Raw genomic sequence first — 115,343 nt, 5'->3', positions numbered from 1 at the left:
CGCTCGCCGGGGCGTGCAGCCAGAGATCCAGCATCATCAGCACCCACACCATGTCGCCGTAGTAGGCCGCATGTCCGTCGCGGTGCAGCGCTATCAGTTCGTCGATGAACTGCGGCCGCAAAAAGCCCTGCCCTTTGAGGCGCAGCAGGCTGTCATAGGCCAGTTCGCGTAGCGGCGCGTGGTCGTGCATCCACACCCCGAAGGGCAGACCAAAGCCATGCTTCTTCTTGTCGATGATGGCGTCGGGCAGGAAGCCCTGCATCGCCTCCTTGTAGAAGTGGCGCAGCCGCTGCCCGCGCAGTTTCTGGTCGGACGGGATGCCCAGGGAGAACTCCACCACGTCGTCATCCAGCATCGGAAAGACGACATCCACGCCGGCCAGCTCGCACATCCGGGTGACCTTGCGCAGGTCGTTGTCGGCCAGGGTCTGCTGCCAGTCCAGGTACATCATGCGGTTCAGAGACGAGGCGTGTGCCGGCTGGTCGTGGATCTCGCGCATCAAATCCCACGGGGCCTGGGTATCCACCGCCGCGAGAAAGTCCGGCTCGAACATCGCCGTGGGCGAGAGGTGGTACAGGTAGTTGTAGGTCTGCAGCCGATCGGGCAGCGGGATGCGCGCCTGCTCCACGTAGCGGCGCGCCTTGCTCAGCCAGCCGGCCCCCTGGGGAATGCGGGTCGCCAGGGGTTCCAGCATGCCCTGGCGCAAGGGGCGCGGCAGGCGCTGCCAGTGCTCGAACAGGCCCTGCTTGGCATAGCGTGCGTTGCCGGCAAACAGTTCGTCGCCACCATCACCGGCCAGCAGCCGGGTCACGCCCGCCTGTGCTGCCATGCGTGCACAGAAATAGGCAGGCAGCGCCGAGGAGTTGCCAAAGGGCTCGTCGTAACTGCCGGCAATCAGGGGCACGGCGGCGACGACATCGTCCGGCGTCACGTAGTACTCGTTCGCCTGGGTCGCAAAGTGCCGGGCCGCGATGCGGGCGTACTCCATCTCGTCGTAACCAGGGGCATCGAAACCGATGCTGAATGTCGGCGGCGGCTCGGGGGTGGTCTCGGCCAGGAGCCCGGCCACGGTCGAACTGTCCAGACCTCCGCTGAGAAAGGCCCCCGGCTTTGGCGTCTCCTGCTGCTGCTTGACGGCATTGCGCAGCTGATCCCGCAGGGCCGTCCCCATTTCGGCGGCATCGCCCATGCGCGCCTCGCGGAAATGCGGGAGCCAGTACGGCCTCACGCGGATTGTGTCCGCCTGACGGTCCAGGTAGTGCGCGGCGCGCAGCTTCTCGACGCCCGCAAATACACTGACCGGTGCGGGCAACATGTGGAAGAAGAGGTAGTGATAAAGCCCCGAGGGGGTCGGTTCGCGGCTCAGACCGGGATAGCGAACCACACTGCCCGCAGTGGTCCCGAAGACTACCCCGCCCGGCACCGCCGCCCAGTGCAGCGAGGCCTGTCCCATACGGTCCACGCCCGCGAGCAGGCGCGGCCGCTGCGGGTCCAGGATCGCCACCACGAAATCCCCCGCCAGCTGGCTGAACAGGGCATCGCCGAAACGCCGGTAGGCGTCCAGCAAGGCATGTGCGGGCGACTGCTCCAGCGCCAGACGCTGCAGGCCGCGCTCCCGCCACCGGGGGTGGCCGGTGATGCCCGCGATCAGCCCATCCGGGGCCTGGACCACCCAGCCGCCCTGGACCAGACACCCGCCCCGGGGGCCATCGCAGCGCGCGCTGGACTCACCCGGGACCGAAGGGAGCCCCGCCTCCTGCAGGCCGAGAATATCGCCCGCCGCCTCCCTGGGCGCTCCAAACCATCCACATAGTCCCGCCATTGGCCTTCCTGTCGCCTGAAGTGGCGTTCAAGGAAACAGCAGCAAATACCCGCCTGTGATGGCGTCCGTGGGCATGCCGATATACAAGTTTCCGCGTTTACCTTCCAGCAAACAAAAAATGCCGGCAAAAGGTAAAACTCAATGATGGAGGGACTGCCGACCACTTTAAAGTATTGATTATTTGGTACCCGCAAGGTCTCCAGTTGTCGGCCACAAACTTTCACAATAGGGCTTCTGGAAGTATGCGGAATGCGCCACCAGGGAACAGGAGATCAGCATTATGTCGACGCTCGAGCACATCAAGGCCTTGCTTGACAGCGCCCTCGGCCTGAACGGCCGCGCCCAGCACTTTGACCGCTCCACCCCCCTGCTGGGCGGGGTCCCCGAACTGGATTCCATGGCGGTGGTTTCCTTGATCAACGAGATGGAAGAACAGTTCGACATCGTCATTGATGACGATGACGTCAGTGCGGAGACGTTCGAGACCGTCGGCGCCCTGGTCGATTTCGTTGAACACAAGAATGGTGCCTAGATGGAGGCCGGTTTCCTGCCGGGCTGCGCCGGACCGGTCTTTTATGTCCTGCACCCGGCCGCCCGGACCCCTGCCCGCGGGCGGGTCCTGTTCGTACCCCCGTTTGCCGAGGAGCTGAACAAGGCCCGGCGCATGGTGGCGCTGCAGGCCCGGCGCATGGCCCGCGAGGGGTACACCGTCCTGCTGCCGGACCTGTACGGCTGCGGCGACAGCGGAGGCGATTTTGGCGATGCGCGCTGGGAGAACTGGCTCGACGACCTCGCGCGCTGCCTGGATCACCTGGAGGCGAAATCCGACGACCAAGGCCCCCTGATCCTCTGGGGACTGCGCGCGGGCGCCCTGCTGATCAGCGACCTTCTGGCCACCCGCGCCCCGTCGGTGGCGGCGACCGTGCTGTGGCAACCGGTCACCAACGGCGAACAGCACCTGACACAATTCCTCCGCCTGCGCATGGCCGCCGCCATGATGGGCGGGGAGAAGGAAAGCACGGGGCAGTTGCGCGGCCGACTGGAGGCGGGAGAAGCCATCGAGGTCGCGGGCTATACCCTGGCGCCAGCACTGGCAGAGGCACTGGCAAAGGCCCGCCTGGCACCACCGCCACACGGGCCGGTGTACTGGTTCGAGGTCAGCGACAGCGAGGGCGCTGCTCTGTCCCCGGGGAGCACCCGGACGCTGGACACGTGGCACGAGCAGGGGGTGGAAGCACACGCCTTCGTTGTCCTCGGCGAACCCTTCTGGAATGCGCCGGACATCCTCGAGGTCCCGGCCCTGCTGGAACACACCATGGATTGCCTGGGACACACCGTATCCCTGGGGCAGGCGGCATGAACGAGCGGGCGGTCGTCTTCCGGCTGGGCGGGGATGAGCTGCTCGGCATCCTTCACCCCGGCGCCGCCGGGGCCGCACGGGGCGTCCTGATCGCCGTGGGCGGCCCGCAGTATCGCGTCGGCAGTCATCGCCAGTTTCTGCTCCTGGCGCGCGACCTGGCGGCCCAGGGGATCCCGGTGTTCCGCTTCGATTTTCGCGGCATGGGCGACGCGTCCGGCGCCCAGCGCGATTACGAAGAGGTGCACGATGACCTGCGCGCGGCGATGGATACCTTCTCGGCCGAGGTACCGGGAATGCGCGAGGTCGTGATCTGGGGGCTGTGCGGTGCGGCCTCCGCCGCCTTGTTCTATGCCTGGCGGGACCCCCGGGTGGCGGGCCTGGTGCTGGCCAACCCGTGGGTCCGCACCGACGAGGGCCTGGCCCGCGCCTACCTGAAGACCTACTACCTCCAGCGGCTTGTTTCGCGCAACTTCTGGTCAGGCGCCCTAAAGGGGCGCTTCAACCCCTGGGTCTCCCTGCGCTCCCTGGGACGAATGGTCGGCACGGTAGTGGGCCGTCGTGCCGGGGCTTCCCCGGCTGCGACCGACGAGGGCCGTGCCGATGCTTCATCTGCCCCCTTGCCGGACCGGATGGCCGAGGGCTGGCGCCGCTTTCGGGGGCCGATCCTGCTGGTCCTGAGCGGAGAGGACCTGACGGCCGCCGAGTTTCGGGATGTGGCCAGCCATGCACCGGCCTGGGACGGCTTGCTGCAACAGCCACGCGTGACCCTGCGCGAACTGCCGGACGCCAACCACACCTTTTCCCACCGCGAATGGCGCGACCAGGTTGCGACATGGACACATGACTGGCTGCGCCAGGCACCAGGACACAGCCCGGGATGATGCCACCCATGGAAGCCTCCCTGGCGCACAACGCACCCCCGGCCGAGCCGGAAGGGCTCCCCCGCAAGCCTCTGGTGTCGGTGGTCATGCCGGCCTTCAACACGGCGGCCTACATTGCCGAATCCGTCGACAGCGTCCTGGATCAGGACTACCCCAGCATCGAACTCATCGTGGTGGACGACGGCTCGACCGACGGGACGGTCGAGATCCTGCGCGGGTATGGCAACCGTCTGACGCTGCTGACCCAGCAGAACCAGGGGGCGGCCGTGGCCCGCAATACCGGCATTGCGGCTGCCCAGGGCGACTTCATCGCCTTCATCGATTCCGACGATGTCTGGCTGCCCGGCAAGCTGACCGCCCAGGTGCTGTATATGCAGCAGTACCCGGAGATCGGCCTGGTGCACACGGATTTTCTGGCGTGGAAGCCCGATGCCAGCGGACAGTTCGCCCCGCCCCATACCCTGGCCGACCCCCCGGTCCCGGTGACCGAGGTGCCGGGGATTGTCCCGGAGGGTTCGGGCTGGGTGTACAACCAGCTGCTGATGGAATCCCTGCCGCATACGATCACGGTGATGATGCGGCGCGAGCTGGTGGAACAGGTCGGCCCGTTCGACCCGCAGCTCAAGCGCGGCCAGGACTATGACTACTGGATTCGAGCCTCGCGCCTGACCGAGTACCGCCAGCTGGACCGGGTCACCGCCCTTTATCGCCTGCACGGGCGTGGCTGCATGACCAAGTACCCGGATGTGAACTACGAGGTCGAAGTGGTCCAGCGGGCGCTGGGCCGCTGGGGTCTGGTGGGACCCAATGGCGAAACGACCCCCTGGCCCCGGGTTCGCGAGCGCCTGGGTGATGCCTGTTTCACCTTCGGCTACCACCATTACTGGGAGGGAGACCCACGGATCGCCCGGCGCGCGTTCTTTCAGGCCCTGGTCCGCCGACCGGGACGCATGAAGACCTGGGGGTATCTGGGGGCCAGTACGGTGAAGGCCCTGCTCGCACGGAGCTAGGCGCGCGCAGGGCCTCGGCGATTTCGGTACACCGCGACACGACCGATCGGCATTTTTTGGAGCCGCCTGGTGCGGTACTCCCGGTAGGCCACCCGCTCCAGAAACGGGGCCTCGTCCAGCAGCCTTCGCTGGGTCGGGTTCTGGTACACGACCAGCACGTCCCGCTCTCCGTCGGCCTGCAGGGCGCTCTCGAGGTTCGCGAGCACGCGCTCCATGATCGCGGCCTTGAAGGGGTTGAACAGGTAGATCAACAGGTCGCCCGGCGGCAACTCGAACGCACCGGCGTCGCCACAGACGGTTTCGATTCGGTGCATACAGCGCTCGGGGTGCCGGTAGATCCGCGCATTCGCGGCGGCGATCGCATCCAGACGCGCGTTGTACTCGACCCCGATGATCCGCCGAAACGGGTGATGCGACGCGAGCAGCAGCGCCTTGCCCTTGCCCGATCCCAGATCAATGAACGCATAGCGCACGGGGGCGATGTCCAGGGAGCGGATGATCCTGTGGAACAGGCGCGGGGGGGCCCCCTCGTATCCCTCGTGCTCCTGCGGCAGACCCGCATCGTCTTCGGCCTGCATGCCGGTATTGGTGCCATGCTTGCGGTCGAAGTCCGTCAGCCGGAACAGGATGTTCCGCGGGATGAGGGCCAGGGTGCGCCACCAGCCATGTCGGTGCAGGGAGGAGCGCAACTGAACCAGCGCATCCATCATCTCGCCGCTCTCGCAGTGGCAGGGCCTGAAAGCACTGGGCTATTCACGCTTCGGCCGCCTGCAGCGTCTCGACGAGCATCTTGCGATCGACCTTGCCATTCGCGTTCAGCGGCAGTTCGTCCAGAAGATGGATTTCCCGGGGCACCATCACGGTGGGGAGCCGCTTCCGCAGTTGTTCTCGAATCCCCTCCACGTCCGCGTGCTCGGCGACCACAAAGGCGATGATGCCGGAAGCCCCGCTCGCGGTGCGCGGCCAGCCGACCGCAACGGCCTGGCCGGTCGCCGCGGCCTCGCGCAGGGCCTGTTCGATCTCGCCCAGTTCGATGCGAACGCCACCAATCTTGATCTGGTGATCGAAGCGTCCGAGAAACTGCAGGGGCTCTTCGGGATACGGGCGCCGCACGAGATCGCCCGTACGGTAATGAAGGGTGTCGTCTTCCCCGAGCCGGATGAACGCGGCCGCGGTGCGCTCGGGATCCTTCCAGTACCCGGCGCTTACCTGTGGCCCGCTGATCAGCAGTTCGCCCTCTCCTCCTTCTGGCACTTCCCGAAAGGCCTCGTCGACCACAAGAACCCCAACCTGGTTGCCCGGATAGCCGATGGGCGCCATCCCGTGTATGCACTCCGCCGGCGACCGCTCGGGATCCCAGCGGTAAAAGCAGGCATCGACGGTGCACTCGGTGGGTCCGTAGGCATTGTCGATCGTGGCGTTGGGGGCGGCGGCCGCCATAATCCTGGCCAGTTCCGCCGACAGGGCCTCGCCGCCAAAGCGGCACAGCCGCAGCTGGGGGAAACGGCCGGGGGCCCAGCCGTTGCGGCGACTCATGCCATGGCCGGCCGACGGCGTGATGTCGATGACGCTCAGGGCCTTGTCGGCGATGTAGCGGTTGGGGTTGAACCACTCCCGGGCGGAGGGGCAACAAAGACACGCCCCGTAGGCCCAGCCCACGTACAGGTCGAACATCGAGGAGTCGAAGGTAATGTCGTAGAACTGCGAGAACCGATCATTCTCGCTCAGCCCCAGAGGGTCATAGCGCTCCCGCGACATGGCGACGAACCGGACCGCATTGCGATGACGCACGGCCACGCCCTTGGGTACGCCGGTACTGCCCGAGGTGAAGAACAGACAGGCGAGATCGTCAGGATTGACCCGGGCCGGCGACCATCCGTCGGGGGTCGAGGCCGCGTCCAGGGCATGAAAGGCATGTCCGGGCCAGCGGGACCGAAAGGCATCGCAGTCCTCCCGGGTCGGCAGCCAGATCGCGCAATCGGAATGTTCCGGCCCCAGCCAGCCATCCAGCGACTGCATCCCGGTGGCATCCACGACCAGGGCCCCCAGACCGGCCAGATCGACCATCCGCCGTGTTCGCTCGGGGGGGAAGGACGGATTCAGGGGTACCAGCGTGTGCCCGGCCATCAGCACCCCCAGAAGGCCCTGATACAGTATGCGCGAGCGCTGGGCCAGAACGCCGATCGTGCGCGGCCCGTCGGCGGGCAGGACGGCCTGAAGGTCCGAAGCCAGGCTGGCGCTGGCGGCGTAGAGATCCCGATAACGGATCTCGCCCCCCTCCACATCCAGCGCCGGGCGATCCGCGAACTGCCTTGCCGCATGCAGGAAACCGGCGTGCAAACCGTACTCGTCCATGGCCATCCGACCACTCCTTGAAGTCACAAATGTACGGGATGGAGGCCGCTCCTGCTGGCGGCGGTTTTTACTTGAATACTCGCCGGAAGCTGGCTTCCCACCCTCTTCTGGGAGAATCCGGAAACCTGTTAAATCACGCAATCCCGACCGCGGGGGATTTACCTGATGTTTCGGATTGGACGGCCGCATGAGTTTTGTAATTAACGCGCCATTCCTCCCCGTCAGGACTCACTTTCCCGTTTCCTCGAGGGTAAAAAAACGCTATACGTCATAGGGATCTCGATGCTGAAAACCGGTTGATTACATGTTCGGAACCTTGCGCAAGTTGAACGCCCTTTTGCACCCCCGCGACCGGCGCAAGGTAGGGCTGCTGGTGATCCTGATGATCATCACGGCGTTCATGCAGACCGTGGGGGTCGCTTCGGTGATGCCGTTTCTCGCGGTGCTGTCCGACCCGGACATGGTTCACGGCCACGCGCTGTTGAGCGAGGCGTACAACACCCTCGGTTTCGAGTCGACCGGAGAGTTTCTCTACTTTCTGGGGATGGCCGCGTTTGTGATGTTCATGCTCGGGACGCTCTTGCAGGCGCTGACGCAGTGGTCGATCACCCGCTTCTCCCACATGCAGCAATACGAACTGTCGCGCCGTCTGATGGCCGACTATCTGCGACGGCCCTATACCTTTTTCCTGCACCGCAATTCCGGCGATCTGGCCAAGACAATCCTGCAGGAGACCACGCACGCGATCAGTGGCGCTCTGATGCCGGCCATGCGCCTGGTCAGCCAGGGTCTGCTGGCCATCTCGCTCATCGTCCTGCTCATCCTGGTCGAGCCGTGGCTCGCGCTCACCGTGGCCCTGGGCCTGGGCAGCGTCTATGCGGCCATCTATGTCGTGGCCCGTATCTGGCTGAACCGGATCGGACAGGACCGGGTGGAGGCCAACCGCGAGCGTTTCACCGCGGCGGCCGAGGCCTTCGCGGGCGCCAAGGAGATCCGCCTGCTGGGGCGCGAACGCGACTACCTGGAGCGCTACCGCCACCCGTCCAGGCGCTATGCCCGGCACCAGGCGAATGCGGTACTCCTGCAGGACACCCCGCAATACGCGATCGAGGCGATCGCCTTTGGTGGCGTACTGCTGCTCGTGCTGTATCTGATGGCCGGCGACGGGGGACTGGCGCAGGCCCTTCCCCTGCTCGGCCTGTATGCGCTGGCGGGCAAGCAACTGATTCCCGCCTTCCAGAAGATCTTCCAGAACGTGGCGGCACTTCGCTTCAATTTTGCGGCGGTCGACAACATCTTGAAGGATCTGGGTGATCGGGGCGGCGACATCCTGCCCCCGCGCGGCGAGGCCTCGGCTGCCCTGTCACCACAGCAGGCCATTCGGGTCGAGGGCGTGACCTATCGCTACCCCCAGCATGACCGCGTTGCACTGGACCACCTCTCGCTGGAGATCCCGGCCCGCACGACCATCGGGCTGGTGGGTTCGTCCGGGGCCGGCAAGAGCACGCTGGTGGATGTCCTGCTCGGGCTGCTGGAACCCGACGAGGGGGCGATTGTCGTCGACGGGCAGCCACTCACGGCGGCGAACGTGCGGCAATGGCAGGCGGCACTCGGGTATGTCCCGCAGCACATCTTCCTGGCCGACCAAAGTGTCGCCGCCAATATCGCCCTGGGCGTACCGGAGGCCGAGGTCGACCATGCCGCGGTGGAACGGGCCGCGCGCCTGGCCAACCTGCACGACTTCGTGATGAACGACCTCCCGCACGGCTACGACACCCTGATCGGGGAACGCGGGACCCGCCTGTCCGGCGGACAGCGTCAACGCATCGGCATTGCCCGGGCCCTCTACCGCGACCCGGCGGTGCTCTTCTTCGACGAGGCCACCAGCGCCCTGGACAACGCCACCGAACGCGCCGTGATGGACGCCATTCACAACCTGAGCGGCGACAAGACGATCATCCTGGTCGCGCACCGGCTGAGCACTGTCAAACCCTGCGATCAGATCTACGTGCTCGATGGCGGGCGTCTGGTCGACCAGGGCCGCTGGGAGATGCTGGTTGACGGCAGCACGCACTTCCAGCAGCTGGCCGCCGGCCACGCCTGACACCGGACTCCTCGCGTCAGACGAGGATCTCCGCCGGCTCCGGGTGGCTGAGGAACCCCCTGGGGCTGGCCGTGTAGCCATAGGCCCCGGACTGGAAGACCACCACCAGATCGCCAATCTCCGCGCGAGGCAGTTCCATCTGCTGACCCAGGACGTCCAGTGGGGTGCACAGCGGCCCGACAACGTCCACGACTTCGGTTTCCGTTTTCCCCATGCGGTTGCCGATGGCGACCGGGTAGTTCTTGCGGATCACCTGGCCAAAGTTGCCCGAGGCCGCCAGGTGGTGATGGAGCCCCCCATTGGTGACGAGGAATACCCGGCCGCGCGAGACCTTGCGGTCCAGCACCTCGGCGACGTACACGCCCGCCTCCCCCACCAGGTAACGGCCCAGCTCGAGGATGATCTCGGCCCGCGGCATCCGCGCGCGCACCTCCGGCAGGCGTTGCTCGAGCTGCTCGGCGATGGGGCCCAGGGTCAGCGGTTGATCGCCCGGGAAATAGGGGATGCCGAAACCGCCCCCGATGTTCAGTGTCTCCACCGGCCCCGGGGCATGGTCGGCGAGGCGCAATGCCAGGTCGAGGGTCAGGCCCTGGGCCTCCACCAGCGACTCGGCGCGCAGGTTCTGCGAACCGGAAAAGATGTGAAAACCGCGAAAGTGCAGCCCCAGCTCGCCAATGCGCCCCAGCATCGCGGGCACGCACTCGGCATCCACGCCGAATACCTTGGGCCCGCCACTCATCTTCATGCCCGAGGTCTTCAGCTCGAAGTCGGGGTTCACGCGCACCGCGACGCAGGGCGTCCTGCCGGTACGTTCGGCGATCGCCGCGACCCGCGTCAGTTCGGTATCGGACTCGAGGTGGATCGTGATCCCCGCGGCCACCGCCATCTCCAGCTCGGCCGGGGACTTGCCCGGCCCGGCGAAGCTGATATCGGCCGCGGACACCCCGGCGTCCAGGGCAATCTGCAGTTCGCGCCCGGAGGCGACATCCAGGCCATCGACCAGCGAGGCCATATGACCCACGACCGCCGGCATCGGGTTCGCCTTGATCGCGTAGTGGATCGACAGGTCCCGGGGCAAGGCCTGGCGCAGGGCCTGGACGCGGCGCGTCATGACCTGTCGATCATAGGCATAGAACGGGGTCCGGCCCGCACGGCGGGCGATCTCGGCCAGGGGGATACCGCCGATCAGCAGCGAGTGGTCGCGCACCTCGAAGGCCGCCATCGCCGCATGCCGGGGAGCGGAGGTCATGGATACCGCCCGGTTCATGACAGGGCGACCTCCTGGAACAGGCCCTCGAACTCGGCCGCCAGCGCCTTGCGGTCAATCTTGCCATTGCCATTGCGAGGCAGGGATTGCGACCGCAGCTCCAGGTGGCTGGGCACCATGAAGGCCGGCAAGCGTTCGCGCAGCAGTGCCATCAACTGGTCATGGGTCACCGAGGGTTCGGCGGGCAGCGCGACCAGGACGACGGCCTGACCCAGCTGCGGATGCGCGATACCCAGCGCCGCCCCTTCGGTCACCAGCCCCGTTGCATAGGCAACCTCCTCGATCTCCACCGGGCTCACCCGATACCCCGAGGTCTTGATCATCTCGTCGCGCCGGCCGACGAAGTACAGATATCCGTCCTCGTCCATCCGCACCGTGTCCCCGGACCACACGGCCATCTCCTGGCCTGGAAGGCCTTCGGGTTGCCCCGGCGCGGGGCGAAAGCGCTGGGCCGTACGCGCGGCATCGTTCCAGTAGCCCATCGCGACCAGGGCCCCGCGATGGACCAGCTCGCCGGGCTCTCCGGGCGCGCAACGGCTGCCGTCCTCGCGCACGACCATGACCTCGGCATTGGGTATCGCCCGCCCCATGGAGTCGGGTCGACGATCGACCTCCTCGGGCGGCAGATAGGTCGAACGGAAGGCCTCCGTGAGGCCGTACATCAGATAGACCTGAGTGCGCGGCAGATGCGCCCGCAGACGCTTCAGGGTCTTCAGGGGCATCGCGCCGCCCGAGTTCGTGATGTAGCGCAGGGATCGCCGCGCGGCCTCCGGCCATTCCATCTCGGCCAGCTGGATCCACAGCGGTGGCACTGCCGCCAGCCCGGTGATCCCGCCCTGACTCACCGCCTTCAGCACGTCGCGGGGCAGGAGGTAGTTAAGCAGGGTGGCATGGGCGCCGGTCAGGAACGCGGTGGTCAACTGACTGAAGCCGTAATCGAAGCTGAACGGCAGCACGCAGAGGATGCGGTCCTCCGCGCGATTGTGCAGATAGTGCGCGACGCTTTGCGCACCGGCCACCAGGTTGCGGTGCGACAGCACCACGCCCTTGGGCCGTCCAGTGCTGCCGGAGGTATAAAGGATCGCCGCCATGTCCGTGTCGATGACCCGATGGGCCGTCCGGCCCAGCCCGAAATCCGCCGCCGATTGCCAGGCCTCGAGCCGCGGCCCGCTCGATGTGTCGGCGTCGGGCGGTGTGTCCACGAACAGGATGGTGTCCAGCTCCGGACATTGCGCCAGGACATCGCGCAGCGCGGCATGGCGCACGGCGGACGTGACCAGGACACGCACCCCGCAGTCCCGAAGGATGTGCGCGACCTGCGAGGCCTTCAGCAGCGGGTTGACGGGGACCATCACCCCTCCCGCCCGCGAGGCCCCGAACATCGCATGGACCGCCTTCGGACATTTGTCCAGATACACCGCAACCCGGTCCTGTCGCTGGAGCCCGGTGGCGAGTAGCCGTCGCGCCGCGTTCTCGATGTCGCTGGCGGCCGCCTCGTATGACTGCGTGACCCCCCGATGGGTGATGGCCGAGGCCATTGGGTTTCGCTCGGCGCTGTGCAGAACGCCTTCGTGCAGCAGGGTGGTGTGACGCATGATCAGAATGGACTCCGTCAATGTGGATTCGGCACGCAGCCGAGTACGAATCTTTTACAACCCCATACCCACTCGTTCGGTAAATAGGCTACTCTTCGAATGGGCTGAATACTATCGCCGTTTTCATGTGTCGATATGCTAATCGACACACACGTACTGCTGTATAGCGGAACTCTCTGCGATGCGCGACTACCTGCTTTTTTTTATAATCATGGTGTTGATCCCGGTGATCCTGGCAAGGCCCTGGGTCGGCATCCCGGCCTGGTTCTGGGTCGGCCTGATGGCCCCGCACGGCCTCACCTGGTCTTTCATGCGCACCTTCCCCGTGGCCGCCGTCATCGGCATGACGACGCTGGCCGCGCTGTTTCTGGCCAAGGATCGCCGGCCAATGCCAATGACGCGCGAGATGGTGATGTTATGGGTCTTTCTCGGCTACATCACCATGACTTCGTATTTTGCGGTAAATTCCAGCGGCGCATGGGACTTCTGGCAGCACGTTTTTAAGATCCTGCTGATTACATTTATCACACCCATGCTGATATTCGGTCAGCTTCGTATCGTCTGGCTGTTATTAGTTATTACATTCTCCATCGCCTTTTACGGGTTCAAGGGCGGCCTGTTCACACTGTCCACGGGCGGGCAGTACATGGTGCTGGGCCCGCCGGGCTCCTATCTGGCCGGGAACACGTACATCGGACTGGCAATGGTGATGGTGCTGCCGCTGATCCTGGTCAGCGCGCGGCTGTTCCGCGAGCGCTGGGTGGATCTCGAGATCCCGGGCCTGGAGCGCTTCTACCGGCCGATCAGCTGGGCCGTCTACGGCGTGTTCTGGCTGACCGCCATCGCGATCCTCGCGACCTATTCCCGGGGAGCCCTGCTGGGATTCCTGGTGGTGGCGCCGTTCCTCTTCTGGCACATGCGCCACAAGCTGGCGATGGTGATGGTTGGCGTGCTGGCCTTCGGGGTCATCGGGGTTACCGCGCCGGATCGCCTGCTGGACCGCTGGAGCACGATCGAGACCTACGAGGAAGACCGTTCCGCCATGCAGCGCATCCAGGCGTGGGGCGTGAACTGGAACATGGCCACCGAGCGGCCGCTGACCGGGATGGGCTTTCGCAACCACCACCTCGGCTATGACTGGTGGGTCGGCTATGCGAATTTCGAAGGGGACTGGCGCCACGTGCTGTCGCCGCACAGCATCTATTTCGGCCTGATGGGCGAGCATGGCTTTGGCGGGCTCGCCACGTTCCTGCTGCTGGTCGGCTTCACGTTTTTTTCGCTGAACCGGATCCGCAAGCGAGCCCGACTCGAGACGGGGCAGATCTGGCTAGCGGAATACGCCTGGGCCATCCAGGTGGGGTTGCTCGGCTACCTGGCCGCCGGGGCATTCCTCGACGTGATCTACTTCAACCTGCTGTTCGCGTTCATCGCCCTGGCCGTCATCATGCGCCGCGAACTGGAAGAAGCACCCCGCGCGGCCGAGGCACCCGTGCCCGCACCGGTCCAGGCAAATGCGTTCCCGACGCGCGCCGAGCCCGACAGCGCCACCGGGGCGCCCGGCGTCTCGCGCTAGGCAGCGCTGGTCAATGCGCGCGCATGCTCATGGGTAAGGTCGTCACCTTGGGCGCCTCCACGCTCCAGCCGTGGGCCGAGCGTCTTGCACAGGCGGTCGCAGCCCATGTGCGACCGGACACCGGACTCTGGGACCCCATCGAGCAGGCGCCGAGCCCCGCCGACCATTACGGCCAGACCAGCGCGACGCTGGCGCTGTACCTGCAGGGTGGCCCCGAGGTGGAACAGTGGGGCTGGCCGTTGCGGGCCTGGCTCGCGCGCTGTGGCAGCCGTGCCGGGCACGCACCGTTCAACCGCCTGTTGCTGCTGTTGTTGCGGGAACGGGTGATCGCGGGGGTACAACCTGTCACGCCCGCACTGGAAACGATGCTCGACGAGGCGCTGCAACGGTGCCATCCGAGTCGACGCTATCCGTCGAACAACTGGACCCTGCTGGCCCAGCTCTGCCGTCTGATCGAGGCCCGGCCCGGCCGCCCACGCGACCATGCGGCGGCCCGGCTGGCCGCATTGCTGGAGCGCTGGACGACCGCCAGCGGCGGTTTTATCGACTATCCGGCTCGCCCGGGACCACGCGGTGTGGCCACCCCGATGGCGTACCACCACAAGGCCTTGCTGATCGCCTCGATCGCGCTGTGTTACTCGCCGACACCCGCGCTGGCAACGCTCACGCAGCGCCTCTACGGCTGGGTCGCGCTCACCTGGGACGGCGGGGAGTACGCGGGGGGGCTTGGCCGCAGCACCCACTCCCTGTTCGGCGACGCCTGCCTGGTGGGCAGCCTGGATCTGCTCGGGCTGGCCGGGGCGCAGCAGACGCACGCCCCGGCCGGGCAGATGCTGCGTGGCGTGCTGGCGCGATGGGAGCGGCAACGCAGGGGCGACGGTTTACTGGGTCTGACGCCCGCGGATCGTGTGTCGAAGCCGGCCCCCGGGGCCCGCCCCGCAGGGTGGGACGACTACATGCACCTGTCGGTCTACAACGCCTGGGCCGCCGCGATCCTGGCATGGGCCAGCGACCGACGGCGCCGCGAGGGCACGCCGGAGATCGTCGAGGATCTTCAGTGGGCGGGGGGGCGGACCGAGGCCTGCCAGCAGGACCTCCAGGCGGGCGTGCTGTGCGCCCGGGCCGGACCGGACCTGTGTGCCCTGATCAGCACCCGCGGGCAAGCGCCACAGGCGTTCAGCCGCGACGCGGCCGAGCTGCGCTATGCCGGTGGCCAGCCCTTTCACATTCGCCACCGCGACCGGGTCCTGTGCCCGCCGGCGGTACGGGTCGAGGCCGAAGCGCTACTGCGCCACCCGGCCCTGGCCGGCTGGATACCTTTGTTTCGGATCGGCGACCAGCTCTGGACCCTGGGCGATTTTCGCTCGGTGACAATGGATACGCCGGGGGCCGCCGTACGGGTACGCCTGGAAGATGGCCACGCGGTTCCCGTGCTGCGGGCAGCGGCCCGCACCCTCTGGAGGCGCGGCCTGGCCGCACTGGACTGGCGCTGGTTCGGCGGGGCGATCGGGCGCGGGGAGGCCTTGCGGCGCCCGCGCTCGTCCGCCCTGTTCGGCAACATCACGTTCTGGCTGGACCCTGCCGGACCCACACTGCGCCAGGAGGTCGCGCTGGAATGCCGAGGCGAGGTCCCGGTCCACTACCTGAATCCGGGAGGCCATGCACTGGTGGTCGACAACGGCCCGGCTGTGCGGCGGTTTCAGCAGCAGGATCCGGTGACCGGTCAGTGGACCGAAGTGCTCTTTCCGGCCTCCGGACGCTCGATCGTCCAGGTCCCCCTGCCCTCGACCATCCCGGGCCTGGGCTGCGCACTGCCGCCAAAGCCCCTGCCCCCGGGCCCCTATGCCCACCGACTGACGCTTGCCTGGGACGACTGAATACCCGCCCCCGGAACGCGTTAGGGAGACGCGAGATTCAATTCGCGTCTCCTAGCCGCCCTCGGGCAGGCGCTGCAGGATGATCCCGCGGCGCAGGTCGGACCAGATCAGCACATCCGTCCCGGGCAGCGGGGTGACGCGATGCCAGTTCTCGTAGCGGTCAAACGGGCGGTCGGCATACGGAACGTGCTCCCAGTTGTGCATCAGCCGCCAGGGCTTCCCGCGCGGCGGGTCGCCGATGAACATCTGACGGGCGTTGTTCTGGAGCAGGATGTAGTCGCCAGTCCCGGGGTGATACGTGAGTCGGCTGCCGCCAGCAACGTAACGCTGCCCGGAAGGCCCGTGTCGCTGGAACCGGCCCTCGCGATCGATGGTGGCCGTGGCCTCGGCGCCGCGGCGGTGGTTGCCGCCGTACTGGGTCATGCCCCCGTAGATCAGCACCTCGCGGCGGACCGGGTTATAGAGCGTGGTCCCGCCATACCCGGAGGACTGGGTACGGCCCTCGGGGCCCCGGTAATCCGGGTGATTCCGGGGATAGGTCCACGCCCGATCGCCATGCCCCCAGACGCGGACCTGCCCCATGGTGTGGGCCTCGATGCCGTCGCCCGGCAGGTGGTCGTAACTCGCGGGGCCCAGGGTGTAGAGGACGAATTTCTCGATGTCGGGATGCCACACGGTGGAGTGGTCACCCACGATGTGGGCATTGCTCTGGCCGGCGCCCAGGCCGATCTCTTCCCAGGCGGTGGGGTCGGTGTACGGGGCGCGCACCAGGCGGCCGATATCGGAACGCCGCGGCTCGCTCGGCGAGAAGTACAGGTAGCCATCACCGCCATCCATCAGGCGGTTGTACGGGCGCCGTTCGCCCCCGTCATAGTCGAGCCCCGGCGGGGCCACGACGCCGGCCCAGGTCAGATCCGGCTCCAGCCAGGTTACCGAGCGAACGGAACTGTCCCGCATCAGGATATTGAACAGCCGCCCGGTCTCCGGATCGAAGATATGACGGTCCGTCCACCCCACCCCGAACGTGCCCCGCTTGTCCGGGTCGTGCCACTGGGTGTTGTTCATGCGCGCCATGTCCGGCACGCCCTCCGGCAGCCGGGTCTCCACGCGGCGGAACTCGCCCGGCTCCAGGGTCTCGGCGATGTCGTAAAGCTGTGAGCGCCGTTCCGGAGCGGGTTCGGGTTCGCTCGCCGAGATCCAGAGGAACTCCGCTCGCCCATCGGCCGGTGGTGGCAACGTGACCCCCGTGCGCTCCTGCCCGAACGCGGACTGATGGCGGTGCAGCAGCGGGCCGGCCTGGTTGAGCCAGAGGATCACCCCGAAGTCGTCGATCGGCACCGGCACGATCCCGCCATAACGATCAAAGGGCCAGCGCTGCCCCCCCCAGTCGGCGGCCTTGCGCCATTCGTCCTTGTCCGGGTCGAGCTCCCACAACTCCCGCGTCCGCCCGGCCCGCAGCACCAGGTAGTTCCCCGTTTGCGGGTCGTAGGTCAGGCTTCCGTTCATGATGCCGAACACGAACGGCGCATCGCCAAGATCGCGCACTGCGCCATTCGCATCGAGCAGGGAGACCTTGTTGCGCGACTTGTTGCCGCCGATGAACAGCATCTCGTCGCGCACGCGGTTGTACTGGGCCGAAGAGTGATAGCCATCGACCGCGACCTTGCCGTGTTCAGTCCAGCGACCATCGCGGAGGCCGTAAACCTGGTTCTCGCGGATGTAGATCAGCTGGTCCAGTGCGTCGTGCCACTCGATCGGATCGGTGTGCTCCCACCCCCCGCCGGGCCCGGGCAGACTGCGCGTCGCGAGTTCCCAGCGATCCTCCGCAATGGAATAGCGATGCAGAGTGCGCTGCGAGCGGCCGGCACTGATCTTGTAGTAATGGCCCCGCTCGGGGTCGAGCGCCACACCACCATAGACATGCGCGAAGGGGGGCGGGCCCTCGGCAGACAGATACCGCCACTCATGTTGATCCTCGCTATAGGTAATGAACACCGGCGTGGATCCTCGGTCACCAAACATGAAGGCCTGGCGTCGCTCGGGGTGCCAGTGAGCGCTGTCGTTCCAGGTGTCCGGATCGATCGAGTAGGCACGCAGAAAGTCGTGATAGCGCTGGAACCCCTCGGGCAGACCGGCGTCGAGCGGCGCCAGCTCCCCGGGTTGCAGGCCGGCCGCCAGCCGGGCCAGTGCGCTGTCATTCGCCGCGGCCTGGCCAGCCACGGATCCCAGCGCCAGGGCGACCAGCAGCCAGACGGTGCTAAGGAATCCGAGCCGGTGCATCAGGCGACCTTGACGGCCGGGGCCGCCTGGTTACGGTGAGGGTCGACGCCCAGTTCCTGCACCGCCTGGAGTAGCGGCATCACCTTGACGAAGGTCGGCGAGAGCGGACGGGTACGCCCTGTGCGCAGGGCCTCGAGGGTGTAGCCGACCACACGCTCGGGACGAGTGAACACATTGAACAATGGCCGCGCCAGGTGGGCCGCACTGCGGCTGATACGCGTCCACTCCGCGCGTGGGCGCGGCTCCGTGGGCTTCTGGCTGTACGGGATGTGCGCGGCGTGGGGATAGTGACTCTTGATCACCTCGTCATGGAACGCGCGCATCGCAAACGACTGCCACGGCAGGCTCAGCAGAAACGCCAGCACGTCCGGGTCTGGATAGGGCAGGCAGACGGCCTGCTGCTGTCCGGCCATGGCGATCGGCAGCAGGGCGATCTCGCGGCGGATCCGGTTCCAGAACAGGAACGACTTGACCGGGTCGGGCGCGCCGGCGTGCATGGCCAACTCGCGGATGATCGCATCATGAGCGACCTGCAGGCGCCAGCGGTCCTGAAACGGCCGCTTCAGAAACGACGTGTAACTGCCCGCCATCAGCACACGATTCGCCGCCCCTTCGAGATCACCGGCATCCAGGCACTCGGCCGTTCGCGGGTCGAAATAGTTGCCGTTGCTCAAGGCGTCACCGGCCAGGCCATCGAATACCGGGCCGTCCAGATGCGGCATCAACGCGAGGTACCAGCTGTTCTCGTCGGTGGAGTAGTGGTTCAGGCGGTTTTTCTGTCGCTCCGCGGCGATACGATCCTGGGGATTGTCGATCACCTGACATTCGATCCCCAGGTGCTGGGACAGCGCACACGCCACGCCACTCTCGTCCCCCCTCTTCGCCCGCAGGACCAGGGTTCGGGGTGGTGGGGTGTCCTGTTGCGCCAGCTCCAGACAGATATGGCGCGAGTCGCGGCCCCCGGACAGCGGCAGGCGCCCCACACCGCCAGCGGCGCGCCGCTCGATCGCCCGCGCAAAGAGTTCCGCGAACCGTGTCCGCGCCTCGTGCGGGTCTCCAGGGAAAGCGGCCATCAGGGGGATGGCGGGGCGCTCGCCGGAGAGCACACCCTCACGCCACAGCAGGGTCTCCCCGGGCATCAGAACCTTCACGCCCGCCAGCGGAGTCTGGTCACCCACGAGATAACCCAGCGCCATGAAGACCGCGATGGCCTCGTCGTCAAAGGCTGGGGCCGACAAGCGCGCCGCGGCCTCCCGCAGGGAGTCGGCCACGATCAGGCGACGGCCCTCACGGGCATAGAACAGCGGGATGAATCCGAGCCGATCGGCCGAGACCGACAGACTCGTCCCATCGAACGACCAACCGGCGGCGAGGGTCGGGCCATCGGCGACCCAATCGAACGCCAGGCGATGGGACGCCTGGCCCACGCACTGGCGACCACTGACTTCTACGAACGCCATCGCTTCCCCCGCCAGGGCCACTGGTGGTCCTGAATGCGGTCTCGCTGGTTCACAAGCTTGTTGCGACATAGCGGCGCATGCGACGAGTTAACAGCGAACTGGACCCCTTGCAGGCGCTCATCGCCAACATTGGCCAAGCGCTCGCGCATCGGAACGCGCGTGTTCCGCAGCCCTCGAAACAGCACCTCACCAGACAGAAAGCGGGCGACCCCGTACAACCGCAGCGCCCTCCGGGCGATGACCGGGGCCGACGGACCATAGTGGTCGGCGGCCGCCTGAAACTTCCCCCACACATCGGGACGGAAAAAGTGCCCAACGATATAATTGAAACGATAGAGCGCGGATACCAGTAACCCCAACACTTTACCCACGATACCCTCCCCAACTAAAAACCAATGCGCGACCGCACCCGGCCTCTTCGTTGCAAGAATGCCCTGTTTGCCCCGCCTGATTGGGCGATCTCATTTGTCCCTTAACAAACCTGATCCGGACATTTCAGCCTAGCAGCTTGAAACGGCGCTGAAAGGGCTTTCGCGTACCAAAAAAACCGTACCGACAGTCGCAACGTGGCGATATATGCTAGGGAGACACTGATTAATGATCGCTTCCTGTCGAAATATGAAAGCACAGCCAGAACCGGCCTCCAGGATCGATTTACCAAAACCGCATCGTCAAACTGCACTCGCGTCATGGCGTGCGTCGAAAGCCAGGGCGGCCATATCCGGCGACTGCCTGGGTCGCGAAGGGCGTAATAGGGGAAGCGTGTGGCCACCGTCAATGTTTACAGTCCGCGCAGCCTTTTAAAGGAGGCCCTGCACCTGGGGCTGGGCGATTACCAGTACTGGAAGGTCTTTTATATCGACCTCCCGCAGCCCGCGGCCGAACTGCCCGAGGGCATCCGGGTCGAGCCGATCACCCCCGAGGACCTGGACGGCGTGGTGGACGAAGGGATGCTCCAGCGTCGGGAGTTCGGAGGCGAAGGAGCACAGGGCTTCGGCCTTTTTCGCGACGATGAGCTCGTGGCGGTGCAATGGTACTGGTGGGGCGCGCGGTACGAGGAAGAGCGCCAGGGGCGCAGTTGGAGACTGCCCGAGGGGGCGGCGAAATCGACCGGGCTGTACACCCTGCCCCAGCATCGCGGGCAGGGGTATGCGGCCCTGCTGAAAAGGCAGACGGCCTACCTGATGTCGCAACGGGGCTTCACCCGCCTGTACAGCCGCATCTGGCACAGCCACAAGAGCTCGATCCGGGTCAGCGAAAAAACCGGCTGGCGGGTCGCCGGCTCCTATATCGAGATCTGCCCGTTCTCCCGGCGCATTCAACTTCGCCTGCCGGTATGACCGAAATCCCCATGCCGCAGCGCGTCGCGGTGCTCTCCGACGGTTCGCCGCTTGCCCTGAAGGTGCTGTACTGCCTGCAGCGCCTCGGCGCCGAGATCCACCTGCTGGAGCTCAAATCCCCGGGGGCCGCCCGTCACTCCCGGTACCGCGATCGCTACCAGCGCATGCCCCTGCCGGACACCCAGCCGGAAACCCTGGAAGCCTTTGGCGACCACCTGCGCGACTACTGCACACGACACCGTATCGACGGGATTATCGGGGCCGACATCCTGGGGGCCGGCGTAGTCCACGCGCTTGCACCGCGCCTGCCGGGCGTGACGGCCTTTCCCTCCAGCAGCCTGGAGGTGCTGGGCATGCTGGACGACAAATGGACCTTTCAACGTTTCATGGAGACCCATGGAATCCCGTGTCCAAGGGCACTGCACCTGGAAAGCCCCGAAGACCTGGAGCACCTGCAGGATGCCGGGATGGCGTTCCCAGTCGTGGTCAAACCACTGTACGGCGAATCCAGCCATGGAATCCTTCAGGCGAAGCGGCTCGAGGACATCGAGGCCCACCTGGAGAGAGGTGGCCGCCATGCCCAATTCCCGCTGGTGGTGCAGGAATATGTGCCCGGATTCGACGCGGACCTGAGCCTGCTGGCCCGGGATGGGGAAGTGGTCTGCCATCTCCTGCAATCGCGCCGGAATCCCTGTTCGCTGGAATTTTTCACCGACGAGCGGCTGCTGGAGATCGGTCGCCGGATCGTCCGGGCGGCGAACTATACCGGCGTGGCGAATATCGACCTGCGCGTGGATGAATCGACCGGGGACGTGCGCGTACTCGAGTGCAATCCGCGCTTTTGGTACACCCTGCAGGCCTCGCTGTGGGCCGGGATCAATTTCGTCGAGGCGGGTTTTGCGCTGGCCGCGGGGAGCCCGGCTGTACGCGCCTCCCCCGCGGCCGGTGCCTACCACCTGCACAGCCACCTGCTGAAACACCTGCTCTGGCAGCCCCGCCAGTGGCGCGGGATCGCCCCGTACAACCTGCGCGGTCTCTGGCAGGCGATGAGCGACCCCCGACCTTTCCTAATGCGTTGACGCCGCGTGCTGAACATGCCTGAGTGGAATCAAGACGATATTCGAGCTCTCGTCATCGGAGTTGGTGGCAGGATTGGACTCGCCATTGTCAGAGAACTTGGAGAGGCAGGATTCGATGTGATCGCAGCATCACGTGGCCGCGATGCATTGGGGTTTTCTTCACGCTATGTCACCAAGAAGTATCTGATCCCTCCGGGCGTGGACGATCTGGTGCCTTTTGTATCCGAGATCATCCGTTCCGATGCAGTGACCCATGTATTTGCAGTGTGGGAGGCCGACATCATTCGCCTCAACTACCACAGGCACGAGTTCCAAGGCGTGGAGATGATGTTCCCGGATCAAAGCCAACTTTCCAAAGTTCTGGACAAACGACTACTTAACCAGGAGGCATCGAAGTATGGACTACGGGTCCCGCCTATGTACGATCCGCACGAAGTACTGTCCCATCCAAACAGGTTCGAGTCGGGGCAGTTCCCAATTATCGTGAAGGCAAACGACGTGAACGAAGACCCGCTCAGACTGCAAAGGTCAGGAATCCAGATAGAGAAGTGTGAGTATTACTACGACATTGATGCCTTGCGCGCCCGGATAGAGTGCATGCTGAATGCGGGTGTTGTACCGATGGTTCAGGCCTATTGCCCGGGCGAGGGCGTGGGCCACACCGTGTTGATGCATGATGGGGAAGCCGTCGTGCGGTGTGCGCACAAAAGGCTACATGAGTGGCCTCCTAGCGGGGGAATATCGGCGTTATGTGAGTCGCTAGATCCCGATGAGGAAGGGGAGGCTTTTGAGAAGACGGTCGGCTTCCTTAAGTCATTGGAGTGGGAAGGCGTTGCGATGCTGGAGTACCGAAGGAGCCCTCATGATGGGGAGTTGTATCTGATCGAAGTAAACGGACGTTTCTGGGGCAGTTTGCCATTGGCCTATCACTCCGGCGTCCGATTCGTATCGGACAGCGTCCATTGCAAGCAGCGTGGAACGGTCGCTCGGAAGAAATGCATCCCAGGAATAAGGTGCTTGTCATTCGTCCACGAGGCGAAATACCTATGGGAAATTCTGAGAAAAAACAGGAGCAACGCAGGCCCAGCACCGGAGAGCGGAAGTCCACTTTGGCAGGCTGTAGGTTTTCTGACTTATCCACTTCGGCCTGGAAACCATTACTTCGTCTTCAACATGATGGATCCAATACCATTCATTAAAGACACCAGAAATGCCTTGCGGGACGCCCTGAAAGTAACGAAATAATTAAAATGGGAAAGACTGAGCGGCCCGACAAGTCGGGAGCATTCTCACTGGGCCCATCGCACGCTGCTCGGACGGTCAATGGAGATAGTTCTGTGAACACAGATAAAACACGGATATTGGGTAGCGGATTCACCCGCCGGGAATACTCCTTGTACGGGTTTGAGAACCTTGGCAATCCCCAGCTTGCCATGCGCTACCTGTCGTTTGAGGAGAATCACCGCCGTTACCATCCCTGCATAAATATTGGCTACGAGAAGCACCTCCTTGACGACAAGTGGATGACGCATCAGGTCCTTTCCGCGCTGGCGGTACCCGTACCGCGCACCTTGGGGCTCTACCATCCGGTTGTAGGCCTAACTGCCAGCGGTGACCCATTACGGAATCCGCAGGACCTGTGTGCGCTGCTGCGCGCTAGCGATGTAGCAGAACTGATCTTCAAGCCGCGCGGCGGATCGCGCGGGGACAGCATTACTAAAGCGACGATCCAGAGGAGGTCGGATGGCACGGATGATGTTCAATATGATGGTCGAACCGTACCGGTTACGGAGTTTCCCGCCTGTCTCGCCGAAGATGTGTTCGATGTCCATACGAACCGCTATCCCGGCTGGATTATTCAAGAGGTCTTGCGCCAACACCCGTTTCTGGCTGCACTCAACCCCAGCAGTGTCAATACCTTCCGGATCGTGACCTTCATGGATACCGAAGGTAACGTCCACATACACCATTCCATTCTACGAGTCGGTTGCGGCGACAACGCGACCGATAACTGGGACAAAGGTGGTCTGTCGATCCGAGTTGACCCCAGCACGGGGCAGCTTGGCAAGGGTGTTCGGAAGGCCGAGTTCGGGGGCGAATGGAGCGCGTCCCATCCAGAAACAGGTGCTCCGTTCGAAGGCCTTCGGATTCCCGACTGGAATGCCACCCTGGAACTATGTGAACACGCGGCACGGATATTCTCCGGGGCACGTTCTATTGGCTGGGATATCGCTCTGACCGTCGACGGACCGGTCATTGTGGAGGCTAATGCCGACTGGGGGCTCCCTTCCGTCCAGGTTCACGGAGATGGGTATCTCTCCGACGCAATCCGCGACCAACTGAAGGCCTATGGGGCTGCCTTCCCCACGAGGTTGAGACCCCTTCCGCTGGCAGTGCTACACCTGGTACGCAGACGATGGGGGCGTTCCCGAGGGCCACGCCTCCTTTCGTCTCTGCGCCGCAGCATCTCACGCGGGAGCGGGAGATCTTGAACGAATTTACTAGTGCCTACCCATCCTCTCACTGCCCACGTTCAGCAAGGGTGGCACCGTTATCAGTCGTAAGAACCGAGGCCGCTTGCGGCCCGCCCACAAAGTACATGTAAGGCGGTACTTGTTACCACCCCCCTGGCACAGGCGTGTAAGCCTTGCGGAAATGGCGTTTCAGGATCATTTCTTGATCACCTCCCGATCATGGCCGACGGGGCTGCTGGCCCCACCGCGGCGCAGGAAACGCTTCAGCGATTGTTTGAGACCGATCCGGGACAGGACCGCGGAGACGACATCCGAAGCCAGCGTGGTGGCGGCATGGGCAAGACCCAGGGCGAGCGGGCGCGGGCGGCGCCGCAGGTAATAGATATCCGAACAGAGCTGGTGGTCCGAACCAAACAGAGCCTTGTGCGGACTGTCGCCCGGGGCGAAATCGAAATAGCGAAACCGGCCCTCCTGGAACAGGGATTCCAGCACCAGCCATTGCAGTACCGTGCCCGGCGACAGAGCGGCTACCTTCGGGTGGTAGCCCAGGTAGGCATAGAGCAGGGCCGAGTCCCGGGCCGGGCAATACAGATACGCCACCGGCTCGCCATCCAGGAACAGGAGGTAGGCCCGCACCTGGTCGGCAGCGGCCAGCCGCGCGCTGCGGTCGGCGAACTCGTCATCGTCCGGGAGGCCGGCGTTCAGCAGGCGCTCCTGGTAGGTCAGCCGCGAGACCTCGCGCGCCAGGCTGCGAAAGGTCTCGAGCTCCTCCGGTGTGCGATAGGTGCGCCAGTCGATCGTGCCCCCGGAGGCATCGGCGAACTTGCGCACCTTGCGCCGCATCGTCTGGCGGGACTTGGAGGAGAACTTCGCCTGATAACCCGCCCAGCCCAGGTCGAGATCGATGTAGTGGCGCATGTACTGGCTGGGGACGTAGCGCAGATAGCCCGCCACCCACGACAGCCGTGGCAAGGGCGCCTCGACGGGCTGCGAGCGGGCCAGGTGGCCATCGGCGACCGCATCCCCGGCGTACGGGGCCTGGGCCGCCGGGCGCTGCAGGAAATGGCGGCTGTCGACCGACATGCGCAGCGAGACGTCGCCCAGCGTGATCTCGCCGATGCGCAGGGCGAGACGGACCCGCTCGACCGGATAGCGGGCCACCGAATGTCCGGCCATTGGATGGTCGGCTTTCATCCCCAGAACACCCGCTGACTGGTCCAGTTCTCCAGGGCGCGCAATGCCGCCTGGGCTGCGGGAACGGTGAGCATGGGGGTCGCCTCCCGAGGCGCGGGCGTGGCCAGCACGTCGGCCATGCAGGCCGGGGTGAATCCGGGTTCCGACCGCAGGAACCGGCACAGTCGCTCCAGGCGGCGGCGGGTCAGCAGATTGATGCCGGGTGTCGGCTGATCGTCCCGATAGCGCACGAACTCGAACGGGTGCGTCAGCACGACCACATCGCTGAGCCCCTGGCGCCTGGCCTGAAACAGCAACCTGCGCATCTCCGGCCAGGAGGTGCCGGTAATGGTGAGCGACTTCAGATGGGTCCGGGGCCCCCACTGGAAATCGGTATAGGTGGTCACCGGGAACTCCAGGACCCCGTCGATCACGTGGCAGCCGCCCCGCAGCTGCAGCTCCGGTTCGGCCGGCGGATAGATCGCGAGCCCGATGTTGGAGGCCCGGGGGAGCCCGGCCTGGCGCATGGCAGCGTAGACCTTCAGGTCGACCTTGAGCCCGCCGGTACGCAGCACGCTGGGGGCATCCAGCCCCCAGCGGCGGAACGTCGCCCTTCCCTGTTCGATCAGGTCGGCCAGTTCCTCGACGCTGCGCCGGGTGACATTGTCGTTCGGCGGGTCGCTTTGCAGCCGCTGGGCCCAGTCCGGGTGCCCGAAATACGTCCAGCAGGGGTGCAGATGGAGCTGGATATCGTGCCCGCGGCCGGCGATCTCGTGGGCGATCTCGCCCATCGGCTCGTCGCCGAAGTAAGTCGTGTTCAGCGTCTCGACAAAGAAGGTGGCGCGAATCGCATACCGGTCGAGGGTGTCCAGCAGATAGCCAAGACCTTCGGAGCGCCCGTTGCGATGGCAGTAGACCGACGGCGGCCCGACCGGTTGGTGGGTTTGCGGCTCGCGAAAGGCCCCCGCGATGCTGAACTCGGTATCAACGGTCAAATGGACGCGGGTCGTCATCGTGTTCGCACCTTCAGTGGGCTGAGGTCAGATTGCGCGCCAGCCGCAGGCCAAAGCGCAGAGGCGTTCGGTCCCAGGGGGTAAAACGCGGAAGTTGCAGCGGATCCGTGTCGCGGCCGGCGGCACCGGCCATGGTGGATACGGCGGCGTCGAACCCACAGGCACGCACCATCTCGACATGCTCCGGCGCATAGTCCTTGCCGGGGCGCCCGTTGGGGTAGGCAAACAGCCGTACGGGACGTCCCACCAGGGCCTCGAGTTCGACCTTGCCCTCCGCAATCTCGTGCTGTGCGGTCTCGGCATCGGTCTCGGCCAGAATCGGGTGCAGGACGGTGTGCCCGCCGATCCCCATGCCGGCATCGGCCAGCTCGCGAACCTGGGCATCGGTCATCATCAGATCGCCGGGGGGCGTTATACCGAAACGGGCACCCAGCGCCTCGGCGTGGCGGCTGCGTTCGGCCAGCGGCCGATACTTGAGGGCCCCGATCAGGGCGTGGATCGTGGCGCGGCGCTGCGCCACGGACTCTAGTGAACGGGTGCCCAGCCCCTCCGGAGTCAGGTCCACTGCCATGGAGGGAATCTGGCGAACCGTTTCGATCAGCATGTCGTTGAACATGCAGCCGCCATTCAGATAGCCGGTGGCGACAAAGAACGTTGCCGGCACCCCCTCCTCGCGCAGGATCGGCAGCGCGATCTCCGCGTTGTCGGCATACCCGTCGTCGAAAGTAACCGCAACGGCCCGAGCCGGGAGCCGGCCTTCCTGCAGGCGCTCGATAGCCTCGTCCAGCGGCAGCGGGTTCATCTCCCGCGCCAGCAGGCGCATCTGCCAGCGAAAGGTCTCGGCCACCGGGTCTTCCGGTCGCAGCGGGTCGGGGTCCGCCAGCACGCGGTGATAGGCGAGGATCGTCAGGCGCGCGCGCCGGCCTTGCGGCGACAGCATGGACAACGGTACTCGCAGCATGCGCGATCTCCTGAACCCGCTTGGGGCGTGATCGGAGGGCGCGAGAACAAACCGGTCAGGATTTTCTTGCGTGATTCAGCCAGTCAGCCACGACGGCCACGATGCGTTCTGCGGCATTGCCGTCCCAGTACTCCGGGATGCGCCCCTGTTTTCCCCCATGGTCCATGACCTCGCGGAAAGACTCCATCAGTCGTTGCGGATCATTGCCTACTAAAATATTGGTACCTTCATCGATCGTGATCGGGCGTTCCGTGTTCTCGCGCAAGGTGATGCAGGGCACCCCGAGGGCCGTGGTTTCCTCCTGCATGCCCCCGGAGTCGGTAAGCACGACACGGGCATCTTTCATCAGCCCCAGCATCTCCAGATAGCCGGCCGGCGGCAGCACGGCGATTGGTGCCTCGCGCAGCGCAGACTCCAGCCCGAAGCCCTGCAAACGGGCCTGGGTGCGGGGGTGCAACGGGAATACCAGCGGGAGCTCCCGGGCGATGGTCACCAGGCTGTCGACCAGGCGCTCCATCACCGGTGCATGATCGACGTTGGAGGGGCGGTGCAGGGTCAGCACGCCGTAGGCCCCGCTGTCGGAAAACGTACCGGCCTCCATCCCGGCCGCCCGCAACGTCTCCTGCCACGGCACGGCACGCCCCAGGTTGTAGAGCTGGGTGTCGATCATCACGTTGCCGACAAAGTGCACCCGATCGGGGGCGATACCCTCGCGCGCCAGGTTGTCACGGGCATGGCGCTCGGTGATGAACAGCAGATCGGAGATCTGGTCGGTCAGCACCCGGTTCACCTCCTCCGGCATGCTGCGATCGAAGCTGCGCAATCCCGCCTCCACGTGGATCACCCCGACCCCCTTCTTGGCCGCCACCAGGGCACAGGCGATCGTGGAGTTCACATCGCCCACCACGAGGATGGCCCGCGGCTGCACACGGTCCAGCACGCCCTCGAAACGCATCATCACTTCGGCCGTTTGCACGGCATGCGAGCTGGAGCCCACCTCGAGGTTGATGTCCGGTCGGGGGATCTGCAGATCGGTGAAAAACCGCTCGTTCATCGCCGGGTCGTAGTGCTGCCCGGTGTGCACGAGTTGTGCCGGTATATCGGCTTGCTGCAAGGCCCGCATCACCGGACCGATCTTCATGAAGTTGGGGCGCGCGCCGACGACGCACAGGATGTCGCATTGCGAATCTGTAGACATATAGTGATCCCGTCGCGACCCCGACACGCCAGTTCGGTCAGGGCATTAGCGCCCAATGTAGTTCGAATTGAGGGAAATGGGCATAGGACGAAAGGACGAAATTTGTGCAGATTTTTCATCATTGTCCCGCCATCCATGTTGTGCCTAAGCTCGCACTACGCTGGCTGCCCGGGTGTAAAGGAAACCGACCCGGCAAGGTGCCCGTTACTCAACCCGCTGCACGGAAGAGCCTTCACTCATGCATGCACTCCCCTCATCGGAAGAGATTCGTCTCGCGGTTATTGGGCTGGGCTACGTTGGCCTGCCCCTGGCGGTCGAATTCGGCCGGGTATGGCCGACCCTGGGATTCGATATCCAGCCCGGCCGCATCCAGGACCTGAAAAACGGCATCGACCGCACGCTGGAGGTCGAGCCGGAAGATCTCGCTGCCGCGACGCACCTGGACTACACCACGGACCTCGAGGCGCTGCGCGCGTGCAATGTGTTCGTGGTGACCGTGCCGACGCCGATCGATGCCCACCGCCGACCGGACCTGCGCCCCCTGCTCGGGGCCACCCATACCGTGGGGCAGGTGCTCAAGCGGGGCGACGTGGTGATCTACGAGTCGACGGTCTATCCGGGGGCGACGGAGGAAGACTGCGTTCCGATCCTGGAACGGGAGTCCGGGCTGACCCACAACGAGGACTTCTTCACCGGCTACAGCCCCGAGCGGATCAACCCCGGGGACAAGGCACACCGGGTCACCTCCATCAAGAAGGTCACCTCGGGCTCGCTGCCGGAGGTGGCGGACTTCGTCGATGCCCTGTATGCGCGCGTCATCACGGCCGGTACGCACAAGGCCGAGAGCATCCGCGTGGCCGAGGCCGCCAAGGTGATCGAGAACACCCAGCGCGACGTGAACATCGCCCTGATCAACGAACTGGCGCTGCTGTTCGAGCGCCTGGGACTCGATACCGAGGCGGTCCTGCAGGCCGCCGGGACCAAGTGGAATTTCCTGCCGTTCCGGCCCGGCCTGGTGGGCGGGCACTGCATCGGGGTGGACCCGTACTACCTGACGCACAAGGCCCAGGCCGTCGGACACCACCCGGAGATGATCCTGGCCGGGCGCCGCGTGAACGACGCGATGGGGGCGCACATCGCGGACGCGACCATCCGCGCACTGGTGCGCAAGGGGATCAATCCGGTGGGGGCGCGCATCCTGTTGATGGGCCTGACCTTCAAGGAGAACTGCCCGGACCTGCGCAATACGCGCGTGATGGACATCTACCATACGCTGCACGGATACAACACCGAGATCGTGGTGTTTGATCCCTGGGTCGACCCGGAGGAGGCCGAGCACGAATACGGCATCACCCCGATCACCTCGGCCCCCGAGGCGGATTCGTTCGACGCCATCATCGTGGCGGTGCCCCACCAGACGTTCCTGGACATGGGGGTGGAAGCGATCCGTGCTCTCGCGCATCCGCAAGCGGTCCTGTTCGATGTGAAATCGGTCTTCCCGCGCGAGGCCAGCGACCTGCGCCTGTGACCGCGCGCGGACCGCTACCGGCCTGCAGGTCCGACGGCTTCGCGCCGCCCCGGACTGGCCTGGTGGCCGCCCGCGTAAGCCCCGAATCGGGGCTGACTGCGCCCGCGGTCGTTGTAGTCGCGTTCCAGACCGGGAGGTGGAGGGCTTTGGAACTCGGGCAGACCCTCATACTCCAGCATCCCTTCCAGCGGGAACAGATCGAGTTCCGCCAGCGGCCCACGCGGGCGCACCAGGTAGGCCGGAGCCCGGCCAAACGCCGCCTCGTGGTTGGGTTCGGCATGGACCGTGCGCGCGGCATCAATCGCGGGGTCGGCGAAGACCGCATTCCCGGCAATGACCTGTTCATAGCGCCGATCGCCGGGAGCCAGTCGTATCCCGAACCCTCGTGCGACCACGGTGTTGTGGACGATCAGGACATCCTTCGGGATATGGTTGTGCGGCTGCACGATCAGGGCACTGCCGGCATCGTTGAAGAACAGGTTGTTGTACAGAGCCAGGCGGCCTTCGCCCTGAAAGAGGCGCTGGTGGGGGTTCTGGTAGAACAGGTTGCCGTAGATCCAGTACCAGTCGTGCTGCCCGGGCCCCTCGGGCGGGAAGTGTCCCACCAGCAGATTGGGCCGCGCGCGATGGCCGCTGCTCGCGCGCTCCGCCTTGCTGAACACGTTGTGGCGGATAATGGTGGCATGGGGTTCGGTCGGCATCCCCGCGCGCGGGGTTCGCGGACGCTGGTGCTTGATCTGCATGCTGTAGCCCAGGGTACGACCAATAAAGTTGTGCTCGATCAGGCCCGCGACAAACGGCCCCGTACCATCGGGCCGCCCGAGGTACATGCCAGTACCGACATCGCGAATGTCGTTGTGGCGGATGGTCCAGTTCCAGGCGGCGGCTCGGGTGGTGATGCCGCTGTTGCCCTGCGAACGGTCGTAGCCGCGGATGGTCAGGTGCTCCAGAGTGATGTCTTGGGCATATTCACTGTCGTGCTCGACTACGACCCCGGCGATATTGTGCCCGCCCCCCTCCAGGGTCAGGTGCCGGATCACCAGGTGCGCGGCATTGATCAGGCGAATGGTATTGCTGCCCGAACGTCCGCGGAGGATGGCCGGGTCTCCCGAATCCGGGCCGGTGATCACGATCGGCCGCTCGGCCGTCCCGCTAATGCCCCTCAACACCAGCGGCTCCGGGTATTCGCCCGGGGCGAGCTGAAGATGATCGCCCGGGCGCAGCTGGCGCACGGCGCGGCGCAACCCCTCCGGGTCGGTCTGCAGCACGCGGGTCGCGGCCGCGGGGGCCTCGGACGCCCCGCCCGGTCGTGGCGTGTCGGCGCTCGCCGTCATCACGGCCAGCAGCATCATGCTCGCCAGCACCCATGCCCGGGATGCAAGCGAGTGGAACATTGACCGCCCTGCCGTCATCACCGCACTCCCTGCCCGGGGCCTGCGAAACCAGCCCGCGCTGTGGCGATTGGAGGGGTCATACTCCGGTGTATGCCCCCTTGTCAGGTTAGACCATGTGCGAGCGCGGCAACCCATGACACGCAGACGCGAACCACTGGCCCTGTGGACCTGTGTCATCGGGGCGTGGCTATCCCTGGGGTTTGCCCTCTACCTGACGCTGCTGCCGTTCGAGTTCGGCGAGATGGGTCTGGAGGAGGCGTGGTCACTCTACCGCGACATGAGTCTGCAGGGACCCGGCACCAGCGGGCGCGCCCAGTTCATGGCGAATGTCATGATGTTCATGCCACTGGGCTTTTTCTGGATGGCCTGGCTCACCTATGGCCGCAGTCACCTTGTATGGCATCTGGGGGCCCTCGCCCTGGTCGCCCTTCTGGGGCTGGCGACCACGGCAACGGTGGAGTTCCTGCAGATCTGGCTGCCCTATCGCTATCCGGCCGGGGCGGACATCGCGGGCAATTTTCTCGGTGCGGTGGTCGGGGCCCTGATGTGGTGGGGACTGCGCCGACCGCTACTGCACTGGCGAGGCCAGCTCGCAGGCCCAAACCGTGTCATCGTGCCTGCCGTCCTGATCGCCTATGCGCTCCTGTACGTCGCGATCGGCCTGGCGCCGTTCGACCTGGTCCTGTCCAGCGCCGAGTGGAGCCAGCGTCTCGGCCCCAGTGCCTGGGGTCTGTGGGTAGCCACCGGGGCCTGTACGTCCGGTCTTCGCTGTATCTCGGAGCTGGGCCTGACACTGGTGGCCAGCGTGCCCGTCGGGATCCTGCTCGCGTACGGGCTCAGGGGGCGCCCGTCCGCGAACTGGGCCGTCCTGGTGACCCTGGCAGCGCTCCTGGCCATCCTGCTGGAGGCCCTGAATCTTGCCACGCTCTCGGGGATCGCAGAGGGCCGTTCGGCCGTGCTGCGGGGCGCCGGATTTGTCACAGGAATGCTCCTGTACGAGTACCTCTCGCCGCCGCAGGTGATGCAAGCCCTGCGGCGTGCCGCGATCCCGCTCCTGGTCGTTGCAGCGCCACTGTACGGGGCAGCACTGCTGGTCCTGAACCATGACCTGGGCCCCTACCACTGGGACCGGGCGGCCATCTCGGCGCAATGGGCCCAGCTCAATCTCTGGCCGTTCTATTACCACTACTTCGTCGGCGAAACCGTGGCCCTGCGCAGTGCGGCGCTGCATGTGGCCATGTATCTGCCGCTGGGTGTGCTGATATGGCTGGCGCAGATCCGACGCCCGCTGCATCCGCGCCAGTTGCAGTGGCTGGCCGCCCTCGGCGGGCTGCTCGTGGCGCTGCTGATGGAAGGCGGCAAGCTGCTGGTCGTGGGGCTGCGGCCCGACCCGGCCAGCCTGGTCCTGGCCACGGCGGCCGCCTGGGGCATGGCGACCGCGCTGCACTTCCTGACGCGCCTTGCTACCGAAGCCAGTACCACGAGCCGCACCCGGGCCCGGCCATTCGGTTCGGCGCCAGTCACGGCTGGGCGGTCTACAGTCATCAACGAGCCAGCCAGGCGGGAACACGAACGTGACGAACTCCAGTTTTGAGCAGCGCTGGCGCCAGCGCTTTACCCAGCGCGGCAGCCAGTGCGACGACGATGCGGCAATCGCGGGCTGGACGCCCACCGGGCTGGCCAGCCGGGTACGCCAGTTCCAGTCGCTCTGGCAGCAGGCTCGTCCCGAAGGGGCGCGATGGCTCGATATCGGCTGCGGGGCCGGCACCTATACCCGGCTGCTCCAGGCCGAAGGGCGCAGCCCGATCGGGCTGGACTACTCCGCCCCGTCGCTGCACAAGGCGCGACAGCGCAGCCCCGCTGCGATCGACTGGCTGGCGGCGGATGTCCACCGGCTGCCGTTCGCCGATGGCGAGTTCGATGGCGTGCTCTGTTTCGGGGTGATGCAGGCGCTGGCCGACTCGCGCCCGGCACTCGCGGAGATGCATCGCGTGCTGCGCCCCGGCGGCGAGATCTGGGTGGATGCGCTGAACGCCAGAACATGGCCCACCGTGCTGCAGGAACGCCGACGGGTTCGGGCCGGAAAGGCGCCCCATCTGCGCTACGAGGCGCCCGACTCGCTGCAGGCGGCAGCGAGGGCGGCCGGCCTGCGGCCGCTGGCGTGTTACTGGCTGCCCCTGGTCCCGGGCCGGCTGCATAAGCTCCAGGGCCCGGCCGAAAGCCGCTGGGCCAGGGCCCTTTGGCAGGCATCGCCGTGGATCGCGCAGCGGTTGTGTCACTCGTTCATCCTGCGTGCACGCAAAGGCTGAATGTAAAAGGGGGTGACACTTCTACGTGTCCCCGGGTGTGCCGGTATTGGCGAACGACGACAACTGTCAGCGCCTTTTACAAATCACTTCTCAGAAAAGCCCACGGCGGACCCTTGGTATGAGAAAAAGCCTTCCAAACAGCCGATTACATCGTTGTTGATTTGGGGTATAGATATTGCTCTGTGTTTTGGTTGTCGCAGCGAATGCGGGTGGCAACACAAATATCGCGACGGAATGCGAAGACCCGGGTAACCCGGACTAGTATCAAACCAGGAATCTGGATTGTCCGCGTCTCCCTGGACGCGATACCGCTCCAACCAAGGCCCGGTCCCGAAAATTCTGGAGGGACACGATGGAACAAAACGACAACCAGGACTCAAGCCGGCGCCAGGAGGGGCTGGGTACACACGGCCACAATCGGCGGCGTCTGAGCCGGGCGATGCTCGGGGCCACCCCTCTACTGATGACCCTGCATGCCTCGCCATTGAAGGCGGCCGGTGCGAACTGCATGCCCTCGGGCTGGGCGTCCGGCAATGTGTCGCGCCACGACGGGCCCCAGGACTGCGGCGGCCACTCCCCCGACTACTGGAGCGGGGGCTATGACCCGACGCATGCCAGTCTTTCGCAGAATGTAAGTGGCCAGGGCCGTGGCGGCGGCGGTCAACTGTTCAACAGCGCCTCCTTCCACAGCCATCCGGAATGGCGGCTGGCGGTGGAGTCCGGCGTCCTGTTCGATTCGAACTACGGCTTCCCGGGCGTGAGCCGGGGCTTCCAGGAAGAGGAAGGAGATCTCACCATGATCGGGGCCGTCTCTGCCTCAGTGTTCGTGCTGGATGTGCAGGGGGCAGCCGAACGCGAAGTGATCCGCCACGGCACCGCCGCACTGTTGAATGCCAAGTACACCAACGGGTACCCGCTCTCCGAACGCCTGGTCCGGGACATCGTCACCGACACCCTGGAGCATGGCCACTACGAGACCGATGGCGGCGACCGCCTGTACCCCGAGCAGGTGTATCGGTTCCTGGAGAACACGATGGGCCTCCCGAGCTGGGGGTCCGCCTGAGCCATTCATTCCGTAATGGCCGCCGTGATGGCCGGAAGCCAGGGGGAACGATATGTCGCGCCGCAGGTGGCAACGGACTGACGGGCTGCAACAGCGCACCCTGGGGCAGGAGTGCGTGGTGTTTCACCCCGGGGCCGGTACCACCCACCTGCTGACACCCGCGGCCGCCGCACTGATGGACGGTCTGGCCGAGGGCGCGGCGATGGACGAGGCCGCCCTGGCCCGGCACCTGGGCCTGTCGGAGAAGGACGCGGAGGCCGAACTGGGGCGCTGGCTGTCCAGCCTGCACACGGCCGATCTGATCCGGGAACACCCCTGATGCGGATCGCGGATCTGGGACAGGCCCGGCTCCAGCGCAGCCTGACGGGCCGTGGCCTTTATCTGCGCACTGGCCCCTTCACCAGCCGCATCCAGAGCCCGATCGCCAGCGTGGCCCGGGGTATCGAATCGCTGTACCGGGACTTCGAAGTAGCCGACCACTCGAGTTTCTACGACTTCCACTGCGAACTGCGCGCACCGCGTTCCCACCGCCGCTTCTATCGGCCCCAGGTCCTGTTTCTCGCCGACCGTCGCAGCGTCTTCAAGCCCCTGGCCTACCACCAGGCCTATCCGATGCTCGAATGGGGACTGAACTGGTGCATCGCCAACCAGGTGCCGCATCGACTGGTGCTGCACGCGGCCGCCCTGGAACGCGACGGGAAGGCCCTGATCCTGCCCGCGCCGCCGGGCTCCGGGAAAAGCACCCTCTGCGCAGCCCTGGCCCATCACGGATGGCGCCTGCTGACGGACGAGTCCGTACTGGTGGACCTGGCCTCCAGCGAGGTCTCCGGGCCCGCGCGGCCGGTCAGCCTGAAAAACGACTCGATCCGCGTAATCCGCGATGCCTGCCCCTCGGCGGTTCTCAGCACACCGATCGCGGACACGCTGAAGGGCGCCGTGGCACACATGCGCCCGCCGACGGATGCCGTGCGCCGCAGTCACGAGACCGCCCGGCCCGGGTGGATCGTGTTCCCGCACTACCAGCCAGGAGCCTCTACCCAGCTGAAACCGCGCACGGCGGGTTCCGGGTTCATGCAGCTGATCGCCAATGCCTTCAATTACGCCGCCCTCGGTGCACGAGGCTTTCACAGCGCCGGACGACTGGTCGAACAGTCCGCATGCTTCGACTTTTCCTACAGCCGTCTGGACGAGGCTATAGAGCAGTTCAACAGGCTGGCCGATGGACGCTGACACCGCACTGCGCCTGGCCCTGGCACGGCCGGAGAGCATGGCCGAGCGCACGGCGGCCGAGTGGGCCCCGCTACTGGCGGCCGCGCGCGAGAGCGCACTGCTGGGTACGCTCTGGCACCTCGCGGACGACGCGGGCCTGGCGGACGGCCTGCCGGAACCGGTGGCCCGCCACCTCTGGGGCGCCGCCCTGATCGCCGAGCATCGGTCGCAGGCCCTGGCCTGGGAACTGCGCCGCCTGGACAACGGGCTGCTCTCGCGGATGAGTCCGGGTGTCGCGCTGAAAGGGGCGGCCTACCTCGCCGCCGGGCTGCCGAATGCGCGTGGACGGCTGGCCAACGACATCGACCTGCTCTTTCCCCGCAGCGAGGTGGAACGGGCCGAGAAGCTCCTGTTCTTCGAGGGCTGGTCGGGCACGCACCACAATGTCTACGACCAGCGCTACTACCGCGAGTGGATGCACGAACTGCCGCCACTGGTGCACCAGAACCGCGGCACCACGCTGGACCTGCACCACAACATCCTGCCGGAGACCTTCCGCGGCCACCCCGATCCCGCACGCCTGCGGCAGCAAAGCCAGGCGCTCCCGGAACCCTTCCGCTTCCGCATCCTGTGCCCGGCGCACCTGGTACTCCACGCAATCGTGCACCTGTTTTCGGAGACGGAATGGGATCGGGGCCTGCGCGACCTCTACGACATCCATGTGCTGCTTGGCTATTTCGGCGCACGTGACGGCGACGCCTTCTGGGAACACTTCGTCGCGGAAGCCGAGGCCCTGAACATCGCCTGGATGGCGGAACGCGCGCTGTGGGCCACGAACCGACTACTGCTGACCGATATCCCGCCCGAGCCCGTGAAACGGCTGGCCCGGGCACGCGCGGGCATTGCCCTGCGGGGACTTGGCCGCTGGGCGTTCGTGCACGGGCTGCACACGCGCGCCGGCTCGGTCACCCCACGCCGCGATGCGGTCGCACGGGGCATGCTGTTTCTGCGTGGGCACTGGCTCAAGATGCCGGCCGGCCTTTTGGCGCGACACCTGTTCCACAAGGCCTTTCTCGCCGAGAAACCGGAGACGGCCACAGCCCAGCCGCAGCCGGAACAGCACGGTTAGGGAAACACTGATCAATCGCCCGCCCGCGAGCGGTACTGTTCCAGCAGGGGGCGAATACGGTCCGATGGGATGGCGTAGGTGATCCCGCTCGGATTGCGCACGGCCGCTTCCCGCCCGCCCTGGACATAGACCTGGTTGATTACTCCGATCACCTCGCCGGTGTCCTTGCGGTACAGGGGACTGCCGCTGTTGCCCGGGTAGGCCGTGGCATCCAGTTGGAAGACCATTGGCGGGGCATTGCGCAGGGCGCGTATGCGGCTGTCATCCAGCTCCGCGGCACGGCGCGCCGGGATCGCCATCGGGGTCATCGCCGAGATGCCCGCGCGATGCGTGGCCGGGTACAGCCCCAGGATCATGCCGATGGGGTAGCCGGTGAACGCGACCTCTTCTCCGACCCGCACCCGGCTGGAGTTGCCGAGTTGCAGCGCGGGAAGGGAGGGAGCGGCGATGCGCAACAGGACCAGGTCATCGCCCGCAGCGCGCGCCACGACCTCGGCATGATGGATGGTGTTGTCCCGACCCTGGCCACTGACCACCACCAGCCGTTCGCGGTTGCCTTGGTCCAGACTCCCGGGCAGGACATGATCGTTGGTGACCACCAGACGGCCATCGTCGATCACAAAGCCGGTCCCGAGGTACTGGGCGCGTGGGCTGCGGGTCGGCTGATAGGTCGCGATACTCACCACCGAGGCCTTTACCCGCTCGGCCGTATCGGGCAACGGATCGGCGACCGCCTGGCCCGGTGCAATCAGCAGGGCGAGCAGCGCAAGCGGTATCGCCATCCAGAACAGGGCCCGCGGGAGCTGGTAACAAACGGGCCGCCGCAGGCCCCCAAAAACGTCTCCCCATCCCCACATGCCGCGCCCTCCAGCCCCGTTGCCAATCTTCTAGAGAATAGCGCGCAGCGCGCGGCCTGACGGGCCTTCCGGGCATGCAATAACTCAGCCGTGCGGCGGCAAGAAGAAGGGCCGGACTCAGCCCCCGCAAGGCCGTCAGTCGAAGACGATGGTCTTGTTGCCGTGGGTGAGGACGCGACCCTCGAGGTGATAACGCAGGCCGCGGGCGAGGACCCAGCGCTCGACGTCGCGGCCCTTGCGGATCAGGTCCTGCACGCCGTCGTCGTGGCGGATGCGGGTCACGTCCTGCTCGATGATGGGGCCGGCGTCCAGCTCGTCGGTCACGTAGTGGCAGGTCGCGCCGATCAGCTTGACCCCGCGGGCAAAGGCCTGGTGATAGGGACGGGCACCGACGAACGAGGGCAGGAAGCTGTGGTGGATATTGAGGATGCGCTCGGGATACTCCGCGCACAGCCCCGGCGGAAGGATCTGCATGTAGCGGGCGAGCACGATGGTCTCCGGCTCCAGAGCCGCCAGGCGTTCCTGGAGCGTGGCAAAGGCGGCCTCGCGATCGACCTTCGGCACCGGGATATGCTCGAACGGGATGCCGTGACAGGCGGCCAGCGGCTCCAGGTCACGATGATTGGAGAGGATCGCGGGGATCTCCATCGCCAGTTCGCCGGCGCTCCAGCGGGCCAGCAGGTCGCTCAGGCAGTGCGGCTCGCGCGAGGCCAGCAGCACGACGCGTGGACGAGTGTCGGCGTTGTTCAGCCACCAGTCCATGCGCAGCTCGGGTGCCAGGGAGGCCAGCCGCTGTTCGAGCAGGGCCTCGCCTTCAGCCGGCAGCGAGAACACCCAGCGCATAAAGAACCAACCCGCCTCTTCGTCAGTGTGCTGGGCGGCCTCGGTGATCCAGCCATCGGTATCGGCAATGGCCGCCGCGATGCGCGAAACGATCCCGTGCTGGTCAGGGCAGCGAATACTGAGGCGAAAGCGGGGCCGTTCAATCATCTGTGTCTCGGGGTCACGAAGAGGGGTGGCGTGCAGCGCCGAGCATAGCCGATCCGGCACTGGGACCCCATGCGGAAATCGCCACGGCGCGGCGCGCCGCGCGGACGGCCCGGGTCAGGCGGATTCGCGGCGCAGGGCGGAGGGGATGGAGAAGGTGATGGTCTCCTCGCGCCCGGAGAGTTCGGAGACCGCCTCGACGCCCTGCGCGCGCAGGAAGTCCAGCACCTCGTTCACCAGGACCTCGGGGGCAGAGGCGCCGGCGGTCACGCCGATACGCTGCTTGCCATCAAGCCAGTCGGTGTCGATGTCCGACGCGCCGTCGACCAGATAGGATTCGATGCCGAGGCGGGCGCCGATTTCGGCCAGGCGATTGGAATTGGAGCTGTTCTTCGAGCCGACAACCAGCAGCAGATCGCACTGTTTCGCCAGGTCCTTCACGGCGTCCTGGCGGTTCTGGGTGGCATAGCAGATGTCCATCTTGCGCGGGCCCTCGATCTTCGGGAAGCGCGCGGTCAGGGCGTCGATGATTTCGGCAGTGTCGTCCATCGACAGCGTGGTCTGGCTGACGAAGGCCAGGCGGTCGGGGTTGGCGACCTCGAGGCTGGCGACATCCTTGACGGTCTCGACCAGCATCATGCGCCCGCCCTGGGAGTCATCGAACTGGCCGAGCGTCCCCTCGACCTCGGGGTGGCCGGCGTGGCCGATCAGCACCACCTCGCGGCCCTCGCGGGCATAGCGCGCCACCTCGAGGTGGACCTTGGTCACCAGCGGGCAGGTCGCATCGAACACGGTCAGGCCGCGGTTCTCCGCCTCCTGCTGGACGCGTTTGGGCACACCGTGGGCGGAGAAGATCACCACCTGGCCATCGGGGACCTCGTCCAGCTCCTCGACGAACTTCACACCCGCCCCTTCCAGGCGCCCGACCACATGGCGGTTGTGGACCACCTCGTGACGGACATAGAGCGGGGCGCCGTAGATCTCCAGCGCGCGTTCGACGATCTCGATGGCGCGCTCGACCCCGGCGCAGAAACCGCGCGGATTGGCGAGCTGGACCTGCATACTCATGTTGGCTCCTGCCAGGGAAACAATAGGTTTCCCTATGGTTCGCTAACCGATACCACATCCACCTCGAAGGTGAACGACTGCCCGGCCAGGGGGTGGTTGAAGTCCACGGTGACGCTCTCGTCGCCGACCTCTTCGATGCGGCCCGGGACTGCATCACCCGACGGGCTGGTGAATTCGTAAATGTAGTCTTTCTGCAGCGGCATGTCCGCCGGAAACTGTGAACGAGGCATCGTCTGCACCGCCGCATTGTCCCGCAACGGGAACATGGCACCGGCCTCGATCGCAAATTCCCGGTGATCGCCGGGCTCCAGCCCCACCAGCAGGTCCTCCAGCCCCGGCAGGATCTCGCCCGCCCCGACCTCGAGGCGGATGGTCTCCTCGTCGGTGCCATCCACGACAAAGCCGTTGTCCAGGATCAGGCGGTAGTGCATCTCCACCGTCGCGCCCTTGGTTACCGTTGTCATGCCTTACTCCCGCGAATCCGTCGGCGAGCCGCTGTGGTCGCCTTCAATAAAAGTTGCCACGATCAGGGTGATCGCGCCGACGACGATGGCCATATCGGCCACATTGAACGCCGGCCAGTGATAGCCGGCCCAGTGGAAATCGAGAAAATCGATCACCCGGCCATGGGCGATGCGATCGATCAGGTTGCCGACCGCGCCGCCCAGCACCAGCCCCAGGGCGGTGACCGACCAGCGCGCCTGGCGCGGCAGGCGTGCCAGCCACCAGAGGATCAGCAACCCGATCACGACCGCCACGCCGGACAGGAACCAGCGCCCCCAGTCCCCGGCACCGGCCAGGAAACTGAACGCGGCCCCCGGGTTATAGACCAGGGAGAGATTGAAAAACGAGGTCACCTCGACCGGCGCGTACAGGGTCAGGGCATTCTCCGCCCACCACTTGGTGACCTGGTCCAGCAGCGCAACCGCGACCGCAATCAGCAGCCCCGGGCGCAGGCCTGATTGCGCCAGCCGCATCAGGCGAAGCGCCGGGTCTCGCCCGGGCCCTCCACGTTCGTCACACAGCGCCCGCACAGCTCGGGGTGGGCATCATGCTGGCCGACATCCGGCCGGCGGTGCCAGCAACGCACGCACTTGGCGTATTCGCTCTTGTGGACGACCACGCCGATCGCGGTGCCATCCTCCAGCTCGGCGGTATGCGCCCCCTCGGGGGCCGCCCCGTCCACCAGCCGGGCCTCGGAGGTGATCAGCACAAAGCGCAGTTCGTCCTCCAGGCGCGCAAGGCGCCCATGGGCGGCGGAACCCGCCGGCAGGTAGACCTCGATCTCGGCATTCAGCGAGGCCCCGATGCCGTGCTCGTTGCGCGCAATCTCCAGCGCACGGGCGACATGCGTGCGCACCTCGAGGATGCCGTCCCAGTCCGCGCTGGAGAACTCGGCATCCTTCGGCAACGGGGCGAGGCCCTCGTACCAGGTGGCGAACAGCACGCTGTCCTGGCGCTCGCCCGGCAGCAGCTGCCAGATCTCCTCGGCGGTGAAGGTGAGGATCGGGGCCACCCAGCGGGTCAGGGCCTCGGCCACGTGATACAGCGCGGTCTGTGCGGAGCGCCGCGCGCGCGAGTCAGCCTGCGTGGTGTACTGGCGATCCTTGATCACGTCGAGGTAGAACGATCCCAGCTCCACCGAGCAGAAGTTGTGCACCCGCTGGTAGATCTGGTGGAACAGGTAGTCGTCGTAGGCCTTCGTCACCTGCTCCTGTACCTGCAGGGCCCGCGCCACAATCCAGCGATCCAGCGGCAGCAGCTCGTCCAGTTCCAGCGCATGCTCGGCCGGATCGAAGCCGTTCAGGTTGCCCAGCAGGAAGCGCGTGGTGTTGCGGATGCGGCGGTAGGCATCGGCCGTTCGGTCAAGGATGTCCTTGGAGATCGCCATCTCGCCGGAGAAATCGGTCGCGGCGACCCACAAGCGCAGGATGTCCGCGCCCAGGGTGGAGACGACCTCCTGCGGCGCGACCACATTGCCGCGCGACTTGGACATCTTCTCGCCCTTCTCGTCCACAGTGAAGCCGTGGGTGAGCACTGCCCGGTACGGGGCCTCGCCACGCATCGCGACACTGGTCAGCAGGCTCGACTGGAACCAGCCGCGGTGCTGATCCGAGCCCTCCAGGAACAGGTCCACCGGCAGCCCGCCCAGTTCCGGGCGCTTCTCCACCACCGTGCTGTGCAGCACACCGGAGTCGAACCAGACATCCAGGGTATCGTTCAGCTTGATGTAGTCGTCGGCCTTGTCACCCAGCAGCTCCTTGGGATCGAGCTGGAACCAGGCCTCGATGCCCGCCTGCTCGATGCGCTGCGCCACCATCTCGATCAGCTCCGGGGTATGCGGATGGAGCCGTCCGGTCTCGCGGTGGACGAAAAACGGGATCGGCACGCCCCAGTTGCGCTGGCGCGAGATGCACCAGTCCGGGCGGTTGACCACCATGCCGTGGATGCGCGCCTCGCCCCAGTTCGGCATCCAGCGGGTCTCGGCGATCGCCTTCAGTGCGTCCGCACGCAGTTCGGCGCGCTCCATACTGATGAACCACTGCGGGGTGGCGCGAAAGATGATCGGCGTCTTGTGCCGCCAGCAGTGCGGATAGCTGTGCTCGAATTTCACCGCCACGACCAGAGCGCCGCGCTCCTTCAGCACGTCGATCACATGACCGTTCGCCTGGTGCACGTTCTCGCCGGCAAACAGCGGCGTGTCCGGCAGGAAGCGGCCATCCGGGCCGACCGGGTTGTGCACGGGCAGGCTGTATTTCAGGCCGACCGCGTAATCCTCCTGGCCGTGTCCGGGGGCGGTGTGTACCGCGCCCGTACCCGTCTCGGTGGTCACGTGGTCGCCCAGGATCAGCGGCACCTCGCGCTCGAGGAACGGATGCTGCAGGGTCAGGCCCTCCAGGGCCTGGCCCTTGACCCGCGCGACCACGGCCCCCCCGCCCAGCGAGTAGCGCGCCAGGCAGTCCTCGACCAGGGCCTCGGCCAGCAACAGGCGCTCGTTGTCCAGCTGCACCAGGGCGTAATCCAGCTCCGGGTGCAGGGCCACGGCCTGGTTGGCCGGCAGCGTCCAGGGCGTGGTGGTCCAGATGACCACGCTGATCGGGCCGCGCGAGTCCTTGGCCCCCTCGAAGCGGCGCAGAAAGTCGATGTCGTCGACCACGCGGAAGCGCACGTCGATCGCCTGCGAGATCTTGTCCTCGTACTCCACCTCGGCCTCGGCCAGGGCCGAACCGCAGTCCACGCACCAGTGCACCGGCTTCTCGCCCACCTGCACATGGCCGCGCTTGAAGATGCGACCCAGCGCGCGGACGGTGTCCGCCTCGACCTGGTAGTTCATCGTCAGGTAGGGATGGTCCCAGTCGCCCAGCACCCCGAGGCGCTGGAAGTCCGCGCTCTGGCCGTCGACCTGCTCCTGCGCGTATTCGCGGCAGGCCTTGCGGAAGGTCGCGGCGTCTACGTCGCGGCCGGCCTTGCCCAGGTTCTGCTCGACCTTCAGCTCGATCGGCAGGCCGTGGCAGTCCCAGCCCGGCACGTAGGGGGCGTCGAAGCCCGACAGGGTACGGCTCTTGATGATGATGTCCTTGAGGATCTTGTTGACCGCGTGACCGACATGGATCGAACCGTTCGCGTAGGGCGGGCCATCGGCCAGCACGAAGCGGGGGCGCCCGGCGCAATGCTCGCGCAGGCGGTGGTAGCGATCCTCCGCCTTCCACGCCTCCAGCCACTCCGGCTCGCGCTGGGCGAGGCCGGCGCGCATCGGAAAGGCCGTCTCGGGCAGGTTCAGGGTGTCCTTGTAGGGGTTCGGCGGTGCCGGTTTGCGTGCCATGTCTTTTCCGGATCGGCCCTCGGGGCCGCGTTTCAGCTGAATTCTTTAAGGCAACACGGATGAGCGCACACACTCACCCGGGTTGCCTGATCTGTTGGCGGGCGGTTTCGACATCGCGGGCGATCTGCGCGCGCAGGGCGTCCAGCCCCTCGAAGCGCTGCTCGCCGCGCACCTGTGCGATCGGCTCGAAGCACACGGCCTCGCCATAGAGATCGGGGCTGCCTTCGAGCACATGCGCCTCCAGACGCTGTTCGGTACCCGCCACCGTCGGCCGCCAGCCAATATTGGCAACCGCCGGCAGGGCCTCACCCGAGGCGCGACGCAGCCAGCCGGAGTAGACCCCGCGCAGCGCCAGTGGCCAGGGCCCCATGCGCAGGTTCGCGGTAGGGAAGCCGATCGTGCGGCCGCGCTTGTCGCCGTGCGCGACCCGTCCATGCAGTCGGTAGGGCCGCCCCAGCAGTTCTTCCATGCGCGTGAAGTCGCCGGCCAGCGCCGCCGCGCGTACCCGCGTGCTGCTGATCCGGCCCTCGGCATCCGCGACCGTCGGGGTGCCCTCGACACTGAAGCCGAGGCGTTCGCCCTCGCGGCGCATCAGGGCCTGGTCCCCCTCGCGGCCACGGCCAAAGCGAAAGTCGTCCCCGACCAGTACATGCTGCGCGCCGAGGCGCTGGTGCAGCACCTCCTCGATGAAGGCGGTCGCCGACAGGCCGGCCAGTTGCGCATCGAAGCGCAGGATCCAGACGGCCTCGAGCGCGGTGTCCCCCAGCGTGATCAGGCGGTCGCGCAGGCGCTGCAGGCGCCCGGGCGGGTCCGGGGCCTCGGGCCGGCTGCCGAAGTACTCGCGCGGCAGCGGCTCGAAGGTCATCAGGACCGACGGCGCCTGGCGATCCTGCGCCGCCTCGAGCAGGCGCCCCAGAACAGCCTGATGGCCACGATGGAAACCATCAAAGTTGCCAATGGTCACCACCGCGCCATGCACGGCCGCAGCCGTGGAAGCCCTGCTGTCGGACGGCCCCAGGCCGCGAATCAGCCGCATCGCCCCGATCCCGAGCAAAACGGCAAGTATAACCCGTCAGGGAAACAATGATTAAGGTACACACTCGCGCTCGAGTCGCTTTTGCGTGCGAACAAGGCGCGGCGACTGCCGTGCAGTCATTCTGCACAAGGGAACCGCAACGCCGTCCGCACGCCCGTTTTTGATAACAACGGGAGGCCGAGCCCCTTCGGGGTTGGCACCCCAGGTTCCCCGATCTTGCGTTGCGGCCCGAATCCGTCAATAACGGGCCGGTAGAACCACTACCGGCTGCGCACCGCGCCTTGTCTCGGGAAACCTGGGGTACCAACGCGAGCGTGTACCTTAACCATTGTTTCCCTAAGCGCCCCGACATCATTCGCTGGCCTCGCGCAGCAGGAAGTGTCGGGGCCGAAGCCCTGCGGCCAGCAGCGTCAGGATCAGCGCACCGGCCCCGGCCGTGATCAGGCCGGTCAGTGCGAACAGGCGCGTGCTCACCGTCCAGTCGGTCCACTGCCCGAATGACGGCGACAGCACGGCCAGCACCAGGACCATCACCCCGAGCGCGACCGGCAGCCCCGCGCGCAGACGCCTCAGCGCGGGCCCCGGCTGATAGATCCCCTCGCGGATCAACCCGCGATAGAGCAGACCCGCATTGATGTAGGCGGAGGCCGAGGTGGCCAGCGCCAGCCCGGCATGCGCGCCCGGGATGCCGGACAGATACCAGGGCAACACGAACACGGCGTTCAGCACGATGTTGGCCAGCATCGCGATGATCGCGATCTTCACCGGGGTCTTGGTGTCCTGGCGGGCGAAGAACCCCGGGGCGAGCACCTTGATCAGGATGAAGCCCGGCAGACCCAGCGCATACGCGGCCAGCGCCATCGCGGCCATGTAGGTGTCCCACTGGGTAAAGGCCTGATACTGGATCAAGGTGGCCAGGATCGGGACGGCGAGCACGATCAGGCCGACCATCGAGGGCAGGGCCACCAGCATGGCCAGGCGCAGCGCCCAGTCCAGCGTGCGCCCGAACGCGGCCGGATCGGCCTGGTTGTACTGCCGCGCCAGGCGCGGAAGGATCACGGTACCGATCGCGATGCCGAACAGCGCCAGCGGCAGCTCCACGAAGCGGTCGCCGAAATAGAGCCAGGAGATCGACCCGGCCACCAGGAACGAGGCCACCAGGGTGTCCACCAGCAGGTTGATCTGCACAACCGAGGTCCCGAGGATGGCCGGCAGCATCAACTTGACGATGCGCCGCACCCCCTCGTGTGCACGACGGAAACGCGGCCGCGGCAACAGCCCGGCGCGCAGCAGGAACGGGATCTGGAAGGCGAGCTGCAAGGCACCGGCGATGAACACGCCCCAGGCCAGCGCGACGATCGGCTCCGCGAACATCGGGGCGAGCCACAGTGCCGCGACGATCAGCGCCAGGTTCAGAAACACGGGGGTAAAGGCGGGGACCGCGAAGCGCCCGATGCTGTTCAGGATCCCCGCGGCCATCGCGGTCAGCGAGATGAACAGCAGATACGGGAAGGTGATGCGCAGCATCTGCCCCGCAAGATCCTGGCGTCCCTCTTCCTGCGTGGCGAGGCCCGGGGCGAACACCCAGATCAGCAGCGGTGCGGCCAGGATCCCGATCAGCGTGACCACCGAAACCACCGCCATCAGCGCGCCGGCGGTGTGATCCAGCAGGTCGCGCAGGGCCTCGCGCCCGCGTTTTTCGCGAAACTCCGCGAACACCGGCACGAAGGCCTGGTTGAACGCGCCCTCGGCGAACAGCCGGCGCAGGAAATTGGGGATGCGGAAGGCGACGAAGAAGGCGTCGGTGGCGGCCCCAGCGCCGAAGGTCACCGCCAGCACCATGTCGCGCAGATAACCCATGATCCGCGAGATCATGGTCATGCCACTGACAACGGCGGTGGAGCGGAACAGGCGATTCATCGCGGGCAGCGCGGGTCCATGCACAAAGGCCGGCAGTGTACTGCAATCGAATACGTCCGGCCGTGCGCAGCGTTCAAAAGGGGGCGGAGCGGCCCTGTTTGCCCGTTATTCGGCACCCCGCAGTGGCGGAAACGCAGACACAAAAAAGGCCGCCCGGAGGCGACCTTTCCTGGACGACCCGCGAGGGGTCGTCAGCCTTGGGAAGTGCGCCTTAGAGGGCGGTCACTTCACCGGCGGCCAGGCCCTTGGCGGTTTCCTGGATTTCGAAGGAGACCTTCTGGCCTTCGGCCAGGGTCTTGAAACCCGAGCCGCTGATCGCGGAGAAGTGCACAAACACGTCCTTGCCGCCATCATCGGGGGTGATGAAACCGAAACCCTTGCTCTCGTTGAACCACTTAACAACACCAGTATTCACAACTTGTAACCTCTTCAATGTAACTAACAAATGTGGTCGCGGGATGCTGCCAACAGATCAACGGGAGCACTGGTTCAGAAACTAGAAACTTCCTAGTGTTGCCGTTCATCCGCAGACCACGATCACGACTATACGCCTGCATTCCGGCAAAAGCCAACCACCTTCCGAGAAATTTACGTGACATTCAGGAGGTTCGGCTGGAATACCTCCTGCTATGGAGACACTGCCTGAATCGCGCGCACGGCGTTGCGTCTTCCTCAGTCCAGCTGCCGGATGTCCACAAAACTCCCGCGCGTCGTCTGGCGCAGGCGCGGCAGCACCGCCAGCACGGCCTCGGCGGCCTTCTCCGGCGTCGGCATGGTCTCGGTGCCGCGCGCGGCCTTCAGCCGCTGCAGCACGGGGAAGGCCTCGCGGTCGGCCTCATCGCACAGGTAGTCCTGCATCGCGGTATCGATCAGCCCGGGGGCCAGGGCGTTGATCGCGGTGTCCTCGGGAAACTCGTGGGCGTAAAGCTGCATCATCATGTTCAGTGCGGCCTTGGACAGCGAGTAGCCGCTCCAGCCCGCGTGTCCCGACACCGAGGCCCCGGACGAGATCGCCACGATCTGCCCCACGCGCACGTTGTGACGCAGCAGGGCGTCCAGAATGATCTTGTTTGCGAACGTGTTCACATCCATCAGCAGGCGCAGCTCGTCCATCGAGGCGTCCTGCATACGCTGCATGTGACCCAGCAGCCCGGCGTTCAGGATCACCAGATCCAGCTCGTCGACCCCTTCGAGCAGACGCTCCATCGCAGCGGCGGTGGCGTCGAAGTCGGAAAGATCCACGCGCTCGTCACCCGCGACACCCGGTTCCGGGCACCCCCTGCGACTCATCCCGCGCACGCTCGCTCCGCGCTGCATCAGGACACGCGTCAGTCCAAGGCCAAAACCACTGGAATTGCCCGTCACCAGTGCGGCGCCAATGACACCTTTGCTCATGCAATTTCTCCTGCCGGGATAGAACAGCGTGCAGGCTAACCGGAACCCCTTTCGCTCGCCATACTGGCTCCCCTGCGGGGATCGTGCCGAAACGGAACCGGCGCGGCCGCCCAAGGAAACACGGATCAATGCAGACACTTGCGCTGGTACCCTCAGAAGCGGTGCGCCGATTCATCTCTGGCGCCATGCGGATATGCGACAAGGACCCCAATGAGACAGGCGGAGGACGGACCTACCCTTGGCTGGCGGCGGCTGCTGGCCCACCCGATGTCGCAGGCGGCCCGCGAGCGTGCCGCCACCTGGCTCGGACGGATGCCCAGCGGGACAAGTTCGCTCTGGGTCGGCCGCGAGGCGCCAGCGGGCGTGGCGCGCGTGAACCCCGCACAGGCGGGTCACTGGCTGGGGCGCGAGACCGACGCGATCGTGTTCGAGGCCTCCTGGCCCCTCCCGGCGGACGCCCTCGCCATCGCCGGGGGACTGCTGCGCGGGGGCGGCGTGCTCCTGCTGCTGGTCGACCCACCGGGCGACGGGGCGTTTGGGCGGCGTTGGGTGAATGCCTTGCAGAACACGTCCGTTCACTGGGTGGACGACGATGTTGAGCAATGGCCAACCCCTGCCACGGGCGGCCAGGCCCCCTGGGCCTGGACGGAAGATCAGCGGCGCGGGCTCGCGACCCTGGATGAACTCGTCCCCGGGGAGTGTGGTGCACTGATCGCCGATCGTGGTCGTGGCAAGTCGACCTTGCTGGGGGAGTGGATCGCCGGCCAGCGCAGCGCCGGCACACCGGTCGTCGTGACGGCACCCGGCACGACCGCCGTACGGGCACTCTTTCGTCAGCTGGAACGCCACCCGGGGCCGTCGGCGCCCTTCTGCGCTCCCGACCAGGTCGAAGCCCTCACCATCGCACCCGACACCCTGGTGATCGACGAGGCGGCGGCGCTTCCGGTCGACCGCCTTGCGCAGCTGGCGGGACGTGCCCGGCGACTGGTGCTGTCGACGACCACCGGCGGCTTCGAGGGCAGCGGACAGGGCTTTCGCCTGCGCGCGCTTCCCGCCCTGCAGCGCATGGGCTTCCGAATCCGGCAAATCGAGCTTGACCGGCCCGTGCGCTGGGAGAGAGGCGACCCGCTGGAGGCCTGGCTGGATGACCTGTTCCTGATGCGGGCCAGGAGTCATGCCCCCGCCCCTCAGGCCGTGAAATTTCAATGGCTGCGCGGCAAGGACCTCGCCCGTGACGCGGGTCGGCTCAAGGACGTGGCCGGCCTGCTCGCCGACGCCCACTATCGCACCCGCCCGTCGGACCTGGCCCGCTGGATGGATGATCCTGACGCATACCTGATGCTGCTCGTCGGTGCGCAGGACCGGGCGCTGTTCGGGGTTGCCCTGGTCCAGAAAGAGGGGGGCCTGGCGCCCAAACTCGCGGAAGCGGTCTGGGCCGGGGAGCGGCGCCCCCAGGGACACTTCCTGCCCTGCACACTGGCGGCTCGCGGCGAGTTCGCGCTGACCAGCCAGGCCTGGTGGCGAATCCAAAGGCTCGCCGTACATCCCGCCTGGCAAGGGAAAGGGCTTGGGGGCCGCCTGCTGCGCGCAGTCGAGGAATGTGCGGCACATCACGACATCGCCCTGCTCGGCACGAGCTTCGGGCTGCAACCGGCCTTGGTACGGTTCTGGGGGCGGGCGGGCTGGCAGCCGGTGCGGATCGGGGAACGGCCCGATCCCGCCAGCGGCGAGGTATCGATCGTGCTGACCCGGGCGATGACACAAGATACCGCCGCCCTCGTCGATGCGGCCGCAGCGTCTTTCGCGCGCGACTGGCAAGAGGACGGCGCAGTGCTGCTGCGCGATCGGACGGGCCGGCGACGTCGGGCCCTAGGAGCCATCCAGCCGTCCGCTGCCACGGCACCCGAGCGGGATCATGCCAGGGACATCGAAGAGATTCGGGCCTTTGCGCTGCGGCAACGGCCGCTCGAATGGACGCGGGCTGCCCTGCGACGCACCCTTGTTGCGCACCCGCCGCAAGGGCCGGAAGGAAACCTCCTGCAATCCGCCATCGAGTCCCAGGATGGCAAGGCGCTGGCCCGCGAACTGGGGCTTTCCGGGCGGCGGGAGGCCATTCGGCGCCTGCGCCAGGCCGCGCAGAACTGGCTGGCGCACCCCGAGGCGTGACCCCGGGGCACACGAGCGACTCTACAGGCGGAACTGGGCCAGCGCCTGCTGGATCTCGCGCTCGACCTGCTTGAGCTCGTCGGAGGCCGCGCTGACCCGGTCAGCCGTATTGGCCGACTGATCGGCCCCGTCGGAGATCTGCACGATGTTGCGGTTGATATCCTCGACCACGGTGCTCTGCTGACGCGCGGCAACCGCGATCTGGTCAGTCATCTCCACGATCGTGGTCACCGACTGGCGGATCTGCTGCAGGGCCCCGTTCACTTCGGCGGTGTGCTCCATGGTGGTCTCGGCCTCTTCCTGGCCGTGCTCCATCGCCTTCACCGCAGAGCCAGTGGCGGTCTGCAGACGCGAGATCATGCTCTCGATCTCGTCGGTGGACTCCTGCGTGCGGGTCGCCAGCTTGCGCACCTCGTCGGCCACCACGGCAAACCCGCGGCCATGTTCCCCGGCACGGGCGGCCTCGATCGCCGCATTCAGGGCCAGCAGGTTGGTCTGCTCCGCCACGCCGCGGATGACCTCAAGGATAGTGCCGATCTGCTTGGAGTCTTCACCCAGCTTGGCAACGGTGCCGGCAGCCTGCTCGACCGTGCCCAGCAGGGAAGACATGGACTCGATGTTCTTCTCCATCACCTCGGCGCCGTTGTTCACCGCCCCACTGGCCTCCTGTCCGGCCTGGGAGGTAGCGTCGGTGTTGCGTGCGATCTCCTCGGCACTGCTTTGCAGCTCGTTGATCGCGGTCGCGACACGCTCGGTCTCGTCGCGCTGACGCGAGACCACCTCGCGGGCCTGATAGGCCTCCTGATTCAGGTTCTCGGTCGCGCGGTTGAGGGTCTCGGTACCGCTACGGGCGTTACCGATCGCCTGCGCAATCTTGTCAGTGAAGCGGTTGAACGCACGCCCCAGCTGGGCGGTCTCCAACAGGCCGTTTTCGTCCAGGCGGCGGCTGAGGTCGCCATCACCGTCGGCGATCTCTTCCAGCGCCTCGGTCGAGTGGGCGAGCGCACGGCGCACCACCAGGATGATGAAGACTGCGCCGGCCACACCCAGGATCACGCCGATCAGCGCCAGCACGCCCTGCGTCACCTGGGTATTGCGCATGGTCGCGGTCAGCTCGGCGGCGGACACTTCAGCACGGCCGGTGATGCGCTCGGACAGCTGCTGCAGTTCATTACGTGCCTCGAAGATCACCGGGCCGACCTCGGTACGGATCAGGAATGCGTCCTGCAGGGCCTCCTCGCTGCCGTGGATACGAACGATGTCCTGGATCGCGCTATCCAGATCATTCAGGAGCCCTTCGAAGTCCTCGACCGCGATCTGCTGCTCGAAGTCGAGCTCGTCGTACTGTTCCAGCAACCGCGCCAGCACGTCGTGGGTCTGGCCGAGATACAGTCGCAGATTCTGCTCGAAGGAGTCATCACGAAACGCGATGAAACCGCGCAGGTTCGAGGTGATCTGCAAAAGGTTGGTGCGCAGGCTGTAGAAATCGCCGAGACGCTCGAACGAGCGCTGGAAGCGTGCCCGCGCCATCTCCTCGTCGATCATGGTGCTGGTCAGCTGGGTCATCTGCATGGTTGCCGGATTGGCACGCGAGTTGGCGACACCCTGGGCCGGCATGTTCTGGGCCACGTCCTCGGCCACTTCAATCAGACGGTCACGGTGCGCGGCAAAGCCATCAATGTTCGCGCGCACCTGTTCCGCAGAGGCACTCAGCTCATCCGAGCCCTGCACGACCGGATCGTTGACCAGGGCATCCATGGCGACGTCCAGCTCGTCCATCGCGTTCAGCCAGGCGTCGCGGTGGTCCTCTTCCTCGCTCATCAGGTAGAAGCCAAGGAAGGCGGCACTCTCCTGCAACAGCTGCTCCACCTCATTGACGCGCGCCACAGCCGGATAGTCGGACTGGGTCAGTTCGGCCACGCCCTGTCCGCCCACATTCAGGGCACGCAGCGCCAGCAGCGAATTGATGATCAGGATCGCGACGACCAGCCCAAAGCCGGCGATCAGCAGTCCCCGAATGGAGAGTTTGTCCAGCATGGTGTTGACTCCTTCCTCAGCGCCTTCTGCCGGGCGCATGCCATCACGTGCAAGCGGGTCTTCCGCTGCCTGTAGAGACGATTCATCCCCTGTTACGGCCGCATTCCCCTGAAGTTGAGCCCCGGCCGTTTTGAGAGTCACATCACACCGGATGACGCGGAAAGAGTCAGGGTGATTCCAGCGCCTCCCAGCGCTCGAAGGCCACCGCCAGATCACGTTCGACCTGTTCGAGCCGGGCCTGCAGCTCGCGCACCCGCTCGCCATCGCGCAGCACCTCCGGGTCCGACAGGGCCTCGGCCAGCGACTGGTGCTCGTTTTCCAGCGCCTCGATCTGGCCTGGCAGGGCCTCCAGCTCGCGAGCCTCCTTGTAGGAGAGTTTGCGGGCACGGGGTGGCGGTGGTTCCGGCGTTGCGGGCGTCGACTCGGAGCGGGCCTCGGGTGCGGCGGGTGCCTCCTGGGCCCCGGTATCCGCTTCGCGCGTGAGCAGGCGCTGCGTGACGCGCGCGGGCAGGTCCGACCAGCCGCCGACGAATTCCTCGACCGTGCCATCGCCGGGCAGCACCAGCGTGCTGGTGGCGACGTTGTCGAGGAAGGCACGATCGTGGCTGACCACGATCACCGTCCCGGTGTACTCGATCAGCAGCTGTTCCAGCAGCTCGAGAGTCTCAACGTCCAGGTCGTTGGTGGGCTCGTCGAGTACCAGCAGATTGACCGGGCGCAGGAACAGCTTGGCCAGCAGCAACCGGTTGCGCTCGCCACCGGACAGGGCCGATACGGGCTGGCGCGCGCGCTCCGGCGGGAACAGGAAGTCCCCGAGATAGCTCAGCACATGCCGGGTCTCGCCATTCACGGTGACGCGGTCGCGGCCCTCGCCGACCGCATCCTGCACGGTGGTCGTCTCGTCGAGACGCGCCCGTGCCTGGTCGAAATAGGCGATCTCGAGCTGGGTACCCAGCTTCACCGTGCCGGCCAGTGGTGTCACCTGGCCCAGCAGACCGCGCAGCAACGTGGTCTTGCCGGCGCCATTCGGGCCAACAATACCCAGGGCATCGCCGCGCTGGAGCAGCAGGTTCACGTCGCGCACGACGGGCGTGTCGTCATAGCCGAAGTCCGCATGCTCCGCCTCGATCACCAGACGGCCGGAACGCTGCTCGGGCGACAGCTGCATGCGCACCTGCCCCCCCAGCTCGCGGCGCTCGGCGCGCTTCTTGCGCAGGGCCTGCAGGGCTCGCACCCGGCCCTCGTTGCGCGTACGCCGGGCCTTGATGCCCTGGCGGATCCAGGTCTCCTCCTGCGCCAGCTTGCGGTCGAACTCGGCGCGCTGACGCGCCTCGACCTCCAGGCGCTCGGCCTGGCGCGTGCGGAAGGCCTCGATCGAGGGTGGGTGTTCGTACACCTGGCCGCGGTCCAGCTCCAGGATGCGGGTGGCCACCTGCTCCATGAACTGGCGATCATGGCTGATGAACACCACCGTGAGCCCGCTCCCGCGCAGGAACTCCTCCAGCCAGCGGATCGCGGCCACGTCCAGGTGGTTGGTCGGCTCGTCCAGCAGCAACAGCTGCGGTTCGCGCACCAGCTCGCGCGCCAGCCAGACGCGGCGCTTGAGCCCGCCGGAGAGCGCGGCGAATCCGGCCTCGGGGTCGAGCTCCAGGCGCGAAAGCGTCGTTTCGACCCGGTTCTGCAGGCTCCAGCCGTCGATCGCCTCCAGCCGGGCCTGGACCGGGCCCATCTTCTCCAGGGCCTCGGCGTCACCACTGGCGGCGGCCTGGCTCAGGTGATGAAAACGCTCCAGTAGTTGCCCGGCCTCGCCCAGCCCCTCGGCGACCACATCAAACACCGTGCCCTCGACCCCGGGCGGCAACTCCTGGGTCAGGTATGCGGTCGTCAGGCCGTCCTGGCGGACCACCTCGCCCGAGTCCGGCTGGATTGCACCCGCGATCACCTTGAGCAAGGTCGACTTGCCCTCGCCGTTACGCCCGGCGACGGCCACGCGTTCGCCGGGCTCCAGACTCAGATTGAGGCCGTCCAGCAGGGGGGCCATACCGTAGGCCAGGTGGATATCGCGCAGGGTCAGCAGAGCCATCGGGATCTAGGGAAACACTGATTCATGTACACGCTCGCGCTCGAGTCGCTTTTGCGTGCGAACAAGGCGCGGTGACCGCCGTGCAGTCATTCTGCACAAGGGAGCCGCAACGCAGTGCGCACGCAAAAGCGGCCGAGCCCCTTCGTTCATTAAGTTGTGGGGTTGGCACCCCAGGTTCCCCGATCCTGCGTTGCGCCGCTTGCGGGTAGAACCACTACCCACTGCACGACGCGCCTTGTCTCGGAAAACCTGGGGTACCAACGCGAGTGTGTACATGAATCAGTGTTTCCCTAGAGGAATCCAGTTGAAGAACCCGGCAAAAGCCGGGCAAAAAGGGTTCAGGGGGAATCGAGAACCAGGGGGTGCAATTAGACTTGGAGGTCCTTGACCACCAGCACCGGGCAGTCGGCGCCGCCGATCACGCGCTCGGATACCGAGCCCATCAGCAGACGCTTGAGGCCGGTGCGCCCGTGGCTGCCCACGACGATCAGGTCACGGTTGTCACGCCGCGCCACGTCAATCAGGGTGACCTCGGCGCGGCCTTCCTCGAAGGTCGCGTCCGCCTGAAGGCCCTGCTCCCGGGCCTCGCCCTGCAGGCGCTGGATCGCATCCACACCCTCCTGGCGGCGTTCGTCACTCTGGCCGGGCACGGCAACCGAGGCGATGGTGATCGGCAACTGGCAATAGCCGGCGAGCTCGATCGCCGCGCGCGCCGCCTGATCGCCCAGTTCGGAGCCATCGGTCCCGACCAGCAGCCCCCGGTGCGGCGCCTGCGCGCCACGCGGAACGACCATGACGTTACACGGCGCCGTGCCCACCACCTTGCGCGTCGCGTCGCCGACCATCAGACGCGCGAGATCGTTGCGGTCGCGGCGTCCGATCACGATCAGACCGGCCTTGTACTCCTCGGCGATCTTGACGATCTCCTGGTGCCGGTCCACCCCGTGGCGCAGGATGGGCAGGGCATCGAGGCCCTGTTCACGCGCCTTTTTCTCGAGCACGTCCAGGTCACCCTGCGCGGTCACGCTCGCATCGTGGCTGCGCCGGGGCGACAGCGCGTCGTGTTGCGTATCGGTCGGAATGATACGGGCGAGGATGAGCCGGGCCCCGCAACGCTGAGCCAGATCCAGGCCAACGGCCTCGGCCGACTCGCTGAACTCGGACCCGTCGGTCGCCAGCACGATGGTCTCGAAACGGCAAAGCGGGGCATCGGACATGAGGCGTCTCCCTGACGGTTTTCGTCCAGCATAACCGACCGGCCGGCGTACGACAGCCAGCGTCTGGCGAAAGGTCCAAACGGCCCGGTTTTTGCGTCCAACCGCCCGGGATGAAATAATCGCGCGCTTCCAAGGGGGAGCACCGGCGACGCCTCCCACGCCACTGGCTACCGGCCAGGGCCACTCGCCAGCCCCCTCAGCCCCGGCCCTGCACCGTCCGGTGCGGGTCTTCAGGACACGAAATCGATACATGGAAAACCTTACGCTGACCACCGAGATGATCGTGGTGCTCGCGCTGCTGGCGTTCACCATCTTCCTGTTTGTGACGGAGGTCATCCGTGTGGACCTGGCTGCCATCTCGGTGATGGTGCTGCTCGGCCTGCTGACCCTGGTGCCCGGGCTCGGGCTGCTGGTCGCGCAGGACGAACTGTTCAGCGGTTTTGCCTCCAATGCGGTGATCGCGATCATCGCGGTGATGATCATCGGCGCCGGTCTCGACAAGACCGGCGTGATGCACAAGGTGGCCGCCTTCATCATGCGCGTGGGCGGCACCACCGAGAAGAGCATCATCCCGACGGTCTCCGGCACCGTCGGCGTCATCTCGAGCTTCATGCAGAACATCGGCGCCGCCGCGCTGTTCATGCCGGTGATGAGCCGGATCTCCAGCCGCCTCGGGATCCCGCTGTCGCGCCTGCTGATGCCAATGGGCTTCGCCGCGATCGTCGGCGGCACCATCACCCTGGTCGGTTCCAGCCCGCTGATCCTGCTGAATGACCTGCTGCCGTCGAACATGGAGCCCTTCCAGCTGTTCGACGTAACCCCGATCGGCCTCGCGCTGCTGGCCACCACCATCGTCTACTTCGTGGTGCTGGGCCGTTTCGTACTGCCGTCGGTCAAGTCCAAGTCCGCGCAGCGCGAGAGCGCACAAGAATATTTCCAGCGCGTGTACGGCCTGTCCTACGAGATCCACGAGGTGTTCGTGCCCGAGAAGGATCCACTGGTGGGCCGCACCGTGGCCGAGATCGAGCGCGAGACCGGGATCGCGATCGTCGGCACCTATGTGCGCGACGAACTGCGCATGGCGCCCTGGACCGGCTACGAGATCCAGGCCAACTCGCACCTGGCCGTGCTCGCCAGTCCCGCGCGCATGGAAAAGCTGTGCGAAGGCACGCGCAAGCGCCCGACCACCCGGCTGGACGTGTTCGCGAACGCGCTGGACACCAGCCGTTCCGGGGTCGCCGAGGTCGCGATCGCCCCCGGCTCCAACCTCGCGGGCAAGACCGTGACCGAACTGGCCATGCGCCAGACCTACGGCCTGTCGGTGATGCGCATCCAGCGGGGCAGCGAAACCTTCGGCGAGGGCCTGCGTGACATCCCGCTCGAGATCGGCGACATCCTGGTCGTGCACTGCACCTGGGAGTCACTGGCGCGCCTGGACAAGGATCGCGATTTTGTCGTGATCACTTCCGACTACCCGCGCGAGGAACTGCGTCCTTCCAAGGTCCCACATGCGCTGTTCTTCCTGGCGCTGACGGTGGGCCTGATCCTGTTCACCGACCTGATGCTGTCGGTAGCGCTGCTGACCGGCGCGCTGGGCATGATCCTGACCGGCGTGATCAGCCTCGACGACGCCTACCGCTCGGTCAGCTGGAAGACGGTGTTCCTGCTGGCCTCGCTGATACCGCTGGGGATGGCGGTGGAGAACACCGGCACCGCCGCCTGGATTGCGCAGAACACGCTGGAGCTGCTGGGGACCGTCCCGCCCTGGGTGCTGCAGGCGACGATCTTCGCGCTGGCCACGTTCTTTACACTGGTCATGTCCAATGTCGGCGCGACCGTGCTGCTGGTCCCGCTGGCGATCAACTTCGCGGTCGCCGCCCAAGCCGCGGGCATGGACGCCGACCCGCGCGTGTTCGCACTGACCGTGGCGATCGCCACCTCGAATTCCTTCCTGATCCCGACCCATCAGGTGAACGCCCTGATCATGGGCCCCGGCGGCTACCGGGTGAAGGACTACATGAAGGCCGGCGGCATCATGACGCTGCTGTTCGGTATCGTGGCCATGTTGATGCTCAATCTCATTTTCTGACAACTTGTCGCAGCTTCGTTTGCAAGGAGAAACCCCATGTCGCAAAAACATCCCGTGATCGCGGTGACCGGCTCCTCGGGGGCCGGCACCTCCACCGTCAAGCGCTCGTTCGAGTCGATCTTCCGTCGCGAACAAATCAACCCGGTCGTCATCGAGGGCGACAGCTTCCATCGCTATGACCGCAAGGCGATGAAGGAGGCCATGAAGAAGGCCGCCGACGAAGGCAATCAGCACTTCTCGCATTTCGGCCCCGAGGCCAACCTGTTCGATCGCATCGAGGATCTGTTCAAGACCTACGGCGAGACCGGCCAGGGCCAGAAGCGCTACTACCTGCACTCCGACGAGGAAGCCGCCGCCCACAACGAGCGTCTCGGCACCAACCTCGGCCCGGGCGAGTTCACCCCCTGGGAAGAGATCCAGCCGGGTACCGACCTGATGTTCTACGAAGGCCTGCACGGCCTGGTCGTGAACGGTGAAGTAAATGCCGCGCAGCACGTGGACCTGGGCATCGGCGTGGTGCCGATCGTGAACCTCGAGTGGATCCAGAAGATCTTCCGCGACAATGCCGAGCGCGGCTACTCCGCCGAGGCGATTGTGGACACGATCCTGCGCCGCATGCCGGACTACGTGAACTACATCACCCCGCAGTTCGGCCACACCGACATCAACTTCCAGCGCGTGCCGACGGTGGACACCTCCAACCCGTTCATCGCCCGCGACATCCCCACCCCGGACGAAAGCATGGTGGTGATCCGCTTCAGGGAGCCGAAGAAATTCGGGGTGGACTTCCCCTACCTGCTGAACATGCTGCCCGACTCCTTCATGTCCCGGCCGAACACCATCGTCGTGCCCGGCGGCAAGATGAGCTTCGCGATGGAGGTCATCCTCGCGCCGATCATCCACGACATGCTGTCGCGTCGCGGCTGAGCACAAGCGTTCCGGAAGTTCCCCTAGCCCCGCTCCGGCGGGGCTTTTTTGTGGTGACAGGCGTTTGGGCTAGCATTCCGACGATCCACCTGGACCCATGGAGTTGCCGTGTTCGGACTGTTCGGGCCACGCCCCGCGCAACAGATGGAACGCTTTCGCAGCCGCTATACCGGCCGTTCGCTGATCGTGCACCAGGGCTTCGAGGGCGACTGGCTGGAGGAGCTGCTGAAGCAGCCTGGCGGCGGCGGGCACTTCCGCATCGACAGCCGCCGCCTGCCGGCGCGGCGTCCAACGCCCATCGAGTGGCTGGTACAGACCCATGTGCTGCCACTGGCGCTGCCCCAGCCGCTGTATCTGGACGTCCGCGAGGACGCGATCCTCGCGCGCCACCTGATGCGGGGTGAACGGGCGGTCCACCCCTCCGAGATCGCCTGGTTCCTGGAGGAACTGGACACCCGCCACCATGCCCGCCTGGAGTTCGCGGAGAACGACCGGATGACGGTCCAGCGCGGCATCCCCGAAACCGACAACGAGGCCCTTAGCATGCTGGAGCAGCTCGGGCTTTGATGGAGTCCTGAACGTTGATGGAACGCTTTGTCAGTACCGCCGCCAGCGGCAAGGACCCGCGCACCCTCGCCACGGAACTGATCCAGGGGCTAGGCCCGTTGCCGCCCCGGGATCCGGAGACCGTGCGCGTGGGCTTTATCTACGTCTCCGACGCGCTGAGCCGCAATGCCCGCCTGGTCATGGACACGCTGCGCAAGGAACTCGGGGTGGACCATTTCGTCGGCGGCATGGGCATGGCCGTGATCGGGCCGGACCAGGAATTCTACGAAGACGTGGCGATTACCCTGATGATCGGCGACTTCCCGGCCGGTTCCGCGCGCGTGATCCAGCGTCCGGTCCACAGCCTGGACGAGCTGAAGCAGGCCCTGGACGGCTTTCTCGACCCCGCCACCCCGGGCCGCCTGCTGCTCAATGCCGATCCGCGCACGGAGGGTGTGGAGGCCGTGCTGACCGAGATCGGCGACCGGACTGCCTGGTTCGCCACCGGCGGCATCCACTCCGGCGAGGAGGGGGCGGTGCAGATCGCCGACGGCGTGGTCGCCTCGGGCATCACCGGACTCGCGCTGCGCGACGATGTCGCGATCGCCGCCCGCCACAGCCAGGGCTGTACCCCGCTGCCCGGCCAGCACGAGCTGACCGAAACCTGGCGCAACATCATCGTGCAGCTGGATGGTCAGCGGGCGCTGCCGGCGTTCAAGGGCATCATCGGCGACGTCCTGTCGCGCGACCTGGAGCGGGCGCTGGGCTACATCCTGGTCGGCTTCCCGATCCCCGGCTCGGACACCGGCGACTACCGGGTCCGCAACATCATCGGCGTGGACCTCGATCAGGAGGTGCTCGCGGTCGGCGAACTGCTGGAGCCCGGGCAGAAGATCCTGTTCGTGCGCCGCGACGGCCAGGCCGCCCGCGAGGACCTCGAGCGCATGCTGGAGCAGATTCGCGCCCAGGCCCCGAACGGGATTCGCGGGGCGATCTATGTCTCCTGCATCGGGCGCGGGCGCCACCAGTTCGGCCAGGAGGGCACGGAACTGGCGATCGTGCAGCAGGGTCTGGGAGATGTGCCCCTGGTCGGCTTTTTCGCCAATGGCGAGATCTTCGCCAACCGCCTGTACGGCTACACCGGGGTCCTCACTCTGTTCACCTGAACCGCCCACGAGGCAAGGGACTGGCATGCAATACCGCAAACTGGGACGTACCGATATCGAGGTCAGCCTGATCGGCCTGGGCACGATGACCTGGGGCGAGCAGAACACCGAGGCCGAGGCCCACGAACAGCTGGACTACGCACTCGACCAGGGCGTGAACCTGATCGATGCCGCCGAGATGTACCCGGTCCCGCCGCGCGCGGAGACCCAGGGCCTGACCGAGACCTATATCGGCAGCTGGCTGGCGAAGCGCGGCAACCGCGACCGCGTGGTGCTGGCCAGCAAGGTCGCCGGCCCCGGCATGATCGACTACCTGCGCGGCGGCCCGCAGCTGAACCGCGAACACATCGAGCAGGCCCTGAACGACAGCCTTCAGCGCCTGCAGACCGACTACCTGGACCTGTACCAGGTCCACTGGCCGGCGCGCGCCACCAACTTCTTCGGCCAGCTCGGCTACGTCCACAAACCGGACGCAAGCGCAACCCCGATCGAGGAGACCGCGGCGGCGCTGAAGGCACTGGTTGAGAGCGGCCGCGTGCGCACCATCGGCATCTCCAACGAGACCCCGTGGGGGTTCATGGAGTGGATCCGCGCCCATGACCGCGGCCTGTCCGAGCGCATCGTCTCCATCCAGAACCCCTACAATCTGCTCAACCGCAGCTTCGAGGCGGGGCTGGCGGAGATGGCCATCCGCGAGGATGCCGGCCTGCTGGCCTATTCGCCGCTGGCCTTCGGCATGCTCTCCGGCAAGTACCTCGACGGGGCGAAGCCCGCGGGGGCGCGCCTGACGCTGTTCGAGCGCTTCCAGCGCTACAGCAACGAATCCGGCCTGGCCGCCACCGCAGAGTACGCGCGTCTGGCGCGCGAACACGGCCTGACCCCGTCGCAGCTGGCGCTGGCCTTCATCAACCAGCAGCCTTTCGTGACCAGCAACCTGATCGGGGCAACCACGATGGAGCAGCTGCGCGAGAACATCGCGACCATCGACATCACCCTGCCCGACGCCGCGCTGGAGGCCATCGAGGCCATCCACGCCCGCTATACCTACCCCTGCCCATAGATCCGGGAGGGCCCGGTGCACCTGATCGACACCCACGTCCATCTCGATCTGGACGCGTTCGATCCGGATCGCCCGGCCGTGCTGGATCGCGCCCAAGCCGCCGGGGTCAAGGAGCTGGTCCTGCCCGGCGTTACGCGGGCACGCTGGCCGGACCTGGAGGCCCTGCACCGCCAGCACGCGGGCCTGCATGTCGCCTACGGCCTGCACCCGATCTTCCTGCAAGCACATGCGGACGCGGACCTCGACGCCCTGGAGGCCTGGCTGGATACGCACCCGGAGACCATCGCGGTCGGCGAGATCGGGCTCGATGGCTACCAGGACGGACTGGACTGGGACCGCCAGTGGCGGTTCTACACGCGGCAACTGGCCATCGCCCGCGAACGCGACCTGCCGGTGATCATCCACAGCCGCCGGGCGCTGGACGCGGTGCTGAAGGGCCTGCGCGAGCACCCTGGCGTGAACGGCATCCTGCATGCCTTTGTCGGCTCGCCGCAGCAGGCCCGGCAGGCGGCCGACCTCGGCTGCTGCCTGGGCATCGGCGGGCCGGTAACCTACGAACGTGCGAAACGACTGCACCGCGTGGTGCGCGAGGCTCCGCTGGAGGCCCTGGTCGTGGAGACCGACGCCCCGGATCAGCCGCTGGCCGGGCACCAGGGCGAGCGCAACGAACCGATGATGACCGCCGAGGTGAACCGCCACCTGGCCCGGCTGCGGGACATCGACCCGGCCGAGATGGCTATAATCACGTCACAAAATGCACGCCGGGTCCTCCGGCTCCCGAGCGACCCGGATTCATGAGCACGCCCCACAATCCCTACAGCGAACGCACGGACCTCCTGCTGGGTCCCGATGTCACCGCCGGCCTGCGCGACCGGCATGTATTCATCGCCGGCCTCGGCGGCGTCGGGAGCTATGCCGCCGAGGCCATCGCCCGCGCCGGGGTGGGGCGCATGACCCTGGTGGATCACGACGTCGTCGCCGCCTCCAACCTGAACCGCCAGCTGGTCGCCCTGCGTTCCACCCTGGACCAGCCCAAGACCGCGGTGATGGAGGCGCGCATCCGCGACATCGACCCGGAGATCGAGCTGAACATCCAGCGCGAGTTCCTACGCCCGGACAGCATCGCCGACCTGGTGCCGGCAGACGCCGACTTCGTCCTCGACGCGATCGACTCCATCGCCTGCAAGGCCGCCCTGGTCGCCGGGGCCCAGCGCCGCGGCCAGGCGGTGATCTCCAGCATGGGGGCCGGCGGGCGCATCGATCCCACGGCCGTGCGGGTCGGCCCGCTGGAGTCCACCCGCGTATGCCCACTGGCGCGGCAGATGCGCAAGAACCTGCGCCGCATGGACGCGCGGCTCGACTACCCCGTGGTGTTCTCGATCGAGCAGCCGCGCAAGGGCACCGAACACCGCCCGGTCGAGGGCGGTCGTCCGCGCTCGGTCAACGGCACGATCTCCTACCTGCCCGCGATCTTCGGCCTGACCGCCGCCGGCCACGTAATCCAGACCCTGATCGCCCGCGCCTGACTCGCCCAGCCCCGTCATTGCGAGGCGCAAAGCGCCGCGGCAATCACCGAGGGGCTCCCCCAGCGGTACTGCTATTCGTCGAACACGGCCTCGATGCGGGCCTGGATGTGCTGGTCGGCGTCCGGGCCGTACTGCGTGCTGGCCGGGTCGAAGCGGTCGCAGAAGGCATAGGCGAACTTCAGGTCCTTCACACCCAGGGCGCCGAACAGGCGCGCCTCGAAGGAGTGATCCTCCGGCGTCTGGATCAGCGTGGGCCAGCCATCCGCCCCCGGTGCCAGCGCGGGCCCGAAGAACACGACCCCCGGCAGGTTCTTCAGCCGCAGGGCACAGGTGCCCTCGGTCACCCCGGCCATCGGCAGGAAATCGATGGTGCGCGACAGGCGCTGCTTACGGTTGAAGGCGATGTCGATCTCGCCACCGCCGGCCCGGATCGCCGGTGCCTCGGCCTCGAACGCCAGGGTCTCGAGGCCGGCCTGACGCCAGGCCTCCAGATCCTGCGCCCCATGGCGGCTGGGCAGGAACAGGTAGGCGGGCTTGGTGATCGCCCGAATCGCCGCCAGCAAGGCTTCGGAGTAGGCCGGGGCGTTGACCAGCACACCCCCCAGCTCGCGGTCGTCGATCAGCCAGACGGCCGGGTCCGAGTCGCCCACGCGGTAGATGCTGCGATCGCGCAACTCGACCAGCGCGGCGCCAATCAGCGGTTCACTGGCCATGCGACTCCTCCGATGACGGTTTGGCGGGACGCGGCTCGATCCCGGCCATGGCGGTCTCGATCCATTCCTCGGCTTCGCTTAGCACCTCGACCGGCTTGCGCCCGGCGGTCTCGATCGGTGGGCCGACCACCACCTCGATGGTGCCGGGGTAGCGCCGGAGGCCCTTTTTCGGCCAGAAACTGCCGCTGTTCAGCGCCACCGGCAGCACCGGATAGCCGGTACGCGCGGCCAGTATCGCGCCGCCCTGGCGGTAACGCCCGTGCTCGCCCGGGGCCACGCGCGTCCCCTCTGGGAAGACGATCACCCAGCGGCCCTGGTCCAGGCGCTGCTGGCCCTCCGCGACCAGGTTCTCCAGGGCCTGGCGCCCGGCCTCGCGGTCGATCGGGACCGGGTCCAGCATGGACAGCGTCCAGCCGAACAGGGGGATGCGCATCAGCTCGCGCTTGAGCACCCAGGTCTGCATCGGAAAGATCGCCACAAAAGCGACCGTCTCCCAGGCGGACTGGTGCTTGGACAGCACCACATGCGGCCGCGAGGGGTCGATGTGCTCGGCGCCGCGCACCCGGTAGTCCACGCCGCAGGTGATGCGCAGCCACCAGACGTTGAAGCGCCCCCACTGGGTCAGGACGCGGTAGCGCGCCGGGCGCGAAAGTGGCCAGATCAGCGGCGGGACCAGCAGGCCGAACACCAGCGTGGAGCCGATGAACCCCACCTGGAACAGCAGGCCACGGATCAGGGGGAGCATGCGGCGGTGCTATCCCGTGGCCAGGCGGCCGATGTCGGCCACGGTCTCGAACGCGCGGCGCAGCTCGCGCAGCAGCGCCAGGCGGTTGCGCCGCTCGGCGGCATCCTCGGCCATCACCATCACCTGGTCGAAAAAGGTATCGACGCGATCCCGCAGGCCCGCCAGCTCGCCCAGGGCGTGCAGGTAATCGCCATCGGCCACCGCCTGCTCGACGCCGGGACGCACCGCCTGCAAGCCCTGGTAGAGCTGGCGTTCCTCGTCCAGCGCCAGGGCCTCGGGATCAAGGTCGGCCTCGGCCTCCTCGCCGGCCTTGCGCAGCAGGTTGTGGATGCGCTTGTTCGCAGCGGCCAGGGCCTCGGCCTCGGGACGCTCGCGGAACAGGCTGACCGCGCGTACACGGCGGACGAAGTCCAGCGGGGTATCGGGCGCGACCGCGGCCACCGCCTCGATGGTCTCGTGTGCCTGACCCTGCTCCAGCAGGTAGCCGCGCAGGCGCTCCAGGATGTATTCGCGGACCGGTTCCACCGCCTGGTCGGCCTCCGGCACCCGTTCGCGGATCGGCTCGGCCGCGGCCTGCAACAGCGGGGTCAGCGCCAGCGGCAGTTCGCGCTCGACCAGGATGCGCACCAGTCCCAGCGCGGCGCGGCGCAGGGCGAACGGGTCTTTGGTGCCCGTGGGCTGCTTGCCGATCGCGAAGATCCCGACCAGCGTGTCCAGTCGGTCCGCCAGCGCCAGGGCCTGGGCCAGCGGGACATCCGGCAGTTCGGAGCCGGACTGACGTGGCCAGTAGTGCTGTTCGATCGCGGCCGCAACCGCTTCGTGCTCGCGGTCGTGCAGGGCGTAGTAGCGGCCCATCGTGCCCTGCAGCTCGGTGAACTCGAACACCATCTGGGTCACCAGATCGCACTTGGCCAGGCGCGCGGCGCGCGCGGCCAGCCCGGCATCCAGACCCATCAGGCCGGCCAGGCACTGCATCAGGGCCTCCAGCCGCACGGACTTGTCGCGCAACGTGCCCAGGCGCTTCTCGAACACCACGGAGTCCAGCGCATCCAGTCGTTCCTCCAGGCGCTTCTTGCGGTCCTGCTGCCAGAAGAACTCGGCATCGGCGAAGCGCGGGCGCAGCACGCGCTCGTTGCCGTCGCGCACCGCGTGCGGGTCGCGCGACTCGATATTGCTGATCACGATGAAGTGCGGTTGCATGCGCCCGGCCTCGTCGACCACCGGAAAGTATTTCTGGTTGTCCTGCATGGTGGAGATCAACGCCTCCTGCGGGACATCCAGGAAACGCGGGTCGAAGCCGCCGGTCAGGGCCACCGGCCACTCCACCAGTGCGGTGACCTCGTCCAGCAGGTCGGCATCCACCAGTGCGCGCCCGCCCAGGGCCTTGGCCTGTTCGTGCACCTGCGCGAGGATGTTCTCGCGCCGCGCCTCGAACGACGGCTCGACAAAGCCGGGGCTGCGCAGCCGCTCGGCGTAGTCGTTCCCGCGCTTCAGTTCCAGCGCGCCGGGCTGGTGGAAGCGGTGGCCATGCGTGGCCCGGCCTGCAGTCTGTTCCAGCACCGTCATCTCCAGAACCTCGGTCCCGTGCAGGACCACCAGCCAGTGCGCGGGGCGCACGAATTCGGTGCGGCTGCTGCCCCAGCGCATGCGCTTGGGCGTGGGCAGGGCTTCGAGCGCGGCCTCCAGCATCTCCGGCAGCAGCTCGCCGAGGGCGCGGCCCGGCTGCATCTGGCGGAACACGAGGTATTCGCCCTTGTCGGTGGTCTCGCGCTCCAGGCGCTCGACCTCCACGCCGCAGGAGCGGGCAAAGCCCAGCACCGCCTTGGTCGGCTCGCCGGCGTCATCGAAGGCGGCGGCCACAGCCGGGCCGCGACGCTCCTGCAACTGGTCCGGCTGCTGCCCCGGAACGTCCGGGAACAGCACCGCCAGCCGGCGCGGGGTGGCGAAGGTCTCGGGCACGCCCGGCTCCAGCCCGGCCTCGCGCAGGCGGGTGGCCAGGCCGTCGGCCAGGGCGTCACGCAGCCGGGACAGGGCGGTGGGGGGCAGCTCCTCGGTGCCCAGTTCGATCAGCAGTTCACGGGCTTCAGCCATGTCGGGTCCAGTTCGGGTCCATCACGACCGCGCGCAAGGGCACGCGGTCCGGAAAATAGGTTCAGGCGGCGTCGGGCTTGTTCGCATCGTCGTCGGCGCACAGCGGGAAGCCCAGGGCCTCGCGCGACTCGTAGTACTTCTGGGCGACGTTTCGCGACAGCTCGCGTACGCGCAGGATGTAGCGCTGGCGCTCGGTGACCGAGATCGCGCCGCGGGCATCCAGCAGGTTGAAGCTGTGCGAGGCGCGCAGCATCTGTTCGTAGGCCGGCAGCGGCAGGCCCAGCTCGATCATGCGGTCGCTCTCGTTCGCATGCTGGTCGAAGGCGGCGAACAGGGCGTCGCGGTCGGCATGCTCGAAGTTGTAGGTGGACTGCTCCACCTCGTTCTGGTGGTAGACGTCGCCGTAGGTCACCGGGCGGCCGTCGGGACCAACGGTCCACACCAGGTCGAACACGCTCTCCACGCCCTGCAGGTACATCGCCAGGCGCTCCAGGCCGTAGGTGATCTCGCCGGACACCGGGTGGCAGTCCAGCCCGCCGACCTGCTGGAAGTAGGTGAACTGGGTGACCTCCATGCCGTTCAGCCAGACCTCCCAGCCGAGGCCCCAGGCGCCGAGGGTCGGGGATTCCCAGTTGTCCTCGACGAAGCGCACATCGTGGGTGAGCGTGTCGAAGCCCAGCGCCTCCAGGGAGCCGAGGTAGAGCTCCTGGATGTCCGGCGGCGACGGCTTCAGCAGCACCTGGAACTGGTAGTAGTGCTGCAGGCGGTTGGGGTTGTCGCCATAGCGCCCGTCGGTGGGACGGCGGCTGGGCTGCACGTAGGCCGCGCGCCACGGCTCCGGCCCGATGGAGCGCAGGAAGGTCGCCGGATGGAAGGTGCCGGCCCCCATTTCCATGTCGTAGGGCTGCAGGACCACGCAGCCGTGGTCGTTCCAGTAGTCCTGCAAGCGACGGATCAGGTCCTGGAAGGTGGGGCTGCTGCTGGACGGGGTGCGTTCGTGCGCCATGCGGAATCCCGGGTCAGGGCAAAGCGAACAGTATATCGGCCGGGCTCCGGCCGCGGCCACCGCCAGCGAGTGTGTACGTTGATCCGTGTTTCCCTGGGTGTTGCGTGCCACGGGCGCGCGGCCATACTGAGGGTCTGCCCCTGTCCGGGAGAGACGCCCTGAGCGACCCCCGCGCCAACCCCGAGTCCACGATCTCGCCCGAAAACGGCCGGCGCTACCGCGCCACGCGCCGGGTAACGGTCGTGGGTGCGGTGGTGAATGCCTTTCTCGCCCTGGCGCAACTGCTGAGCGGATGGCTGCTGAACTCGCAGGCTCTGATCGCCGACGGCGTGCACACCCTGTCCGACCTGATCACCGATGGTGTGGTGCTGTTCGCAGCGCGCAAAGCCGCCGCCTCGCCCGACCACGACCACCCGTACGGACACGGGCGCATCGAGACCCTGGCTACCGTGGTCGTTGGCGTGTTCCTGGCGCTGGCCGGGCTCGGGATCGCCTGGGCCGCCGGACAGCGGCTGGTGGATACCGACTCCGCGACCGCAGGACCGGCGCCGGCCGCGCTCGCCTTTGCGGTGCTGACGCTGGTGGCCAAGGAAGGGCTTTATCAGTACACCCATCGGGTCGCGAAACGGATCGGCTCGCGTATGCTGGATGCGAATGCCTGGCACCACCGCACGGATGCGATCTCCTCGCTGTTCGTGCTGGTCGGAGTCGGGGCGGCGGTTGCGGGCTTCCCATGGGCGGATGCCCTGGCGGCGCTGATCGTTGCCCTGTTCATCCTGCATATCGCCGGGCGCCTGATCGTGCGCAGCGCCGCCGAACTGATTGACACGGCACTGGATCCGGAGGATGTCGCGCACATCCACCGCACGATCATGGAAGTGCCCGGGGTAAAGGACGCGCACATGCTGCGTACGCGGCGGCACGGCAACGACGTGGTCGCCGATGTGCATATCCAGGTGGCCCCGATGATTTCGGTGTCCGAGGGACACCGGATTGCCGATGCGGTGTACTGGGCCGTCACCCAGCGCCATGAGCGGCTGCGAGATTTTACGGTTCATGTGGATCCGGAAAACGATGAAGATCAGGCCCGAAGCTCGAACCTGCCCCTGCGCCCGGAGGTCGCCGAGGCGGTGCGCGAGGCCTGGGCGGACACCCCGGAACTGGATCGCCTGGAGCAGCTCTCCATGCACTATCTGAACGGGCGCATCCACCTGACCCTGACGCTGCGCCTTGACGGGGCATGCACGCCCGAGGACCTGAACGCGCGGGGCGAGGGCCTGTCACAGTCGCTGCAGGGCCATCCGCGACTGAAGGACCGGCTGGGTGAGGTGAAGATCCTCTATCGCCCATGCACCACTGGCGTGCAACAAAAGAGTTGATGCACTACTGTGGTGCCGATGGCGCACTGATATTGTGCAGACCGCCGCGTGGTACTGACCTGATGAGTCCTGAACGACCGTCACAGGGCCAATCGAACGAGCTGGCATGATGCCTGCATAGAACCGACTCAACGCCGGCCGGGCTCGAATCGGCGCGGCGATCCCAAAGACCAAGAGCAAACCTAAGGAGACTCCCATGTCCGCAGCCGACGTGCTGAAGCAGATCCAGGAAAAGGAAGTCCGTTTTGTCGACTTCCGCTTCACCGACTCCAAGGGCAAGGAACAGCATGTAACCGTTCCGGCCCATGACCTCGACGAAGAGTCTTTCGAGGAAGGCAAGATGTTCGACGGGTCGTCGATCTCCGGCTGGAAGGGCATCAACGAGTCCGACATGATCCTGATGCCGGACGCGGAATCCGCGGTCATCGATCCGTTCTTCGAAGACATGACCATGAACATCCGCTGCGATGTGGTCGAGCCGGCCACCATGCAGGGCTACGACCGCTGCCCGCGCTCCCTGGCGCGTCGTGCCGAGGCCTATCTGCAGAGCACCGGCATCGCCGACACCGCGCTGTTCGGGCCGGAAAACGAATTCTTCGTGTTCGACGACGTGAAATGGGGCTCGGACCTCTCCGGCTCCTACTGCCGCGTGGACTCCTCCGAGGCCTCCTGGAATTCCGAGCGCGTCTACGAAGACGGCAACATCGGGCACCGCCCGGGCGTGAAGGGTGGCTACTTCCCGGTGCCGCCGGTCGACAGCCTGCACGACATCCGCTCGACCATGTGCGAAGTGATGACCGAGATGGGCCTGACCACCGAGGTGCACCACCACGAGGTGGCCACCGCCGGCCAGTGCGAGATCGGTGTCGGCCCCGCGACGCTGACCCAGAAGGCTGACGAGGTGCAGATCCTGAAGTATGTGGTGCAGAACGTGGCCCACATGCACGGCAAGACCGCGACCTTCATGCCCAAGCCGATCGTCGGCGACAACGGCTCCGGCATGCACGTGCACCAGTCGCTGTCCAAGGACGGCAAGAACCTGTTCTCCGGTGACCTGTACGGCGGCCTGTCCGAGACCGCGCTGTACTACATCGGCGGTATCATCAAGCACGCCCGCTCGCTGAACGCCTTCACCAACCCGTCCACCAACAGCTACAAGCGTCTGGTGCCGGGCTTCGAGGCGCCGGTCATGCTGGCCTACTCCGCGCGCAACCGCTCCGCGTCGCTGCGCATCCCGTTCGTGATGAGCCCGAAGGCCCGCCGCATCGAGCTGCGCTTCCCGGACTCCACCGCCAACCCGTATCTGGCGTTTGCCGCGATGCTGATGGCCGGCCTGGACGGTATCCAGAACAAGATCCACCCGGGCGATGCGATGGACAAGAACCTCTACGACCTGCCGCCGGAAGAGGAAAAGGGCATCCCGCAGGTCTGCCATTCGCTGGACCAGGCGCTGGAAGCCCTGAACCAGGACCGCGAATACCTGACCCAGGGTGGCGTGTTCACCGACGACATGATCGATGCCTACATCGACCTGAAGATGGAAGAAGTCACGCGCATGCGCATGACCACCCATCCGGTCGAGTTCGACATGTACTACAGCCTCTAAGGCACCCGCTTCCGGCCCCTAGGGGCCAGAGGCACCGGCCGCCGCGACCTCCGGGTCCGGCGGCTTTTTTGTGCTCGGAACCCGACCGGTTGTCAGCGACCGGGAAACGCTGATTTATCGGCGTTTCCCGGCGGCACAGGGACGTGCCGCCGGAACCGACCACCGTAGTGGTTGGTTCCGAAGCAAGCTGCAAACCCCTTTGCCCGTGCAAAGACATACAGAACGTTGCAGCGCCGCGTGCGGCTCCGAAAGCCAAGATGGCTTTATTCAGCGCTTCTATAAGGGCTGGGCTGGCCCTCGGGGGCTGGATGGAAGCGCTTGTAGGCCCAGTTGTACTGCTCCGGGCAGCGCCGAACCAGGGTCTCCACATGGGCATTGATCGCGGTGGCAGCGCGGGCGAAGTCTCGGTCGGCAACCTCCGGCCCGGCCTCGATCTCGTGATAGCGAAACCCGCGCCCCTTCGGCAGGCGCTCGGCGAACAGGAACACCACATGATCCTCGCGCCCGCGCAGCAGGCGCGGCAGCAGGGTCATGGTCAGCGCCGGGTGGCCGAAGAACGGCGCATGCGTACCGGAGGCGCCCTTCGGGCTTTGATCCGGCAGGATGCCGATGATCTCGCCGCGATCGCGTGCCTGCTGCAGCACGCGCAGCCCGGAGCGGTCGGCCGGGGCCAGGGTCGCGCCGGTCGAGGCGCGGGCCTCGCGCACCCAGCGGTCGATCTCGGGGGTCTTGAACGGGCTGTACAGGGTGGCCATCGGCCCGTGGCAGGCGGCCTGCAGCCCGGCGAACTCCCAGGAACCCAGATGCGGGGCGCAGAGGAACAGCGCCCGCCCGCCCTCGCGTTCACGCAGGCGGGCGTAGCAGGGCGGATCGACCGCCAGTCGTGCGAGGGTCTGCGGTGAGGCCTGCCAGAGCCAGGGGGACTCGGTCAGCGCCCGACCCATCGCCATCAGCGATCGACGCCCGACCCGGCGGCGCCAGGCGGCGTCCTTGTCCGGGAAACAGAGTTCGAGGTTGCGGCGGGTGATGCGGGCGGAGCGCGTCGGCCAGTACCAGGCCAGCGCGCCAAGTAACCCGCCCAGCGCATGATTAACGCGCAGCGGGAGGCGGGCGAGCAGGCGCAGACCGCCGGCGATCAGCCGGTCACGCAGATGCCGGCGTTCGGCCATGATCGCGGGATTCGGGTGGGTCGGCCGGGATCCGCGGCGGGATCCCGCCCTCGGTCATCAACGGCTTCAGGGTCGTTCGCAGGTTGCGGAACAGCCGCGGGTGCTGTGCCTCCTCCTGTGCGAGCAACTTCTTCATGTGTTCGCGCTGGGTGGGCATCGCGAAGCAGGCCGGGCAGTTGTCCAGGATTACCGGCAGCCCGGCGGCCTCGGCAAAATCCCGCGTCTGGCGTTCGCGCACGTACACCAGCGGGCGGATCACTCGCAGGTCGCCGGCGTCGATCGCGTAGTGGGCCTTCATTGTGCGCAGCTGGCCACCGTGGAAGGCGCTCATCATGAAGCTCTCGGCCAGGTCATCCAGGTGCTGGCCAAGGGCCAGCACGTTGTAGCCGTGTTCGCGCGCGGTGCGATACATCAGGCCGCGTTTCATGCGCGAGCAGAAGGAGCAGAACGAGTCGTTGTCCATGTGCTCGCCGGCCAGCTCCGCGATCGGCTCGGAGACGAAGTGGTACGGGATGCCATACCGGCCGAGATAGTCCATCAGGCGCTGCGGTTCGAAGCCCTCGATCTCCGGGTTGATCGTGACCGCGCCGACCTCGAAACGCACCGGCGCCCGTCGCGTCAGGCCATGCAGCAGCCACAGCAGCGTCAGCGAATCCTTGCCGCCAGACAGCCCGACCAGGATGCGATCACCCTCGCGGATCATGTCGAAGTCCGCGATGGCGCGGCCGGCCAGGCGGCGGATGGAGGCGGGGACGGTGGGCGTTTCCATGGCCCGCAACATAGGGCGGCGAGGCCTGCTTCGCAAGCGCCGCCATACCCGCCGCGGTTGCCGGATGGTGCCCATTGTCGGTGCAGGCACACACCGTTATGCACCCGGTAGAAGCAATAAACGCCGGCGCCCGCCAGCGAATGCGGGCTAGCCGCATGGCACCGCGCTTGCATACGGGTTGGACAGGCGCTTCAACGGTGGGGGACCGATATGCACGACCGCAAGAGCTTAAGCCTGGCCGCCGAGCTGCGCCGAAACCTGCGCGCGGAGTTCCCGGCGGTGGCGCGGCTGTCGGTCACCAACCCCGACTTCATGGAGGCAATCCTGGACTACGCCTCACGGTCGCAGTCGAGCGCCGCCCAGGCCGCCGCGCTTTCGCTGCGCAGCGAATTGCAGCGTTCGGGGCACCTGGCACCGCCGGAAACTGCGCCGGACTCGTCGGATCGCCACGTGGAGCCGCAACGGCGCCGGGTCTATCGGGGGCAGATCATCGACGAATAGACGGACTGCGGACTTTCCCTGCGCGAACGTTTTGGCGACACTCGGGGCCCGCAATCTAGGAAACACTGATCAATGGACACCCTGTACCCGGAGATCGAACCGCACAGCACAGGAAGGCTCGCGGTCGGTGACGGCCACGAACTCTATTTTGAAGAATGTGGCACACCCGACGGGATCCCGGTCGTATTCCTGCACGGCGGGCCGGGCTCGGGCTGCGAGCCGTGGCATCGGCGCTTCTACAACCCGCAGCGTTACCGCATCGTGCTGTTCGACCAGCGCGGCTGTGGACGTTCGACGCCGCACGCGAGCCTGGAGGCCAACACCACCTGGCATGCAGTGGCTGATATCGAGCGGCTGCGCGAACACCTGGGGATCGAGCGCTGGGCCGTGTTCGGTGGCTCTTGGGGCTCCACACTGGGGCTGGCCTACGCGCAGACCCATCCCGGTCGCGTGCTGGGACTGATCCTGCGCGGGGTGTTCCTGTGCCGGCCGCGGGATATCCAGTGGTTCTACCAGTCGGGGGCCGACCGCCTGTTTCCCGAGGCGTGGGCCCACTACCTGAAGCCCATCCCGCCGGACGAACGCAACGACCTGGTCGGGGCCTACTACCGTCGGCTGACCGATCCGGATCCGGCGATCCGGCACACAGCGGCGCGCGCCTGGTCGGGCTGGGAAGGACACACCTCCTGCCTGATCCCGAATGATGACGTAATCGCTCATTTCGACGATCCGGATGTCGCCGTGAGCCTGGCACGGCTGGAGTGCCACTACTTCATGCACGACACCTTCCTGGAACCGGACCAGCTGCTGCGCGACGCCCCACGCCTGCGCGACATACCGGGCTGGATCGTACACGGGCGCTACGACGTGGTGTGCCCGGTGGAGCAGGCGGTGGAGCTGCATCGGGCCTGGCCGCAGGCGCGCATGGCGATCGTCGCCGACGCCGGGCACTCGGCTGCCGAGCCAGGCATCGTGCGCAAGCTGGTCGCGGCGACCGATACCCTGGCCGATGATCTCGACGGGCAGGTCGCGGGCGGGACCGGGGCTGCCTCGGCGTGATCGCCCTGATCCAGCGCGTGACCGAGGCCGCGGTCGACGTCGGCGGCGAGCGCGTCGGTGCCACCGGTCCGGGGCTGCTGACGCTGGTCGCAGTGGAGCCAGAGGACAGCGAGTCGGCCGCCAGGCGGCTGCTGGAGCGCGTGCTCGGCTACCGCGTGTTCGCGGATGCCGAAGGGCGCATGAACCTGAGCCTTCGGGATACCGGCGGTGGGCTTTTGCTGGTGCCGCAATTCACGCTGGCCGCCGATACGCGCAAGGGTATGCGGCCGAGCTTTACCAGTGCCGCGAACCCAGAGCATGGCCAGGCGCTGTTCGAATATCTGGTGCACCAGGCGCAGGCCTCACACCCGCAGGTCGCCAGCGGGCGCTTTGGCGCGGACATGCAGGTCAGCCTGGTGAACGACGGCCCGGTGACCTTCTGGCTGGAGACGCGCGCCTGAGAAGCGCTGACCGACGCCCCAAAACAAAAGACCCGGCGCAAAGGCCGGGTCTTCGACATCACCAGTCAGAGACCGGATCAGGCGGCGCGACGCAGGAACGGACGCTGGCCGGACTGCACGGCACGACGGATGAAGTCGGCGCGGCCGGCATCGCGACCATTCAGGTTGTCGGCGCACTGGGAGGGCTCGTAGGCAGCCGCGGACAGCATAACCTCGAGCTCGCAGAGGTCGACCTTGGGCTCGGTCAGCTCTTCGGGGGTCACGTTCAGCTTGCGGCCGACGTTCCAGAACATGCGCGGGTTCCAGAGCTTGGTCTGGATGCGCGGGGACTGAAACAGGTTGACGCAGCGGTTGTTGAGCTCTTGCTGATCCATGGGCTACTCCTGATCGTACGGTTATTCGAGCGCGCCCGAATCTAGCCGACCCGTCCGGCGAATACAAGCGTTTCCTGATAGAAACTCCGGGAGTGCCGCGTACAAGGGCCTATTCTACCGTCACCGATTTCGCGAGATTGCGCGGCTGATCGACGTCCGTGCCCTTGAGCACGGCCGTATGGTAGGCCAGCAACTGCAACGGCACGGTCAGCAGGATTGGCGCCAGCCAGGGGCTCAGCGGCTCGCTCTGTGGCAGGCCGATCCAGATGTCCTCCGGGGCCAGCGTACGCGCCGCACTGGACTCGCCGATCACGATCAGCTGCCCGCCCCGGGCGCGCACTTCCTGCAGGTTGCTGGAGAGCTTCTCCAGCTGCGCGTCGTCGGGGGCCACAGCAACCACCGGCATCTCGGTGTCCACGAGCGCGAGCGGGCCGTGCTTCAGCTCGCCCGAGGGATACGCCTCGGCATGGATGTAGGAGATCTCCTTCAGCTTGAGCGCGCCCTCCAGGGCGATCGGGAAATGGGCCCCGCGCCCGAGGAACAGGGCGTGGTGCCGCTCCATCAGATCCTCGGCGACGCGCGCAATCGGGTTGTCCAGGGCCAGGATGCGCGCCACCTGATCAGGGAGGCTGCGCAGGGCCGTCACCGCAGCGGCGCGCTCCTCGGCGGTCATACGGGCGGCCGTAGCGGTCTGGCCCAGCAGGAGTACGAGGGTGGCGAGGGCGGCCAGCTGGGTCGTGAATGCCTTGGTCGAGGCGACACCGATCTCGGGTCCGGCATGGGTCATCAGCACCAGATCCGCAGCACGGGCCATGGTGCTCTCGGGGACATTGCAGATGGCCAGACGGGCCAGGAACGGCTCGTCCTGGGACTGGCGCAGCACGGCGAGGGTATCGGCGGTCTCCCCCGACTGGGAGATCACGACCAGCAGCGTGGCCGGGGCCAGGACGTGGCGGCGGTAGCGGTATTCACTGGCCACATCGACGCGAGCGGGCAGGCCCAGGTGCTCCTCGATCCAGTGGGCTGCGACCATGCCGGCATGATAGCTGGTGCCGCAGGCCACGATCTGCACGGCGCTGACATCCGCCAGACGCTCGCTGGTACCGGGCCCGAGGATGTTCTCCAGCACGGCATCCTCACCCAGACGACCGGACAGTGTCTCCTCCAGCGCGTGCGGCTGTTCGTAGATCTCCTTGAGCATGAAGTGGCGGTACTCGCCCCGATCGGCAACGCTTGCCTGACAGCGGGTCTCGCGGATGCCGCGCTCGACCGGCTGGCCGTGCAGGTCCTGGATCTCAGTGCCCTTGCGCGTCAGGCGGGCGATATCCCCGTCCTCGAGGTCGACGAATCGCTGGGTCACCGGCAGCAGGGCCTGGATATCCGAGGCGGCAAAGAACTCGCCGATCCCCAGGCCCAGGATCAGCGGGCTGCCGGAGCGCGCGACGATCAGCTCGTCGGGATAGTCGGCAAACACCGCGGCGATGGCATAGGCGCCTTCGAGCTCGGCACAGGCGCGGCGCATGGCCTCGAGGGGCGAGGCCCCGTCGACCAGGGCCTGTTCGATACGGTGGGCGATGACCTCGCTGTCGGTTGCCGATACGCAAGGCCAGCCAGCGGCGGCCAGGTCGTCTCGCAGACGGGCGTGGTTTTCGATAATGCCGTTATGGACGATGGCGACCCGGCCGTCACGGGAACGGTGGGGGTGGGCATTCACCTCGGTGGGCGGCCCGTGCGTGGCCCAGCGCGTATGGGCGATGCCCACCGGCCCTTGCAGTCCGGCCGCGTCGATCTGTTCTTCCAGGGTGGCCACCTTGCCAACCGCACGGACATCCCGCAGCGCGCGGTCCTCGATGACGGCTATACCGGCGGAGTCATACCCACGGTATTCCAGTCGATGCAGACCCTCGACGAAGATCGGGACCAGGTTGCGCTCACCAATACCTGCCAGCAGACCGCACATGCAAACTCCTTATGTCGAGTCGGACTTTTGTGTCTAGTCGGACTTCTTCTTGGGGCGCGGCCAGTCCTGGATAACGCGCGGGCGTGCACGGGTCAGCGCCAGCGCGCGCGGATCGACATCGTCGGACAAGGTCGAGCCCGCTCCCACCGTCGCGTCATCGCCGATGCGGATGGGCGCCACCAGGGCCGTGTTGGAGCCGATGAACGCACGCTCGCCGATCTCGGTGCGATGCTTGTTCGCACCATCATAGTTGCAGGTAATCGTTCCTGCGCCCAGATTGGCGCCGGCCCCGACGCTGGCATCCCCGACGTAGGTCAGGTGGTTCGCCTTCGCGCCCGGGCCCAGCGTGGCGTTCTTGATTTCGACAAAGTTGCCGACGCGGGCACCGGGACCGAGTTCGGTCCCCGGGCGCAGGCGGGCGAACGGTCCAACGTTCGCGCCCTCGCCGATCCGTACACCTTCCAGGACACTGTGTGCCGCGATCTGCGTGCCGGACCCAATCTCGCAATCGCGCAGCACGCAGCCGGGGCCAATATAGACATCGTCCGCCAGCGTCACCGTGCCCTCGATCACGACGTTCACGTCGATCGAGCAGTCCTGTCCAAATTTCAGGACGCCGCGCACATCCAGACGGGCGGGGTCCGCCACCGCGAGACCATCCCGCATCATCCGGGAGCACTGCTCCGCCTGGTGCAGGCGCTCCTGGACGGCCAGCTGCTCGCGGTCGTTCACACCCAGCACGGCCACGGGATCGGAACTGCGCACGACATCGATCACACGTCCTTGACCCCGCGCCACGGCCACGATGTCGGTCAGATACCATTCCCGTGGCCCGGCCGGATCGGGTTCGCAGGACGCAAGCCAGCGACGCAAGTCCCCGGCCGGCGCGGCCAGGACGCCGGTATTGATCAGGTCGACCGCACGTTCCGCTTGGGTGGCTTCCTTGTGTTCGACGATACGGTCGAGCTGGCCCTCGGCATCAAGGATCAGGCGGCCGTAGCCGGTGGGATCGGCAATCTCGGCGGCCAGCACTGTTATGCCGTCGCCGCGGACACAGGCCTCCAGATCCGCGATCGGGATCCGCGGGACGTCGCCATAGGCCACCAGGACACGCGCATGCTCGGGGATGTGCTGCAGGGCCTGATAGACCGCATGCCCGGTGCCGCGCGGCTCGCCCTGGTCGATCCAGTCAAGCGCGGGGACGTGATCGGCAAACGCCGCGCGCACCCGTTCCTGTTCGTGGCTCACCACCACGTGGAGCGCGGCGGCTTCCAGCGGCGCTACGCGTTCGAGGACATGGTCCAGCAGGGGGCGTCCGGCAAGGGCTTGCAGGACCTTGGGGCGGCGCGACCGCATGCGCGTCCCCTTGCCGGCCGCGAGGACCGCGATATGGAGGGGTGTCGTTTCAGGCATGGGTGCAATCATAAAGGGCCAACCGAATCGGTTGGCCCTTGGGGTCGGTCATTCGTCGCAGTTTGCCGGATTATTTCCGGCGCAGCTTCTGGATCATCTGCAGGCGGGCGGCGGCCTCCACGAGTTCCGCCTGCGCCTTGGCGTAGTCGAAATCGGCCTTGGAATTCTCCAGGGCCTCCTCCGCGCGTTTCTTCGCCTCCAGCGCCTCGGCTTCGTCCAGATCCTTGGCCCGCACCGCCGTATCCGCCAGGACCGTCACATGATACGGCTGGACCTCGAGGATACCGCCCGAGACGAACACCGGCTGCGGATCCGCGCCTTCCTTTTCCAGGATGCGCAGCTCGCCCGGGTTCAGGCGAGCCAGCATCTGGGTGTGGCCCGCATAGACACCGACCTCGCCACCCTCGGCCGGGGCCGCGATCATCAGCGCGGTCCCGGAGTAAATGGACTCCTCGGCACTGACCACATCCACGTGCATCGTCATGGGCATGTTGCTCACTCCTTAGCCGAGCTTCTCGGCCTTCTCGACGGCTTCCTCGATGGTGCCGACCATGTAGAAGGCCTGTTCCGGCAGATGATCATACTCGCCCGCCACGATGGCCTTGAACGCGCGGATGGTGTCCTTCAGGGACACGTACTTGCCCGGCGCCCCGGTGAACACCTCGGCGACGAAGAACGGCTGCGACAGGTAGCGCTGGATCTTTCGCGCACGGGCCACGACCAGCTTGTCGTCTTCCGACAGCTCGTCCATCCCGAGGATCGCGATGATGTCCTTCAGCTCTTTGTAGCGCTGCAGGGTGTTCTGCACCGCACGGGCAGTGTCGTAGTGCTCCTGCCCGATGATCTGCGGGTCCAGCTGGCGCGAGGTCGAGTCGAGCGGATCCACCGCCGGGTAGATCCCCAGCTCGGCGATCTGGCGCGAGAGCACGACGGTCGCATCCAGGTGCGCGAAGGTCGTGGCCGGCGACGGGTCGGTCAGGTCATCCGCCGGCACGTAGACCGCCTGGATGGAGGTGATCGAACCCTTCTTGGTCGAGGTGATGCGCTCCTGCAGCACACCCATCTCTTCCGCCAGGGTCGGCTGGTAGCCCACCGCGGACGGCATACGACCCAGCAGCGCGGAGACCTCGGTCCCGGCCAGGGTGTAGCGGTAGATATTGTCGATGAACATCAGCACGTCGCGGCCTTCGTCACGGAAGAACTCGGCCATGGTCAGGCCGGTCAGCGCGACACGCAGACGATTACCCGGCGGCTCGTTCATCTGGCCGTAGACCAGGGCCACCTTGTCGAGGACGTTGGAGTCCTTCATCTCGTGGTAGAAGTCGTTCCCTTCACGGGTACGCTCGCCCACACCGGCGAACACGGAGTAACCGGAATGCTCGATCGCGATGTTGCGGATCAGCTCCATCATGTTCACGGTCTTGCCCACGCCGGCACCGCCGAACAGGCCGACCTTGCCGCCCTTCGCGAACGGGCACAGGAGATCGATCACCTTGATGCCGGTTTCCAGCAGTTCGGTGGAGCCCGCCTGCTCGTCGAAGGTCGGGGCGGCACGGTGGATCGACCAGGTCTCCTGGGCCTCCACGTCGCCCGCGTTGTCCACCGGGCGGCCGAGGACGTCCATCACGCGGCCCAGGGTCCCCTTGCCGACCGGCACGGAGATCGGCTTGCCGGTCGCGGTGACCGGGGTCTGGCGCTTCACACCCTCGGTGGTCCCCATGGCGATCGTACGCACGACGCCGTCGCCCAGCTGCTGCTGGACTTCCAGGGTCAGGCCGTTTTCCAGGGTCAGGGCGTCGTAGACCTTGGGCACTTCGCCGTGGGGAAACTCCACGTCCACGACGGCGCCGATGATTTCGACAATTTTTCCGGAACTCATTTGTTCATCCTCGTAAGTCGTAATTCGTGCCGAGCCGATCGATTCGTGCCGGCGGGCGCTAGACCGCAGCCGCGCCGCTGACGATCTCGGAGATCTCCTGGGTGATCGCGGCCTGGCGCGCCTTGTTGTAGACGAGCTGCAGGTCCTTGATCATCGTGCCGGCGTTGTCGGAGGCCGACTTCATCGCGACCATGCGCGCGGCCATTTCGCAGGCCACGTTCTCGACCACTGCCTGGTAGATCAGCGACTCGACATAGCGCTCGAGCAGGGTATCCATCACCGGAACCGTATCGGGCTCGTAGATGTAGTCCCAGTGATGCTTCAGGGACTCGTCCTTGCTCGGCGCGGTCGGCAGGAGCTGGGTCGCCTCCGGCTGCTGGGTCATCGTGTTGACGAATTTGTTCTCCAGCAGCACGACGCGGTCGACCTTGCCGTCGCGGAAGTTGTCCAGCACCACCTTGATGGAACCGATCAGGTCCGTGATGTGCGGGCGATCGCCCAGATCGCGCGCCTCGGCCACGATGTTGCCACCCAGGCGCTTGAAGAACTGCAGCGCCTTGTTGCCGACGACGCACAGGTCCACCTCGACGCCTTCGTCACGGTAGCGCCGCATCTCGCCGACGGCCTTCTTGAACAGGTTGGTATTCAACCCGCCGCAGAGGCCGCGATCGGTCGAGACGATGATCAGCGCCACACGCTTCACTTCACGCTCGACCATGAACGGATGCTTGTACTCCGCATTGGCCATCGCGACGTGACCGATCACGTCGTGGATCTTCTGGGCGTAGGGCCGGGACTCTTCCATGCGGTCCTGGGCCTTGCGCATCTTGGACGCGGCGACCATCTCCATGGCCTTGGTGATCTTCTGAGTATTCTGGATACTCTTGATCTGCGTCCGGATCTCCTTAGTGCCCGCCATTGCGTGCTCCCGTTACCAGCTGTGCTTGGCCTTGAACTCTTCCAGGGCCTTCTTCAGCTTTTCCTGGATGGAGTCGTTGTAGTCGCCAGAGCTGTTGATTTCGTCCAGGAGCTCCTTCTGCGAGGAACGCGCGTAGGCGATCAGTTCCTTTTCGAAGCTCACGACCTTGTCCGCCTCGACGTCATCGAGGTAGCCCTCGTTGGCGGCGTACAGCGAGAATGCCATCTCGCCGATGGACATCGGCTGGTACTGGCCCTGCTTCATCAGCTCGGTCACGCGCTTGCCGCGGTCCAGCTGCTTGCGGGTCAGCTCGTCGAGATCGGAGGCGAACTGCGAGAACGCGGCCAGCTCGCGGTACTGCGCCAGCGCCAGACGCACGCCACCACCCAGCTTCTTGATGATCTTGGTCTGCGCGGCACCACCGACTCGGGACACGGACAGACCGGCGTTGATCGCCGGGCGGATGCCCGAGTTGAACAGGTCGGTCTCGAGGAAGATCTGGCCGTCGGTGATCGAGATGACGTTGGTCGGCACGAACGCCGAGACGTCACCTGCCTGGGTCTCGATGATCGGCAGCGCGGTCAGCGAGCCGGTCTGGCCCTTCACTTCACCGTTGGTCATCTGCTCGACGTAGTCGGCGTTCACGCGCGAGGCGCGCTCCAGCAGACGCGAGTGCAGGTAGAAGACGTCACCCGGGTAGGCTTCACGGCCCGGCGGACGACGCAGCAGCAGCGACACCTGACGATAGGCCCAGGCCTGCTTGGTCAGGTCGTCGTAGACGATCAGGGCGTCTTCGCCGCGATCGCGGAAGTACTCGCCCATCGCGCAGCCGGCGTACGGGGCGATGAACTGCATCGCGGCCGACTCGGAGGCGTTGGCGGCGACGATGATGGTGTTCTCCATCGCGCCGGCCTCTTCCAGCTTGGCCACCACGGAGGCGACCGACGAGGCCTTCTGACCCACGGCGACGTAGATACACTTAACGCCGGAGTCCTTCTGGTTGATGATCGCGTCGATGGCCACCGCGGTCTTGCCGGTCTGGCGGTCTCCGATGATCAGTTCGCGCTGGCCGCGACCGACCGGGACCATCGCGTCAATCGCCTTGATGCCGGACTGCAGCGGCTGATCAACCGACTGGCGGTCAATAACACCGGGAGCAATCTTCTCGATCGGACTGGTGACGCCAGTGTCCACCGGACCCTTGCCGTCGATCGGGCGGCCGAGGGAATCGACCACGCGGCCCAGCAGGCCCTCGCCGACCGGCACTTCCAGGATGCGGCCGGTGCACTTCGCGGTATCGCCTTCCTTGATGTGCTTGTAGTCACCCAGGATCACGACGCCGACAGAGTCGCGCTCGAGGTTGAGCGCCATGCCGAAGGTGTCGCCGGGGAACTCGATCATTTCGCCCTGCATGACATCACCGAGGCCGTGCACGCGAGCGATGCCGTCGGTCAGGCTGACCACGGTGCCCTCGGTGGAGGCCTCGGAGGAGGCATCGAATTTCTCGATGCGCTGTTTGATCAGATCACTGATCTCGGAGGGATTCAGTTGCATGTTAAATATCCTCTTAGCGACTCAAATTGGCAGCCAGGCGGTTCAGCTGGCCTCGCACGGAGCCGTCGATTACCAGGTCGCCGGCGCGGATGATGGCCCCCCCGAGCAGGGAGCTGTCGACCGAACACTCGAGATCGACTTCGCAGCCCAGGCCCTTGACCAGGGCGTCGTGGATCTCTTTCTCCTGCGCCTGCGTGAGCTTGCGGAAGGCAACCACGTCGGCGTGCACGCGCTTTTCGGCCTCGGCCTTCATCGCGGAGAACGCGTCGTATACGGCGGGCAGCGCGGGCAGGCGGCCGTTTTCGGCCAGCAGCCGCACCAGGTTGCCGGCCTCGGGGCCGACCTTGTCGCCGGCCACGTCCAGCACGAGCTGCGCGCGATCGGCACGCGGGAGCCGCGGGTTGGAGAGGAGACTGTGCATCTGCGAGTCGGTGGCGATCGCCGCCAGCAACTCGAGCTGCTCGGCCCAGCCAGCGAGATCGTTTTTCTCCTGGGCCCGCTCGAATGCCGCGCGGGCGTAGGGTCGGGCGACCGAAATCAGGTCTGACATAACGTCTCCTTAGAGCTTGGCCGCGAGCTTCTTCAGCAGATCGCCGTGGGCCTTGGCATCGATCTCCTTGGCCAGGATCTGCTCGGCACCGGCAACCGCCAGCTGGGAGACCTGCTTGCGCAGCTCTTCCTTCGCACGGTTGATCTCCTGCTCAATCTCGGAGTGCGCCTGTTCCTTGATACGCTCGCCTTCCTCGCGCGCGGTGGTCTTGCTTTCCTCGACCAGCTCCGTCGCACGCTTCTGCGCAGAGGCCATGATCTCGTTGGCCTGCTGCTTGGCCTCCTTGATCACCGCGGTCGCGCGCTCCTGGGCGAGCTCCTGTTCCTTTTCGCCACGCTCGGCGGCGGCCAGGCCGTCCGCAATCTTCTTGCGGCGCTCTTCCAGGGCGGCGGACATGGGCGGCCAAACGTAGCGCATCGTGAACCACACGAATACGGCAAACGCCAGGAGCTGGCCGATGATGGTCAGATTGATATTCATCCTGCTACCTCAGGTTGACGAGTGGAGGGGACCTCGGGACTCGCTCAGCCTTGTTAACCCAGGGCGAACAGAACGTACAGGCCGATACCCACGCCAATCATCGGCACGGCGTCGGTCAGACCCATCACGATAAAGAACTGAGTACGCAGCATCGGGATCAGTTCCGGCTGACGCGCGGCGCCTTCCAGGAAGCGACCACCCAGGGTACCCACGCCGATGGCGGCGCCGACAGCGGCCAGACCCAGAAGCAGAGAGCCAGCCAGGACGATCAGAGCGTTAGCCATTTCCATTTTTGTATCTCCAGTCGAGTGTTGAAACGGTCAGTTTGAAGGTGAATCGAATCAGTGGTCTTCGCTGTACGCCATGTCCAGATAGACGACGGTCAGCACCATGAAGATGAACGCCTGCAGCGGCACCACGAGGATGTGGAAGATCGCCCAGCCGACATGCAGCACACCACCGGCCAGACCCAGGATCAGGCCCGCGGAGTACATGACGCCGATCAGGATGAAGATCATCTCGGCCGCGTACAGGTTGCCGAACAGTCGCAGGGCGAGCGATGCGGGCTTGGCCAGCAGGTTGATGAACTCCAGCGCGAAGTTGATCACCCAGAAGATCGGCTTCAGGAACACGATGTTGGTCTGGAACGGGATGCCCGTCAGTTCCTTGATAAAGCCCACCGGGCCCTTGATCTTCAGCGAGTAGTAGATGATCAGGACGAACACGCCCAGCGCCAGACCCGCGGTCACGTTGATGTCCGTGGTCGGCACGATCTTGAAGTAGGGGATGCCCAGCAGATAGGCGATGTGCGGCAGCAGGTCCACCGGCACCAGGTCCATCAGGTTGAGCAGGAAGATCCAGACAAAGATGGTCAGCGCGAGTGGCGCGACCATGTCGTTCTTGTGCTTGAACGAGCCACGGACATTGTCGTTGACGAAGTCCATGACCATCTCGACGAAGTTCTGCCAGCCACCCGGGACACCGGCGGTGACTTTCTTGGCGGCGGCGCGAAACGTGAGGATAAACAGGAGACCAAGACCAATCGACCACAGCATGGAGTCGACGTGGATCGCCCAGAAGCCCATTTCCGCGGCCTGGGTGCTGGTGGTGGCGAAGCTCAACCCATTCTCGGGGTGGAGCCCAAAGGTGAGGTTCGTGAGATGGTGAGCAATATGCTCTTCCATCGTGGGCAGTTCGCTTTCTGAAGCCATGCAGTTATCTCGTCATTGCTTGATCAGAAACCCGGTGCAGCCACCAGAGCGGGGCCAGATGCACCAGGAGGAAGATGCCGAACAAAGCCAGCAAGTTCGGCTCGTCCAGGTAAGCGAACGCCACCCCGAATGCCACCGCGATGATTACGAGTCGTCCCAGCTCGGCGCCCATCATGCGCGCCGTGAGCGAGCCCACCTGATCGGAGCGGTAGGCTCGAAACACAACGACCGCGGCCACGGCGTTGCCGAGGGTCGCGGTCAAGCCGCCGACCATGGCCGAGATCGCCACGATCGGGGGGAACAGGGCCAGTAGTAGGCCCGACAGTATCAGCGTCAGGGCGAGCTGCAGACCGATCGATTGCAGGGCGTGTCTGAAGCGTCGCGGTGTCATTCAGCGGATGGGCACACCCACCCCTCTCCCAAAAAGTGCGCGCATTATAAGAGCACCCTTCTATTAGGTCAAACCGTTATGGGGTGTCGAAAGCGTGCTGGCGAGAGGCTTTGGGAGAGGCGGAGGGGTGGTTTACTGGATGTGTTCGAGGATGCCGTCGAGCTCGTCGAGGCTGTTGTATTCGATGACCAGCCGGCCCTTGCCCTGGCGGTTGTAGCGGACCTGAACGGGGGCACCGAGGCGGTCGGAAAGGCGGCTTTCGAGTTGCCGGACCTCGGGCGAGGGGCCGGCCTCCTTGCGCGGTTCCGGTTGCGCCGAGAGGACCTTCTTCACCAGTTGCTCAGTGGCACGTACGGTCATGTCGCGCTTGACGACCGTCGCGGCCACCCCGGGCTGATCGTCCAGCGGCAGGGCGAGCAGCGAGCGGGCATGGCCCATCTCCAGCCGGCCCTCGTTCACGTGTTCCTTGACTACGTCGTGCAACTCCAGCAGACGCAGCAGGTTGGTGACGGAGGTGCGCGAACGGCCGACCGCGTCGGCGGCCGCCTGGTGGGTCATCTCGAATTCGTCGATCAGGCGCCGGATGGCCTGGGCCTCTTCCAGCGGGTTCAGGTCCTCGCGCTGGATGTTCTCGATCAGCGACATCGCGGCCGCGGCCTGGTCCGGGATGTCGCGGACCACGGCGGGCACACTCTCCAGTCCCGCGATCTGGGCGGCGCGCCAGCGGCGCTCGCCGGCAATCAGTTCGAAGCCACCCTCGACTCGCCGCACGACGACCGGCTGGACAATGCCCTGGGCGCGGATCGATTCGGCCAGCTCCGCGAGCGCGGGCTCGGACATGTGCACGCGCGGCTGATACTGACCGCGGCGGATCTGTTCGATCGGCAGCTGCGCCAGGGAGTCGCTCTCGTCGCCGCCGCTTTGTGCCCCCGACAGGAGGGCATCGAGCCCGCGGCCCAGTCCACGTTTTGCCATCGTTTCAGTCCTGCTCGTCTAGGGAAACACTGATTAATGCACGCGCTCGCGCTCGAGTCGCTTTTGCGTGCGAACAAGGCGCGGTGACTGCCGTGCAGCATTCTGCACAAGGGAACCGCAACGCCGTGCGCGCGCAAAAGCGGCCGAGCCCCTTCGGGGTTGGCACCCCAGGTTCCCCGATTCTGCGTTGCGCCGCTTGCGGGTAGAACCACTACCCGCTGCACGACGCGCCTTGTCTCGGAAAACCTGGGGTGCCAACGCGAGCGTGTGCATTAATCAGTGTTTCCCTGGGCGCGATCAGCGGCGCAGCATCTCGCCGGCCAGCGCGAGGTAGGCCACCGCCCCGCGTGAGGAGGCATCATACAACAAGGCCGGCTGGCCAAAGCTGGGGGCCTCGGCCAGACGGATGTTGCGCGGGATCACAGTCCGGAACACGCGTTCGCCGAAATGCCCGGTGAGCTGGTCGGAGACGTCACCGGACAGGCGGTTGCGCGGATCGAACATGGTGCGCAGCAGCCCCGCGATGCGCAGCTGCGGGTTCGGGCCCTTCTGGATACTCTCGATCGTGCGCATCAGCGCGGTCAGGCCCTCGAGTGCGTAGTACTCGCACTGCATCGGGATCACGACCCCGTCGGCGGCCACCAGCCCGTTGACCGTCAACAGGTTCAGCGAGGGCGGGCAGTCGATCAGGATGTGATCGTAGTCGCCAGCCACCGGGGCCAGGGCGTCGCGCAGCCGATATTCGCGTCGCTCCTGATCCATCAGGCGCACCTCGGCCACGGTCAGGTCCCCGTTCGCCGGTACCAGATCGAAACCGCCCTCCACGCGGTGGGCGGCCTCCGGTACCGTCGCCTGGCCCAGCAGCACCTCGCAGGAGGTCGGGTCGTCGGCGTGCTTGTCGACGCCCGACCCGGTGGTGGCATTGCCCTGCGGGTCGAGGTCCACGACCAGCACGCGCTTGCCCAGCCGGGCGAGCGAGGCGGCGAGATTCACGCAGGTGGTGGTCTTGCCCACCCCGCCCTTCTGATTGGTGATGGCCAGCGTATCGGTCACGTCTCGGCTCTCTCGATAATGGCGATGTGCCGCTCGGCGGTCTCGCCGGGAATGGTAACCGGGTCCACACTCCGGTACGACCACGGGGTGGGCAGCGGCGCGTCCGCCACCGAGCGCTGCCCGAGCATGGCCAGCACCCGCCCGCCCGTGGCCACCTGCGGTGCGACGCGCGCGACCATGTCCGCCGGGGCCTTGAAGGCCCGCGCCAGCACCGTGGTGTAGGGCGCGGCGGGTCGGAAATCCTCGATCCGCATATGCACGGCCTCGACCCGGGCCAGCCCGGCCAGCCCGATCACGTTGCGCAGGAAGCGGATGCGCTTGGCGGCGCTGTCCAGCAGGCAGAAATCGCGCTCGCGCTCGCAGGCGGCCAGCACGAAGCCCGGCAGGCCCGCGCCGGTCCCGACATCCAGGATGCGGTCCCCGTGAAGATACGGGCGCAGGGTCAGGCTGTCGAGGATGTGGCGGGGAATCCACTGGGCGGGATCGCGCACAGCGGTCAGGTTGTGCACCCGATTCCAGCGCCCGAGCTGCTCCAGATAGATCGCCAGGGCCTCGATGGCCGCGCCATCCAGCGCCCACTCGTCGGCCACGGCGCCCAGCGCCGCACGCCAGTCGTTACTCGCCACTGGCGCGTTGTTTCAGGTGTACGGCCAGGGCCGAAAGCGCAGCCGGGGTCACGCCCGGGATACGCTGGGCCTGGCCCAGCGTATGCGGACGGAATTCGGCGAGCTTCTGGCGGATCTCGTTGGACAGGCCATGTACCCGCGCGTAGTCGAGGTTATCCGGCAGTGCCGTCTGCTCGGCCTTCGCCTGGCGCGCGACTTCGGTTTGCTGGCGCTCGATGTACCCGGCGTATTTGGCCTGGATCTCGGCCTGCTCGCGCACGTCCGGCGTGCAGCTCGCGTCCAGTTCCGGGAGTGCCTGCATCAGAGCGTCATAGTCGGCCTCCGGCCGGCGCAGCAGATCGAGCAGCGTGGCATCCGGTTCCGGGCCCTTGCCGAGGAGCTCGGCCAGGGCCGGGCGACTGCGCTGATCGCGGTCCGGTCGCGTCTGTGCCAGGCGGCTCATCTCCGACTCGATCGCGGCGGCGCGGCGCTCGAACCGTGCCCAGCGTTCATCCTCGACCAGGCCGTACTCGCGGCCGACCGGGGTCAGGCGCAGGTCGGCGTTGTCCTCGCGCAGCAGCAGCCGGTACTCGGCGCGCGAGGTGAACATACGGTAGGGCTCCTGCGTGCCGCGGGTGACCAGGTCGTCGATCAGCACGCCGATATAGGCCTCGGAACGCTGCGGGATCCAGGGTTCGGCGTCCCGGGTCAGGCGGGCGGCATTGAGCCCGGCGACCAGGCCCTGGGCGGCGGCCTCTTCATATCCGGTGGTGCCGTTGATCTGCCCGGCGAAGAACAGGTTGGCCACCTCCCGCGTAGCCAGCGACGGGCGCAGGCCACGCGGGTCGAAGTAGTCGTACTCGATCGCGTAGCCCGGACGGGTAATGCGGGCGTGCTCGAAGCCCTCGATGCTCTGCACCAGCGGCACCTGGATCGCATAGGGCAGGGAGGTGGAGATGCCGTTCGGGTAGAGCTCGTGGGTGGTCAGCCCCTCCGGCTCGACGAAGACCTGGTGGCTGGTCTTGTCGGCAAAGCGCACGACCTTGTCCTCGATCGAGGGGCAGTACCGCGGTCCGGTGCTGTCGATCTGGCCGGAATACATCGGCGCCTGATCGAGGTTCGCCCGGATCAGGTCATGGGTCTTTTCGCTCGTGCGCGCGATATGACAGGGGCGCTGGGCCGGGTGGTCGTCGGTCGAGCCGGTGAACGAGAAGACCGGTCGCGGGTCATCGCCCGGCTGCACCTCGAGCCGCGAGAAGTCGACGCTGCGCCCGTCGATGCGCGGCGGGGTGCCGGTCTTCAGGCGCCCGACCGCAAAGGCCATCTCGCGCAGCCGCGCGGCCAGGCGCACGCTCGGCGGATCGCCCGCGCGGCCGCCCGGCTGCTGGGTCAGCCCGGTGTGCATCTGGCCGTTGAGGAAGGTCCCCACCGTCAGCACGACGGCGCGGGCCTGGAACGCAAGGCCCGCCTCGGTGACCACACCGGTCACGCGATCGCCCTCCATGGTGATGTCGGCCACCGGCTGCTGGAAGATCTGCAGATTCGGTTCGGCCTCCACGAACTGGCGAATGGCCTGGCGGTAGAGCTGCCGGTCGGACTGGGCGCGTGTCGCGCGCACCGCCGGGCCCTTGCGCCGATTGAGGATGCGGAAATGTATGCCGGCGGCATCCGCCGCACGCGCCATCACGCCCCCCAGGGCATCGATCTCCTTGACCAGGTGGCCCTTGCCGATGCCACCAATCGCCGGATTGCAGCTCATCTGACCGATGGTCTCGATGTTGTGGGTCAACAGCAGCGTGCGCGCACCCGCGCGCGCCGCGGCCAGTGCGGCCTCGGTGCCGGCGTGTCCGCCGCCAATCACGATGACATCGAATTCTTCTGCCATGACCTCTTGAAACCCGACCGCCGGGCGGCCCGAAAACGTAAAATCAGCAGTTTAGCAGGAGTGGGGGCGGCATCGAAGCGGCCGCATGGGGATCGCGGAATCCTGGGGTACCAACGCGAGCGTATACATGGATCAGTGTTTCCGTACGCCATCACTTGCCGATGCAGAAACCGGCGAAGATCTCGCCGAGCAGGGCCTCGTGGTCCTGGCGACCCAGCAGGGCATCCAGTGCGGCCTCGGCCAGCCGCAGTTCCTCGGCGATCAGGTCGGGCGCGGCGCAGGCCTCGATACGCCCCAGATGCAGCGCTGCCAGGCGCAGGCCATCGAGATGGCGCGCCCGCACGCTGAAGCGCTGCTGCCCGCCCTCGCCGGCACCGAGGCGCTCGACGATCGCCTGCTTGAGCTCATCAATGCCCGAACCCGTGCGTGCCGAGATGGAGATCCCCTCGCCTGGAAGGGAATCCTGTCCAACGCAGTCCTGCTTGTTCCAGACCGTGAGCCGCGGGATCTCGGGCGGGGCCTCCAGATCCGGCTTGGCCTCGGGGCGCGTGAGGTCGCGCAGATCCAGGATCAGGTCCGCCCCGGTGGCAGCCTCGCGGGCACGCTCCATGCCGATCCGCTCGACCGGGTCGTCGCTGGCATGCAGCCCGGCGGTGTCGATCAGCTCGACCGGGATGCCGTGGATGGCGATCGGCGAGCGCAGCACGTCGCGGGTGGTCCCGGGTCGGTCGGTGACGATGGCCACCTCGCTCTCGGCCAGGCGGTTCATCAGGCTGGACTTGCCGACATTCGGGGCCCCCACCAGGGCCAGACGCAGGCCCTGGGCAAAGTAGCGGGCCGGGCGCAGGCGCTCCAGCAGCGCAAGGATGGTCGTGTGCAGATCCTCCGCCCGCCGGGCGATGTCCGGGGCGGCCTCGGATTCGAGGTCGGTCTCGCCGAAATCGATCTCGGCCTCGATGATCACGCGCATATCGCGGATGGCCCGGGAGACCGGCTCCAGCTCCGCGGCCAGCGCCCCGTCGAGGCTGGAGCGGGCCAGGCGCGCGGCCTCGGCCGTCTGGGCATGGATCAGGTCGGCGACGGCCTCCGCCTGCGCGAGGTCGAGGCGGCCATTCAGAAAGGCCTGTTCGGTGAATTCGCCCGGCCGCGCGCGGCGGGCGCCGAGATCGACTGATGCCGCGACGAGCGCCTCCAGCAGCACCGGACTGCCGTGGCCCTGCAGCTCGACCACGTCCTCACCGGTGTAGGAATGAGGGGCGGGGAAATAGAGGATCAGGCCATCGTCGATCGCCTCGCCGCTGGCCGGATCAATGAGGCGGCCGTAGTGGGCATGGCGGGGTCGCAGGCCCTCGCGCCCGGTCAGGCGCCGCGCGATCGCCAGCGACTGGGGGCCCGACAGGCGGACCACGCCAATGCCGCCGACCCCCGGCGGGGTGGCGACCGCGACGATGGTATCCGTCACGGTCACGGCCCGATCAGCTCTTCTGCTTGTCCGGGTCCTCGCCGCCCTCGATCTTGCGCGTGATGTACCACTGCTGGGCGATAGAGAACAGGTTGTTGGTGAACCAGTACAGCACCAGGCCCGCCGGGAAGAAGGCGAAGAACACGGTGAACACGAACGGCAGCGCCATGAAGATCTTCTGCTGCACCGGGTCCATCGGCGGCGGGTTCAGCTTGTACTGCACGAACATCGACACGCCCATCAGGATTGGCAGGATGAAGTACGGATCACGCGAGGACAGATCCTGGATCCACAGCCACCAGGGCGCCTGGCGCAGTTCCACACTCTCCAGCAGCACCCAGTACAGGGCGATGAACACCGGGATCTGTACGAGGATCGGTAGACAGCCACCCAGCGGGTTGATCTTCTCCTTCTTGTACAGCTCCATCAGCGCCTGGTTCATGCGCTGCTTGTCGTCCTTGTAGCGCTCCTTCAGTGCCTGCAGCTTGGGCGCGACCTTGCGCATGCGCGCCATGGAGCGATAGCTGGTGGCCGACAGCTTGAAGAACGCGAGCTTGATCAGGATGGTCAGAAGCACGATCGACCAGCCCCAGTTGCCGACGACGCTGTGGATCAGATCCAGCAGCCAGAACAGCGGCTTGGCCAGGAAGGTGAACATCCCGTAGTCGACGGTCAGTTCCAGGCCCTGGGCGATCTGGGAGAGCTCGTCCTGCAGCTTCGGCCCAACCCACAGGCGGGTCTGAAGCTGCCCACTCTCGCCCGGGCGCACGGTCAGGGGCTCGGCCGAGTGCAGGCCGATCAAGTATTCCTCGCCAACCTCGCCAGGCACGGCTCGGGCATACAGCGCATTCACCTCGTCCTCACCCGGGACCCAGGCAGAGACGAAATAGTGCTGGATCATCGCCACCCAGCCGCCATGCAGGCGTTGCTGGATGGGGTCGTCGGCCAGCGACTCGAAACGCTCACGCTGGTAACTGCCGTCGAAATACGCGGCCCCGGTGAACGTGTACAACCACCAGGACTCGCGATCCGGGGTCGGTCCGTGGCGCAGCTGTCGATACTGGCGCCCGCTCCAGGTGGAATCGCCCTGGTTGCGGACCTCGTAACCCACCTCGATCAGGTGAGTCCCGCGGGTAAAGGTATAGGTCTTGATGACCTCGATCTCGCCATCGTCCGAGACCCAGCGCATCGGCACCTCGAGGGTATCGTCGCCCTCGGCCATCTCGAAGTGGTCGCCATCAACCTCGAAGTTGGCGTGGTGCGAGGGGGCCCGCCCCTCCATCGCGCGGTCGTTGACGCGGTCGTGCGTCAGACCACTCTGGGCCACGTAGCCGCGCACGCGGTGGTCGAAAAGGCGAACCGGAACCAGCGGGTCGTCCTGCAGATCGCGCGGATACTGGAGCAGATCCGCGCGCAGTATGGTGCCGCCACGGGTGTCGATCAGCAGCTCGTGCTTGTCGGTACGGACGGTGAACTGGCGACGATCCGGCTCCTGGATCGGGCTGATCTCGGAGACGTCCTCGGCGGCGGCACGCGGATCGTCCTCGTCCTCGAACTGCGGCGCATCGGGGACGTCCTCCGGGCGGGCATCGGGGTCCTCCGCCTCCTGCTCGGCCGTTTCCGGCTGGGCGGGAGTGCCGTAGTCCTGGTTCCAGGCCTGCCACATCAGGAACAGGACAAAGGCCAGGCTGAGCCACAAAAGGGGACGCAAGTTATCCATGAGCGCGACTATTTCCGGGAACGATGCGAATGGGCGGACAGATGGGGTTCCGGCACAGGGTCATAGCCCCCTGGGGACCACGGGTGGCAACGCAGGATGCGCCGGAGCCCGAGCCAGAAGCCGCGTGCGACGCCGTGTTTTTCCACCGCCTCGACGGTGTAGGCCGAGCACGTCGGGTAATGCCGGCAATGCGGCGCCATGAACGGGGAGATGCCGTATTGATAGGCCCGAACCGGCAACAGGGCAATCTTGCGTACAAGCGTCATTGCAGGCGATCCAGCAGCGTTTCCATCTCCGAGCGCAGGGCCCGTCGGTCACAGGCGCCCGCACCGGCGCGGGCCAGGACAATCAGGTCCACAGGTGGCAGCGCCGCGCGGCGTTGGCGGAAAGCCTCGCGCGCGATGCGCTTGATCCGGTTGCGATCCGTGGCGTTGCGGACATTGCGCTTGCCGATCGCGAGTCCCAGCCGGGGCTCGTCGCCGCCCTCGCGTGCGCGATACAGCAGTGTCAAATGGCGGCCACGGATCGGTCGCGCGTCGGCAAAGACGCGCTGGTAATCAGCGCCGACCAGCAAGCGCGCCTGGCGCGGGAAGCCCTGCGCCCCGGCGGTCATGATGGCCAGCCGGACAGCGCGATCAGTTGGTCGGGCAGAGACGCTTGCGGCCTTTGGCGCGACGGGCGTTCAGGACTTTGCGGCCGCCACGGGTGGCCATGCGGGCACGGAAGCCGTGGGTACGGGCGCGGACAAGCCGACTCGGTTGAAAGGTGCGCTTCATGACGAATCTCGGACAATGGGATAAAGGGCGGAGAAAACTACCGTCAACCGTGCGCGAAGTCAATCAGCGGGCGAGACTCGGCTAGCGCGCGGGGTTACCATCGGCGTAGACTCGGAGGCCCCCGAACCCTCGTGATCCCGGAGACCCGCGTGTGACTGCCAATACCCTGTGGACAGCCTGTCTGGATCGCCTGCAGGGTCGTGTGAGTGAGCAGCAGCTAAACACCTGGCTGCGACCCCTGCATGCCGAGGAGGAAGCTGGGGCCCTGCGCCTGCTGGCACCCAACCAGTTTGTCTTCGAGCATGTCCGCGACCATCTCCTGAGCTCCATCGAAGAGGCCGTCAGCGAACTGCGCCCCGGCTCCGAAGAAACGGATGGCCAACGCGTTCGCCTGGGGATCGGGGGCACGGAGTGGACCTCCGCGGAGCCGGAGGGTGTGGCACCCGCTCGTGCTCCCGCCAGCGCGACACCTCGGCGAGCGGCGGTCCCCAAGGGGCCGGTCAGTAACCTGAACCCGGCCTTCACCTTCGACACCTTCGTCGAGGGTAAATCGAATCAACTGGCGCGTGCTGCCAGTCTGCAGGTCGCCGAGAACCCGGGCGTGGCCTACAACCCGCTGTTTATCTATGGCGGCGTGGGCCTGGGCAAAACCCATCTGATGCACGCAATCGGCAACAGCATCCTGAGCCGACTGCCGGAAGGCCGGATCATCTACCTGCACTCCGAGCGCTTCGTCGCCGACATGATCAAGGCGCTGCAGCACAACGCGATCGACGACTTCAAGCAGCACTATCGTACGGCCGATGCCCTCCTGATCGACGACATCCAGTTCTTTGCCAACAAGGAACGCTCGCAGGAAGAATTTTTCCACACATTCAATGCGTTACTTGAAGGCCAGCAGCAGATCATCCTGACCTCGGATCGCTATCCGAAGGAGGTCGAGGGGCTTGAGGAGCGGCTGAAGTCGCGGTTCGGCTGGGGCCTGACCATCGCCATCGAACCTCCGGAACTGGAGACGCGCGTGGCGATCCTGCAACGCAAGGCGGAACAGGCCGGTATCGAGCTGCCGACCGAAGTCGCCTTTTTCATGGGCAAGCGCATCCGGTCCAACATCCGGGAGCTGGAGGGGTCACTTCGCCGAGTCATCGCGAACGCGCATTTCACCGGCAAGCCGATCACCCTGGACTTTGCCAAAGAGGCGCTGCGCGATCTGCTCGCCGTTCAGAACAAGCTGATCACGCTGGAAAACATCCAGAAGACCGTGGCCGACTATTACCGCATCAAGGTCGCCGATCTGCTCTCCACGCGACGCAGTCGCTCGGTGGCGCGACCGCGCCAGATGGCGATGGCACTCGCGAAGGAACTGACGCAGCACAGCCTGCCGGAGATCGGGCAGGCCTTCGGCGGGCGCGACCATACAACGGTCATCCATGCCTGTCGCAAGATTGTCGAGCTGCGCGAGGCGGATGCGAGCCTGGATGAAGACTATGCGAACCTGCTGCGGACGCTGAGCAGCTAAGGCTGCCCGACACCCCGGGAGGTCGACGGAGCAAGCTGTGGATAAGATGGGGGGAAGTCGTGCGTACTGAGCGCGATTTTTTGGCGCCTGATTTCATCCACAGGATAGACACAGGCGATACAGAGGTTTGAAAGCCTATTTCGGGCTAAAAAACGGTTACTAATCAATCTGTTAAAGGTTTTCCGCACAGGGAGACGCGGACCTTATTATCATCAGTTTTAAATTACTTAAACCCAATTACAGGACACCGCCATGGAACTCTCTTTCCAGCGCGAAGCGATGACTGACGCCCTGCAACGGATTGTCGGGGCGGCCGAGAAACGTTTGACGATGCCGATCCTCGGCAACGTGCGCTTGCGGCCAGACGAACGGGGCGGCATTCGCATGGATACCACCGACCTGGAACTTGCCTGGCAAGGCGAGGCGGCGGGAACCATTCCGGGCGAGTGCGACGTGACGGTATCGGTACGCAAGCTGCTGGATGTAGTGAAGGCGGCACCGGAAGACAGCGAGATCCGGGCAACAGTTGACGGGGAACGGATGTCCGTGGGGTTCGCCGGGTCGCGCTTCAGCCTGGCCACGTTGCCGGGGGCGGATTTCCCCGATTGGGAGAGCAAGAGCTCGGAGTGGACCCTGGATATCCCGCAGAACCGCCTGCGCCGGTTGCTCGAGGCGACGATGTTCTCGATGGCGCAGCAGGATGTCCGCTATTACCTTCAGGGCCTGTTGCTGGTGGCCAGCGGTCACAGCCTCAGGGCGGTCGCAACCGACGGGCACCGGCTGGCACTGGCCGAGGCCGAACTCGACCAGGCGATTGATGGACGGATCGAGAAGATCGTGCCGCGCAAGACCATCGCAGAGCTGCGCCGGAACCTGTCGGATGACGATGTACCGGTGCGCGTCGGGTTCAGTGAAGATCAGGTGCTGTTCGATCTGGGGAATGCGGTGTTGCGGAGCAAGGTGATCGAGGGGCGGTTCCCCGATTACGAGCGCGTAATTCCGGCGGATCTGCCGGCAACGCTCACGGTAGAGCGTGAGCGACTCAAGCAGGCTTTGGCACGCGTGTCCATCGTCGCGTCGGACAAGTATCGTGGCGTGCGGATGACGCTTGGTGATCAGGGTTGTCAGGTGATGACTCACAACGCCGATCGTGAAGAGGCCCAGGAGTCGGTCGAGGCCGAGTATCAGGGGCCGCCGATGGAAATCGGATTCAACCTCGGTTACCTGGTCGATGTGCTTAATGCGATCGAAACCGATCAGGTTCGAATCGGGCTGCGGGACGGAAACTCCTCGATCCTGGTGCAGGCCGAGCCGCCCGGTGGGGCTCGTTACGTCGTGATGCCGATGCGCCTGTAGTCGCGACCGGGCGGACAGGCACTGTGCTGGAAGCCCTGTGGTGGCGAGGGGTGCGCAATCTCTCGGAGCAGACGTTCGAGCCGGGCAAGGGGATCAATCGGCTTGTGGGGCCAAACGGCGCAGGCAAGACCTCGGTGCTGGAGGCGTGCCATGTGCTTGCCGCAGGACGATCGTTCAGGACACCCCAGCTTCGCCGAGTCGTTCGATCGGGTGAGAAAGGTCTTTGGATCGGGGGACGGGTGCGCGACCTCCATGGCGGCGAACATCGCCTGGGCGTGAGCTGGGAAGGCACTCGGCGCTCGCGACTTGACGGGCGCTGGATGGAAGGGCATGCCAGTGTCGCGGAATGGCTGCCGGTGCGGGTACTGCATGCGGGTTCCTTTGACCTGCTCACGGGGTCACCAGAGGAACGGCGGCGTTTGCTCGATTGGGGTTGTTTTCATTCGGTGCGAGGGTATCGATGGCACTGGCAACAATGGAGGCGGGCCCACGAACAACGTAACGCCGCGTTGCGCAAGGGTGATCGTCGGGCGGCCCGTGAGTTTGAACGACCACTGGTCGACGCCGGTGAGAACATCACGCAGGCCCGGCAGGCCTATATCGATCGCTGGGAAATCAATACTTCGGAGGCAGCCCGCGTCTTCGGGTTTTCGCAGCGCCTGGGGGACTTCCAGGTGCACCTTCGTGTGGGCTGGGACCGGGATCGTTCGCTTTCGGAAGCGATCGCACGCAGTCGGGATTCGGACGAAGAACGCGGTTTCGGACAGGTCGGGCCGCAGCGCGCTGACATCGATCTCCGCTTTGACGGCCGGGTCGCGGCGGAGGCGTCGCGGGGTGAACAAAAACGACTGATCACGGCGTTGACCGGAGGGCAGGCCAGAATGCTGGAACGCGAGGCGGGCAGGGCGCCGGTGGTGCTACTGGATGATGTGGTCTCGGAGCTCGATGTCGCTGCGGTGGAGGGGCTGATGAGCGGCCTTCTGGAGTTCGGATGGCAGGTGCTGGTCACCACTGTCGAGCCACATATTCCGGGGTTGGAAGGTGGGCGAACCACGCGATTGTTTCACGTGGAACATGGTGTAGTGACCCCGGACTGAGCCACGCCCCAGCCCTCGGCTTTACGTTATACTGCAGTGTCTGCTACCCGCCGGATGCCGTAATCCATGTCCGAATCTGAACCGCTTGATCCCGAAACCTACGATTCTTCCCAGATCCGTGTCCTCAAGGGCCTGGACGCCGTGCGCAAGCGCCCTGGCATGTACATCGGGGATACCGATGACGGGACCGGCCTCCACCACATGGTGTTCGAGGTCGTCGATAACTCGATTGACGAGGCCCTTGCCGGCCACTGCGACACCATCGAGGTTACGATCCACGAAGACAACGCGGTCTCCGTCTCGGATAACGGGCGCGGTATCCCGGTGGATATCCACGAAGAAGAAGGCAAGTCCGCTGCGGAGGTGATCCTGACGGTCCTTCACGCCGGCGGTAAGTTCGATAACAACTCCTACAAGGTATCCGGCGGGCTCCACGGCGTTGGGGTGTCGGTCGTGAATGCCCTGTCCGAAGAGCTTCGACTGGAGATCCATCGAGCCGGCGAACGCCACGAGCAGGTCTATCATCTCGGTGTGCCCGACGCCCCTCTGGCGGTCGCAGGGCCCACCGATCGAACTGGCACCAGGATCTGGTTCCGACCCAGTGACGAGATCTTCACGGACATCGAATTTCACTACGAGATCCTCGCGAAGCGCCTGCGTGAACTCTCGTTCCTGAACTCCGGGGTCCGGATCACCCTGCGCGATCAGCGGGACAATCGCGAAGAGACCTTCCTGTTCGAAGGCGGGATTCGCGCGTTTGTCGAGCACCTGAACCAGAAGAAGACGGCGCTGCATCCCACTGTGATCTACGCGAACCAGACCCGCGAGGATGATTACGTCGTCGAGGTTGCGCTGCAGTGGAATGACTCCTATCAGGAGAACATCTTCTGCTACACCAACAACATCCCGCAGCGCGATGGCGGCACCCACATGGCCGGCTTCCGCGCGGCGCTCACCCGCACGGTCAATCAGTACCTGGAGAAAGAGGGGCTGATCAAGAAGGCCAAGGTCGCCACCGCCGGCGACGACATGCGTGAAGGCCTGACGGCCGTGCTCTCGGTCAAGGTCCCGGACCCGAAGTTCTCGTCCCAGACCAAGGACAAGTTGGTCTCCTCCGAGGTCAAGCCGATCGTCGAGAGTGTCTTGTCCGATGCGCTGACCAACTTCCTGCTGGAGAATCCGCCCGAGGCCAAGGCGATCACAGACAAGGTCCTCGAAGCGGCGCGAGCCCGCGAGGCCGCGCGCAAGGCGCGCGAGGTGACGCGCCGCAAGGGTGCGCTGGATATCGCCGGCTTGCCGGGCAAACTGGCCGATTGCCAGGAAAAGGACCCGGCCCATTCAGAGCTTTATCTGGTGGAGGGCGACTCCGCGGGTGGCTCTGCCAAACAGGGACGGGACCGCCATTTCCAGGCGATCCTGCCGTTGAAGGGAAAGATCCTTAACGTCGAGCGTGCCCGTTTTGATCGCATGCTCGGCTCCGCCGAGGTCGGTACCCTGATTACTGCGCTGGGTTGCGGGATCGGGAAAGACGAATACGATCCGGACAAGCTGCGCTACCACCGCATCATCATCATGACTGACGCGGATGTGGACGGATCACACATCCGCACCCTGCTGCTGACCTTCTTCTTCCGTCAGATGCCCGAACTGATCGAGCGTGGCCATGTCTACATCGCCCAGCCGCCGCTGTACAAGATCAAGCGTGGCAAGCGCGAGCAGTATGTCCGTGACGAGGCCGAGATGGGCGAAATCGTGGTCTCGCTTGCCCTGGACGGCGCCGCGCTGCATCCGGGTCCCGACGCCCCGCCCGTCACGGGCGAGGCCTTCGAGGAGCTGGTGAAGGGCTACCAGAAGGCCGCCCGTGCGGTTGAGCGACTGGGCCGTCTGTACGACTCGCGCATCCTCTGGGCCATGCTCGAGGCCGATGCGATTCCCGAGCCACGCAGTGTTACCAACCCTGACGTTCAGGCCTGGTTCTCGCGCATCCTGGAATCCATCTCCAGTGATCGCGCCGGTGCCACCCGCTACAGCCTGGGTCCGGTCACCAATGTCGACGGGCATGCCCAGCTGAGCCTGGATCGTCTTGAGCATGGTGCGGCGCTCTCGCAATACATCACCGACGATACGTTGGCCTCGCGCGATTTCCAGACCATCCTGGACCTCTCGGCCCGTCTCAATGCCCTGCTGGAGTCTGGTGCCTACATCAAGCGTGGCGAACGCGTCCATCGCATCCAGGGCTTTTCCGAGGCGATGGAATGGCTGCTCCAGGAGGGCCGCCGGGGTCTGGCCACCCAGCGCTACAAGGGCCTGGGCGAGATGAATCCGGATCAGCTCTGGGAAACGACGATGAACCCCGAAACCCGTCGCCTGCTGCAGGTACGGGTAGAGGATGCGATCCGGGCGGATGAGATCTTCACTACCCTGATGGGGGATCAGGTCGAACCGCGCCGAGACTTCATCGAGACCCGAGCTTTGAGCGCGGAGAACGTAGACGTCTGATCCCGGATGGCGATATTCGTTATCGTCACGATCGTTGGCCTCGTGGGTCTGACTCTGGCCATTGCCCGCTTGTACTCCCATCTGGCCGTTCAGGAACGCCAGGTGGTGGGTGCCTGGGATCAACTGGAGCGTTTGCTGGTGCAGCGCAACGGCCATCTGCAGAAGGTTTGCGTGGATGCCGGCAGCGGACCCTCGGCCGTCGAGCATTTGCATCGCTCGTTGCAGCGTCAGGAGACCGCTCGTCGCCGGGGCGACCTGAGCACCGTCGCCGAAGCGGAGCGCGAGATCCGCGCACTGTGGGATTCGATTTACCCACAAGATATTGATATTAAAAAAGAAAATGTAGAAGAGACGGCCCGTCGGGTGGTGGCTCTGGATCAGGCCATTCGCGACACCCTGATTCGCTACAACGCCGCCCTGCAGATATATCGGCACACCTGCCGTTCTCCCTTCTACGCACCGCTCGCCTGGCTGGGCGGAATGGGGCGTTACACCCCCTTGCAACCCCCATCCTCGGATCCCGACAAGCCTGCCTAGCCTTGGGGTCTCCGGAGACTCGCCACGGTGGAACGCCCTCCCGGCCCCGCGGTCCGAATGGCATAATTCCCGTCCTAGTCGAATCAGGAGTCCCCGTGACCAACCCCCTGCTGCAAACGGATCGCCTGCCCGCGTTTCGATCCATCGCCCCGGAACATGTCCTCCCTGCCATCGATACCGTCCTTCAGGAGAATCGCGACGGAATCGAGGCGCTTGTTGGAAAGGCCGGCGACCAGCCCACCTGGGATGGCCTGGTGGCACCCCTGCAGCACCTGGATGCCCGTCTTTCCCAGGTGTGGGCACCTGTCGGGCATTTGAATGCGGTTATGAACAGCAGCGAACTGCGTCAGGCTTACAATGCCTGTCTGCCCAAGCTGTCCGAGTTCGGTAGCTGGGTTTCCCAGCATCAGGGGCTGTACGCCGCCTTTCGCCGTCTGGCCGATGGCCCGGAATACGCCCGGCTCGCGCCCGAGCGGCGCAAGGTCATCGATGACGCTCTGCGGGACTTTCACCTTAGTGGTGTGGACCTCCCTGAGGATGCGCGCGCCCGCTTGCGGGAGATCGACGCGCGCCTGTCTGCACTCACGGCGCGATTCGAGGAGAACGTCCTTGATGCGACCCAGTCATGGACCTGGCAGACCGACGATCCGGACGCACTCGCCGGCATACCCGCCGCAGAACAGGCCATGCTGGCCCAGAATGCCCGTGCCCAGGAGCAAACCGGGTATCTCGTGACCCTGGATTTTCCGAGCTATTTCGCGGTGATGAGCCATGCCGACGACCGCGAGCTGCGCCGCCGCGTGTACGAGGCCTTCGCGACTCGGGCATCCGACCAGGGTCCCGACGCCGGTCGTTTCGACAACAGCGAGGTGATGGTCGAAATCCTCCAGCTGCGGGAAGAGAAAGCCCGCCTTACAGGGTTTGCGCACTACGCGGAGCGCTCACTGGCGACCAAGATGGCCGAGAGCGCCGCCCAGGTCGATACCTTTCTGCAGGACCTCGCCCAGCGCGCACGTCCCCGGGCCGAGCAGGATCTAGACGAGCTTCGCACCTTCGCCCGCGACGAGCTCGGTCTCGACTCACTGGAAGCCTGGGACATGGCCTATGCTGCCGAGAAGATGCGTGAGCGGCGTCTGGGGCTGAGCCAGGAAATGCTGAAGCCCTATTTTCCCGCCAGCCAGGCGGTGGAGGGCCTGTTTCGTCTGGTCGAGCGCCTGTTTGGTGTCCGTTTCGAGGCCGACCCGAATGTCGAATGCTGGCATGACGACGTTCGTTATTACCGTGTTTTTGATGCGAACGGCATCGAACGTGCTGGATTCTACTTTGATCTATACGCCCGCAAGAACAAGCGTGGCGGTGCCTGGATGGATGTCTGCCGACAACGCTTTGTCTCGGACGCGGCCCAGCAGGTCCCGGTCGCGTTCATGACCTGCAACTCGACGCCGCCTGTGGATGGCAAGCCTGCACTGTTTACCCACGACGAGGTGATCACCCTGTTCCACGAGTTCGGTCACGGCCTTCACCACATGCTCACACGGGTGAACGAGCCGGAGATCGCCGGGATCAGCGGGGTCGAGTGGGATGCCGTCGAACTCCCGAGCCAGTTCATGGAGAACTGGTGTTGGGAGCGCGAGGCCCTGGACCTGTTCGCCCGACATTACGAGACTGGCGACCCCATGCCGGACGACCTCTACCAGCGCCTGGTCGATACTCGCCACTTCCATGCCGCGCTGCAGCTCCTGCGCCAGGTGGAGTTCTCCCTGTTCGATATGCGTCTGCATGCAGGCCCGGCACCGGACAGGGCTGAGGCCATCCTCGATCTCCTGGAAGCGGTCCGCGACGAGGTTGCCGTGGTCCGGCCGCCGGCATTCAACCGCTTCCCGCATGGCTTCGCCCATATCTTTGCCGGTGGTTACGCGGCGGGCTACTACAGCTACAAGTGGGCGGAGGTCCTGTCCGCCGATGCCTTTGCGCGGTTCGAGGAAGAGGGCCTGTTCTCGCCCGAGGTCGGTGCCGCCTACCTGCGCGAGATCCTGGAGGTAGGCGCCTCGCGGCCCGCCGCCGATTCCTTCCGGGCCTTCCGCGGCCGCGATCCCCAGATCGACGCCCTGCTGCGCCACAGTGGTCTGGAGGACGCCGCGTGAAAATCGCCAGCTGGAACGTCAACTCCCTGAAGGTCCGCCTGCCCCAGGTCCTCGACTGGCTGGGCAGCTCGCGCACGGACATCCTCGCCTTGCAGGAAACCAAACTGACCGACGAGAATTTCCCGGTCAGTGCGATCCAGGATGCCGGTTATGAAGTCGTCTACTCCGGACAAAAGACCTACAACGGTGTGGCCATCCTCTCGCGTACACAGGCAACGGATGTCATCACCGACCCGCCGGGGCTGGAGGATGCCCAGCGCCGTATTCTGGCGGCCACGGTCGGCGATATCCGTATCGTCAACCTCTATGTTGTGAATGGCGAAAACGTCGGGACCGAAAAGTACGCCTACAAGCTCGACTGGCTGGCGCGCATGCGTACCTGGCTGGCCGCCGAGATCGCGGCGCACCCGAATCTCGTGGTGCTGGGCGATTTCAACATCGCCCCGGAGGACCGCGACGTGCACGAACCCGAGGCCTGGCACGAGCGCATCCTCTGTTCGACCCCGGAACGGGAGGCCCTGGCGGCCCTCACGGAACTTGGCCTCGCGGACACCTTCCGTGCGTTCGAACAGCCGGAGGATGAATTCTCCTGGTTCGACTACCGGGCGGCGTCGTTCCGGCGCAATCGCGGCCTTCGGATCGACCTGGTGCTCGCCAGCCCCGCCCTGCAGAAACGCCTGACCGCCGCGGGCATCGACCGCGAGCCCCGCGGCTGGGAACGGCCCTCCGACCACGCCCCCGTCTGGGCCGAATTCAGCGACTAGGCGCGGCCGACGGCCGCGCCCTGGGAGACACCCGTGAAATACAGGGACCTGCGTGACTTCATCGACGGGCTCGAGGCCCGCGGCGAGCTCAAGCGCATCACCACCGAGATCGACCCGAACCTGGAGATGACCGAGATCGCCGATCGCGTCCTGCGCGCCGGCGGACCCGCATTGCTGTTCGAGAACCCCAAGGGTTCCGATATCCCGGTACTGGCCAACCTGTTCGGCACGCCGGAGCGCGTGGCCATGGGAATGGGCGAGGACTCGGTGGAGGCCCTGCGCGAGGTCGGCCGGCTGCTGGCCTTTCTCAAGCAGCCGGACCCGCCCAAGGGCCTGAAGGCGGCCTGGGAGCAGCTGCCCGTGTTTCGCAAGGTGCTCGACATGGCGCCCAAGAAGACGCGCGGGGCCGCCTGCCAGCGCCATGTGATCGAAGGCGACGACGTGGACCTGTCCACCCTGCCGGTGCAGACCTGCTGGCCGGGGGATGCCGGGCCGCTGATCACCTGGGGCCTGGTCGTCACCCGCGGGCCGGAAAAGTCGCGGCAGAACCTCGGCATCTACCGTCAGCAGGTGATCGGCCGCAACCGCGTGATCATGCGCTGGCTGTCGCATCGCGGGGGCGCGCTCGACTACCGGGAGTGGTGTCAGGCGCACCCGGGAGAGCCGTTCCCCATTGCGGTGGCTCTGGGGGCCGACCCCGCGACCATCCTCGGTGCGGTCACACCGGTGCCGGATACACTGTCGGAATACGCCTTTGCCGGGCTGCTACGGGGCAGCCGCACCGAAGTCACCCGCTGCATCGGCTCCGATCTCGAGGTCCCGGCATCGGCCGAGTTCGTACTGGAGGGCCACATCCATCCCGGCGAAACCGCGCCGGAGGGTCCGTTCGGGGATCACACGGGCTACTACAACGAGGTCGACGAATTCCCGGTGTTCACCATCGATCGCATCACCCACCGCGACCAGCCGATCTATCACTCCACCTACACCGGGCGCCCGCCCGACGAACCGGCGGTCCTGGGGGTCGCCCTGAACGAGGTCTTCATCCCGATCCTGCAGAAGCAGTTTCCGGAGATCGTGGACTTCTATCTGCCACCGGAGGGCTGCTCCTACCGCATGGCGGTGGTCTCCATGCGCAAGCAGTATCCCGGCCACGCGAAGCGCGTGATGATGGGCGTTTGGTCGTTCCTGCGCCAGTTCATGTATACAAAATTCGTGATCGTCGTCGATGATGACGTGAACACGCGCGACTGGAACGATGTGATCTGGGCGATTACCACGCGCATGGACCCCGCGCGTGACACGACGCTGGTGGAGAACACCCCGATCGACTATCTGGATTTCGCCTCGCCGGTCTCCGGGCTGGGCTCCAAGATGGGCATGGACGCGACCTCCAAGTGGCCGGGTGAGACCGAGCGCGAGTGGGGCCGACCGATCACGATGGATTCGGCCGTACGCGAGCGGGTGGATGCCCTGTGGGACGAGCTGGGGCTGTAGTCGTCGCCACAGCCCCGCCCGGCAGTCCCCTAGTTGCCCAGGTGTGCACCATCCTCGGGTAGCCGCACCCAGGCCGCGATGTCGGCGCCCATGGCCCGAACCGTGCGCCCCATCACCGCGCAGCTGCCCTTGAACCCGCCGAATGCCCCGCCACCGGAGACCCGACGCGAGGTGAACTCGGCCACCGCCTCGCCGTTCTCGTACAGCGTGCCCTCGGCCTCCGCCAGGGACCGGTGTCCGGACCAGGCGCTTCCGTCATTGCGGGCCTGGGTGATCTCCACCACCAGTACCTTCCCAGCGTCACCGGGGCTCACGTCCGCGCCGGTTTCGACCCGAACATCATGGCGCGCGCCGAACTCCTGCACGAAACCGGGGAAGCGCTCCTCCAGTTCGCATTCGCGGCGAATGGCCTCGGACACCGTTGCATCGTCGCTATAGGCGAAGCGCTCGGGCACCGCGACGATCACCTCCGGATTGGTGACCTCGGCGGCGGCCTCGGCCCCCGCATCCGTTTCACGGGTTTCGTTGGCCGCGCAGCCGCCCAGCAGCATCAGCCCGGCAGCGGCCAGTGCGGCCGTCCATTTTTCTCCCTGCATTCCTTTCTCCCTGCCTGTGATTGGCGCTTCCGAGTCTGCCCCATCCCGTCCGCGGAATGCACCCCCCGGGACCGCCACATGCCGCTTCCGGGGTTGCTTGCGTTTGCCCGGACCGTGGCGACAATAAGCCCCCTTGTTGGATCAGCAGCGGGAGCAGCGCATGGCCTTTGACGTGATCATCCAGCCCAGCGGGCAGCAGCTCGAGGTCGAGGACGACGAGACCGTCCTCGAGGCCGCGCTGCGCCAGGGGTTTGCGTTTCCCTACGGCTGTCGCAACGGCGCCTGTGGATCCTGCAAGGGCCGCGTCCTCGCGGGCGAAGTCGACCACGGGCCGCAGAAGCCGCCGGGTATTACCGAGGCGGAACTGGCCGATGGCTGGGCACTGTTCTGCCAGGCGGTGCCGGTGGATGATCTGGAGATCGAGGTCCGCGAGATCGGCGCGGCCAAGGACATCGTCGTGAAGACGCTGCCCTGTCGCGTCGCGCAGCTGAACCGTCTGGCCGACGATGTGATGGAGCTGCGCCTGCAGCTCCCCGCAACCGAGCGCATGCAGTTCCTCGCCGGGCAGTACCTGGATGTCCTGCTCAAGGGCGGCGGGCGCCGCAGCTACTCGCTGGCCAATGCCCCGCATGACGACGAGCAGCTGGTCCTGCATGTGCGCCACCTGGAGGGTGGGCGCTTCTCGAAGATGGTGTTCGAGGAGATGCAGCCCAAGGCGCTGTTGCGTATCGAGGGGCCGCTCGGCACGTTCTTTGTCGACGAGGAATCCGAGCGTCCGCGCCTGTTCGTCGGCGGCGGCACGGGCTTCGGCCCGCTCAAGGGGATGCTGGATCATCTGGCGGTCGAGGGCTTCGACCGCCCGCACCACCTGTTCTGGGGCGCGCGCAGTGCAGAGGGGATTTACGCCCCCGATTGGCTCGCCCGCATGAGCACCGAACACGGCGAGCATTTTCGCTTTACGCCGGTGCTCTCCGATGTACCGGCGGACACGGCGGGCGGGTTCCCGGCGGTCGCGGGCTGGCCCCACGACGCGGTACTGGCCGAATACCCGGACCTGTCCGGATTCGATGTCTACATGGCCGGCCCGCCGGCGATGATCGAGGCGGCGACCAACGCCTTTCTCGCCGCGGGACTACCGACCGAGCAGCTTTACTACGACAGCTTCGAGCCGGCCGCGCCCCACGAGGCCGCTAACTAGTCGCGAGTTGTGCGGCCAGGCGATGTACCGCCTGCTGCATCGCGGCATCGGTCGGGTCGTCGGCGACCTCCACGGCGGCCTTGAACCCCAGCTCCTGCGCGATCTCGCCGATGCGTTCGGAACCGACCACCAGCGGCGTCTTGCGCAGCCACATGCGCCCGAGCTTGCCGACCATCTCGTAGAGATTACGCAGGCCCTCGCCACTGGTGATGGTGATGATGTCGATCTGGTCGCGCGAGAACGCATACATCAGCGCGCCGGTATCGCCCTCCGGGCGCCCGCGCCGATAGGCCTCGGCAAAGGTGACCTCCGCGCCGCGCGATTTCAGCGTATCGCCGAGGTATTCGCGCCCGCCGTCGCCGCGAAAGATCACTACGCGCTGGCCGGTCACGTCCTGCATTGCCGGCTGTTCCAGCAACGCCTCGCTGTCGAAGCGCCGCGGCGGGGCGATGTCCACGTTCAGGCCAAAGCCCTTCAGCTCCTTCGCGGTGCGGTTACCGATGGCCGCGATCCGCGTCCCTTCGGGCCAGGCGCGGTCGGCCAGCGCCAGGTTCAGCACCCGCTGCACCGCGTTCGGGCTGATGAAAACCGCAATGTCGAACGAGTCCAGCTGATCCAGCACCGCGCGCAGATTGGTCGGGTCGCTGGGCGCCAGGATCTCCAGCACCGGAAAGCGGATCACCTCGGCGCCATCGTCGGCCAGCAGGGCGCAGAACTCCTCGGCTTGCGCCGCCGGCCGCGTGACCAGGATCCCGCAGCCGTTCAGGGGACCGTCGGCAGTGGGCTTCATGATATCCAGCTCGGCCATCTTCAGGATCCTTTCGTGGAGGCTGCGTTCTCGGCATGGGCGGCGGCCAGCAGCTCGCCGGCCCCCAGTTCCAGCAGTTGTTCGGCCAGCTGCACCCCAAGGGCCTCCGCGTCGCCGCGCGGCCCTTCCACCTGGCGTCGCAGGAGCTGGCTGCCATCGACGGCGCCGACCAGACCGTCCAGGTGCAGCCGGTCACCGTCCAGGGTCGCATGGGCGGCCAGCGGTACCTGGCAGCCACCCTCCAGGCGGCGATTGAACGCGCGTTCGGCGCGCACCCGGTCGGAGGTGTCGCAATCATTCAGGGGTGCGATCAGCGCCGCGACCTCCGGGTCGTTCTCGCGGCACTCGATGGCGATTGCCCCCTGGCCTACCGCTGGCAGACTGACTGCCGGTTCCAGCCGGGCGCGGATGCGCTCGTCGAACCCGAGGCGCTTCAGCCCGGCGGCCGCCAGCAGAATCGCGTCGTACTCGCCGGCATCCAGCTTGCCGAGTCGGGTATTCACGTTGCCGCGCAGATCGGTGATCTGCAGATCCGGCCGCCGCGCCCGCAGCTGGCACTGCCGGCGCAGGCTGGACGAGCCCACGCGCGCGCCCTGGGGCAGCTCGTCGACATGGGCATAGTTATTGGAGACGAACGCATCCAGCGGATCCTCCCGGTCGAGGATCACCGGCAGCACCAGGTCCGCCGGCAGCTCCATCGGCACGTCCTTGACCGAATGCACCGCGATGTCCGCACGATCTTCCAGCATCGCGATCTCCAGCTCCTTCACGAACAGCCCTTTGCCACCGATACGGGCCAGCGGGGAGTCGAGGACGCGGTCGCCCTGGGTCGTCATGCCGACCAGTTCCACCGGGAGATCCGGGTGCAGTTCCCGCAGGCGCGCGGCGACATGTTCCGCCTGCCACATGGCGAGCGGGCTTTTTCGTGTGGCGATACGCAGGGGTTTCATGGGGGGTCCGTGGTCCGGCGGCTGGAGAATAAAGCGCCGTAGTATAACGGTTTCGGCGCAGTGGCCCGAACCCTCCCGGATCCAGGGGCTGTCGCTTCTTGCTATGCCAGATTGCCGCGCAGGAAGGCCCTCACCTGTGGCAGTTGACGGCGGCTGACGGCCACCGGATCGACGTGGCCGTGAAACAGCAGGCGGTGATCGGCCGGGCCGCGTGTCTCCAGCCCCCGGATCGCCGTGCGCACCACCAGGCAGCCCCGGCGCACGCACAGGAGGGCTTCGCCGAACCGGGATTCCAGCTCGTGCAGTCGCGTATCCACAAAACCCTCGAGCTGCTCACCGCGCGCAATCACATAGCCGTCCTCGGCCGTGAAGTAGGCGATACGGTCGAGGGCTACGCGTTCCTCGCGCCGCCCGATGGTCAGACGAACCGCCCGTGGGGCGGGTACCGACGACCGGGCTTTGTGCCGGGCCGCGCGTTGCAGGGCCTGGGTCAGGCGCTCGCCACGCACAGGCTTGAGTACGTAGTCGCGCACGCCGGCCTCGAAGGCCTCAAGGCTGAACTGCTCATGTGCGGTGACCAGGATCACCATCAGGTCGGGCTGCCTGGAACCGATCTCGGCGGCCAGATCCATGCCCGACTCGCCGGGCATCTCGACATCCAGCAGCACCAGGTCGGGTGCTTCGCGGGTGATGGCGTCGCGGGCGCCGATCGCTTCGCCCGCCTCGCCGATTACCCGGTGGCCCGCGTCGCTGACCATCCCGGCCAGGCGCTGGCGCGCGATCGGTTCGTCGTCCACGATCAGGACGCGCAAGGCTTCACTCGGCATGTTGATTCCCCCGTTCCAGTGGCAGGCGAATGCGGACCTCGAACTCGCCCGCTCGCGCCTCAGTCTCGAAGCGACACCGATCGCCAAACGCATGGCGCAGGCGCAGGCGCACGGCCTCGCTGGCGGTGCCGGTCCCCTCGCTGTGCGCCTCCGGATCGACGCTGTTGGTCAGCGACAGCATCACTGTGCCGGAGTCGAGCCGACAACGAACGCGCACAAAGCCGGGACCCCGGGCCGGTCCGATCCCGTGCTGGATCGCGTTTTCCGCCAGCGGTTGCAGGATCAGGGTGGGCACACTGACGTCCAGACCGGCCTGATCCGGGCAATCCCAATCCACCTCGAGCCGCTCGCCAAAGCGCGTCCGCTCGATATTCAGGAAGGCCCGCACGAGCTCCAGCTCCGCGCGCAGGGACTGGCGATCCGCGGTCGCGAAGGTGGCGCGAAAGAGATCGGCCAGATCCAGCGTGATCTGCTCCGCGCGCGCGGGTTCGCTGCGGCACAGCCCGGCAATGGTGTTCATGCTGTTGTAGAGAAAGTGCGGCCGCAGCCGCGCGCGCATCGCCTGCTCGCGGGCGCGGGAGACGGCCCGGGTCTCGCGCTGCCAGGCCGCCTGCAGGTAGAGGTAATGCATCGCCACCAGGCTCAGGATCGTGGCCACCGCGATCGCCGGCCAGCGCCAGGCCGGATCGGCCAGCTGCAGGCCCTCGGCCCCCAGAAAGACCGCCGCCGTGTTGGCGATCGGCACCAGCGGGGGCAGGATGATCTGCCCCCACAAAGGCAGGCGCACCAGCAGCCGCTTGCCGGCACACAGGATCAGCAGGCTGGTCAGCGCGACCCAGAAGATGAACAGCGCATGCAGGGCCAGCCCCGGCACCCAGTCCTGCCCGCCCCCGCGCAGCAGGGTCACCGCCAGGGCCAGCAGTACCGCGACCATCAGCACGCGCAACAGCGTCTCGGCGCTGCAGAAATCCGGCAGCGGCGATTGCTTCGCCAGTTCGGTGGTCTCGTCGTCCGGCTTGTGTGCCCTCACGACCCGTCTCCCCTCCGGGTGCCGTCCATCCTTGTATTTGGTCGGGGGACACTGTGCCGCGTCTCCCTTATACTTCCGTGTCTTTCCAACCCGTTTCAGGGTGCACCATGACGCAGGATTCCGCACGCGACAAGCCGCAGGCCCCCGCCCCCGAGGGCGAGGCCAAGCTCTGGGGTGGCCGTTTCTCCGAACCCACCGATGCCTTTGTCGAACGCTTTACCGCCTCGGTCGAGTTCGACCAGCGCCTCTATCGCGAGGATATCCAGGGCTCGCAGGCGCATGCGCGCATGCTGGCGAAGGTCGGCGTGCTGACTGACGCCGAGGCCGAACAGATCCTGCAGGGGCTGGATGCTATCCGCGACGAGATCGCCGCCGGCGAGTTCGACTGGCAGATCGGCCGCGAAGATGTGCACATGAACATCGAGGCGCGGCTGATCGAGCGCATCGGTGATGTCGGCAAGAAGCTGCACACCGGCCGTTCGCGCAACGACCAGGTGGCGACCGACATCCGCCTGTGGCTGCGCGCCGCCATCGACGACATCCTGGGCCTGATCCGGGGCTACCAGCGCGGGCTGGTGGATCTGGCCGAGCGCGAGGCCGCGACAGTGATGCCCGGCTTCACCCATTTGCAGACCGCTCAGCCGGTGACCTTCGGGCACCACATGCTGGCCTGGTACGAGATGCTGGAGCGCGATGCCCAGCGCCTGGTCGACTGCCGCGCGCGGGTCAACGTCCTTCCGCTGGGCGCGGCCGCGCTGGCCGGCACACCGTATCCGCTGGACCGCGAGTACACCGCCGTGCTGCTGGGCTTTGACGGGGTGACGCGCAACTCGCTGGACGCGGTCTCGGATCGCGACTTCGCGATCGAATTCACCGCCGCCGCGGCGACGCTGATGATGCACCTGTCGCGCCAGGCCGAGGAGCTGATCCTCTGGACCAGCGCGCAGTTTGCGTTCATCGACCTGCCGGATCGCTACTGCACCGGTTCGTCGATCATGCCGCAGAAGAAGAACCCGGACGTGCCCGAACTGGTGCGCGGCAAGACCGGCCGGGTCTATGGCCATCTGATGTCCCTGCTGACTCTGATGAAGGGCCAGCCGCTGGCCTACAACAAGGACAATCAGGAGGACAAAGAACCGCTGTTTGACACCGTGGATACCCTGCTCGGCTCGCTGCGCGCGTTCGCCGACATGGTGCCCAACCTGGAGGTGCGCGCGGAGAACACCCTGGCGGCCACGCGCAAGGGCTTTGCCACGGCAACGGATCTTGCCGACTACCTGGTCGGGCGGGGTGTGGCCTTCCGCGATGCCCACGAGGTCGTAGGTCGCGCAGTGCGGGTCGCCCAGGATCGCGGAGTCGATCTGGCGGAACTGCCGTTGGCTGACCTGCAGGCCATTAGTGATGCAGTGGGCGACGATGTCTATACCGTGCTGACCCCTGAGGGGTCAGCCGCCGCCCGCAACCTGACCGGTGGCACGGCCCCGGAGCAGGTCCGGCGCCAGGTCGCGGCCGCCCGTGAGCACCTTGCGGGCACGATGGGCTGAAACACGATCGAGGTGGTGCGAAGGCGCACCATCTGATTTACCAGGACCGTCAGTAGGCCAGCGTCGAGTCGATCACTTCCCACATCACGTTTCCGTGCACCACCTCGTAGCCGAGCAGCACCTGGCCATGGGCACCGTCGCCTTCGAAGTTCGCCAATACCCAGCGGTGGTTCAGCACATGGATGCCGTCGGGTCGGAACGCAAAGCCCTCGTCGCCCTCGGCCTCGTGCGGGATCAGCTCCGGATGCTCCATCAGATCTGCGCGCAGGCGCTCCTCGGCGCGCGCCATGCCGCGGCGCTGCAGGTCCTGGATATGCGCGTTCGTCAGGCCCAGCTCGACCGGACGCGGAATCTCGTGCCGGGTGTACTCCTGCAACTGCACCTGGGTCTGGTACAGCTCGCGCTGGGCCTCGGTCACATCCTGCTCCAGCCCGGTGGCACGGGCGATGTAGATGGCGAGGATGATGACGAAAAACAGCATGAAACCCAGCCAGGCGAGGCGTTCGCTGTTCTTCAGGCCACCCTGATTCTTGTTGTCCTGCTCCTCGGTCACGAGTCTCCTCCCGGAAATGGGGCACACCGCATGAAAGCCGTGCCCGCGTGACGGAACACCCGGGCTGTGTGGGCCCAAAGGTGCAAAATCGAATCGTCGCGCATCATAACGCCTGAAGCCGCGATCTGCCGAGGTATCGATGTCCCGCGCCGAAGCCCCAGCGCCCAGCACCCCCGAACTGCAATGGGTGAACCGCTTTGCGAGTCTGCCGGAGGCCTTTTATGACCGTCCGGCGCCGGCCCCGTTCCCGGATGCCACGTGCCTGGCGACCAGCCCCGCGATGTGCCAGCGCCTGGGGCTGGCCGCGACCGACCTGGCCCGCCAGCCCTGGCTGGGGGCCTGCACCGAAGGACACCCGATGGAGGGCCCCGACCCGCTCGCCAGTGTCTATGCCGGGCATCAGTTCGGCGCCTTTGTCCCGCAACTGGGGGACGGACGCGCGAAGCTGCTGGGCGAGGTCCGAACCGCCTCCGGTGAACACTGGGAACTGCAGGTGAAGGGGGCCGGGCGCACGCGCTACTCGCGCGGCGCCGACGGCCGCGCGGTGCTGCGCTCCTCGATACGCGAGTACCTGATCTCCGAGGCGATGGCCGCGCTGGGCGTGCCGACCACCCGCGCGGTGGCCCTGTACGGCTCCAGCCTGCAGGTCCTGCGCGAGCGCGTGGAACCGGGGGCGATCGTGCTGCGCGCAGCACCCAGCTTCCTGCGCTTCGGACACTTCGAGTACTTCCTCTACAGCGGATACAGCGAACGCCTGCGCGAACTGATCGACTATGCGCTGGCGCACGATTACCCCGAACTGGCGGACGCCGAAGACCCGGTGGCCGCGATGCTCGAACAGGTGATCGCGAACACCGCCGAGATGATCGCCGACTGGCAGGCCGTCGGGTTTTGTCACGGGGTGATGAATACCGACAACATGAGTCTGCTGGGCCTGACCATCGACTACGGCCCGTTCGCGTTCCTGGATGCCTACGACCCGGGCTACATCTGCAACCACACCGATCAGGGCGGCCGCTATGCCTTCGACCAGCAGCCGGCGATCGCGCAGTGGAACCTGATCCGTCTGGCCGAGACCCTGGTGATCCATTTCCAGGACGCCACCCGCGAAGCCGCGATCGAGCGGGCCAAGGCACTGCTGGTGGACTTCATGCCTCGGTTCGAGCAGGCCTGGCTGACGCGCATGCGCGGGAAGCTGGGGCTGGTGGAGGAATGCGAAGGGGATCTGGAACTGATCCACGACCTGCTGGCACGCATGGCCGCGGAGGGCGTCGACTACACCCGCTTCTTCCGCCAGTTGCCGGATCTGGAGCAGCCCGAGATCCGCGACCAGCTCGAGGCCGAGCTGGAGGACGCGGATGCCTGGCGCGCGTGGTGGTCGCGCTATCAGGCGCGCCTGGAGGCGGAGGCCCGCCCGTTCGAGGCACGCCGGGCGGCGATGAATGCGGTAAATCCGAAGTACATCCTGCGCAACCACCTGGCGCAGGCCGCGATCGAGCAGGCCGAGGCGGGCGATACCTCCGAGCTGCTGCGGCTGCAGGCCATTCTTGAGCGTCCGTTCGACGAGCAGCCCGAGTACGAGGCCTACGCGGACCTGCCGCCCGCCTGGGCCGCCGGCATCCAGCTGAGCTGCTCCTCCTGACGGTGCCCTGATCGGCCTTTGCGCTACGGCCCCTGGGAGGGCTTAGTTGACCGCGCCCTCGGGTGGCAGCTTCTCCTTCATCGAGTCGGACAGTGGCACATCGTGCACGACCAGCACCGGCAGGCGGGCGTTGCGCACCAGCCACTCGGTCGCGGAACCGGAGAGCATGTTGGCGATCTGACTGCGCCCGCGGGTCCCCATCACGATCATGTCCGCGCCCCACTCCTCGGCATGGCGGGAGATCTCCTCTGGCGCACTGCCCACGGCGATGGCGACCTCGTCATCTGCCTCCGCCCACTCCTGCAACTGCGACCGGATTTTTTCTTCCGCCGAATGGCGCATTTCCTTTGCATTCAGGGGCGACGATCCCGCACCACTGAACGCACCAGCGGAACTGGGCCCTGCCACGTCCGACGGCTTCATCACATAGAGCAGCCGCTTCTTCGCCCCCGGGCAGTGCTGGCGTGCAACGGCCAGGGCCGCGGCAGAGGCGGGCGAGAAGTCGACGGCGATGATGACGCGCTGCAGCATGAAGATCCCCAATTGAACGCATGGAAGAGCCCCGGCAAAGGCTTGAGCGGGGCGGCAAACTTCAGGACGGGCTTATGAAGTGCTAGACTTTGCCGCCTTTCCTGGCGGTTTCAGTCTGTACCGGCATTGAACCGCTTGCAACCGCGCCATCCACTGGTGGCAACCGGGCCCGGCTACTTCGCACAAGTCTCTGGTACCTGTTCGTTCAC

General features: G+C 66.2%; 101 protein-coding genes (1 of these 101 only partly in view). 42 read left to right on the top strand and 59 right to left on the bottom strand.

All coding sequences use genetic code 11. The features are described 5' to 3' along the window. On the bottom strand, positions 1-1,672 hold the 5' portion of the coding sequence (locus F579_RS0109525) for an asparagine synthetase B (protein ID WP_019023423.1). Its footprint begins 41 nt before the window's first position; 1,672 of the gene's 1,713 nt are visible here — the first part of the coding sequence; its start codon is at positions 1,670-1,672; its stop codon lies off the left edge, out of view. Positions 1,673-2,102: 430 nt separating this feature from the next. Between F579_RS0109525 and F579_RS0109520 the strand changes: the two genes are divergently transcribed. The 4 genes from F579_RS0109520 to F579_RS0109505 are packed head-to-tail and all read left to right on the top strand — an operon-like array spanning position 2,103 to position 5,073. After that, a complete protein-coding gene (locus tag F579_RS0109520; RefSeq protein WP_012983883.1) occupies positions 2,103-2,354 on the top strand; it encodes an acyl carrier protein in 252 nt (83 codons plus the stop codon). Continuing rightward, complete coding sequence (locus tag F579_RS0109515) at positions 2,355-3,182, top strand: hydrolase 2, exosortase A system-associated (RefSeq protein WP_019023424.1); 828 nt, start codon at positions 2,355-2,357, stop codon at positions 3,180-3,182. Beyond that, entirely contained in the window at positions 3,179-4,063 is an 885-nt protein-coding gene (locus F579_RS0109510) for a hydrolase 1, exosortase A system-associated (protein WP_019023425.1), read from the top strand. The genes F579_RS0109515 and F579_RS0109510 overlap by 4 nt, the downstream gene beginning before the upstream one ends. Positions 4,064-4,071: 8 nt before the next feature. Continuing rightward, a complete protein-coding gene (locus F579_RS0109505; protein WP_019023426.1) occupies positions 4,072-5,073 on the top strand; it encodes a glycosyltransferase in 1,002 nt (333 codons plus the stop codon). On the opposite strand, the gene F579_RS0109500 is transcribed toward F579_RS0109505, so the two are convergent. Continuing rightward, positions 5,070-5,783, bottom strand: a complete 714-nt coding sequence (locus F579_RS0109500) for a class I SAM-dependent methyltransferase (protein WP_019023427.1) — start codon at positions 5,781-5,783, stop codon at positions 5,070-5,072. The genes F579_RS0109505 and F579_RS0109500 overlap by 4 nt on opposite strands. 43 nt (positions 5,784-5,826) lie before the next feature. Continuing rightward, the gene (locus F579_RS0109495) at positions 5,827-7,434 is read right to left on the bottom strand and encodes an AMP-binding protein (protein ID WP_019023428.1); all 1,608 of its coding nucleotides are present in this window, start codon (positions 7,432-7,434) and stop codon (positions 5,827-5,829) included. 298 nt (positions 7,435-7,732) lie between these two features. On the opposite strand from F579_RS0109495, the gene F579_RS0109490 reads away from it, so the two are divergent. After that, positions 7,733-9,532: an ABC transporter ATP-binding protein gene (locus tag F579_RS0109490; RefSeq protein WP_019023429.1), complete on the top strand. Its 1,800-nt coding sequence runs from the start codon at positions 7,733-7,735 to the stop codon at positions 9,530-9,532. Between the two features lie 16 nt (positions 9,533-9,548). On the opposite strand, the gene F579_RS0109485 is transcribed toward F579_RS0109490, so the two are convergent. Together F579_RS0109485 and F579_RS0109480 are read right to left on the bottom strand one after the other, a co-directional pair. Further along, positions 9,549-10,754: a pyridoxal-dependent decarboxylase, exosortase A system-associated gene (locus tag F579_RS0109485; RefSeq protein WP_038029807.1), complete on the bottom strand. Its 1,206-nt coding sequence runs from the start codon at positions 10,752-10,754 to the stop codon at positions 9,549-9,551. Positions 10,755-10,795: 41 nt separating this feature from the next. Further along, the gene (locus F579_RS0109480; protein ID WP_019023431.1) at positions 10,796-12,394 is read right to left on the bottom strand and encodes an acyl-CoA ligase (AMP-forming), exosortase A system-associated; all 1,599 of its coding nucleotides are present in this window, start codon (positions 12,392-12,394) and stop codon (positions 10,796-10,798) included. 181 nt (positions 12,395-12,575) lie between these two features. Here F579_RS0109480 and F579_RS0109475 point away from each other — a divergent pair, with 181 nt between their 5' ends. Both F579_RS0109475 and F579_RS0109470 read left to right on the top strand, forming a co-directional pair. Then, complete coding sequence (locus F579_RS0109475) at positions 12,576-13,967, top strand: putative O-glycosylation ligase, exosortase A system-associated (RefSeq protein ID WP_019023432.1); 1,392 nt, start codon at positions 12,576-12,578, stop codon at positions 13,965-13,967. A 29-nt stretch (positions 13,968-13,996) separates the two neighbouring features. Continuing rightward, entirely contained in the window at positions 13,997-15,844 is a 1,848-nt protein-coding gene (locus tag F579_RS0109470; RefSeq protein WP_026300977.1) for a hypothetical protein, read from the top strand. Positions 15,845-15,895: 51 nt separating this feature from the next. On the opposite strand, the gene F579_RS0109465 is transcribed toward F579_RS0109470, so the two are convergent. Together F579_RS0109465 and F579_RS0109460 are read right to left on the bottom strand one after the other, a co-directional pair. Further along, positions 15,896-18,124: a hypothetical protein gene (locus tag F579_RS0109465; protein WP_019023434.1), complete on the bottom strand. Its 2,229-nt coding sequence runs from the start codon at positions 18,122-18,124 to the stop codon at positions 15,896-15,898. Then, the gene (locus F579_RS0109460) at positions 18,124-19,584 is read right to left on the bottom strand and encodes a hypothetical protein (protein WP_026300978.1); all 1,461 of its coding nucleotides are present in this window, start codon (positions 19,582-19,584) and stop codon (positions 18,124-18,126) included. The genes F579_RS0109465 and F579_RS0109460 overlap by 1 nt, the downstream gene beginning before the upstream one ends. A gap of 764 nt (positions 19,585-20,348) precedes the next feature. On the opposite strand from F579_RS0109460, the gene F579_RS0109450 reads away from it, so the two are divergent. The 4 genes from F579_RS0109450 (at position 20,349) to F579_RS0109435 (ending at position 24,495) form a co-directional block, all read left to right on the top strand. After that, on the top strand, positions 20,349-20,924 hold the full coding sequence (locus F579_RS0109450; RefSeq protein ID WP_019023437.1) for a GNAT family N-acetyltransferase: 576 nt from the start codon (positions 20,349-20,351) through the stop codon (positions 20,922-20,924). Between the two features lie 11 nt (positions 20,925-20,935). Beyond that, entirely contained in the window at positions 20,936-22,003 is a 1,068-nt protein-coding gene (locus F579_RS0109445; protein WP_019023438.1) for an ATP-grasp domain-containing protein, read from the top strand. Positions 22,004-22,018: 15 nt separating this feature from the next. Beyond that, entirely contained in the window at positions 22,019-23,248 is a 1,230-nt protein-coding gene (locus F579_RS0109440) for a hypothetical protein (RefSeq protein ID WP_231365761.1), read from the top strand. Positions 23,249-23,340: 92 nt separating this feature from the next. Then, positions 23,341-24,495 carry a sugar-transfer associated ATP-grasp domain-containing protein gene (locus F579_RS0109435; protein WP_019025611.1) on the top strand — a complete coding sequence of 385 codons (1,155 nt, stop codon included), beginning with the start codon at positions 23,341-23,343 and terminating at the stop codon, positions 24,493-24,495. A 177-nt stretch (positions 24,496-24,672) separates the two neighbouring features. Here the strand turns inward: F579_RS0109435 and F579_RS0109430 are convergent, their stop codons facing one another. From F579_RS0109430 to wecB, 4 genes are read right to left on the bottom strand one after another with little or no spacing between them, the layout of a single operon-like run. Further along, complete coding sequence (locus F579_RS0109430) at positions 24,673-25,671, bottom strand: GNAT family N-acetyltransferase (protein WP_019023441.1); 999 nt, start codon at positions 25,669-25,671, stop codon at positions 24,673-24,675. Beyond that, the gene (locus tag F579_RS0109425; RefSeq protein ID WP_019023442.1) at positions 25,668-26,663 is read right to left on the bottom strand and encodes a polysaccharide deacetylase family protein; all 996 of its coding nucleotides are present in this window, start codon (positions 26,661-26,663) and stop codon (positions 25,668-25,670) included. Before F579_RS0109425 ends, F579_RS0109430 begins: the two co-directional genes overlap by 4 nt. A gap of 13 nt (positions 26,664-26,676) precedes the next feature. Continuing rightward, positions 26,677-27,624, bottom strand: coding sequence for a polysaccharide deacetylase family protein (locus tag F579_RS0109420; protein ID WP_019023443.1), 948 nt, complete (start codon positions 27,622-27,624; stop codon positions 26,677-26,679). A gap of 55 nt (positions 27,625-27,679) precedes the next feature. Next, positions 27,680-28,822: a non-hydrolyzing UDP-N-acetylglucosamine 2-epimerase gene (wecB, locus tag F579_RS0109415; RefSeq protein ID WP_019023444.1), complete on the bottom strand. Its 1,143-nt coding sequence runs from the start codon at positions 28,820-28,822 to the stop codon at positions 27,680-27,682. Between the two features lie 238 nt (positions 28,823-29,060). On the opposite strand from wecB, the gene tviB reads away from it, so the two are divergent. After that, on the top strand, positions 29,061-30,350 hold the full coding sequence (tviB, locus tag F579_RS0109410; protein WP_019023445.1) for a Vi polysaccharide biosynthesis UDP-N-acetylglucosamine C-6 dehydrogenase TviB: 1,290 nt from the start codon (positions 29,061-29,063) through the stop codon (positions 30,348-30,350). 14 nt (positions 30,351-30,364) lie between these two features. On the opposite strand, the gene F579_RS0109405 is transcribed toward tviB, so the two are convergent. Next, the gene (locus tag F579_RS0109405) at positions 30,365-31,744 is read right to left on the bottom strand and encodes a hypothetical protein (RefSeq protein WP_019023446.1); all 1,380 of its coding nucleotides are present in this window, start codon (positions 31,742-31,744) and stop codon (positions 30,365-30,367) included. Positions 31,745-31,877: 133 nt separating this feature from the next. Between F579_RS0109405 and F579_RS0109400 the strand changes: the two genes are divergently transcribed. The 6 genes from F579_RS0109400 (at position 31,878) to F579_RS0109375 (ending at position 37,454) form a co-directional block, all read left to right on the top strand. Further along, positions 31,878-33,338 (top strand): VanZ family protein, encoded by a 1,461-nt coding sequence (locus F579_RS0109400; protein ID WP_019023447.1) that lies wholly within the window; start codon positions 31,878-31,880, stop codon positions 33,336-33,338. Then, on the top strand, positions 33,319-34,053 hold the full coding sequence (locus F579_RS0109395) for a class I SAM-dependent methyltransferase (protein WP_019023448.1): 735 nt from the start codon (positions 33,319-33,321) through the stop codon (positions 34,051-34,053). The genes F579_RS0109400 and F579_RS0109395 overlap by 20 nt, the downstream gene beginning before the upstream one ends. A gap of 352 nt (positions 34,054-34,405) precedes the next feature. After that, positions 34,406-35,116, top strand: coding sequence for a hypothetical protein (locus F579_RS0109390; protein ID WP_019023449.1), 711 nt, complete (start codon positions 34,406-34,408; stop codon positions 35,114-35,116). 52 nt (positions 35,117-35,168) lie between these two features. Continuing rightward, positions 35,169-35,435, top strand: coding sequence for an HPr-rel-A system PqqD family peptide chaperone (locus F579_RS0109385; protein ID WP_026300979.1), 267 nt, complete (start codon positions 35,169-35,171; stop codon positions 35,433-35,435). Then, positions 35,435-36,346 (top strand): HprK-related kinase A, encoded by a 912-nt coding sequence (locus F579_RS0109380; protein ID WP_018994416.1) that lies wholly within the window; start codon positions 35,435-35,437, stop codon positions 36,344-36,346. The genes F579_RS0109385 and F579_RS0109380 overlap by 1 nt, the downstream gene beginning before the upstream one ends. Next, positions 36,336-37,454, top strand: a complete 1,119-nt coding sequence (locus tag F579_RS0109375) for a nucleotidyltransferase family protein (protein ID WP_019023451.1) — start codon at positions 36,336-36,338, stop codon at positions 37,452-37,454. Before F579_RS0109380 ends, F579_RS0109375 begins: the two co-directional genes overlap by 11 nt. Before the next feature lie 11 nt (positions 37,455-37,465). On the opposite strand, the gene F579_RS0109370 is transcribed toward F579_RS0109375, so the two are convergent. The 10 genes from F579_RS0109370 to F579_RS0109325 form a co-directional block, all read right to left on the bottom strand. After that, positions 37,466-38,236 carry a S1C family serine protease gene (locus tag F579_RS0109370; protein ID WP_026300980.1) on the bottom strand — a complete coding sequence of 257 codons (771 nt, stop codon included), beginning with the start codon at positions 38,234-38,236 and terminating at the stop codon, positions 37,466-37,468. Positions 38,237-38,446: 210 nt separating this feature from the next. Further along, positions 38,447-39,301: a formyltetrahydrofolate deformylase gene (purU, locus tag F579_RS0109365; protein ID WP_019023453.1), complete on the bottom strand. Its 855-nt coding sequence runs from the start codon at positions 39,299-39,301 to the stop codon at positions 38,447-38,449. Positions 39,302-39,415: 114 nt separating this feature from the next. Next, entirely contained in the window at positions 39,416-40,366 is a 951-nt protein-coding gene (gene ispH, locus F579_RS0109360; RefSeq protein WP_019023454.1) for a 4-hydroxy-3-methylbut-2-enyl diphosphate reductase, read from the bottom strand. A 32-nt stretch (positions 40,367-40,398) separates the two neighbouring features. After that, the gene (locus F579_RS0109355) at positions 40,399-40,830 is read right to left on the bottom strand and encodes a peptidylprolyl isomerase (protein ID WP_019023455.1); all 432 of its coding nucleotides are present in this window, start codon (positions 40,828-40,830) and stop codon (positions 40,399-40,401) included. Between the two features lie 3 nt (positions 40,831-40,833). Then, the gene (gene lspA / locus F579_RS0109350; RefSeq protein ID WP_019023456.1) at positions 40,834-41,343 is read right to left on the bottom strand and encodes a signal peptidase II; all 510 of its coding nucleotides are present in this window, start codon (positions 41,341-41,343) and stop codon (positions 40,834-40,836) included. After that, positions 41,343-44,189 (bottom strand): isoleucine--tRNA ligase, encoded by a 2,847-nt coding sequence (gene ileS / locus F579_RS0109345; RefSeq protein WP_019023457.1) that lies wholly within the window; start codon positions 44,187-44,189, stop codon positions 41,343-41,345. Before ileS ends, lspA begins: the two co-directional genes overlap by 1 nt. Positions 44,190-44,262: 73 nt before the next feature. Further along, complete coding sequence (gene ribF / locus F579_RS0109340) at positions 44,263-45,225, bottom strand: bifunctional riboflavin kinase/FAD synthetase (protein WP_019023458.1); 963 nt, start codon at positions 45,223-45,225, stop codon at positions 44,263-44,265. A 351-nt stretch (positions 45,226-45,576) separates the two neighbouring features. Continuing rightward, positions 45,577-47,145, bottom strand: coding sequence for a murein biosynthesis integral membrane protein MurJ (murJ, locus tag F579_RS0109335; RefSeq protein WP_019023459.1), 1,569 nt, complete (start codon positions 47,143-47,145; stop codon positions 45,577-45,579). Between the two features lie 211 nt (positions 47,146-47,356). Then, on the bottom strand, positions 47,357-47,560 hold the full coding sequence (locus tag F579_RS0109330; RefSeq protein WP_012983920.1) for a cold-shock protein: 204 nt from the start codon (positions 47,558-47,560) through the stop codon (positions 47,357-47,359). A 257-nt stretch (positions 47,561-47,817) separates the two neighbouring features. After that, a complete protein-coding gene (locus F579_RS0109325; protein WP_019023460.1) occupies positions 47,818-48,540 on the bottom strand; it encodes an SDR family NAD(P)-dependent oxidoreductase in 723 nt (240 codons plus the stop codon). 210 nt (positions 48,541-48,750) lie between these two features. On the opposite strand from F579_RS0109325, the gene F579_RS0109320 reads away from it, so the two are divergent. Beyond that, positions 48,751-50,706, top strand: a complete 1,956-nt coding sequence (locus F579_RS0109320; protein ID WP_019023461.1) for a GNAT family N-acetyltransferase — start codon at positions 48,751-48,753, stop codon at positions 50,704-50,706. Positions 50,707-50,727: 21 nt separating this feature from the next. Here F579_RS0109320 and F579_RS0109315 read toward each other — a convergent pair whose 3' ends face one another. From F579_RS0109315 to F579_RS0109305, 3 genes are all read right to left on the bottom strand, one after another. Next, a complete protein-coding gene (locus tag F579_RS0109315; RefSeq protein WP_019023462.1) occupies positions 50,728-52,743 on the bottom strand; it encodes a methyl-accepting chemotaxis protein in 2,016 nt (671 codons plus the stop codon). Between the two features lie 166 nt (positions 52,744-52,909). After that, a complete protein-coding gene (locus F579_RS0109310) occupies positions 52,910-54,826 on the bottom strand; it encodes an ATP-binding cassette domain-containing protein (protein WP_019023463.1) in 1,917 nt (638 codons plus the stop codon). A 368-nt stretch (positions 54,827-55,194) separates the two neighbouring features. After that, positions 55,195-56,043 carry a universal stress protein gene (locus tag F579_RS0109305; protein WP_019023464.1) on the bottom strand — a complete coding sequence of 283 codons (849 nt, stop codon included), beginning with the start codon at positions 56,041-56,043 and terminating at the stop codon, positions 55,195-55,197. A 250-nt stretch (positions 56,044-56,293) separates the two neighbouring features. Here F579_RS0109305 and F579_RS0109300 point away from each other — a divergent pair, with 250 nt between their 5' ends. The 7 genes from F579_RS0109300 (at position 56,294) to F579_RS0109270 (ending at position 63,357) form a co-directional block, all read left to right on the top strand. Beyond that, complete coding sequence (locus F579_RS0109300; protein ID WP_019023465.1) at positions 56,294-58,132, top strand: SLC13 family permease; 1,839 nt, start codon at positions 56,294-56,296, stop codon at positions 58,130-58,132. A 36-nt stretch (positions 58,133-58,168) separates the two neighbouring features. Next, a complete protein-coding gene (locus F579_RS0109295) occupies positions 58,169-59,059 on the top strand; it encodes a phosphoribulokinase (RefSeq protein ID WP_019023466.1) in 891 nt (296 codons plus the stop codon). A gap of 108 nt (positions 59,060-59,167) precedes the next feature. Then, positions 59,168-59,626 carry a hypothetical protein gene (locus F579_RS0109290; RefSeq protein WP_019023467.1) on the top strand — a complete coding sequence of 153 codons (459 nt, stop codon included), beginning with the start codon at positions 59,168-59,170 and terminating at the stop codon, positions 59,624-59,626. A gap of 17 nt (positions 59,627-59,643) precedes the next feature. Continuing rightward, positions 59,644-60,771, top strand: coding sequence for an FIST C-terminal domain-containing protein (locus tag F579_RS0109285; protein ID WP_019023468.1), 1,128 nt, complete (start codon positions 59,644-59,646; stop codon positions 60,769-60,771). A gap of 25 nt (positions 60,772-60,796) precedes the next feature. After that, positions 60,797-61,831 carry an NADP(H)-dependent aldo-keto reductase gene (locus tag F579_RS0109280; RefSeq protein ID WP_019023469.1) on the top strand — a complete coding sequence of 345 codons (1,035 nt, stop codon included), beginning with the start codon at positions 60,797-60,799 and terminating at the stop codon, positions 61,829-61,831. 15 nt (positions 61,832-61,846) lie between these two features. Then, complete coding sequence (locus F579_RS0109275; RefSeq protein WP_019023470.1) at positions 61,847-62,629, top strand: TatD family hydrolase; 783 nt, start codon at positions 61,847-61,849, stop codon at positions 62,627-62,629. Beyond that, the gene (locus F579_RS0109270) at positions 62,626-63,357 is read left to right on the top strand and encodes a ThiF family adenylyltransferase (protein ID WP_019023471.1); all 732 of its coding nucleotides are present in this window, start codon (positions 62,626-62,628) and stop codon (positions 63,355-63,357) included. The genes F579_RS0109275 and F579_RS0109270 overlap by 4 nt, the downstream gene beginning before the upstream one ends. Positions 63,358-63,428: 71 nt before the next feature. Here the strand turns inward: F579_RS0109270 and F579_RS0109265 are convergent, their stop codons facing one another. The 4 genes from F579_RS0109265 to glyQ form a co-directional block, all read right to left on the bottom strand. Then, positions 63,429-64,070 carry a hypothetical protein gene (locus tag F579_RS0109265; RefSeq protein ID WP_019023472.1) on the bottom strand — a complete coding sequence of 214 codons (642 nt, stop codon included), beginning with the start codon at positions 64,068-64,070 and terminating at the stop codon, positions 63,429-63,431. Next, complete coding sequence (locus F579_RS0109260; protein WP_019023473.1) at positions 64,060-64,815, bottom strand: 1-acyl-sn-glycerol-3-phosphate acyltransferase; 756 nt, start codon at positions 64,813-64,815, stop codon at positions 64,060-64,062. The genes F579_RS0109265 and F579_RS0109260 overlap by 11 nt, the downstream gene beginning before the upstream one ends. A gap of 9 nt (positions 64,816-64,824) precedes the next feature. Continuing rightward, positions 64,825-66,906 carry a glycine--tRNA ligase subunit beta gene (gene glyS, locus F579_RS0109255; RefSeq protein ID WP_019023474.1) on the bottom strand — a complete coding sequence of 694 codons (2,082 nt, stop codon included), beginning with the start codon at positions 66,904-66,906 and terminating at the stop codon, positions 64,825-64,827. Positions 66,907-66,967: 61 nt separating this feature from the next. Next, positions 66,968-67,912, bottom strand: a complete 945-nt coding sequence (gene glyQ / locus F579_RS0109250; RefSeq protein ID WP_019023475.1) for a glycine--tRNA ligase subunit alpha — start codon at positions 67,910-67,912, stop codon at positions 66,968-66,970. Positions 67,913-68,016: 104 nt separating this feature from the next. Here glyQ and F579_RS0109245 point away from each other — a divergent pair, with 104 nt between their 5' ends. Both F579_RS0109245 and glnA read left to right on the top strand, forming a co-directional pair. After that, positions 68,017-69,291 (top strand): cation diffusion facilitator family transporter, encoded by a 1,275-nt coding sequence (locus F579_RS0109245; protein WP_019023476.1) that lies wholly within the window; start codon positions 68,017-68,019, stop codon positions 69,289-69,291. Between the two features lie 196 nt (positions 69,292-69,487). Further along, a complete protein-coding gene (glnA, locus tag F579_RS0109240; protein ID WP_019023477.1) occupies positions 69,488-70,897 on the top strand; it encodes a glutamate--ammonia ligase in 1,410 nt (469 codons plus the stop codon). A gap of 263 nt (positions 70,898-71,160) precedes the next feature. Here the strand turns inward: glnA and F579_RS0109235 are convergent, their stop codons facing one another. Both F579_RS0109235 and F579_RS0109230 read right to left on the bottom strand, forming a co-directional pair. Then, positions 71,161-72,066, bottom strand: coding sequence for a lysophospholipid acyltransferase family protein (locus F579_RS0109235; protein ID WP_019023478.1), 906 nt, complete (start codon positions 72,064-72,066; stop codon positions 71,161-71,163). Beyond that, a complete protein-coding gene (locus F579_RS0109230) occupies positions 72,041-72,835 on the bottom strand; it encodes an ATP-binding protein (RefSeq protein ID WP_026300982.1) in 795 nt (264 codons plus the stop codon). The genes F579_RS0109235 and F579_RS0109230 overlap by 26 nt, the downstream gene beginning before the upstream one ends. 210 nt (positions 72,836-73,045) lie before the next feature. Here F579_RS0109230 and F579_RS0109225 point away from each other — a divergent pair, with 210 nt between their 5' ends. The 3 genes from F579_RS0109225 to dtd all read left to right on the top strand — a co-directional run bounded on the left by F579_RS0109225 (position 73,046) and on the right by dtd (position 74,835). Next, complete coding sequence (locus F579_RS0109225; RefSeq protein ID WP_019023480.1) at positions 73,046-73,336, top strand: hypothetical protein; 291 nt, start codon at positions 73,046-73,048, stop codon at positions 73,334-73,336. A gap of 72 nt (positions 73,337-73,408) precedes the next feature. Further along, positions 73,409-74,395 (top strand): prolyl aminopeptidase, encoded by a 987-nt coding sequence (gene pip, locus F579_RS0109220; RefSeq protein ID WP_019023481.1) that lies wholly within the window; start codon positions 73,409-73,411, stop codon positions 74,393-74,395. Continuing rightward, a complete protein-coding gene (gene dtd, locus F579_RS0109215; RefSeq protein WP_019023482.1) occupies positions 74,392-74,835 on the top strand; it encodes a D-aminoacyl-tRNA deacylase in 444 nt (147 codons plus the stop codon). The genes pip and dtd overlap by 4 nt, the downstream gene beginning before the upstream one ends. Before the next feature lie 77 nt (positions 74,836-74,912). Here dtd and F579_RS0109210 read toward each other — a convergent pair whose 3' ends face one another. The 21 genes from F579_RS0109210 to rpmH all read right to left on the bottom strand — a co-directional run bounded on the left by F579_RS0109210 (position 74,913) and on the right by rpmH (position 94,042). Next, the gene (locus tag F579_RS0109210; protein ID WP_019023483.1) at positions 74,913-75,209 is read right to left on the bottom strand and encodes a hypothetical protein; all 297 of its coding nucleotides are present in this window, start codon (positions 75,207-75,209) and stop codon (positions 74,913-74,915) included. Positions 75,210-75,318: 109 nt separating this feature from the next. Beyond that, a complete protein-coding gene (gene glmS / locus F579_RS0109205) occupies positions 75,319-77,169 on the bottom strand; it encodes a glutamine--fructose-6-phosphate transaminase (isomerizing) (protein ID WP_019023484.1) in 1,851 nt (616 codons plus the stop codon). A 33-nt stretch (positions 77,170-77,202) separates the two neighbouring features. Continuing rightward, complete coding sequence (gene glmU, locus F579_RS0109200; protein ID WP_019023485.1) at positions 77,203-78,525, bottom strand: bifunctional UDP-N-acetylglucosamine diphosphorylase/glucosamine-1-phosphate N-acetyltransferase GlmU; 1,323 nt, start codon at positions 78,523-78,525, stop codon at positions 77,203-77,205. Between the two features lie 127 nt (positions 78,526-78,652). Then, a complete protein-coding gene (locus tag F579_RS0109195; RefSeq protein WP_018139735.1) occupies positions 78,653-79,072 on the bottom strand; it encodes a F0F1 ATP synthase subunit epsilon in 420 nt (139 codons plus the stop codon). Positions 79,073-79,084: 12 nt separating this feature from the next. Further along, the gene (gene atpD, locus F579_RS0109190; protein ID WP_012983948.1) at positions 79,085-80,461 is read right to left on the bottom strand and encodes a F0F1 ATP synthase subunit beta; all 1,377 of its coding nucleotides are present in this window, start codon (positions 80,459-80,461) and stop codon (positions 79,085-79,087) included. Positions 80,462-80,519: 58 nt separating this feature from the next. Continuing rightward, complete coding sequence (gene atpG, locus F579_RS0109185; protein ID WP_017925553.1) at positions 80,520-81,380, bottom strand: F0F1 ATP synthase subunit gamma; 861 nt, start codon at positions 81,378-81,380, stop codon at positions 80,520-80,522. 12 nt (positions 81,381-81,392) lie between these two features. Beyond that, positions 81,393-82,934, bottom strand: a complete 1,542-nt coding sequence (gene atpA / locus F579_RS0109180) for a F0F1 ATP synthase subunit alpha (RefSeq protein WP_019023486.1) — start codon at positions 82,932-82,934, stop codon at positions 81,393-81,395. A gap of 13 nt (positions 82,935-82,947) precedes the next feature. Next, entirely contained in the window at positions 82,948-83,484 is a 537-nt protein-coding gene (locus F579_RS0109175) for a F0F1 ATP synthase subunit delta (RefSeq protein ID WP_019023487.1), read from the bottom strand. A 9-nt stretch (positions 83,485-83,493) separates the two neighbouring features. Beyond that, complete coding sequence (locus tag F579_RS0109170; RefSeq protein ID WP_012983952.1) at positions 83,494-83,964, bottom strand: F0F1 ATP synthase subunit B; 471 nt, start codon at positions 83,962-83,964, stop codon at positions 83,494-83,496. A 53-nt stretch (positions 83,965-84,017) separates the two neighbouring features. Beyond that, positions 84,018-84,254 carry a F0F1 ATP synthase subunit C gene (atpE, locus tag F579_RS0109165; RefSeq protein ID WP_012983953.1) on the bottom strand — a complete coding sequence of 79 codons (237 nt, stop codon included), beginning with the start codon at positions 84,252-84,254 and terminating at the stop codon, positions 84,018-84,020. Positions 84,255-84,305: 51 nt separating this feature from the next. Beyond that, positions 84,306-85,148 (bottom strand): F0F1 ATP synthase subunit A, encoded by an 843-nt coding sequence (gene atpB / locus F579_RS0109160; RefSeq protein ID WP_017925556.1) that lies wholly within the window; start codon positions 85,146-85,148, stop codon positions 84,306-84,308. A 31-nt stretch (positions 85,149-85,179) separates the two neighbouring features. Next, complete coding sequence (locus tag F579_RS0109155; RefSeq protein WP_012983955.1) at positions 85,180-85,566, bottom strand: ATP synthase subunit I; 387 nt, start codon at positions 85,564-85,566, stop codon at positions 85,180-85,182. 132 nt (positions 85,567-85,698) lie between these two features. Then, complete coding sequence (locus F579_RS0109150; RefSeq protein ID WP_018861070.1) at positions 85,699-86,541, bottom strand: ParB/RepB/Spo0J family partition protein; 843 nt, start codon at positions 86,539-86,541, stop codon at positions 85,699-85,701. A gap of 297 nt (positions 86,542-86,838) precedes the next feature. After that, positions 86,839-87,594 carry a ParA family protein gene (locus tag F579_RS0109145; protein ID WP_012983957.1) on the bottom strand — a complete coding sequence of 252 codons (756 nt, stop codon included), beginning with the start codon at positions 87,592-87,594 and terminating at the stop codon, positions 86,839-86,841. Next, positions 87,591-88,220: a 16S rRNA (guanine(527)-N(7))-methyltransferase RsmG gene (gene rsmG / locus F579_RS0109140; protein ID WP_019023488.1), complete on the bottom strand. Its 630-nt coding sequence runs from the start codon at positions 88,218-88,220 to the stop codon at positions 87,591-87,593. The genes F579_RS0109145 and rsmG overlap by 4 nt, the downstream gene beginning before the upstream one ends. After that, positions 88,210-90,084, bottom strand: coding sequence for a tRNA uridine-5-carboxymethylaminomethyl(34) synthesis enzyme MnmG (gene mnmG / locus F579_RS0109135; protein WP_019023489.1), 1,875 nt, complete (start codon positions 90,082-90,084; stop codon positions 88,210-88,212). The genes rsmG and mnmG overlap by 11 nt, the downstream gene beginning before the upstream one ends. 151 nt (positions 90,085-90,235) lie before the next feature. Beyond that, positions 90,236-91,552 (bottom strand): tRNA uridine-5-carboxymethylaminomethyl(34) synthesis GTPase MnmE, encoded by a 1,317-nt coding sequence (gene mnmE, locus F579_RS0109130; RefSeq protein ID WP_019025610.1) that lies wholly within the window; start codon positions 91,550-91,552, stop codon positions 90,236-90,238. Between the two features lie 7 nt (positions 91,553-91,559). Continuing rightward, positions 91,560-93,266, bottom strand: coding sequence for a membrane protein insertase YidC (gene yidC / locus F579_RS0109125; RefSeq protein WP_038029685.1), 1,707 nt, complete (start codon positions 93,264-93,266; stop codon positions 91,560-91,562). A gap of 8 nt (positions 93,267-93,274) precedes the next feature. After that, a complete protein-coding gene (gene yidD / locus F579_RS15120; protein ID WP_018649133.1) occupies positions 93,275-93,532 on the bottom strand; it encodes a membrane protein insertion efficiency factor YidD in 258 nt (85 codons plus the stop codon). Next, positions 93,529-93,879: a ribonuclease P protein component gene (gene rnpA / locus F579_RS0109120; RefSeq protein ID WP_019023492.1), complete on the bottom strand. Its 351-nt coding sequence runs from the start codon at positions 93,877-93,879 to the stop codon at positions 93,529-93,531. Before rnpA ends, yidD begins: the two co-directional genes overlap by 4 nt. 22 nt (positions 93,880-93,901) lie before the next feature. Then, positions 93,902-94,042, bottom strand: a complete 141-nt coding sequence (gene rpmH / locus F579_RS15115; protein ID WP_012983964.1) for a 50S ribosomal protein L34 — start codon at positions 94,040-94,042, stop codon at positions 93,902-93,904. A 151-nt stretch (positions 94,043-94,193) separates the two neighbouring features. On the opposite strand from rpmH, the gene dnaA reads away from it, so the two are divergent. The 8 genes from dnaA to ubiD all read left to right on the top strand — a co-directional run bounded on the left by dnaA (position 94,194) and on the right by ubiD (position 105,455). Further along, on the top strand, positions 94,194-95,561 hold the full coding sequence (gene dnaA, locus F579_RS0109110) for a chromosomal replication initiator protein DnaA (RefSeq protein ID WP_019023493.1): 1,368 nt from the start codon (positions 94,194-94,196) through the stop codon (positions 95,559-95,561). A 252-nt stretch (positions 95,562-95,813) separates the two neighbouring features. Continuing rightward, positions 95,814-96,917, top strand: coding sequence for a DNA polymerase III subunit beta (gene dnaN, locus F579_RS0109105; RefSeq protein WP_019023494.1), 1,104 nt, complete (start codon positions 95,814-95,816; stop codon positions 96,915-96,917). 23 nt (positions 96,918-96,940) lie between these two features. After that, positions 96,941-98,014: a DNA replication/repair protein RecF gene (locus F579_RS0109095; protein WP_081616917.1), complete on the top strand. Its 1,074-nt coding sequence runs from the start codon at positions 96,941-96,943 to the stop codon at positions 98,012-98,014. A 66-nt stretch (positions 98,015-98,080) separates the two neighbouring features. Beyond that, positions 98,081-100,513, top strand: coding sequence for a DNA topoisomerase (ATP-hydrolyzing) subunit B (gene gyrB / locus F579_RS0109090; protein ID WP_019023497.1), 2,433 nt, complete (start codon positions 98,081-98,083; stop codon positions 100,511-100,513). A gap of 6 nt (positions 100,514-100,519) precedes the next feature. Then, a complete protein-coding gene (locus tag F579_RS0109085; RefSeq protein WP_019023498.1) occupies positions 100,520-101,050 on the top strand; it encodes a hypothetical protein in 531 nt (176 codons plus the stop codon). Between the two features lie 95 nt (positions 101,051-101,145). Continuing rightward, on the top strand, positions 101,146-103,194 hold the full coding sequence (locus F579_RS0109080) for a M3 family metallopeptidase (protein WP_019023499.1): 2,049 nt from the start codon (positions 101,146-101,148) through the stop codon (positions 103,192-103,194). Then, complete coding sequence (xth, locus tag F579_RS0109075) at positions 103,191-103,958, top strand: exodeoxyribonuclease III (RefSeq protein WP_019023500.1); 768 nt, start codon at positions 103,191-103,193, stop codon at positions 103,956-103,958. Before F579_RS0109080 ends, xth begins: the two co-directional genes overlap by 4 nt. A gap of 33 nt (positions 103,959-103,991) precedes the next feature. Continuing rightward, a complete protein-coding gene (ubiD, locus tag F579_RS0109070) occupies positions 103,992-105,455 on the top strand; it encodes a 4-hydroxy-3-polyprenylbenzoate decarboxylase (RefSeq protein ID WP_019023501.1) in 1,464 nt (487 codons plus the stop codon). Between the two features lie 29 nt (positions 105,456-105,484). On the opposite strand, the gene F579_RS0109065 is transcribed toward ubiD, so the two are convergent. After that, positions 105,485-106,051 (bottom strand): hypothetical protein, encoded by a 567-nt coding sequence (locus tag F579_RS0109065; RefSeq protein WP_019023502.1) that lies wholly within the window; start codon positions 106,049-106,051, stop codon positions 105,485-105,487. Between the two features lie 160 nt (positions 106,052-106,211). Between F579_RS0109065 and F579_RS0109060 the strand changes: the two genes are divergently transcribed. Then, entirely contained in the window at positions 106,212-107,249 is a 1,038-nt protein-coding gene (locus tag F579_RS0109060; RefSeq protein ID WP_019023503.1) for a CDP-6-deoxy-delta-3,4-glucoseen reductase, read from the top strand. Here the strand turns inward: F579_RS0109060 and F579_RS0109055 are convergent. The 4 genes from F579_RS0109055 to F579_RS0109040 all read right to left on the bottom strand — a co-directional run bounded on the left by F579_RS0109055 (position 107,242) and on the right by F579_RS0109040 (position 110,864). Then, complete coding sequence (locus F579_RS0109055) at positions 107,242-108,057, bottom strand: uroporphyrinogen-III synthase (protein WP_019023504.1); 816 nt, start codon at positions 108,055-108,057, stop codon at positions 107,242-107,244. The genes F579_RS0109060 and F579_RS0109055 overlap by 8 nt on opposite strands. Positions 108,058-108,059: 2 nt before the next feature. Further along, on the bottom strand, positions 108,060-109,007 hold the full coding sequence (hemC, locus tag F579_RS0109050; protein ID WP_081616916.1) for a hydroxymethylbilane synthase: 948 nt from the start codon (positions 109,005-109,007) through the stop codon (positions 108,060-108,062). Positions 109,008-109,108: 101 nt separating this feature from the next. Further along, positions 109,109-109,834, bottom strand: a complete 726-nt coding sequence (locus F579_RS0109045) for a LytTR family DNA-binding domain-containing protein (protein WP_019023506.1) — start codon at positions 109,832-109,834, stop codon at positions 109,109-109,111. Then, positions 109,824-110,864, bottom strand: a complete 1,041-nt coding sequence (locus tag F579_RS0109040) for a sensor histidine kinase (RefSeq protein ID WP_019023507.1) — start codon at positions 110,862-110,864, stop codon at positions 109,824-109,826. The genes F579_RS0109045 and F579_RS0109040 overlap by 11 nt, the downstream gene beginning before the upstream one ends. Positions 110,865-110,971: 107 nt before the next feature. On the opposite strand from F579_RS0109040, the gene argH reads away from it, so the two are divergent. Then, the gene (argH, locus tag F579_RS0109035) at positions 110,972-112,408 is read left to right on the top strand and encodes an argininosuccinate lyase (protein WP_019023508.1); all 1,437 of its coding nucleotides are present in this window, start codon (positions 110,972-110,974) and stop codon (positions 112,406-112,408) included. A 49-nt stretch (positions 112,409-112,457) separates the two neighbouring features. Here argH and F579_RS0109030 read toward each other — a convergent pair whose 3' ends face one another. After that, positions 112,458-112,961 carry a hypothetical protein gene (locus tag F579_RS0109030; protein ID WP_012981432.1) on the bottom strand — a complete coding sequence of 168 codons (504 nt, stop codon included), beginning with the start codon at positions 112,959-112,961 and terminating at the stop codon, positions 112,458-112,460. A 139-nt stretch (positions 112,962-113,100) separates the two neighbouring features. Between F579_RS0109030 and F579_RS0109025 the strand changes: the two genes are divergently transcribed. Next, positions 113,101-114,603, top strand: coding sequence for a YdiU family protein (locus tag F579_RS0109025; RefSeq protein ID WP_019023509.1), 1,503 nt, complete (start codon positions 113,101-113,103; stop codon positions 114,601-114,603). Positions 114,604-114,645: 42 nt separating this feature from the next. On the opposite strand, the gene F579_RS0109020 is transcribed toward F579_RS0109025, so the two are convergent. Further along, positions 114,646-115,134 (bottom strand): universal stress protein, encoded by a 489-nt coding sequence (locus tag F579_RS0109020; RefSeq protein ID WP_019023510.1) that lies wholly within the window; start codon positions 115,132-115,134, stop codon positions 114,646-114,648. Positions 115,135-115,343: the final 209 nt, after the last annotated feature.

The sequence above is a fragment of the Thioalkalivibrio sp. ALJ21 genome (assembly GCF_000378605.1).
Classification (GTDB): domain Bacteria; phylum Pseudomonadota; class Gammaproteobacteria; order Ectothiorhodospirales; family Ectothiorhodospiraceae; genus Thioalkalivibrio.
The sequence above is the reverse complement of the archived record's forward strand: the minus strand, read 5'-3'. Positions and strand labels throughout refer to the sequence as shown.

Coding starts and splice junctions, on each gene's coding strand:
- F579_RS0109520 (WP_012983883.1), top strand. CDS start 2,103: ATGTCGACGCTCGAGCACATCAAGGCCTTGCTTGACAGCGCCCTCGGC.
- F579_RS0109515 (WP_019023424.1), top strand. CDS start 2,355: ATGGAGGCCGGTTTCCTGCCGGGCTGCGCCGGACCGGTCTTTTATGTC.
- F579_RS0109510 (WP_019023425.1), top strand. CDS start 3,179: ATGAACGAGCGGGCGGTCGTCTTCCGGCTGGGCGGGGATGAGCTGCTC.
- F579_RS0109505 (WP_019023426.1), top strand. CDS start 4,072: ATGGAAGCCTCCCTGGCGCACAACGCACCCCCGGCCGAGCCGGAAGGG.
- F579_RS0109500 (WP_019023427.1), bottom strand. CDS start 5,783: ATGATGGATGCGCTGGTTCAGTTGCGCTCCTCCCTGCACCGACATGGC.
- F579_RS0109495 (WP_019023428.1), bottom strand. CDS start 7,434: ATGGCCATGGACGAGTACGGTTTGCACGCCGGTTTCCTGCATGCGGCA.
- F579_RS0109490 (WP_019023429.1), top strand. CDS start 7,733: ATGTTCGGAACCTTGCGCAAGTTGAACGCCCTTTTGCACCCCCGCGAC.
- F579_RS0109485 (WP_038029807.1), bottom strand. CDS start 10,754: ATGGCGGCCTTCGAGGTGCGCGACCACTCGCTGCTGATCGGCGGTATC.
- F579_RS0109480 (WP_019023431.1), bottom strand. CDS start 12,394: ATGCGTCACACCACCCTGCTGCACGAAGGCGTTCTGCACAGCGCCGAG.
- F579_RS0109475 (WP_019023432.1), top strand. CDS start 12,576: ATGCGCGACTACCTGCTTTTTTTTATAATCATGGTGTTGATCCCGGTG.
- F579_RS0109470 (WP_026300977.1), top strand. CDS start 13,997: ATGGGTAAGGTCGTCACCTTGGGCGCCTCCACGCTCCAGCCGTGGGCC.
- F579_RS0109465 (WP_019023434.1), bottom strand. CDS start 18,124: ATGCACCGGCTCGGATTCCTTAGCACCGTCTGGCTGCTGGTCGCCCTG.
- F579_RS0109460 (WP_026300978.1), bottom strand. CDS start 19,584: ATGGCGTTCGTAGAAGTCAGTGGTCGCCAGTGCGTGGGCCAGGCGTCC.
- F579_RS0109445 (WP_019023438.1), top strand. CDS start 20,936: ATGCCGCAGCGCGTCGCGGTGCTCTCCGACGGTTCGCCGCTTGCCCTG.
- F579_RS0109440 (WP_231365761.1), top strand. CDS start 22,019: ATGCCTGAGTGGAATCAAGACGATATTCGAGCTCTCGTCATCGGAGTT.
- F579_RS0109430 (WP_019023441.1), bottom strand. CDS start 25,671: ATGAAAGCCGACCATCCAATGGCCGGACATTCGGTGGCCCGCTATCCG.
- F579_RS0109425 (WP_019023442.1), bottom strand. CDS start 26,663: ATGACGACCCGCGTCCATTTGACCGTTGATACCGAGTTCAGCATCGCG.
- F579_RS0109420 (WP_019023443.1), bottom strand. CDS start 27,624: ATGCTGCGAGTACCGTTGTCCATGCTGTCGCCGCAAGGCCGGCGCGCG.
- wecB (WP_019023444.1), bottom strand. CDS start 28,822: ATGTCTACAGATTCGCAATGCGACATCCTGTGCGTCGTCGGCGCGCGC.
- tviB (WP_019023445.1), top strand. CDS start 29,061: ATGCATGCACTCCCCTCATCGGAAGAGATTCGTCTCGCGGTTATTGGG.
- F579_RS0109405 (WP_019023446.1), bottom strand. CDS start 31,744: ATGTTCCACTCGCTTGCATCCCGGGCATGGGTGCTGGCGAGCATGATG.
- F579_RS0109400 (WP_019023447.1), top strand. CDS start 31,878: ATGACACGCAGACGCGAACCACTGGCCCTGTGGACCTGTGTCATCGGG.
- F579_RS0109390 (WP_019023449.1), top strand. CDS start 34,406: ATGGAACAAAACGACAACCAGGACTCAAGCCGGCGCCAGGAGGGGCTG.
- F579_RS0109385 (WP_026300979.1), top strand. CDS start 35,169: ATGTCGCGCCGCAGGTGGCAACGGACTGACGGGCTGCAACAGCGCACC.
- F579_RS0109380 (WP_018994416.1), top strand. CDS start 35,435: ATGCGGATCGCGGATCTGGGACAGGCCCGGCTCCAGCGCAGCCTGACG.
- F579_RS0109375 (WP_019023451.1), top strand. CDS start 36,336: ATGGACGCTGACACCGCACTGCGCCTGGCCCTGGCACGGCCGGAGAGC.
- F579_RS0109370 (WP_026300980.1), bottom strand. CDS start 38,236: ATGGCGATACCGCTTGCGCTGCTCGCCCTGCTGATTGCACCGGGCCAG.
- purU (WP_019023453.1), bottom strand. CDS start 39,301: ATGATTGAACGGCCCCGCTTTCGCCTCAGTATTCGCTGCCCTGACCAG.
- ispH (WP_019023454.1), bottom strand. CDS start 40,366: ATGAGTATGCAGGTCCAGCTCGCCAATCCGCGCGGTTTCTGCGCCGGG.
- F579_RS0109355 (WP_019023455.1), bottom strand. CDS start 40,830: ATGACAACGGTAACCAAGGGCGCGACGGTGGAGATGCACTACCGCCTG.
- lspA (WP_019023456.1), bottom strand. CDS start 41,343: ATGCGGCTGGCGCAATCAGGCCTGCGCCCGGGGCTGCTGATTGCGGTC.
- ileS (WP_019023457.1), bottom strand. CDS start 44,189: ATGGCACGCAAACCGGCACCGCCGAACCCCTACAAGGACACCCTGAAC.
- ribF (WP_019023458.1), bottom strand. CDS start 45,225: ATGCGGCTGATTCGCGGCCTGGGGCCGTCCGACAGCAGGGCTTCCACG.
- murJ (WP_019023459.1), bottom strand. CDS start 47,145: ATGAATCGCCTGTTCCGCTCCACCGCCGTTGTCAGTGGCATGACCATG.
- F579_RS0109325 (WP_019023460.1), bottom strand. CDS start 48,540: ATGAGCAAAGGTGTCATTGGCGCCGCACTGGTGACGGGCAATTCCAGT.
- F579_RS0109320 (WP_019023461.1), top strand. CDS start 48,751: ATGAGACAGGCGGAGGACGGACCTACCCTTGGCTGGCGGCGGCTGCTG.
- F579_RS0109315 (WP_019023462.1), bottom strand. CDS start 52,743: ATGCTGGACAAACTCTCCATTCGGGGACTGCTGATCGCCGGCTTTGGG.
- F579_RS0109310 (WP_019023463.1), bottom strand. CDS start 54,826: ATGGCTCTGCTGACCCTGCGCGATATCCACCTGGCCTACGGTATGGCC.
- F579_RS0109305 (WP_019023464.1), bottom strand. CDS start 56,043: ATGTCCGATGCCCCGCTTTGCCGTTTCGAGACCATCGTGCTGGCGACC.
- F579_RS0109300 (WP_019023465.1), top strand. CDS start 56,294: ATGGAAAACCTTACGCTGACCACCGAGATGATCGTGGTGCTCGCGCTG.
- F579_RS0109295 (WP_019023466.1), top strand. CDS start 58,169: ATGTCGCAAAAACATCCCGTGATCGCGGTGACCGGCTCCTCGGGGGCC.
- F579_RS0109285 (WP_019023468.1), top strand. CDS start 59,644: ATGGAACGCTTTGTCAGTACCGCCGCCAGCGGCAAGGACCCGCGCACC.
- F579_RS0109280 (WP_019023469.1), top strand. CDS start 60,797: ATGCAATACCGCAAACTGGGACGTACCGATATCGAGGTCAGCCTGATC.
- F579_RS0109270 (WP_019023471.1), top strand. CDS start 62,626: ATGAGCACGCCCCACAATCCCTACAGCGAACGCACGGACCTCCTGCTG.
- F579_RS0109265 (WP_019023472.1), bottom strand. CDS start 64,070: ATGGCCAGTGAACCGCTGATTGGCGCCGCGCTGGTCGAGTTGCGCGAT.
- F579_RS0109260 (WP_019023473.1), bottom strand. CDS start 64,815: ATGCTCCCCCTGATCCGTGGCCTGCTGTTCCAGGTGGGGTTCATCGGC.
- glyS (WP_019023474.1), bottom strand. CDS start 66,906: ATGGCTGAAGCCCGTGAACTGCTGATCGAACTGGGCACCGAGGAGCTG.
- glyQ (WP_019023475.1), bottom strand. CDS start 67,912: ATGGCGCACGAACGCACCCCGTCCAGCAGCAGCCCCACCTTCCAGGAC.
- glnA (WP_019023477.1), top strand. CDS start 69,488: ATGTCCGCAGCCGACGTGCTGAAGCAGATCCAGGAAAAGGAAGTCCGT.
- F579_RS0109235 (WP_019023478.1), bottom strand. CDS start 72,066: ATGGCCGAACGCCGGCATCTGCGTGACCGGCTGATCGCCGGCGGTCTG.
- F579_RS0109230 (WP_026300982.1), bottom strand. CDS start 72,835: ATGGAAACGCCCACCGTCCCCGCCTCCATCCGCCGCCTGGCCGGCCGC.
- F579_RS0109225 (WP_019023480.1), top strand. CDS start 73,046: ATGCACGACCGCAAGAGCTTAAGCCTGGCCGCCGAGCTGCGCCGAAAC.
- pip (WP_019023481.1), top strand. CDS start 73,409: ATGGACACCCTGTACCCGGAGATCGAACCGCACAGCACAGGAAGGCTC.
- F579_RS0109210 (WP_019023483.1), bottom strand. CDS start 75,209: ATGGATCAGCAAGAGCTCAACAACCGCTGCGTCAACCTGTTTCAGTCC.
- glmS (WP_019023484.1), bottom strand. CDS start 77,169: ATGTGCGGTCTGCTGGCAGGTATTGGTGAGCGCAACCTGGTCCCGATC.
- glmU (WP_019023485.1), bottom strand. CDS start 78,525: ATGCGGTCGCGCCGCCCCAAGGTCCTGCAAGCCCTTGCCGGACGCCCC.
- F579_RS0109195 (WP_018139735.1), bottom strand. CDS start 79,072: ATGCCCATGACGATGCACGTGGATGTGGTCAGTGCCGAGGAGTCCATT.
- atpD (WP_012983948.1), bottom strand. CDS start 80,461: ATGAGTTCCGGAAAAATTGTCGAAATCATCGGCGCCGTCGTGGACGTG.
- atpG (WP_017925553.1), bottom strand. CDS start 81,380: ATGGCGGGCACTAAGGAGATCCGGACGCAGATCAAGAGTATCCAGAAT.
- atpA (WP_019023486.1), bottom strand. CDS start 82,934: ATGCAACTGAATCCCTCCGAGATCAGTGATCTGATCAAACAGCGCATC.
- F579_RS0109175 (WP_019023487.1), bottom strand. CDS start 83,484: ATGTCAGACCTGATTTCGGTCGCCCGACCCTACGCCCGCGCGGCATTC.
- F579_RS0109170 (WP_012983952.1), bottom strand. CDS start 83,964: ATGAATATCAATCTGACCATCATCGGCCAGCTCCTGGCGTTTGCCGTA.
- atpE (WP_012983953.1), bottom strand. CDS start 84,254: ATGGAAATGGCTAACGCTCTGATCGTCCTGGCTGGCTCTCTGCTTCTG.
- atpB (WP_017925556.1), bottom strand. CDS start 85,148: ATGGAAGAGCATATTGCTCACCATCTCACGAACCTCACCTTTGGGCTC.
- F579_RS0109155 (WP_012983955.1), bottom strand. CDS start 85,566: ATGACACCGCGACGCTTCAGACACGCCCTGCAATCGATCGGTCTGCAG.
- F579_RS0109150 (WP_018861070.1), bottom strand. CDS start 86,541: ATGGCAAAACGTGGACTGGGCCGCGGGCTCGATGCCCTCCTGTCGGGG.
- mnmG (WP_019023489.1), bottom strand. CDS start 90,084: ATGGCAGAAGAATTCGATGTCATCGTGATTGGCGGCGGACACGCCGGC.
- yidC (WP_038029685.1), bottom strand. CDS start 93,266: ATGGATAACTTGCGTCCCCTTTTGTGGCTCAGCCTGGCCTTTGTCCTG.
- yidD (WP_018649133.1), bottom strand. CDS start 93,532: ATGACGCTTGTACGCAAGATTGCCCTGTTGCCGGTTCGGGCCTATCAA.
- rnpA (WP_019023492.1), bottom strand. CDS start 93,879: ATGACCGCCGGGGCGCAGGGCTTCCCGCGCCAGGCGCGCTTGCTGGTC.
- rpmH (WP_012983964.1), bottom strand. CDS start 94,042: ATGAAGCGCACCTTTCAACCGAGTCGGCTTGTCCGCGCCCGTACCCAC.
- dnaN (WP_019023494.1), top strand. CDS start 95,814: ATGGAACTCTCTTTCCAGCGCGAAGCGATGACTGACGCCCTGCAACGG.
- gyrB (WP_019023497.1), top strand. CDS start 98,081: ATGTCCGAATCTGAACCGCTTGATCCCGAAACCTACGATTCTTCCCAG.
- F579_RS0109085 (WP_019023498.1), top strand. CDS start 100,520: ATGGCGATATTCGTTATCGTCACGATCGTTGGCCTCGTGGGTCTGACT.
- F579_RS0109065 (WP_019023502.1), bottom strand. CDS start 106,051: ATGCAGGGAGAAAAATGGACGGCCGCACTGGCCGCTGCCGGGCTGATG.
- F579_RS0109060 (WP_019023503.1), top strand. CDS start 106,212: ATGGCCTTTGACGTGATCATCCAGCCCAGCGGGCAGCAGCTCGAGGTC.
- F579_RS0109055 (WP_019023504.1), bottom strand. CDS start 108,057: ATGGCCGAGCTGGATATCATGAAGCCCACTGCCGACGGTCCCCTGAAC.
- hemC (WP_081616916.1), bottom strand. CDS start 109,007: ATGAAACCCCTGCGTATCGCCACACGAAAAAGCCCGCTCGCCATGTGG.
- F579_RS0109045 (WP_019023506.1), bottom strand. CDS start 109,834: ATGCCGAGTGAAGCCTTGCGCGTCCTGATCGTGGACGACGAACCGATC.
- argH (WP_019023508.1), top strand. CDS start 110,972: ATGACGCAGGATTCCGCACGCGACAAGCCGCAGGCCCCCGCCCCCGAG.
- F579_RS0109025 (WP_019023509.1), top strand. CDS start 113,101: ATGTCCCGCGCCGAAGCCCCAGCGCCCAGCACCCCCGAACTGCAATGG.
- F579_RS0109020 (WP_019023510.1), bottom strand. CDS start 115,134: ATGCTGCAGCGCGTCATCATCGCCGTCGACTTCTCGCCCGCCTCTGCC.